This window comes from Sediminibacterium sp. FW305-C-49, from assembly GCF_058231085.1.
The window spans coordinates 1,219,277-1,334,619 of the sequence record NZ_JBIQXS010000001.1 but is presented as its reverse complement, the minus strand read 5'-3'; the positions used below and the strand labels follow the sequence as shown (position 1 = coordinate 1,334,619).

Sequence of the window (115,343 nt, the reverse complement as noted above, 5' to 3'; positions counted from 1 at the left end):
TTATTGCCAACAAAAAATACAATACCATGGTATCGTCCATACTTACAAACCGGACAGGTACGGGATCCTTTATCGGGACCATACGCATGATAAGGTATAAATGAAGGCTGGTCATAACCAACAGGCAAGCCGGATGATACCGTTTCTTTCTTTTTTTTCGGATAATCAGGAATATTCAATCCGAGTATGATATCATGTTCGGCTACTTGCACATCTCCTTTTACGAGTATTCTTACAACTCCACTACCCCCCCTGTTTTCAAGGGGATATTTCTTTTTAAAAGGAATGAGTAACTGATCATCATCAAAAACCAGGTCATCAATATAATATTCATTCAACAGATCGGGTTCTTTCACGAGGAAGTGAATATGCGCAGGAAAAATATCATTCGGGTATGGGGCAGGCCGGATGCTGTAAATAGCATATTGCCCGTTTTCATTTGTTTTCACCCAACCTCGAATGCTCCCATGTCTTTTGGCTCTTTTATCGAGTCCGGCCGTACCAGCATAATAACCCCTGGTATTGGTTTGCCAATAGTAAAGAATGACATTGGCGGCGGGGGTTTTTCCATCCTGTTGAAAAACCGTTCCTGTTATAAGTAATTTTTGTCCGCCCGTATACCAGCCGGCACTTGTATCTATGTGATTCATTACAACCGGCATGGCTGCATACATGATATCGCAATCTTCACAATTTCCGCCCACCCTTTTTGAACTGTTGTTACGCTCCGGGTTATTATTTGCCTGCTGACCCGTACAGGAATTGACGAGGAAGAAAATAAAACAAACGACCAATAAACGATGTTTTGACAGATACATAACAATAAATTTTTGACAAAATTCCTGTTATGCAACTCCTGTAAAAAACCAGATACGCTATCCTGATGAAAAAATAGGTTAACCCGATGACCTGCCGGTCATGGTTTGTCTAAAAGCCTGCACATAATTCCTGCTTAACCTGGTTTCCTGTTCATTCTGTAACAGGATATCATAATCGCCGTTCAGCCTCGACCGGTAAGAAGCTATATAACGGGTATTGATGATGGTAGATTTATGTACCCGCACAAATACTTTCCCGTCGAGTTGTTCCGCAATAGCTCGAAGCGTTGTGACATAGAGGTATTTTTTCTTTTCGGTGTAGATCGCTACATACGGGCTGGCTGAACAGATCATCACAATATCCTCAGTAGCCACTACAACATGATTTTTCCCCTGCTCAATTACCAGTTCTGAAATATGCTTTTTGGTCTGTACCGGTACTGGAGCCGGGGCATTTTTATAAAAAAGATCACGCCTGTAACTCAAAAAAGATACAGTCCCGTAAATGAGCAGGTATTTATACAAGTCGTTGGCAATAGTATAGGTAACTACTTTCTGTAAGCCATACGTATGATCGAACAGGAGATAAGAACCTGCCGTTACTGTTGAGGCATATAATAAAGCATGAACAGTAAATGCGGATACAACAATGAGCGTTGATTGAAGAAAGATTCTACCACGGGTTGAGTCCGGCTTATATTCTCCTTTTTTCCATACATAATAGATAACAGGAATAAACCAGAGCCAAAAAGTATTAAACAAAAAGGATTCCGTCCAGTAATAGCTGTTGTTATTTCTTAAAGAGAGCAATAAATCCTGCAGCATGGCCAGGGCCACCAATGATATGACAGTCAGTAGAAAAATGATCTTCAACTTTCTACTGGCAAAAACATCATTTCCAAAAGCAATGGATGTATACATACAATCAGTTTTATATTAACAACAGCTAATAATAAGCATTATTCAACATATTACTTATCGAATCTTTTCAGGTCGATCTCTATAAAAAAAATATCCTCATACATTCTCCCTTCAGCCCTCTTTTGTCTGGAAAAATACAGACGCTTTTCTTTTTCATGGTAAAAGGGGCAGAATTCTGCGAGTGAAGAATTTATGGTGGGCCCCAGATTTTTTGGTTGCATCCATCTACCATTCTTTTTAAAACTGATATACAAATCCACTTCACCCAAACCTGTTGAGTCTGATGAGAAATAGAGGATATAATCTTCATCAGGAGACACAAATGGATTTGATTCCCTGAATCGTTCCGTGTTTACAGGCAGTCCGATATTTTCCGGTGTCTGATATGATCCATTAATTTTCCTTGAAACATAAATATCAGCATTACCCGCTTTCGCAGGGTTTTCTTTCATAAAATAAATATGTCCCTCTTTGGTAGCTGATGCGTATGATTCTGAAGCGTCGGTGTTGATTATATTACCTAAATGATAAGCAGCCGTCCAGCCATTGCTGGTTTTATCAACCGCCCAGATATCAAAACCAGTTCTGTTGGGACGATCTGGTACGGGACGTGTAGATTGAAACAAAACAGTTTTACCATCCGGACCGAATATCGGATCTATATCTTTCCATTGGGCATCCGCTGTTGAAAAAGAGGCAACCGTGGGTTTTGTCCAACCGCCATTTATTTTATCGGACTGGAGTATCACCAGTGTATCTCTTTTGCCATTCGATTTTACCCATAATGCCGTTTTACCATCGGGTGAAATGGTCAGACCAAATACACCGCCGTCTGATATCACACCCGGCTCAAACATTTGGGCTTCCTGAGCGGAACAATTAAGACAAAGAAAAAATGCTACTACCGATGTACTTATTTTCAGCATACTGCGTTTCATTTTAATAACTGAAAGTATCATCAACAGGTTTGAACAATTTCATAAATCTGGTTAACTGGTTAAATAGCTATTTAATCGTTTTCGTACATTCTTCTCAGTTCCTGATTTAAATCCGGAGCTGAGGGATGGTCATAATTTATCGAAGTTGAAATAAGTTTTCCATCTATTGTATTTAGACTCACCGCTCAACTGCTTTTCATAAATACTATGGTTCCCTGAAATAAGATAAGCCATTATACAGGCGATGGCTGCATATACAGCAATATCAAACCCAAACAATTCAACCGCCATAATGGTACAGGCTATAGGTGTGTTGGTAGCACCCGCAAATACGGCTACAAAGCCTATACCAGCAAGAAGTGACAAGGGTACAGGGATAAGAAGCGACAAAGCATTGCCGAGTAAGGCTCCGATAAAAAACAAGGGCGTTACTTCACCGCCTTTAAACCCTGCAGACAGTGTTACAATCGTGAACAATATTTTGAGTGCAAAATCATAAGCAGGTTGCGGACTTTCAAATGATTCAACAATAGCGGGAATACCTAACCCGATATATTTTGTGGTGCCCATCAACCATATGGCAGCAGCAATAATGATTCCTCCGATCACTGGTCGTAATGGAGGATATGGAATAGTGCTGTTAAAAAGATCGCTGCTCCATTTCATTCCTTTACAAAAAACCATAGCACAAAGTCCAAATGCAATACCTCCAAGTGCTGTGTACAACAAGCTGGTGCCTGTGATACCAGGTATAGATGAAATATGATAATCCACATGCGGTGTTTGCCACAAGCGGGTAACCTGATCGGCCAGTAATGAAGCAGCAGCGGCCGGAATAAATGCCTTGTATTTCAGTTTACCGATACGCAATAATTCAAGACTAAAAACAATACCTGCAAACGGCGTTCCGAATACCGATCCAAAACCGGCTGCAATAGCAGCGATGATCAGTATTTTTCTTTCTTCATCCGATAACCGAAAAGGTTTACTCAACTGATCAGCCATGGCACCCGACATCTGCAATGCCGTTCCTTCTCTTCCTGCCGAGCCTCCGAGTACATGTGTTAGCATGGTACCGATATACACAAAGGGCGCCATGCGGAATGGGATGATTTGTTTAGGCGCATGAATGGTATCAATCAGCAGATTATTTCCTGCTACAACCTCTTTACCATAATAATGATACAATAAGCCGATCAGCAACCCACCTATGGGTAAAAAAACAATGATCCATATATGCGTTTCGCGGAAATGGGTAACCCAATCGAGGGTTTGCAGAAAAAAAGCCGAAGCAGTGCCGGCTGATAGTCCAACAACAAAGCATATGAGCAGCCATCTGAAAAATACTGGCAAAATGGACGTTAGCTGATCCGACTTCATATTCAGTTTAAAAGTAAAGCTTTCTTCTTTCCCTCCTTGCCCCGGATTTAAATCCGGGGCAAGGAGGGAAAGAAGAAATTATTTCAATCTCTCTAACACCCCTTTTCGTTTTACAATATTTTTATAATCCCATTGTATATCACGTGACTTTTTGAGCCACCGTTTTAAATCTTTTTTATTGATCTGGTCCATGGATGTATAACGAATCCCTGCCGACTTAAAACCACCCTCTTTTGGAAGTCCGGGCTCTTCAAAACTTTCACCGCTCCAGAACAATAAGCGTACGCAGTTTTTCAGTTTATCATAACCAACGATTGGATTGCCTTCGAGAAACCATACAGGGTGTGCATGCCATATTTTATGTTCGGCATCGGGCAAATTTTCCATGATCACTTCATATAATAAATCGCAAATGGCTTTGTCCTCCGGCAAGAGTGCTTTGTGGTATTGTTGGGTGTCTTTATGCATGTATCAGGGTTGAGTGTTGGGTTTTACCTTTCTTTTTAATACCAGTGAACTGATGAATGCAACTGCCAGTCCAATGGGTAGTACCTCAAAATAAGTAATCAGCACCACAAAAAAGGGGCTCTTGTACATTTCTTTGAACTGTTTCATCTCTTCCGTTTTTTCAGCAACCACTGTGGCTGAATCGCCGTTTCTCGTACAGGTATTAATGACATGCGAAGCGTATACATCTATAAAATCGGGTACAAACAGGTAATAATAAAACAGCCATACCCCAACATACATGGTTGACCCCAGCAATGCAATCAATGCCCCGGTCTTGAATGCCTTTCCCAATGAAATAACCCCGCCCAGTTCTTTGTTGCGGTAATTTCTGATGCCGAAGAAAGTAAGCGAAAACACCACAATCATGGCTGCATACCCTACAATATCATTGGTCTGCAGATCGGGTTTGGTGTAGAGCAGGTTTACCATATAGATCATATGACCTACGAGAATGGTACCCAGGATAAGACCAAAAATGAGAACGTTCTTTTTCATCGTGTATAATTTTACGCAAATCTATCCGTACACACAAGAGCCGGTCTCATACTAAAGTACCAAAATGGATTCATTCGGTATATTTCATACCAAAGTATGATGCTCCCGCTTTCCCTTCCCTGCCCCGGATTTAAATCCGGGGCAGGGAAGGGAAAGCGGGAGGCATGTATAAAAAATTAAGGGGTAAGTTTTAATCGTTTGGCTTTTTCAATGGCCTGGGTACGGTTTTTCACATCCATTTTAAAGAAGAGGTTCGATACATGTGTTTTTACCGTACTCAGTGAGAGAAATAACTGCTCTGCTATTTCTGCATTACTCAATCCCTTCGATAATTGTTGCAATACTTCGTATTCCCGTGTAGTGAGGTTGAGTTTTTTGAGCTCGACTTCATTCAACACAAATTCTTCGGGTGGGGTTATATACACCTGCTTTTCTACCACAACGGTTTCAACCCTGGGTTTGCTGAGTTGTGATGCCACCCAGATGCCCAATAAAGTAAAAAATACAGCGATCAATCCTACATAAATATCGATTGAATGGTCGGTGACCAGGTATTTCCATTGCATCCACTTTAAAGCAAAAACGAGCAGGGCCATCAATGCGGCATACAAAAAAATGGATTTAGTGGGTTTCCATAAACGCTTGAGAAGTGGCATTGCTGTTATGATCTATCTTCAGTAAGTACCGAAGATAAATAATTCTCAAAAGCGGTCATCATTGTGCAGCTATATCCAGCAAAATATCGCAGAGTTCTTTTGGCCTGCTGAAAAAGGGTGAATGACTGCTGGGCATCCGGTACACTTTTTCACATTTCGTTTCGGTGTACATTTTCTGCTGGATAAAAGGAGTTACAGCCCTGTCTTCTGTGCATTCAATAAAAAAGCGGCGAACAGAACCATAGTTTTCTTCAGTCAACTGCAAAGGGGTAATACCTGTAGCAACGCTTTCATGACTCAGCAGTAGTTTCGCCAATTCTGTGATATCATCAGCACAATCATGATACAAGCCTTCTTTATAAATTGCTGTTTGCAAAGTATGTGAGCCTGTTTCCGGATAACGCGTTACATATGGCTTTAGTACACCTTCAACATCCAGTGCTGAATATTCCGCCTGTGTTTTTCCATTGGGGATAAGATACGCTGCCAGGTAAATCAGTTTTTCAATTTTATGCGGCCGGTATTCTGCGGCCTGTGAAATAACGATACCGTTTTTGCTATGTCCTAACAATATCACTTTATCAGCTGCTTCATCTATCAGTTTGCATAATTTGTCTACAGACATTTGCAGCGTTACTTCATTGATCGGGGTTTTATCTCTGCCCATACCCGGCAGATCAATGGCCATTGCTTTATGACCTTGTTTTTCAAGGATAGGAATGACTTTATGCCAGTTCCAGGCGCTGTGCCAGGAACCATGTACGAGAATAAATGTTTTCATTGTTTGCATCTTATTGTACTGCGAAGATGAAGATGCTTACAATTGTATACAACCCGAAACTTGCTATGTTGCAGACTGTTCTGCTCTTGCACTTTCCCAGCCAATAATAGCAGTCTTGCGTGTGGGGCCCCACATATATCCACCAATCTGTCCGGTTGACTGTATCACACGGTGACAGGGAATCAAATAAGCAACAGGATTACTGCCAATAGCGGTACCAACAGCTCTTGAGGCATTGGTATTGCCTATCTGTTCAGCAATATCTCCGTAAGTGGAAAGTTTTCCCATCGGTATTTTTAATAATGACTCCCAAACCTTGAGTTGAAATTCAGTACCTTTTAAATGTAGTTTTATGTTGGATAATTTTGACCAGTCATGCTGAAAAATGAACAAAGCATTTTGTTGTATGATGTCTAATTTTTGCTGGTAAGTGGCATTGGGAAATTTTTCTTTCAGGTTATTCAATGCATCTGTTTCATCTTCTTCAAATGCCATATAGCATATACCTTTGGATGTGGATGCTATGATAAGGTTACCAAACGGACTCTCCGCATAACTGAAATGAATATGAAGTGCGGCGCCACCGTTTTTGTATTCTGCAGGTGTCATGCCTTCGATATTGATAAAGAGATCATGGAGTCTGCCCGTACCCGACAATCCTATTTCCATGGCGGTATCAACAAGCGTGGCCCGCTGTTCTTTCAGTAATTTTTTGGCATGTTCAGTACTGATGTATTGCAGGAATTTTTTAGGCGTAGTGCCGGCCCATTCACTGAACAGCCTTTGGAAATGAAAAGGGCTTATATGAACCTGCGCTGCCAGTTCTTCGAGGCTGGGTTGCTGCCTGAAATGGGTATTGATGTATTCAATGGCGGCTGCAATGCGGTTATAGTTCAGTTGTTGTTGTTCGTTCATGTAAAGTAATATAGAATGCTAATTTCAGGATTTGTTACCCCTCATACAACCCGAAACTTGCGGAATCTAGAAGCTGGATCATAAAATTCTCTGTGTATTTCTGTGTTCTCAGTGGCATTTAATTGCCACAGAAGGCACAGATGTACACAGAATTTTCTGCTTTTTTCGAATACACTTATTCTCCTTTTCTAACCGCTCTTCTATACTCAGCTCCGGCGAGATCGCTGCGCTTTAGTTCCAGTGTAAATTCTTTCGCCAGGCTGGTCTCCAGGATAATTCTGTAGGGGAATCTTGAAAAATAAGTGGTTGCATTGATTTTTGTCCAGCGGTAATATTTATCTGATAGAATATTTTCCAGGAATTGCTGGTAACAACTATCACAGGTCAGTATCTTTTTTTCTTTGTAACACCTGTTTTTGTTATCGAAAAAAAGAAGGAGATCGAAGTTTTGAACAGAAGAATCGCGCACCAGGTAACTGAGTGTGGTATCTGACTCCTGCAGGAGGATATTTATATTTGAGTTATGCGCTTTTGTTTTCTCGAGTTTCTTTCTGGCTTTTTCTTTAGTCAGATCAATATAGCCCTGTGTGAATGACAGTTGTGCGATGCAAATACCAAAAAACAGCAGGAGAAATTTCATCTTACCTAATTATGTATTATGTAGTTATATCAGGATATTATACTTGGTGATAGTTAGATGTTTGTAAAAGCTATCAATGATACAATTTTGATCTTAGTTTCTGACCCGTTTATATTTAAGCACTTTCAAACCTATTATATCACCTACATAAATACTTCCTTCGCTATCTACGGCAATATCATGAAACCAACAGGTGCTGCGGTCAGCAGCTCCTGTTGAACCGGTATGTGCAGTAATTTTATAAGTTGAGTCAAACGAAATAAAAGTGGACCCTTGTACAGAACTGTCTGGTTTTTTCCTGGGATCATAGTCAATAGCATACAATTTGTTTTGCAGATCTGTTGTCACAGAAGGTAACTGCTCTACTTTTTCATTATTGTTAATGACTTTGATAAACTTTCCCGATGTATCAAATACCTGAATACGGTTGTTTTGTCTGTCGGCAACAAAAATGCTGTTGTTTTGGTCTATGGTAATTCCATGTGGTATAATAAACTCACCTTCTTTTTTACCATAGGTTCCCCATTCTCGAATAAATTTACCCTCAGCAGAAAATTGCACAACCCTGCTGTTTAGATAGCCGTCACTAATGTAAACATCACCCTTATGGCTTACTGCAATATCAGTAGGCCTATTAAAATGTGAAGAATCATTTCCTGGCTTTTTGGCCTCCCCTAATGTCATCAGCAGTTTACCATCATGACTGAACTTAAATATCTGGTGAAGAGCCACATCAGTTACCCATATATTATCGTCTTTGTCTACTAACAATCCATGTGGCATAATGAAATAGCCAGCACCCCATGTATTCAGCGCTTTACCCGTTATGGGGTCAAGTTCTGCAATAGTTGGCAGGGAAATTAAAGAATCAGGAAAAGGGTCTGTCCACCTGCGGCCGGTTCGCTGAAATATAAAAATGTGGTTGTTTTTGTCGACACCAATACCTGTAGGCTGGCTAACTATATACTGATTGGCTTGCCGGTTCCAGCTGCTGTCCAGAACATAATTATCGGATAATGATTGCTGTATTTCATCTTCTTTTGATTCTTTGCAGGAAAATAAACAAAGAGCAATACAGAACAGGCTAATGGTTCGCATTCAGGTTTAGTTAAAGCGGGTTATTTATGATATTAATTTTGCTGCGTTTTACTAAAAACATCAAATCAACAGCAGTTTATCCATCTAAAACAAGCAGCTGTTTAAAGATACAAAGTGGATTTTGAATTAACTATATTAGGCACGAAATCGCAGAGTTGAGTAATTGCCCTCATTTTATCCATACGCATATAAGCTTATTGCAGCTTCCGCTGCTGTAAAAGCTGCTCCAGTTCTTTTATTTTTTTCTTTTTTGGATCATTTACTATCCTGTAAATAAGGTATAATGGAATGAGCGTCAGCATTCCCCAACTGCTTTTAATAATACTATAGCATATAATACCAATTAAGAATCCGACAAAGAAAGCATTGGTAATAAAAGATGATTTCATTTTTTTGGCTTCGGCTAGTAGTTCCTGGTCGGTTAAGGTTGAAAAGTCTCTGTTTTCCATTTTTTGATTGTATGTTTATTACGCTGGTATCTTTTTTATAAGGTATGCGCTTTCACAAGTTATCGCACAATATATTATGGATGCGTAAGTACATTACCATTAACCGTGTACGGAGCAGCATTAGCAGGGTAAACATCGAGCGTTTGCTTAAATTCTACGGGCAAATTTTTAACCGTCTTTAGTCCATTGATCCTGGTTTCTCTTCTATTAATATTCATCTTATATTCAACAGTAGTACCATGACCATTGCTAAGTTCATTATTTGCCCTGTTTTCAATGGTCTTATGTTTTCCATTCATGGAAGAAGTAATTGGAACAATATTGGAAAAACCTCCTGAACCTCCTAATTGATCATTCACCATGTGCCCACCAACCCAGCTTCCGCCAAGAAAGCCTGCCACTTTTTGTGCCTCCTTTTGGGGCCCGGCATCTACCCCCCTAGGCAGGGATACCTGGTTGATCATACCAGAAGTATACACATCCGTTTTATTTCTCACCGTCATGGTTTGCTTTTTAGCTGGCAATACCTTTTTCATTTTTTTAGTTTTCAGCTTATTCTTTTTAGGAGTAGTTTTCTTTTTACCGGTAGCTGTTTTACCTGCAGCTTTCTTTTTAGGCGTGTGCTTGGCTTTTTGTACGACCGAATTGGTAGTATGGATTGTTTCGGAAGAACCCTCGTTCGTCTTTGTATAGGCAGAAAAACCCGCTGCCGGCATTTCTTTTCTTTCGGCTAAACGATCATTCAGTTCATCATCGATTTGTTTTTGCTGAACCGGATTTTGCTGTCTGGAGGAATAGGCATCAGCCATTTTTTGATACGCATTCAGTTGCTTTACCCGGGGACTATTTTCAATGAATTCCTGTAGATTTCTATGCGTAGTACCAACAGATCTGTCTTCAGCAACAGACCGGCTCATGTTTTTATTACTATGTTCCTGGTAAGCATTCAAAGGATATGGTTTAGGTAGAAAGCTGGTAGTTAAATATACAGAACCCTTCCCATAATATATGTAAAAAATATTTTATTGATACTCAGTAGATTATTGCAGTCAAATATTCATCAATGCTTTAGTAAAGTTCACAACAGATGTTGCACGCTGGTTGTGCAAACGCTGCTATCATGTAAAGAAGGCTTACCAACCTTCCTGCCCCGGGCAAGGTTCGGGCATAGACCTTTCTTACTGTGAAAGCATTACAAATGAAGTAATGACAAGCAGGTTTCCTTCCTGTTATGCAAATGATTCTCTTCACTCAAAGCCCTATTAAAGCCCTATCATATCCCTATCAAAGAGCTATTAACGTCCATCCTTTAGAAAATGGTGTTTAATAGGTTTTTATTCAGCATTTAATAGGCTAATGATTTGTTTTACAACATATTATAACAGCAAGCAAACAGCAATCTAAACTGTATAAAACTGCAATATGGGGTTGCAGGCTTGCGGGAAGCTGTTTTTGGTTGGTGCTCGGTGTTGGCTGCTAGCGGGTGTAGAAAAATAGCTATGGGGTTCTATGGGTGCAGCATGGCTCTGTGCAGTGGTTTAACCGGCCGAAAGCAAGCCATCATCAGTAGTAATGGTTAATTTTTTATCTGATGCCTGTATGTTTATTTTCTGACCTTTTTTAAAACCCAGTTTTTCTAACCACTTGCCCTTTATTCTAATATAGGGTATGGTTTCAGTTTTATACTGTGTTTCCTGGTGTGTATAGGATATCGTCATTTTTCTAATGGCCTTTTTCATTGTCATACTTTAACATGACAAATATAATCAGTTAAATCAGATTGTCAATTAAAATATGACATTATTTTTGATTTTTTTCTGGACTTTGTACAAGTGAAAAAAGAACAGCTTCAGAAAAAGATTGGGCAACGTATCATCGCATTACGCGAAGAGAAGGGCTGGACACAGGCCGACCTGGCCAGGGCTTGTAATAAAGACAGGCAAGCCATTGAGATTATTGAGAATGGAAAAGTGAACCCTACTATTTTTTCGCTTTATGAAATTGCGAAGGCATTGGAGGTGGGATTGGAGGAATTGGTTGTTATTTAAAATCTACATTTATAGTTTAAACTTCTTTGACTTTCATTTCCAGAGATTACCAACTAGTAAAAAGTAATTATCCAGAAAATTCGAATTGCATCACCTTTAAATAATAATTTCGCCCAAGTTCCTTTCGAATTGAGTCTACTTCAATAGCCATATTAACTTGATCCTTATTTAAGTTTGAAAAATCAACTTTTACTGGGTCATTATTAGGATAAGTCTTGCTGATGTAATTTAGACTACCTATGATTTCATTATTAAATTCGGCTCTGATCATTGCCCATATATATTTAATATAATGGCCTAAAACAGTTATTTCTAACCAACTACTCGGGACGCTATATTTCTGACTATCAGGTACAACAAATTTTCCCGAATCGCGCCAAGGATGAGCTATAATATTATTTCTATACTTATTAAGATCCTTCCATTTATTTATTCTGTTCACAATTGGTTTTGTTATTTTCTGAATGTCACCGACTCTTTGCTTAAAGTCATTTTCCGAGTACTGGTATAAATTTTCTTTAAATTCAACTAGAAAAGAGACTGATTCCATTTGCAAATACTGAGCAAGGAGCATTGCTTCTTCTTCATTAGTGTTCTTTTGGTGTATTTTATCTACTATTAATTTTAATAAATTACTAATGTTTAAATTGCACTTATATAAAATAAACAGCGATTCATATAATCTTACTGGCTCTGTCATTTTTAGCGTAATTGAAATTTAACTAAAGGCATTTACCGAAACTTAATTACTGCTCCTCAACATTTAGTTTCAAGAAAGTTTTCAGCACTGTCTCACTTTATCAACGATGGCAAAAAATGGTAATCATACGTCCATGCCGGCATTGGAAAATTAATTATTTATTACCGTTCTTAATTCCTCAATAAAGAATTATTAGACTACGAAGTAAATACTACATTCTGGCTAGGTAAAACGACAGCCTTTTTCGCACCGCGAGAGACATTGAATACAAGTGCTTTATGAAAACTTTGCAAAGAATAAAAAAAATCTACTTCATAGATATTTCATTATTGGGATATTTTTTGTAGAATATCGTTAATGTAAAAAACTACCTAGAAAAGAAAGCATTAACAAATATCATTATTTACCAGTTTGAATAATTTGATCAAAAATATCGTCAAGTCCATACAACTTTCCTGAAACTATTTGATAAAGTTCGCTAAAACTTTCTGAAGCTTCTCGAGTTTTTATGTCTTCTGTTTTATATGTAATCATTTGATTAAATTGACTCCAATCACTAAAGTTAGCCAACTCCTCAATTGACATTATACTTGTCGGATAAAAAAATAATATATACTCCTCGTCCTTCTTACTTATTGACCATTTATGCTTTTTATCGTAAAGAAAGAAATACTCATTATTATTGAATAATACATTCTCTATCTTTTCAGGATTAGATATCATCGCATTTATAACTTGAACTATTTTCATCTTTAGTTTTTATTTAAAATTGCATAATTAGTTACATCCATATTTCGAATGCTTTCACGGAGTTCGCTTACTATACTTCTTTTTTTAGGCTCAGAAATACTCTTAGGATTTTTCGTGAAAGTTTCAAGTTTTTGTAGTTGCGAACTCAACTTTTCTTTAAGCAAGGCGCTACCGAGTATTTGTCCTTCAATTTCATGTAAAATATTTAAAACTTCTGATTTTTGTTCGGCATCATTGGCATTAAAATCATTCAGCCTTTCGATTTTAAGCTTCAAATCAGTTAAAGTTAATTGTGTTGAGTAGTTTAGAATAAAATCAATTGCGTTGCTAATTTTTTCTCCATTAAATAGAAATATATAAATAGCAATACCGGACGCTAGAATAGTAAGTAAGTTTGCCGAAAAATTTATCCAAAAATCTAATTCTTTCATTTTTAAAATTTAAATACTTAGCTACCATAAAGCTAATTTATAAATATACGCAACTCCGTATAATCATATAACAAAATTATATTATTGAAATTCAATGAATTATTAAAATACTGAGTTACTTGAAATTCAAAAGCACGCTATTCGATAGCGTGCTTTTGAATTTCAAGTAAAGTATATCGTCAATACCCCCTCACATTCTTCCCTTCAATAAAATTCAGGAATGCCTTATTCACCACTTTATTACCACCCGGCGTGGGATAGTTTCCGGTAAAATACCAGTCGCCGGTATTGGTGGGGCAACTGTCGTGCAGGTCTTCAATGGTCTGGTAAATCACTTCTACCGGTGTATCTATTTCAGACGGGGTAATGAGCTGCGCAATTTTTTGTGAGATTTCTTCTGTGGTAAATGGTTTATAGATCTGCCTTACCACATTCTCCGTATGCAACTGCCCGGTTAGGGTGAGTTCTTTTATTTTTTCATGTACTTCGGTGAGTACATGTTCCATATTTCTTTCTTTCAGTAATGCTATAGCGGCACGGAAGGCAATAAAATCGCCCAGCTTGCTCATATCAATACCATAACAATCGGGGTAACGTATCTGCGGGGCAGACGATACCACGATGATTTTTTTAGGTTTCAGCCTCGCCAGCATACGCACAATACTTTCTTTCAGCGTAGTGCCGCGTACAATACTATCGTCAATCACCACCAATGTATCTTCTCCTGCACGTACGGTACCATAAGTAATATCGTACACGTGTTGCACCATTTCATTGCGGTTGGCATCTTCGGTAATGAATGTGCGGAGTTTTACGTCTTTGATGGCAATTTTTTCCTGGCGGATTTTACGGGTCACCATTTCTTCTAATTTCTCCGGCGTAAAATCGTTGCCCCAACTGAGTATGCGTTCTACCTTTATTTTATTAAGGTATTGCTCCATACCTTTTACCAGTCCGTAAAAAGCTACTTCGGCAGTATTGGGTATATAAGAGAATATGGTATTCTTTAAATCGTTATTGATGCGCTCGAGTACGGTCTGGCTCAGGTGATGACCCAGTGCAATTCTTTCCCTGTAAATTTTTTCATCGCTACCGCGTGAAAAATAAATGCGTTCAAAACTACAGGCCCTTCTTTCTTTGGGTTCGAGAATTTGTTCAATCGAATAATTGCCTTTCTCATCTACAATGATGGCATTACCCGGCATCAGTTCCATCACTTCATTCTCACCTACATTAAATGTGGTTCTGATGGCTGCACGTTCACTGGCGGCTACAATGACTTCATCATTGATATAATAATAAGCAGGACGTATGCCATGTGCATCTCTCATTACAAAACTCGATCCGTTACCCAGTAAACCGCCAATGGTATAACCACCATCAAATAAAGGTGTGGCTTTCTCCAGTACTTTTTTTACTTCGGCTGCATTGGGACTGAGCTCATCTTCTTTCGTGAGGAAATGATGAATCACTTCCATCATAGCCGCGAGATCGCTCTGTTTCTGGAAATCGCCGGGACTCATATTGATCAGATCAAAGAGTTCATCGGTATTTACCAGGTTAAAGTTACCTGCCAGTGCCAGGTTTTTGCCCGGCATGAGATCGCGTTTGATAAAGGGGTGACAGAATTCTACATTGTTCTTACCCTGTGTACCATAACGCAGGTGTCCCAGCAATAACTCACCCATAAATGGCAGGTGGCCCTTCATGAGTCCGGGATGTTGTTTAATATCGGGCTGGTATTTCTCCAGTTCCTGTATTTCCTGTCCTATTTTGAAGAAAATATCGGCGATGGGTTGTGGGGCACTGCTTCTTAAGCGATAGAGAAAGGGGTTTCCAGGCTCTGTATTCAATTTCACGGCGGCTATTCCGGCGCCATCCTGCCCGCGGTTGTGCTGTTTTTCCATCAGCAGGTACAGCTTGTTGAGGCCGTAGGTTACCGTTCCGTGTTTTTGCTGATAATAAGAGAATGGTTTCCGGAGTCGAATATAGGCGAGCCCACATTCGTGTTTGATCTCGTCGCTCATGATATATTTTAAAAAGAAGTGGCGAAGTTAACAACTCCGCCACGTTTTATAAAGTTAATTGTATGCCGTACTCAATTCCGGTCTCAGGGTTTCGGCCAGCCAAAGGAACTCATTGGTAAACAGGTCGATAGACTTGCTAAAAGAACCATCTATCAATTCGCCCTCTTCATTGAATTTTTTGTCAACAAAGGGTGTTACCAGCATGTAAGGTGATGCAATACCAAAGAGAGCAGGTATCAGCAGCAATAATTGCTGGCTGGCCCTCATGCCCCCCATAGCCCCGGTTGACGCCGTTACCAGACCGAAAGGTTTATGTGCCTGTTTCGGGAAATGATCCATCAGGTTCTGCAATGCCGGCGAATAACTGCCGTTGTATTCGGGTGTTACCAGTATAAAGGCATCAGCCGCAAACATTCTTTCTGCCAGTGGTTTAAACTGGTCGGGTGTAGCTTCTACCGATGAAAATACCTTTTCGAGTAAGGGCAGTTTCCAGTCGCGCACGTCGATAATATTTACCTGGTGTTGTGTGGTGGCCGTCAGGTGTTTTTGTAAGAACAAGGCCAGCCTGTGGGTTACACTATTTGTTCTGGGACTTCCAGCGATTATTTCTATGTTCATTTTTTGCAAGTTTGGGGAGGATCAGTCCATGGTCCATTGTTTATGGTCCATAGTCTAAGCACTAATAACAATATTCTTTCTCTTCAGTTCAGTTTGCAAGCTACTATTCTATATTTAGCCAAGGCGCAATACAGTGCTGCCTCGGGAGATTCTTCCCTTTATCGAAAACGCCTCATAGCAGAAAGGTTAGGCAGTTACTGCTGTATTGATGTCGATGCTACCCGCCAGGGTTTTGGAAACGGGGCAGAGTTTGGCGATTTGTAAAAGCCTTTCTTTTTGTTCCGCATCAAGGTTACCCTTAAGTGTGATGTTTCTGGTGAAGACTGTTTTGCCTTCTACTCTTTCGAGGTTTACCGCTACATCTATCTCTTCCAGGTTCCACTGTTTTCTGTCGGCATACATCCGCAGTGTGATGGCAGTACAACTGGCCAGCGATGCTTCCAACAATTCATCGGGTGCCGGAGCTGTATCCTGTCCGCCCTGTTCCACCGGTTCATCCGCACCAAATAAATGCCTTCCGTTATCCAGTTGTACCCGGTATTTTGTTGTTGCAATGCTGGCCTTTGTCATACTGATTGATTTAGGTGAATGGTCAATGGTGAATCGTGAATGAATGGTTTATTTTTTGACTTACTATTTTTCAATGTATTACTGTAAACTTTTGTTGGCGAGTGACCAACAAAAGTTCTCCTATTCACCATTGACCATTCACCATTCAGGAATTATGCCTGCTTAATCATCTGAACGCCTAAATGAAGCTTCACTTCATCACTTACCACAACACCACCTGCTTCTGTTACCGCTCCCCAGCCCAGACCAAATTCTTTACGGTTGATTTTTCCGTTGATTTCGAAACCGGCTTTTGCCTGACCCCAGGGGTCTACCATATTACCACCGAATTCAACTGCCAGGTCTACTGTTTTCGTTACATCACGAATGGTTAAATCGCCGGTGAGGGTGTATTCGTCATCCGATTTTTTGGTAAAGCTTTTTGATACGAATGTAAGTTTAGGGAATTTTTCTGCAGCAAAGAAATCATCACTTTTCAAGTGACCATCACGCTGTTCGTTATTGGTGCTTACACTGTTTACGTCTGCTTCAAAAGAAATTTTTGCATCGCTGAAATCAGCGGCTTCACTTTCCATGGTTGCGTCGAACTGTGTAAAACTTCCGGTTACGTTGGTGATCATTAAGTGTTTTACCTTGAAGGTAATTTCACTGTGTGCTGCGTCGATTTTGTAAGTTGCCATTGTGTTTGAGTTTTTATTTTTTAGTTGATGGTCCATAGTCGATAGACCATGGTGTTTGTTTTAATTTGTTGTTTGCTTTTTTAGTGAGTAGTCAGTAGTGCATAGTGAGTATAGTTTTTACTCACTGCTGACTACTCACTACTCACTCTCCTCACTACTCCTCTATCAACACCCCCATCTTTCCCAACTGATAATCGCGGAAAGCTTCCATGAGTTCAGTCTGGTTGTTCATGACAAAGGGGCCATGCGATGCTACGGGTTCGTTGAGTGGTTCTCCGGTTCCGATGAATACAATGCTGTCTTCCAGCGCTTCTAGTTCAAATCCTGTTCCGTCGTTGTTAAATACAGCTACATATTTCCCATCGACTTCTCCGTCACCGGTTACATTCAGTTTTCCTTGCAGCACATATATAAATGCATTGTGTGTAGCGGGAATATTGAAAAAGAATTTTCCTCCTTTTGTAAATGTTGCCGTAAATGTGTTTACTGCTGATAAGGTATTGATGGGACCTTTCACGGTATTCAATTCACCGGCTATGATGTTTACCTGTACCAGACCATCTTCGCTTTTTACAACAGGTGTGTCTTCAGCAGTAAGTGGTTGATAAACCGGTGCATCCATTTTATGTTTGGCCGGTGTATTCACCCAAAGCTGAATGAGTTCCTGGCGACCACCTATTTCATGGATATCTTTCGGTGGTCTTTCGCTGTGAATTACACCCATACCCGCATTCATCCATTGTGTTCCACCAGCATATACCACGTTATCATTCCCCCTGCTGTCGCGGTGATGTACACCTCCTTTGAAAATAAAACTCACGGGAGAAAAACCACGGTGTGGATGCGGACCTACGCCTGCATGTTTTACATCGATATGTGTGGGTACTTTAATATCGGCATGGTGCAACAAGAGAAAGGGGTCTATGCTTTCTGCTTTTTGAGAGGGGAAGGGCTGCCTGATGGGCATGCCGCCCATATCCATTGGCGTTGCGTATAATATACTTTTGATTGTTCTGTTTGTTTTCATCTTATGCCTCCTGTATTTTCATCGGTACATCTATCAATAATATTTCTGCTGCGCTATCGGCTTTAATATCCAGTTTGTCTGTTTCACTGATTCCCAAACCATCTCTGGTATCCAGTTCCTGTCCGTTGATGGTTACTTTTCCATTGATGACAAAAACATAGACGCCGTTTTCTTTTCTTTTTACTTCGTATGTTTTTTCAACACCTGCTTCCAGGTTGGCCAGAGAAAACCAGGCATCCTGGTTAATCCATACTGCATTGTCATCATCGGGTGCTACTACTGTAAGTACCTGGTTCAAACGGTTTTCAGGTTTGAATGATTTTTGCTGATAGCGTGGTTCAATATTCTGTTCTTTGGGGAATACCCATATCTGTAAAAATTTTACTTCCTTATCGCTGTTGGCGTTGGTTTCGCTGTGCGCGATACCACTGCCGGCACTCATGATCTGTACGTCGTGCTGACGAATGATTTCATCTCTGCCGGTGGTGTCCTGGTGGTGTAAGTCGCCAGACAATGGAATAGATACGATCTCCATATTATCGTGCGGGTGTTTGGAGAAACCCATGCCACCTTTTACAGTATCGTCATTCAATACCCTTAATGCCCCAAAATGAACACGATCGGGATGGTAATAATGACCAAAACTGAATGTGTGGTAACTGTTGAGCCAGCCATGGTTGGCATGTCCTCTGGTGGCTGCTTTATGTAATATTGTTTTCATATGCTTTTTTCATTTTGAATACATGTACATACATGTATTGGTATAAAAAAAATCAACTTTCCTTTTCTCTTACTTTTTCGAGCAGTTCATTGATGCTGGAAGCATCTTCTTCGCTGATTGTCATGATTTCATCGTAAATGGCATTGAGTGCATTTGTACTGGCCTGCAGTACTGCAATACCACTCTGGGTAAGTGAAATCACTGTTTCTCTTTTATCTGCCTCCGATGTAGCACGCTTTACAAGTTTTTTGATCTCCAGTCTGTCAATGATCCTCGGCACATTAGAGCTTTTTTCAATCATCCGGCAGGCTATGTCTTTTACACACATCAGTTCGGGGTGTTTGCCCTTTAATATGCGTAGCACATTGTACTGCTCATGTGTTAATCCAAACTCTTTCAGTTCCCTGCTCATTACTGTCTTCAGCCACCAGGCTGTGTACAGTATATTCAATCCTGCCTTCTGCACTTCGCTTTTGAATTTTGTACTTTGTATGGCTTGTTCCAGTTTCACCATGCAAATATACATGTATGTACATGTAATTTCCAAATTTTATTTTCCTTTTCCTGAAATAACTAATAATCAATTAGTTATAAAGATTAAAATAGGCGAGGAAATACATGTACCTATAAAAAAAGCATGCAGATCAATGATGATATGCATGCTTTTACTATTAACCACTATGTTTTTTCTGCTTTCTTTTTCTCGCCGGACTAAAGTCCGGCGCTGGGATTTGAGACTGAGTGTACTATCTGGAAATCCGATATCTATATTCGATATTTCTTTGTTCTGATCAGTTTTTCCTCGCTTTATCTGCTTTGTCTGCAGCAGCTTTCCAGTCTTTGATGCTTTCGCAGCCTGTGAAGTCTTTATCGATTGATACGAAGTAGGTAGGGATATGTTCTTTGAACCATTTCTCTAATGCTTCATTCTTTTTGCTTTCCATGGCACGCTGAGCAATACGGTTATAATCATCCATCAGGTTTTCGCGATGTGGTTCAGTTCTGCGTTTCAGGTAAATTAAACGAACGGCTTTACGGTTACGCTCATCGGTGTATACCTGTGGTGCTGAGAATTCACCTGGCTTCAAATCTTTCAGGGCCACTACCATATCCTTGTCCAGCATATCAATACTCAGGAAGATATTACCATCCTGTCCGGAAGTAATGGCACCTGCATTGAACTTACTGTTTTCATCTTCGCTGAACTTGCTCACTGCTTCACCAAAACTGATGGTTCCGGCTTTCAATTGTTTACGTACTGAATCGAGTTTGGTAACAGCTTCTTTGATCTCATCTTCTGTTACCGGTGGTATACGTAAAATATGACGTACCACAGCTTCATCACCTGAGCGCGACATCAACTGTATAATATGTAAACCAAATTTTGACTTGATGACCTGCGATACCTGGTTTTCTTTCAAACGGAATGATGCGGAGAGAAAAGCGGGATCCCAGTTACGGTCGTTCCTGTTGAGGTTGTATTGTCCACCCGCATCTTTACTTCCCGGATCTTCTGAATACAATTTCACCAGCGCTTCAAATTTCTGTGCACCACTTTCAATCTGGCGTTTGTAGTCATACATCTGTTTTGAAACGTATTCTTCTACATCACGGTTGGCTTTGGGTATGATGACGATCTGACTCAGCTCCACTTCACTCTCGTAAAAGGGTAAACTGTCTTTGGGTATTTTATTATAGAACGCTTTTACTTCTGTTGGTGTAATCTTTACCGTTTCAATGATTTTGCTTTGCATTTGTTCGGCCATCTTCTGTTCGCGGAAAGTGACCCTGAAATCTTCCTTGAGCTGATAAATGGTTTTGCCTGCAATTTCTTCCAGTACATCTTTGGATCCATATTGCTGAATGGCTGCACGGATACGGTTGTCGATGGTTGCATCAATTTCCTCTTCGGTTACACTCAGCGAATCTTTTTCTGCCTGCAATACCAGCGCTTTTTGAATCAGTTGTCCTTCCAGCACCTGACACTCAGTTGGGATGATTACATTTTCCTGTCCCTGGTACTGGCGTTTCATATCGGAGATCGCATTCAGGATATCGGAACGGAGAATGATTCTGTCTCCAACCTGACCTACAATTTTATCGGCCACTACTTTTTTGGTCTGCGCCATCACCGATACCATTGCGGTACACAGCATAACAACTATCAGCAATACCTTTTTCATATTCTTTCTATGAACGTCAAATTTAATCAATCGGGGCTTCTTTACCCGATCGGGGATTGGTTTTAACAAAACAAAAAGCCTCTAGCTTTTAGCTACTAGCTGCTAGTTATTTATGATAAAAGGGAGTGAATAACCATTATGGGTGTAATAGCATCCATTCCCTTTTTGCATCAGCTAGAAGCTAGTAGCTAAACGCTAGAAGCCTTCCTTATAAAGTTCTCTTCACTTCCTCTTCCTCAAATGCTTCCACGATATCGCCTACTTTGAGGTCGTTGAAGTTTTTGATGGTCAGACCACATTCCATATTCGATGCAACATCTTTTACATCGTCTTTGAAACGTTTCAGGCTGCCCAGTTCTGCTGCCTGTCCTTCCCCTTTCGGATACTCAACGATACCATCGCGGATAATACGTATTTTACTGTTACGGCTGATTTTACCTTCCAGTACAAAACATCCTGCAACAGTGGCTTTATCGAATTTGTACACTTCGCGTACTTCCACGTTGGCCGTAATTTTCTCTTGTATTTTCGGCTCCAGCATCCCTTCCATCGCGCTCTTGATTTCATCGATGGCGGTATAGATGATAGAGTACAGTTTGATTTCCACGCCCTCTGTTTCAGACAACCTGTTGGCCTGCATGGATGGTCGTACGTTAAAGCCGATGATGATGGCATCTGATGCAGTTGCCAGCAATACATCGCTTTCAGATATCTGACCTACACCCTTGTGCACCACTCTTACCGCAATCTCTTCAGTAGATAATTTCTGTAATGAATCGCTCAGGGCTTCTACCGAACCATCCACATCACCTTTGATGATGATATTGAGTTCTTTAAAGTTACCCAGTGCCAGTCGGCGACCAATTTCATCGAGTGTAATATGTTTTCTCGCACGCAGACCCTGCTCACGCAATATCTGTGCACGTTTGGTAGCTGTTTCTTTTGCTTCGGCTTCGTCTTCAAACACTTTGAATTTCTCACCGGCCTGTGGCGCACCATTCAGACCCAGTATCACGACTGGTGTAGATGGCGGTGCTTCTTCGATCCTTTGATTACGTTCATTGAACATGGCTTTTACACGTCCGTAGTGCTGACCGGATACGATCAGGTCGCCCTGGCGTAAGGTTCCGTTCTGTACAAGGATGGTGGCCACATAACCACGGCCTTTATCAAGCGATGCTTCGATAATAGTACCTGCCGCTTCCCTTTCAGGGTTGGCTTTCAGGTCGAGCAATTCGGCTTCCAGCAATACTTTCTCCAGCAGCAGGTCTACATTCAGACCCTGTTTTGCCGAGAGTTCCTGGTTCTGGAACTTTCCGCCCCATGCTTCTACCAGGATATTCATCTGCGATAACTGCTCGTATATTTTCTGCGGATTGGCTCCGTCTTTATCGATCTTGTTTACAGCAAAGATCATCGGTACATTGGCCGCCTGTGAGTGGCTGATGGCCTCTCTTGTTTGTGGCATCACTGCATCGTCTGCAGCTACTACAATGATGGAGATATCCGTCACTTTCGCACCACGTGCACGCATGGCCGTAAAGGCTTCGTGACCCGGTGTATCGAGGAAGGTGATGGCTTTTCCATTAGGCAGTGTTACTTCATATGCACCAATGTGCTGTGTAATACCTCCTGCTTCACCCGCTACCACATTGGCATTACGGATATAATCGAGCAAGGATGTTTTACCATGGTCTACGTGACCCATGATGGTTACAATCGGTGGTCTTGGAACCAGGTCTTCTTCACTGTCTTCATCCTGTTCATCATCAAACTCATCTGTTTCATCTACACCGATAAACTCCACTTCAAATCCGTACTCACTGGCTACCAGTTCAATCACTTCAGCATCGAGACGCTGGTTGATGGATACCATGATACCAAGGTTCATACATTTACCGATTACATCGGCAAAGCTTACATCCATGAGGTTGGCCAATTCACTCACGGTAACAAATTCTGTTACCTGCAGTTTATTGTCGTCGCTCATTTCATTACCCATGGCTTCAGCCGCTTCATCACGCTTGGCCCTTCTGTATTTGGCTTTCAGGCTTTTTCCGCGACCACCTGTTCCGGCCAGTTTGGCCTGTGTTTCACGGATTTTTTCCTGGATTGCTTTCTGGTCTATTTCTTTTTCTTCAGCAGCTCCGCCACCTCTTCTGTTTCTATCACGGTTACCACCGCCGCCGGTTCTGTTTCCTCCTCCCTGGTTACGGTTGAACCCACCGCCGCCGCCACCTTGCTGGCTATTCCTGTTATTGGCAGGAACGATCGGACGATTGGGACCAGTTAACGGACGGCCATCCGGACCCACTTGCGGGGGTGGTGGTGCTCCGCCTTCTTTTCTGTCAACAGGAATACGTTTGCGCTTGCGCTTTTCGTCTCTTGCCGCAGGTTTAGGTCGGGTATCGCTATTTACGGGTAATTCAATTTTACCAAGGATCTTAGGTCCTTCCAGTTTTTCTGCCCTGATATTTTCAATAACAGGTGGTGCTTCTGCTTCTTCCGGAGTAGCGGGCATAACTGGTGCTGCTGGTTCAGGAGCCACTACAGGGGCAGGTTCTGCTTTCTTTGCTTTTGGAGCAGGAGCAGGTGCTGGTTCTGCAGGTGTTTCTTCTTTTTTCTTTGACGCTTTTTTAGGACGCGTAGATGAATCAATAGCAGACAGGTCGATCTTGTTGATGACTTTTGGTGCTTCAATTTCCGGTGCTTCTGCTTTCACCACTTCTGGTACTTCGGCTTTTGCTTCTACTACCGGCGCCACTTCTACAGGTTTGGCCTCTACTACGGGCTCTGCTTTTGCCTCAGGCTTGGGCTCTTCTTTGGGGGCAGCTTTTTTCTCTTCTTTCTTTACAAAGGAAATTTCTTCCTCGTCTTTTTTCTTTTTCGCCTCTGCCTGTGCTGCTTTGGGTATTTCTACCTGGTCGGCCTTATTCTTTGCTACCTTATCGCCCTGGAACTCTGCCTGGAGGGCATAGTACTGGTCTTCCGTAAGCTTGGCGGTAGGCTTCAGGTCATCTTTCGTAAATCCTTTCTTCACCAAAAAGTCAATCAGGGTATCCTGACCAATATTAAACTCTTTGGCGGCTGCTAACAGTCTTGGTAATTTCAGTTCTGACATTCAAAGTTTTTTTGTCCATGGTCCATAGTCGATGGCCCATGGACTATGGACGATTGTCCATGGACTAATTTATACGGCTACAATCTGACCGGGCAATGTTCTAGTTACCCGACAAATATAGCTTGTTAATAGCTGCTTATTCCTCTCTGTCGAATTCTTCCTGTAAGATTCTTCTTACTTCTTCGATGGTTTCTTTCTCCAGATCGGTTCTTCTTTCCAGTTCTTCAGCGGTCAGGTTCAGGATGCTGCGGGCGGTATCGCAACCGATGCGTTTGAATTCATCAATTACCCATGGCTCAATCTCGTCACTGAATTCATCCAGATCGATATCAAATTCATCCACCACTTCTTCATCTTCCCTGAACACATCAATTTCATAACCGGTGAGTTCACATGCCAGTTTGATGTTTACCCCACGACGTCCGATGGCCAGTGAAACCTGGTCGGCTTTGAGGTATACTTCCGCATGTTTTTTATCATTATCCAGTTCCATATAGCTGATTTTTGCAGGCGTTAATGAACGCTGGATCAGCAACTGGATATTGGTCGTGAAATTGATGACATCAATATTTTCATTTTTCAGTTCGCGAACGATACCATGAATGCGGCTTCCTTTCATACCCACACAGGCACCTACCGGATCAATACGGTCATCGTAAGATTCAACCGCCACTTTAGCACGTTCTCCCGGATCGCGTACAATTTTCTTGATGGCAATAAGACCATCAAAAATTTCTGGTACTTCAATCTCCAGTAATTTGGCCAGGAAGGTTCCACTGGTTCTTGAAAGAATGATGACCGGTGTATTGTTTTTCAGGTCTACACGCTCCACTACTGCACGGATATTTTCTCCTTTTTTGAAATAATCCTGTGGTATCTGTTCAGATTTGGGGAGGATGAGTTCATTGCCCTCCTCATCTAATAACAACACTTCTTTTTTCCATACCTGGTATACCTCTGCGCTGATGATTTCACCAATACGGTCACCATATTTTTTAATCAGTACATTCTTTTTCAGGTCGCTGATACGGCTTGCCAGTGTTTGTTTGGCAGCCAGGATGGCACGACGGCCAAAGTCAATCATATCAACCTCTTCATAGAGTTCTTCCCCTACTTCAAAGTCGGGTTCAATCTTAACTGCATCTGTATAACCTACTTCTGCCAGTGGATCAATTACTTCACCATCTTCTACGATCATCCTGCGGCGAATGATTTCCAGGTCACCTTTCTCTGCGTTTACGATTACGTCGAAATTTTCGTCGCTGCCATATTTTTTACGGAGCAGGGTTTTGAATACGTCTTCCACCACTTTCATCATCGTGGGACGATCGATATTTTCTGCGTCTTTAAACTCCTGGAACGCTTCAATGAGGTTGATACTAGCCATGTCTTAAGTTTTAGAGATCCGGAAGACAAGCTTCAAGCCACAAGCTTTCAGCTACAAGTCTTACAGAATTAGAATTTGATTTGAACTGTTGTTGATTTAATATGATTGAATGGTATAACCAATTGTTGTGTTACTGCTTTTTTGCCTTTGCCTTCTGTATGTTCTATGATAATATCGGCTTCCGCTACTTCGAGCAGTTTTCCTTCTTTTTTTGTGCCATCCAGAAACAGTACTTCAATAAAACGGCCGATATTCTTTTTATACTGCCGGTGTAATTTCAATGGCTCATCCAGACCTGGTGATGAAACTTCCAGTGAAAATTCACCTTCAGGATACATGCCTGTTTCTTCAATGAGCTTGTACAGTTTACGGTTGAAGGATACACATTTCTCAATAGACAACCCTTCATCTCCATCTAAAAACACTTTGATGTTATTGGTGGGTTTGATGCGTATAGATACCAGAAAATAGGCGGTTTCTTCTGCCAGCATTTCTGTAATCAGCCCTTCGATCCTTGTAATTTGTGTTTCTGTTGACATATCTAAATAGAAGAAGGGAACGCTTCCGTTCCCTTCTGTTGTTCTTTTCCGAATGCAAATGTAAGGTAAAAAGGGCTTATACTCCAAATTTACCCCCAATCCCTGCCCCGGACTGAAGTCCGGGGCAGGGATTGGGGTAGAAATATATCTGATATAAAAATTAGGTGGTCATTATAGCCTTTCATGTCCGCACAAGACAAATCAAAAATCCTAGCGCCAGACTTCAATCCTGCGGGGCAGGGAAAGGAGAATGTTTTATTTTTGTGTGATGAAGATTATTCTATGGGGTTTACTGATCTATTTTCTGTACAACCTTATTTTCAAGATCGTTGTTCCCGCCAGTAAAGTAGCTTCTCAGATGAAAGATAAAGTGCGTGAAATGCAGCAGCAGCAAGAAGAAGCAAAAAAGCAATTTGAACAACAGCAACAATACCAACAACAGGCCCAAAAAGCCACAGAAATCAAGAAGGACGCGGATTATATTGATTTTGAGGAGATAAAGTAGTGGGGATGAATGGTGAATGGTCAATCGTGAATACAGCATACGGTTATTCACGATTGACCATTCACCATTCATCCCCACCGCTATAACCCCAGTTGCAACAAACTCATCCCCGGCTGCAACCAGCGGGTTTGCAGACCAGCTTCCTGTGCTCCTTTTATATTTTTCTGGGTATCATCGATAAAGAGCGTTTCTGACGGGCGTAATTTTTCCAGTTCCATGATTTTGCTGTAAGATGCCGGATAGGGTTTTCTCAGACCCAGTTCATGCGAATAATAGGCGGTACGGAAATACTCATTGAATGTTTTTCCTTTGAATTTCTCTTCAAACATCTTCATAAAACATTGATAATGAATCAAATTAGTGTTTGAGTAGAGATAAACCGGGTATTTTTTGCCCATTTCTTCCAGCCATTCCAGTCTTTCTGCCGGGAAATCGAGCAACAGAGCGTTCCAGGCTGTTTCAATGGCTGCATCGGTTAGTGCCGTTCCTGTTTCTTCCCTGAAACGGTGATAAAAAAGTTCAGGGGTGATTTTTCCCGTTTCCAGGTCTTCAAAAAGTGTATTCGAGAATTGCTGGTTAAATCGCTGCTCAAAATCGGTGATGCCCAAATCAATAAATGCTTTTTCTGTCAACTGGTAATTGATATCAAGAAAAACACCACCGAGATCGAAGAGAATATTTTTGATGCTGCTCATGTTACAAAGCTACCACAGGTTTTTTAAGTGTCAGTTTTCTTCAAGTCAATTAACCAAGTTCATACATATTTTAACCAAGAAGCTTGTTTCAGAAAACCCAAAAGTCTTAAACAGTAAATTCATTGCTACTGTTCACTTTCAAAAAAGCCAACCATGTTAAGCAAGCAATTACTGAAAACATTTTATCTCTTATTATTACCCGCCTGTGTATGGGCCCAGGGTGGAAACAACGCAGCTCCTCCTGAACCTTTTGCACGCATCAAAAAACCGGGTGAGAAAGAATTGTATATACCCGGTAAAGTATTTCGTATTCCGGATGGCAACAATTACAACAGCGATACCAGTGAGTTCAGTTATTCGAGAATGGTGGAATCAAAAAATATTGTGGTTTTCTGGTCGAAAGAATTTGGTCAGGACCCGATGACCAATCCTGTTGAAACAAAACGTTTCAATGTGCAGGATGCCGTAAAAGAGCTGGAACGTTTTTATGATTTCTATGTCAATAAATTAAAGCTGGTGGTAAAAGGGAAATCATTTACCGATCAGTATAAAATGATTCTCTATGTCATTGGTGGCAGCGGTGCCACCGCATTTGGTGGTGGTACTGAAAATAAAATCGGTTTATTATGGACACCGGCAGCGCGTATGAGCAAAGCACCTTATGGCGCACTGGCACATGAGCTCGGACATTCTTTTCAATACATGATTCGTGCAGATAATGGACGCGGGCCCGGTGGACCTATTTCTGAAATGTCGGCTCAGTACATGTTATGGCAGGTATATCCTGAGTGGATGACTTTCGAAAATTATCACCTCAAAGATTTCATGAAGAAAACGCATTTTGCTTTTTTGCATCCTACCAACATGTATCATTCACCTTATGTTTTTGAATACTGGTCGAACAACCGTGGCATTGAATTTTTTGGTGAATTTTCACGCGCCACTTTAAATGGTGAAGATCCTGTAACAACGTATAAACGTATTACCAATCTTTCACAGGAACAGTTTAATGATGAAATGTTTGATGCATCACGCCGCTTCATTACCTGGGATATGAAACGTATTGAGCAGGTGGCCAAGCCTTATGCCAATCAGCATTTCACAGTAATGAGAACAGCAGCAGATGGCTGGTTCAGGATCGATAGTAGTGTTTGTCCGCAGAATTACGGATACAATGGCATTCAATTAAAAGTTCCGCAAGCAGGCACCACTGTTACGCTCGATTTTAAAGGATTGGCAGGTAGTACAGGATACAGTGCTGTTAAGACAGATAAGGCAGGATGGCGTTACGGGTTTGTTGCTTATCAGAAAAACGGCAAACGTGTATATGGTGAAGTTGGAAAAGAAGCGAATGGCACATTGAAGTTTACAATACCCAAAGACACAGAGTTTCTTTGGTTAACAGTAATGGGTGCTCCAACAGAACATTGGCCCATACCCGGCAGACCAAGAAACCCTGCGCCAAATACAGCTCCCGTTCCGGAAGAACAATGGCCTTATCAGATTAAGTTAACAGGAACCAGTTTGATTGATTCTATTATTAAATAACAGCACCTGTTGCTATTAGTTTTACAACTGCCGCTTCTGTATCATTGAATGGTCCTGAAGCGGCAATTTTTATGGTAGCCATGGCTGCGCCGAAAGTACCTGCATCGTGTATATCTGCTCCTTTGATACGTTGATAGAGATAACCTGCCATATAAGTATCGCCACAGCCTGTGGCATCTTTGATGACAGTTGGTTGATAGGCAGGAATGATATGGAACTCTTTCCCATCGTAAACCAATGATCCTTTACTACCCGATGTAATGACTACTTCTTTTACACCCCAGTCGAATAATTGTCTGGCTGCCGTTTCCATGTTTGTATAACCGGTTAATGTTCTTGCTTCGGTTTCGCTGGCTTTCAAAACAGCAATATGGGGTAAGGCTTTTTGTTTGTCTTCCCAGTCAATCGCTACGACTTTTTGATTGATGACTGTCCTGAGGTAGCCCTGTACATCGAGCGATACTTTAGCTCTTGTGGACAGATCGATGATCAGTTCAACAGGTATATCATGCGCTAGTAGTGGACCCAAGTGAAAATAAGTTGACTGAACAGTTAACAGATTTGCTACTGAAAAAGGATCTGCTTCTTTCAATACATTTTGTTCCCGGTCATCACTGTCATCAGAATAAATATTTTCAAAATAAACGGTATATCTGCTGGGCAATATGGTTGTATCAATGGCTGATGCTTTCAGTTCATCTGTAAATACAGCATCTTCCGGAGCCAGTGCCGTTACGAGGTGATAATGTAATGGCAGGTTTTTAACTGCATGTGAAAAATAAAAAGAAGTACCACCCGCCATATGCACGGTATGACCGGGGGTTACAATTTTATCGTGGGTAATATGGCCTATGCAACAGAGATCGTACATAAACATAAAACTATTTCAGGGAACAGGATACCAGGTGGAAGATTACCGATTATTAACGCGCCATCTCAAACACATATGCCCTTATGCGTAATAGTATAGCATGTATTTTTTTAACCATCGCCTCATCTGTTGCCGTAAACTTGATGTTGGCAACCCGATCATTCTCCGCTGTATTAAAAGTAATCCATTTGTTGGTTGTTATACTTCCAATCGCTTCCGGTATAAACTCAATGCCTGCATCATTGTCTTTGACCGCTCCTCTTTTCAACTTAAAAAGATTAAACCTGAAACCCGATTGGTCTGAATCCAGTAATGAAGCATTCCCGTTGAGCGAAACAGATAATTTCAATTGCATGTTTCGATCCGGGCCGGTCTTCAGTAACTGATTTACACTATCTACCATTTGTTGTAAGTATTTTTCTGGCGGGTCTTGAGCATTTACAGACTGCGGTATGGCCGTTATAAAAAACAATATGGCCAAACAACCAATAATAACACCTGTGCTTTTCATAAACTGTGCAGATTTGTTATGAATGTACATATATTAGTTTGTTCGCGAGGTAAACCACCCTCAGGAAAACCCAAAGTGTATGTTAAAACAGTACAGACAGGAACTGCTTTTTGTTTGCACTCGTATCACTCATCAATGAGCCGGTGGTTACTAAAAAGTTACTCAAATTTTATCCAATCTATTTCAAGTGCAGAACCCTCTTTTAATACCAACACTAAATCCTGTATACCTGTTGTCTTTTTTTGAACATCGGCTCCAATAACCATCCAGGCATTGTCTTTTAACACAGTAGCTGTTCCAATCAAAGTGCCATTTATTCCGCCAGTCCTTATTTCTACTTTGCTATTCTCTCCTGCTTTTGTTTTTAAAATAATTTTCTTTCCTGTCTGTTTACCAAAATCAACAGCATTGTATTGCACCCAGGCGCCAGGATTTTTAAAAGTTGTTTTCCATCCCAGGAATGTATTTGTAGTATCCAAAAAACTGATCTCTGTATTTGCTGCATTGAGTTTACTATATCTGTCTATTTGTATTTCACTCTTAGCATTCGTTAATCCCGCCCCTCTTAAAGTAGGTATCACTTTTTGAATGGTACCATCTTCATTAAAAGACAAACTATCGAGCCTGATTGATCTTGCTTTATCAAATTTGGGTGAGTAATCGTTGTGATGATAAAAAAGATACCACTGCTTTTTATATTGGATAATGGAATGATGGTTTGTCCAACAACCACTGGGAGATTCATCCATGATAACGCCCGTCATCTTAAAAGGCCCCATCGGATTATCGCCAATCGCATATTCCAGTCGCTCTGTTTTATTTTCTACATGTGGGAAAGTCAGGTAGTAAAGTCCATTTCTTTCAAAAACAAAAGGACCCTCTTTCAAACCCTTTGTTGGTAAATTAGGAATGGTAACCACTTCAGATGCCAGTTCAACCATGTTCTCTTTGAGCTTTGCTACATAAATATTTCCCTGCGACCAGTAGAGATATGCCTGTCCATCCTTATCAATAAATACATTTGGATCAATACCTCTCACACCTTTAATCGGTGTTGGCTCAGGCACAAAAGGACCTGTTGGTTTATCTGATACAGCCACTCCTATTCCAAAACTTCTACCATATACAGCAGTGTCTTTGGGCAATGTGGGGAAGTAGAAATAATATTTTCCATTGCGTTTCACACAATCAGGCGCCCACATACTATACCCCGTTGGATTGGCCCATGGCACGGTAGTCTGACTTACAATCATACCATGATCGGTCCAGTCGGTAAGATTCGTGGAAGAGAATACATGATAGTCTTCCATACAAAACCAACCAACCCTTCCTTTGCCGGGCTGAGCAAAAATATCATGTGATGGATATACATAAACCCTATCGCCAAAAACCCGTGCAGTTGGGTCAGCAGAGAACTGGTTTCTAACGATAGGGTTTTGTGACCTGGCTGACTGACAGATACAGGCTACAAATAAAATCACTGCAAAAGATTTTATGCAGTAAATAGTAGTTTTATAAGAAAATTTTTTCATGGTATGGAATTATTTTTTTTCTGAAATGCTGTCAGTAATGCGGAAGAAATCAAAATCAGCAGCACCTCCTGTTGTTTTGGTAGCATAGTTGAATAGCGTGAATCGATAGCCGATAAACTGCGGGATGGTATAGGCCATTTTAAGTTGCGTACCGATCGCATTCCATGTTTTACCATCCAAACTATAATAGAAGTGTGCAGTGTCTTTTCTATTGGTGAAATCACATTCGGCTTTAAGATAAACCGTCGATTGCGTTAAGGGCAGTTTTGCCACTTCTTCCGGTTTTCCGGAACTGGCATTGATCATGACTAATTCTTTTTCTGTACCGGTGATTCTTACGCCTAATTGACCAAAGTTTTTTTGCAACAAACCCAGCCCTGCAAAATCACCATCTTTCATATTGCTTACATCCAGTAACGTTGTGCCTGTACAAACCGGCCCGATGGTTCTTTGTGTAAGTGAATTTCTTGCCAATAAAAAACTGGTATCAATTCTACCCGTTTTCAAACGCAGGTATCCTTTTCTTTCTGTGACTGACCATAAACTATTGTCTGGATTATGGTTCCATTGCCACGCTAACGGTAAAGCCGGTTCTCCTTTCTTACGTGTGAATTCATCGGAAGAAATAATACCTGGAATAAATCCTTTACTTGCAGGAAGATCAAGGGTTTGAGGTACTTTTCCGTCAACACCTAATACAGGCCATCCATCTTTCCATTCAACGGGTACTAAATAGGGAATACGTCCAACTGCACCATAATCGCGGAATAAATAAGAAAACCATCTTCCATCAGGCATATCAATCAATCCACCCTGTGCCACGCCTAAATCCTGCAAAGCCAGTTTTCCTTCCCATGGACCAGTTAATTTATCTGCTCTATGAATGACCACAGTACGCATTCCTCCGCGTGGCCAGGTAATATTGAAAAGATAATATTTACCATTTACTTTAAAGAGTTGAGAACCTTCTCCCAAGCCACTATTCCCTTTTGATTGACTCGGTGCTGTTACATCTTCAATGACTACCTGATTAATCCCTCCTTCTTTTATCCCGGTAAGATCATCTTTCAATTCAACGAGTATTAGTTTACGGTTGCTGTAAAGCATATATACCTTACCGTCATCATCAAAGAACAGTGAATGATCGTGCAGACTGGGTTTAAATGACCATGATTTCCAGGGCCCCTTTTCAATATTTTTGGTGGAATAGATATGCGTTTTACCTGTGGTCTGCGCAAAAGTGGTGACATAAAAAACACCTTTGTGATAACGTATGCTGCTGGCCCATGAGCCCCGGCCATAAGTGCTTTTACCATTGCTGAGGTTTAATTCATCCATACTGGCCAATGTATCATAAGCATATCCTATCGTTTTCCAGTTTACCAGATCGGTTGATTTCATGATGGGTACCCCGGGACTCATATGCATGGTAGTACTACTCATGTAATATGCATTCCCTACACGAATCATGGCAGCATCGGGCACATCAGCGTGAATGATGGGGTTGGTTGCTTTATTGGATTGTGCGGATAATTGGTTTATACAGCACAATACCATTAGTATCAGAAGTAGTAATGTGTTACGTGTTTTAGAGAATTGTATTTGCATGATCTACGCTTTATTTTGTAACAGGTTTAACGCCCTCTTTCGTCTGAATAATTTTTTGAATGGTACCGTCTTCATTGTAATACATATAGTCTACACAAACAGATCGTCTATAACTTCCTCCCGTTGGCAGGGTTCCATTGTGATAGAAGAAATAAGATTTGCCTTTGTAATCGATTATACCCGGGTGCGTAGTAAAACTATTGGGCACATTTTCCTGAATAATACCCTGATAATTCCAGGGGCCTGTCGGACTTGTTGCCGTTGCATATTCAATCATTTCAGGTTTGGTTCCCCTGCCTGCATATACCAGGTAATACAATCCTTTGCGTTTATATAACCATGGACCCTCAATAAAATTTTTCACCTCCACCACTGAAATAGGACCTTCCGTTTCAATCATGTTTTCTTTCAGTTTTACCCATTTACAACTACCATTACCCCAATACAGGTATGCCTGTTTATCGTCATCAATAAATACCGTTGGGTCTATATCATCCCAGGCATGTGGCTTGTCTTTGGTCATTTCATTAGTGATTAATGCTTTACCAATGGCATCTTTGAAAGGACCTGTTGGTCTATCAGAAACCGCAACCCCAATAGCAGCCCCTCCATTACTATTACTGTCTTTTTTATGAAAAGTAGACACGAACCAGTAGAACTTGCCATTTCTTTCAATACACTGAGCTGCATATGCATCGCCTGTAGCCCATGAAAATGTGGCTGGTGAAAGTAAAGAACCATGGTCTTTCCAATTCACCATATCGGTTGTTGAAAACACATGCCAATCCGGCATTTTATAATTCGTAGCTGTAACCGACGCTGTATCATGACCTGTATAAAGAAAGAGTGTGTCTTTGAAAACAATCGGCGATGGATCAGCCGTAAAAATGTGTTTAATGATGGGGTTTTGTGAAAACGATACAACCCCGATCAGTAAGGTGATAAAAGTTAAGCTACTCTTTTTCATGCGGTAATGTTTTAATGACCAATCTGGTTTTGATTTTATATTACCTGGCTACAAACTTGTATATGCCATCTTTTTGAGTGGCAACATCGTATAGCCATGTCTGTTTTAATTCAAATTTTTGAATATGTGTTGTAGGTGAAACAATAGGGTTTGTTATTGCGTCTACATGGAAAAAAGGGTTTTTATTTTCCCCTTTTGCTTTTTGTAGTTCCCTCTTATTTTTCATCTTTATTTCATTGGGTATTCTTAACCGAAGGTTTCCACCTACTGTTGACCGAATGGTAAGGTTGATTAATTTCCCATCCTTCCATTCCATCGACATAATTTCAAAGCCACCGATTGTTCTTAATCCACCGACACTTCCTTCTTTCTGCCATACATCGGGCAATGCCGGAAGCAGATGAACAGCACCATCAGCACTTTGCATGAGCATTTCTGTAATGCCTGAGGTACAACCAAAATTGCCATCGATCTGAAATGGTGGATGCGCATCAAATAAATTATTATAGGTACCGCCTCCACCTTCATTGGTACCTACTGGTGTTAACTGTGCCTGAATGAGTTTATATGCATGATTGCCGTCGAGCATTCTGGCCCACCAGTTTACTTTCCATCCCATACTCCAACCGGTGGATACATCTCCTCTTTGTATCAATGTATTCTTTGCTGCACTATATAATGCAGGCGTGCGGTAGGGTGATATCTGGTTCGATGGAAACAAACCATATAAGTGTGAGATATGCCTGTGTTTATCATTTGGATCGTCCAGGTCATCTAACCATTCCTGTAACTGACCATGTTTTCCTATTTGCATAGGAGGCAACTGTTTCCTTAATGCAGTAAGGGTATCTGCAAAATTTTGGTCTCTTTGTAAAATGCTTGCAGCCCGAATGGTGGTATTGAAAATATCAAATACGATCTGGTTGGTCATGGTAGTACCGGCATCAATGGAAGCTCCCTGGTGTCCGGCAGGAGAATTTTCGGGCGACATGTCCGGATTAATCACCAACCATTGCTTTTTCGGATGCTTTACCAAAAAATCTACATAAAATGTTGCTGCCGATTTTAAAACAGGGTAAGCAGTTGCAAGAAACTTCTTGTCGCCACTATAGAGATAATGCTCCCATAAATGCTGGCTCATCCAGCCACCTGCTGCATTCCATACGCCCCACAATGCACCATCAACCGCACCATTGGTGCGCCATATATCAGTGTTATGGTGTGCCACCCAGCCTCTTGCACCATACATTACCCTGGCTGTTTGTTTACCTGTTTCAGACAATTCTTCTACCATCTTTAAAAAAGGTTCATGCAGCTCAGACAGATTGGTTTTCTCTGCGGGCCAATAGTTCATTTCTGCATTGATATTGATGGTGTATTTACTGTCCCAAGGTGGTTTGATTTTATTATTCCAGATACCCTGCAGATTAGCGGGTTGTCCACCAGGTTGCGATGAACTGATCAGCAGGTAGCGCCCGTACTGATAATATAGAGTTACCAGTTGCGGATCATTTACCCGATTGAAATTCTTTAATCGCTCGTCTGTAGGAAGCTTTGCTGCTTCAGTATTGCCAAGGTTTAGTTTTACCCTGTTAAAGTATTGCCGATAAAATTTTATATGTGAAGCAAGCATGGTATTATATGGTTTCGCATATGCTTTTGCCATATAGTCTGCTGCCCGCTTATGTTCATTACCGCTTATATCCTTATAGTCATTAAACCCGGTTGCTACAGAAATATAAATGGTAGCAGCATCGGCTTTGTTTATGTGAAGGGATGTGTCGTTTCGGGTAATGATTCCTCCCTCTGTTTTAATACGCACAATGCCCTTAAACTTCAATAAACCCTTGACCATTTCATGATCCATTGTAGTACCTGTAATTACCAGCTCCTGGTTACCGGTTGTAGATATATTTGTTTGGGGTTGTGGCGTTTTGAAAAAAGCAGTAAACGAAATGTTTGCTTTTTTACTGGCTGTTAAACGCATAACAATTACGCGATCTGTAAACGAAGCCATTGCTTCCCGCTGGTAACTGGTTCCGTTTACTTTATAGGTTGTTCTTGTAACAGCCTTTTCAATATCCAGTTCACGGTAATAATCTGTGTATTGTTCGTGGCCTCCGAAAACAAGCTGCAGATCGCCAATTGGCTGAAACATCTGCCCATGCGATTTTTTAGTGATGATTGTTTTATTAGCCAGCCGTTCAGCTTCTTTATAGTTGTCATCGAAAATCAATTGTCGCAGCAATCCCAAAGAATCAAGTGCCATCGGGTTATCATTTCTGTTGGGGCTGCCACTCCATAATGTATGTTCATTTACCTGAATGGTTTCACGCGTTACATTTCCATATATCATGCCCCCCAGTCTTCCATTGCCAATAGGCAATGCATTTTCCCAGGTTTCACCAGATGGCCGGGTGTACCAAAGTTTTAAGCCAGGGTGCTGCGCAGACGCATTAAGATTGATAATCGCAGACAAAATGATACACATATAACGAAAGCCTCTCCTGGCCACATTATTATTGAAAGATTCTATCCGGAAACACCTCTTAAGTGTCTGCATGACGTTTATTGTGTAAGTCAAAAAAATATGCTACCTAAATAGCAGTTGTGCAAAATTGTACAGATTGTTTCGCCACACAGGCCATGTATGACCACCGGGATATTCACTATAGGTATACTTAATACCCATTTCATCAAATTTGCCCAACATAATTTTACAATTATTGTAAGCAATATCTTCTTTCCCTCCCATGGCTATCCAGAATGATTTTAGATTCTTATTGATGGTTGCTGCATTTTCTTTCATGAAATCGTATTGGGGATTAGATAAAGCTGGTTGATTGCTCCACCATCCTGAACTAAATACACCCAGATGCGAAAACATGGCTGAGTTTCTAACGCCTGCATACAAGGTTTGTAATCCTCCCATTGATAAGCCGGCGAGCGCCCTGCTATCACTTGTGTTGAGTGTACGGTATTTTTTTTCTACGAATGGAATCACAGACTGCCTGAGCTCGTTTTCAAAATTTTTCAAAGCCTGTTCACCAAAACCACCAATACCTCCGCTGCTCAAATTACCATCCATCATTACAACCAGCATGGGTTTTGCTTTTTTGGCTGCGATGAGATTGTCTATAATCAAATCTGTTTTACCCTGGTTAGCCCATCCTGTCTGATCCTCACCGCCTCCATGCAAAATGTATAAAACAGGATATTGATCCTGCAGGCTTGAATCATATCCGGGAGGAGTATATACATACATCTGTCTCCATGAATTTGTCACCCTTGAAAAATACCTGTTGATGCGTATATCGCCATGAGGTACATTTTTTAAAGAATAATAATCGCCTCCGGTGAAAGGTATTTCAATACCGCTGGCCATGCGGCTCATTCCATAAAATGTCTGGCTTCCCGGATCAGCTACAGCTAAGCCATCAATGATCAAAGAGTAATAGTGAAAACCTTCTCCAATAGAATCAGTTGTTGCCTTCCAGTTGCCTTCTTCGTCTTTTACCATATCGTATTTCTTTCCCAGGTCAACCTGTACTTTTTTGGCATCGGGTGCTTTCACACTGAATATCACCCGGTTGTCGGGTAATATCTGTGGATAGGCCGCATTTCTTACATTGCTGGCTGCCGGTGCACCTGCTACCGGATATTTAGAAAATGTACTGGTATCCACAGGTTTAAATAATAATTGAGAAAACATATAGAGGCCGTTTTTCCATACTTTAAAATCATGTACACCCGGCTCAATAAAATAGATATGTGGTAGTGCATTTTTCTTTGCATATTCATGCAGGCGAGTACTAAACCTGATTAATCCATCGCTGGCACCACAAGACATATACAGTAGTTTGATTTTTTGTTTTGCGGCAGCCATATCTGGTAGCAACTCTTCCGGTGCTTTGGTGTTAGGGGCTGAAGAAAATCCACCGATCCATGCAAACTTGTCGAGGTTTCCCAAACCAAAATTCAGTGATTGTCCACCACCCATAGACAACCCTGCAATCGCACGGTGCTCTCTGTCTGTTAGTGCTGAATAGTTGGTTTCGATAAAAGGGATCAAATCGTTCAGCAGGTCTTTTTCAAAAGTGGCAAATGCCTGCACCTTATCTGGTGCCATAATATTTCCGGTTGCTCTGTCATCCTTCATAGCCCTTCCGTTAGGAAGCACTACTATCATGGGTTCAATCTTACCTTCTGCATAAAGGTTATCCAGTATAATATGTGGTTTGCCACCTGTAAACCATTCTTTCTCATCTCCGCCGATACCATGTAATAAATACAGCACAGGATACTTTTTATTCTTTGTATAGCCCGGAGGGGTGTACACCAGTAGTTTTCTGTCTGTACCTACAGTTTTAGAGGGATAGGTTATAGAGTCAATTTTCCCATGGGCAATATTTTCTTTTGCCAGGTCAAAACCTGCCGTTGCAGGTTTAATGATGCCTTGTGACAGCCCATTCAAGCTAATCACTAATAAAGCAATAAAAAAAATCGGTTTCATGATGGTTGCTTTTGTTTGGGTATATGTTATTTTTTGATCCAGTTATTATTTCTCATCCATTGAAACAATGGTTCTACCCATTCTTTCTGTCTGAAAATAAATCCATGCCCTCCTTTCTGGTAAAGATGCATTTCAACTGGTACTCCTTTTTGCAGTATAGCTTCGTAATACCGTATACTATTCTGTACAACTACCAGTTTATCATCTGATGCATGAGTTATATAAGCAGGTGGCGTTTCCTTTGTTACCTGTAATTCATTAGAGAATGTATTTTTTAATTCTGCTGAACTATTTGTTCCCAACAAATTTTTACGCGAATCAGAATGTGTTAATCCATCCTGCATGCTTATTACCGGATAAACAAGTACCTGAAAATCTGGACGCAAGCTGGTATTGGATGTATTACCAGGTAGTGGTCTATCGAAATGGGTGGCAACAGTAGATGCCAGATGTCCTCCAGCTGAAAAGCCAATGATGCCAATTTTAGCTGGATCTATACCCCATTTAACTGCATTGTCTCTTACTGTTTTTATTGCCTGTTGTGCATCCTGAAGTGGCCCGCTTGATTTATCGACCATTAATGAATCATCGGGTAAACGATACTTCAATACAAACGCAGCGACACCTTTCTGCTGTAATGCTTTTGCCATTGAAATACCTTCTCCATCATACACAAGCACACTATAACTTCCACCGGGACAAATAATCACTGCTGTGCCAGTGGCTTCTTCTTTTACAGGTAAATACATTTCAAGTGCAGGCTTTGTTACATTGCGATACATACCTGCATTTTTGGTTTCTGTTTTATGAACAGATGTAGCACCAGGTATTAATCCGGGATATATTTCAATGACTTCCTGCGCATTTACAGAAAAAAATGAGGTGTACAATAAACCAATTATAAGGATCAATTTTTTCATGTATCAACACTAGTTATTGGGTTTTATCTGATCTATTGCCTTTGGCACTTCTTCTTCGGGTCGCTTACAGACTTTGTTGGTACAAACGTAAATCAGTGTTTTACCGGGAACTTGTTTTTGCTGCAATAAAGGCAAGGTTTCATCGCTAACACTTCCAATAGTAATAGTGGTGGGTAAATAATATTTCTGTAATAACTGATTCTGAATCTGTGCGTTGTTGCCAACAATAGCCACTTCATAACTATTGGCCGCAAAAAAACCATTCAAGATAGCCCATTGTAAATGGTATTTCGGCATTTGCTTTACCCTTTGAAAAACAGCAGCAGACATCCGGGAACTTTGTTCAACATATGTCGGTATATCGTATACTGTGCCAATGGTGTACAACACTTTGGCCATTACTGCATTTGCTGACGGAAGATCATCATCTGTAATCGGTGTTTTCTGCATCACCAGATTGGTTTTACCGGTAGCAGCGTAATGAAAGAAATCGTTTTGAGGATTACGTAAATGGGTTACACCGTATTCCGTGATTCTTTTTGCAGTCTCTAACCATTTATGTTCCAGGCTCACCTCATACAGCCGTATAAATGCCGCAGCTGTCCAGGCGTAATCATCCAGAAACCCTTCGATGGATACTTTGCCCTCTTTATAGATACGTTTGAGGGAACCATTCTGACCGAGCATGTTTTTTTCAATAAAAACCGCACAGGTGACGGCTTTCTTAAGGTATTCTTGTTCGCCGGTTGAAGCATATGCATCTGCATATCCCTTTATTAAAATGGCATTCCACGCTGTGATGATTTTAGTATCTACCACTGGCTTTTTTCTGTTGGCTCTTGCGTTGAGGAGTTTTCTTTTGGCATTGGAGAGATACCTGTTAAAATCCTCTATCATCATATTTTTCCGAAGTGCAAATGCAGATGGCGATAAACTTGTATAAAGAATATTTTTTTGATCCTGCCAGTTACCTTTTTCACTAATATTATAATATTCGAATAATAACTGGTAGTCTGCTCCCAATATCGATTTCAATTCATCGGTAGTCCATACGTAATAAGCCCCTTCTTCTTTTTCTGAGTCGGCATTGATGGAACTGTAATAAGCGCCTCCAGCAGCCAGAAAGGTTTTTTCAATAAAAGCAATTGTTTCTGCTATTATCTCTTTATAAAGTGGATCATTAATAAGTTGGGATGCATGTGCATAGAGACTGATTAACTGGCCATTGTCGTATAACATTTTCTCAAAGTGAGGAATACGCCATAAACTATCAGTTGTATATCGGGCAAAGCCTCCTCCAATCTGATCATATATACCTCCCATGGCCATTTTATTCAACATGGTTCTTGCTGCATCCAGCGCTTTCTGTTCACCGGTAATATAAAAATGCTGTAATAAAAATTCTGCCAAAACCGGTATAGGGAATTTTTGTGTACCGCTCAATCCGCCATTGCGTAAATCAAGTGAGGCATAAATACTATCGAAAACCTGAACATATTCGCTCTTCTTCATTCTGGTTGCGGTAATGGAAGAAGTATCTATTAACCGAAACTCATCTGTCTTCATGCCATTTAACAAGGCATTTGCCTGCGTAACCACCAACTGTTGTTTTGTGTTATAAGTATTGCTGATGCTTTGCAGCAAGCTCTTCCAGCTTTTATTGGTATAATAAGTGCCTGCAAAAAAAGGCTTCCCATCTGGCAAAGCGAATGCATTCAAGGGCCAGCCTGCATTACCCGAAATTAATTGTAAAGCATTCATGTAGATATTATCTATATCAGGTCTTTCTTCGCGATCAACTTTTATACATACAAACTTCTCATTCATGATCCTCGCTACTGCGGTATCCATAAATGATTCGCGCTCCATTACATGACACCAGTGACAGGAGGAATATCCAATACTGATGAGCAGGGGTTTATTTTCTTTTTTGGCTTTATTGAGTGCTTCATCACCCCATTCATACCAATCAACTGGGTTATCGGCATGTTGCTGCAGGTATGGGCTTGAAGCATATTGAAGTCTGTTTTTGTTTCCGGTAAGACCCGAACAAGCCGACAAAATAAACAGGGCAAGTACGCTGCTACTGAGTACTGTTTTCCATTTCTCAACCCTTTTATTCATGCATTTATCTCCTTTTTGAAAAAACTCTTAGACGATCATTATTGGCAGTTACCAGTATACCCATGCCATTGGCCAGTTTAACCGGTTGAATATCTTTTACATTATATGGAGCAAAAAAGCCACTCTCCAATGGTTTTTGTGCCTTGAAGTTCATATCACCCAATCCTTTCAGGAACAGACCTGGTGATGCGTCTGCGGGTGTGGTTTCAACTTCCACATCAAACTTATTTCCGGCCAGTAGTATATCTTTCTTTCCATCTCCATCAAAGTCTTTTACAATCATACCGTTCACTGTTGAAAGCTGTGCCTCCATCGGTAATCGCTTTGCCGTAAATTTTCCTTTTTCATTTACAAAGATGACCGTTGAAAATAGGTGTGTTTTATGATGCAGGGCCGTTTTCATTTCTTCTTCTCCCAATATGCCCATAAGATCGCTTTCGGCAAATGACAAATAGGTTGGGAATTTTTGTGCAATCATTGGACATTGTTGTGAGGTACATTCACGGCCACGTATGGGTACAATGGTATTGTCGCTGAGGTGGCGTGCCAGGAAAATATCATTGGTACCATTGGCATCAAAATCTTTGGCCCACACTTCAAATGGCTTTTGTGTAGAGGCTTTGAATTTATAATTCTCTCCGAGATTGCCGGCCAGCAAATCCATATCACCATCTCCATCAATATCATCAGCTACCAGCTTATTCCACCAGCCTTCTGTTTCACCAAAACCATAACTTACGGAGAGGTCTTTCAATTTGCCATTTTTATACGCAAATACTTTGATGGGCATCCATTCGCCTGTTACTACCAGTTCTTGTTTTTTATCGCCGTCAAGGTCTGACCAAAGTGCAGATTTTACCATTCCGATTCTGCTTAATTCAGGAGCAATATCACTGGTCCGGTCTACAAATGTGCCTTTTTCATTTACCAGTATATAACTCTGTGGCGCATATGGATATTTATGTGGCATTACTTCACCGCCCCTGAAAATATCAAGGTCACCATCCCCATCTATATCAAATACTGTTATACATGATCCGCTACTGGCTGTTACCGGAACAGACTGGTTGGCTTTCGAAAAATTTCCTTTTCCATCGTTCAGGTATAACCTATCCTGATACATGGGCGATCCTTCGTTAAACTCGCTGCCGCCACTCACTACATATAAATCTTTATCTCCGTCTTTATCTGTATCAAAAAATACAGCACCCATGTCTTCATATTTTTTATCTGCTTCAAATACGGGAATAGATCTGGGTACAAATTTTCCCTTCTCCTGTATATACAAAGCTCCCGGCTGGTCTTTTGCGCCACCCACATAGAAATCATCCAGACCATCGCCATTGATATCGCCTGTAGTTATAAAAGGGCCACTTCTGCTAAATTCATGTGGAAGCAATACCTGATCAACATATTCATCGTATTTATTTTCTTTATGCAGAAACGGAACAGCCAGTAATTGATCGGTTGTTTCTGCAAACAGTGGATCGTAAACGGCATTGTGATTGATACCTGTTACCGCTTCTTTATAATTTACTTTCAGCACCTGGTTGGCCGTTACGTTTTTAATGGTATTTGATTTGCCATCGGGCCATATTACCACAATACTATCTGCTTTGGTTGTTTTACCCAATCCAAAATGCACAGCTGGTTCGTTGGTTGAAAGATAGCCCCTCACCAGTTTCTGCTGAAAGAATTGCTGCATTTTTCCATCATAATAAAGTGCCAGTTTTGCACCGATTCCGTCTATGTTTTTTTGCGGGCCTTCCAGTTTAATTCTGATATAATTGTTTTTATTATTGACTACGTTTTCGTAGAGATCCGATTCGCCATCGAGGTTATTGATGACCAAATCAAGATCACCATCATTATCAAAGTCGGCTACAGCTGCTCCATTGGAGAATGTACTGTCTTTGAAACCCCAGGCTTCTGCAACATTTTCAAACTGCAGATCCCCTTTATTTTTAAACAGATAATTTCTTGCTTTTATCGGACTATAGATGTCCATGTATTCCTTGAATCCTTTTTCAAACATTTCCTCTGATGATGAATACTTATGTGCATTAGCCTGTATATACATATCTTGTTTCTGCTGTAAATCGCCATCAAAAAGATCTCTTCTGTAACCGTTGGCCACGAAAATGTCGCGGTTGCCATCGTTATCAAAATCGGCGGCAAGGGTAGACCAGCTCCATTCTGTTTTCGAAATACCCGCCATCTGCGATACATCGCTAAAAAATCCATTTCCATGATTCAGGTGCAGGGCATTGTGCATATACTGTTTATGGAAACCACTGTCTACAATGGCCCAGAAACCTTCCACATCCATACGCGGCATAGATACTTTTGAACGCTTATAGTTTTCGGGTAACATTTCCATTACCAGAATGTCTTCCAGCCCATCATTATTGATATCGGCAATGTCTGCGCCCATGGAGAATAATGACAGGTGATTGGTCATGGTTTTTACTTCATCTTTAAATGTGCCGTTTTTCTGGTTGATGTAGATATAATCATTGTCGGCATAATCGTTGGATACAAAAATATCTGTGTAGCCGTCGTTGTTCAGATCAGATGTAACCACCGACAAAGCATATCCGAAGTTGTGATTGATGCCCGCCTGTTTGCCAATCTCTGTAAATTTTCCATTGTCGTTGCGAAACAGTTTGTCACGCATATTATCGGGTGGATTCCTCTTTCCTGCCACCATTTGCGAAAGCCCTAGATAAAAATCCTGTGGGCGGTTCGTCAGGTACATATCCAGGTCGTTGTCGTTATCCATATCGAAGAATGCGGCATGAATGGAATACCCCTTATCATTTAAGCCGTATTGTTTTGCTTCTTCTTTAAATGTGAGATTTCCCTGATTGATGTATAAAAGATTGCTTCTTTCAGCTTCTGTTTCTTTTGTACTCCCTCCTTTACATATGTATATATCAAGCCAGCCATCATTATTAATATCTACCAGTGTAACACCATTATCCCAACCTGTGGTTCCTCCCACACCTGCAGACTGACTGATATCGGAAAACTTCATCCCTCCTTTATTGAGGTAGAGTTTATTGGCTACTTCATTCCCTGTGAAATAGATATCCATCAGGCCATCATTATTAAAATCTCCGGTAGCAACGCCTGCGCCATTATACACATAGGCGAATGTGTCGAAATAATTTTTCTGGTAATTTTCATCTACCCTATTGGAGAAGCTGATACCCGTTTCTGATGATGCCCGTTTTTTAAATACCGGGTCTTCTGTTTTAGTGGCACTACTTTTACAGCCTGGTATGGCAATGAATAACAACAGGCTGATAGCTGTGAATGAAAGTGCTAATGCAATTCTTTTTGACATAGATTTATTTTTACTACTCAGATTTTCCACTGGTATGATACAGGTATTTTTTCCAGACAGCTCCTGCTACATTTCTTCCCAATTTCAGTCCTTCAATATTCTCGCATTGTATATGATAGCCTCCCAATACCCTTGATATACCCGCCATTTCTGCTGTTGCAGTAAAAGTGGGGAAACGAAGTGTTACTTCAGGGCCAACATGACCAGGTTCTGTCATTTCACCTGGTATTCGTTTTACTTCTATACCGAATGTATCGCTACCGGTAAACAAACGCAATATTTCGGCACAGGCAGCACTGATGGTACTATGGCCCGATACATAACTGGGAAAGGGCGGACATAAAAAGGTTTCCGGAGAATAAGGTCTCCATTCCTGTCCCAGCATGTCAATCATTCCTTTTCCGGGACCGCCCCATCCTTTTATTTTTTTGTCTTTATAATAGTAGTGAACCAATGTATAAGGTCTGGCAAAGTCAAAAACCATTTTGGTATCCCAACAGGCAATAAAACCATCCATAGCAGCGGCTTCGATAGCAAAATACATTTTTACATCCTGATCAAGGGTATGTTGATCTCTTACCGACACATTCTGCGCAAACATGAGCCAATGTCCTGCCTGTTGAACAGATTTTGGTCCGTCGCGCATAAATTCCACCAATGCTTTTTGGCTGTCTGTTAAAGTGGCCTGTAGTTCCACCACTTCTTTGATTTCTTTTTCGAGTTGTGCAGAGCCTATAGCCGGTGGTGCAGGGCTTCTAAACTGACTACCTGAATCGAGTAGTAATGGTTTTACTTTACCCCAGTGCGGTGTTAAACAGGCTGGTGCAAATTTTCCTCCTTTACCATCTGCAAAATATTTGGGTTGCCAGCGTTTGATATCGCGCAAATTATCGGCGCTGTTTACTGGCTGGTACCCTGTATAATCAGCATATGTTTTACCATTTAAACCCGACATTGTTCCCGACTGATTAGAGCCGTCTTGTAGTCTGGCTTCTACAATTGTTTTGGCAGCAAGGTTGCCAATACCTTCCGGAGTAGTTGGATCTAAGGATTTGTTTTCCGGATCGAAACCCAGTTCTTTCATTTTGTTAGTCAGCATCAGTGAGTCGGAGAAAAAATAGGTAAGCATTGTTCGGTATGCCGCATAACTAATGGCTTTTTCTTTATTCTGCAGTGTTCTTTCTTTTTCCGGAACACGTTCAACTTTTTGCAGGTAAACAGGAATGGCAGTATTGTCGTATCGCGACCATGCATCAAAAATGGCTGTCTGAACCAACGCCAGCATCCTTGCTGTTACGGTTGGGCGTGGTCTGAATTTTTCGGTATCGTTGGCTGTTGCTTCCAGCGCAATACGACCCCATTTATATGCCAGGTTATTTTCACCCAAAGGCTCATCCAGTTCCTGCTTATTTGTATTGCAGCCTATTAAAAAAAAGAATAAGAATAAAATTTTGAAAGCGTTCTTCATATCATGTTCCTGTATAATAATCAGTCAGTATCCTGATTTCAATTTGTACTGCTGTTATGCTTGATAAAAGGTACTAATTCATTCATCAATAAACAATAATCCTTTGATGAAATCATTCGTTCATATTGTACGGCTTTTTATAAAAAGAAAACCGGGGATTTGCATCACACCGGTTTTCATTTTTGCTTACATATGAAAATTCTAATATCCTGTGTTCTGCGGATACTTAGGCCCTTCCGTCACCAGGTCAATTTGCGACTGTGGTATAGGTCTTAGCATATTAAATGGTTGTACACCCGCCGCCGCTTCGGCATTATGTAATTGTACTCTTTCCACGAGTTTCTTGGTTCGTGAAAGATCCCACCAGCGACAGTCTTCTGCATACAGTTCACGGGTTCTCTCATCCAGCAGGAAGTCGAGCGTAACCTGTGCTGCGGTAATTTGTTGTGCTACAACAGCTGCTGCATATTCTGCAGGTGTTTGCCCGATTTTCAGTGCGGCTCTTGTTCTGAGCACATTAATCATGTTAGCTGCATCCTGTAATGTGGCGCCGCCTCTTAAGGCTGCTTCTGCTGCAATGAGGTATACTTCAGCAAAACGGAAAAGTATATAAGGTCTGTCTGAGTAGTCATTCATATGACCCCTGGTAGAGTCATCGAATTTGCGAACACTGGGGAAATAGGCTGCTGTGTATTTCACCGTTGCAGCAGGCAGATGATCCGGTTCGAAAATAATACCCTTGAACCTTGCTCTTTCTGTTGATGTAACAACTCTGTCAGCCATCCAGATAGCTGTATCCACACCATTAATCAGTGTTCCTCTTGGTGTAGTAGCACCTGTTGTACCTGCTGCAGATTCTGCAACACTGTTTGATAACCATACGGTCTGGAAAGTTCCATCGTAACGTGAATCGGTTGCCCTGTTCGCAAATGCTACATCCATTACATATTTCGTATTGGGTCTGAGACGAACGAAAGGACGTCCATTTCTGGTATCACGCACGGTTACGTTGGCACCCGAGTTGGTTGGCCAGTTCGCCGGAATAGTTGGATAGTTAGGTTTCCAGAAGAAATTTGATTTGTTCTCACTACCATTGGTTGCCCCTGCTCCAACGGCAGAGTTCTGACCAAATTTCAGGTCTTTGGTATGATCAATCACCATTAATACTTCTGGTCCATATTCATTTCCTTCTCTGAATACATTACCAAAATAAGGCAGGAGGTCTAATCCATATGTTGCTTTATTGTCAATAATGCTTTTAGAAATGGTATATGCCTGCTGGTAATCGTTTGTCTGTGCAGCAGTTGACCAACCTCTCCAGAGATAGGTTTTTGCCAGGAGGAATAAAGCAGTTGATTTAGTGGCAGGTTTACCTGTTCCTGCTGCCGGTGTATTAGGTAAGTCGGCTGCTGCTTCTGTAAAATCTTTGATGATTTGTGCATACAAATCAGCCAAAGGTGCCGGTGCATCGGCAGCAGATGCTGTTGAACTAAACGTTGTGTGCAATGGCACTTGTCCGAATGTAGTTACCAGGTAGAAATAACAGAAACCACGCAGGAATTTTGCCTGTGCCAGTAACTGTGTTTTTGTTGCGGCCGGAATATTTGCATCAACACCATATTGCAGTACTCCATTGGCTGTATTGATATCAATAAACAAAGTGTTCCAGAAACCTTCGTAGTTATTGGTATTACTTCTGATAACCGGGTTATTGTACACAAACCAGTGTACAGCTCCGTTATCTACCGAACCTCCACGGAGGCTTTCATCTGTACCACTGTTGAATAACTGGGTCCATATCTGCGTGGCCCATTGCCCTCTGAAGCTGGAATAAATACCAGATATCGCACCCTGAATACCATCATTTGTGGTAAAAAATGAAGGCGTAAAACCTGTTCTGGGCTGCTCCTCCAGTAACTTTTTACAACCACTGGCTGTAAAAAGTATGATGCCAAGGAAAAGGCTGTATTTTAAAATTTTATGTCTCATTGAAATAGGTTTTAATAATTAAAATCTCACATTAATTCCAAAAATGATCTGACGTGTTGGAGGAACACCCATACCCACTGTAACTGCACGTTGTGGTACAGAAGCGGCACCGCCACCCTGCGTTCCAACTACAGGAGTATTGGATTGGTTTCCTTCAGGGTCAATACCCAATCCATCTCTTACCAATGGTGACCATAAGATGAATGGATTCTGTGCTGATACATAAGCTCTCAGCGAATTGATACCAGTTTTACCCAGGAACTTGGCTGAGAATGTATAACCCAGATCAATCGTTCTGATCTTAATAAAAGAACCATCTCTGTAAGTAAGTGTTGAAGTAAATGGAAGACCATCTACACCTGCATCAGGCTCAGGGAATTCATTCGTTGGATTGGTTGGCGTCCAGTAGTTTACTTTCTGTTGGTTTACACGACTGTTCATAAAGAATGGATAGCCATTTCCACCACCATCTGCTGCGAGGTAACCAGCTACTACTGTCTGACCAAAGCGACCAAACATTACGATATTCAGATCGAAGTTTTTATACTCGAAACGGTTGCTTAAACCAGCCACCAGTGTTGGCTGGAAATTACCTATGATTTGTCTGTCTGATGCTGTAATTGAATTGTTCTTATCGAGGTCTTCCACTTTAATATCACCTGGTTTGGCACCATATACTGCAGCCTGAGTAGCTTCACTGGTTTGCCAGATACCTAGTTTTTTGTAATCGTAGATGGTTGTTACAGGCTGACCTACAAACCAGCCATTACCTAAATCCTGTGAAAGATTATTCTGTAAAGCATCAATACGCTCTCTGTTAAAGAACAGGTTCAGGTCTGAAGTCCAGGTAAAACCTCTTTTGTTTCTCACATTCACACTGCTCAGTGTAAACTCCATACCATAAGATGATGTTGCACCTACGTTGGTAAGGATTGAGTTGGTACCATTACTACGTGGTAATTGACGTTGTAACAGGATATCTGTTGTTTTAGTGCTGTAATATTCAATGGTACCGGAAAGTCGGTTTTTGAATAAAGAAAAGTCAACACCAATATTCAGACCTGCTGTTTTTTCCCAGGTAAGGTTCGGGTTGGGGCTTGTATTAATGGTATAACCATTTACCCAATTGGTACCCACCGTTGTTCCCTGACCATAATTATAGAAGCTGGTTCCTAAACTACCCAGTGTAGTGTAAGGATTGATACCTGCATTTGAACTGATACCATAACCAGCTCTTAATTTCAGACTTGAAACAAATTTTACATTCTCCATGAATTTCTCACGATCCATGTTCCAGCCTGCAGAAACCGCCGGATAAGTAACCCACTGGTTACCGGGCGACAGTACAGAAGCACCATCTGTTCTTACGGTTGCAGTGATACTATATTTATTATCGAAAGTATAAATGGCACGGCCCATATAACCTACTACAGCAGACTCGCTAAAGTTTCCACCCTGTGGTGTAACTGTATTTACCTGCTGCCAGTTATAATCCTGCATAAAATCGGCCGGTACACCTACGCCATTAAACTGCTGTGCACGGAAATGGTTTTTCTGCACTTCCTGAAGGGCCAGCACCTGTAATTTATGTTTGGTACCGATGTTTTTATTATACTCTAATGAGTTATTCAATGTGTACTGCCATCCTTCTGAATTGGCAGTACTCAAACCTGAATTAGCTACATTGGTATTGATATTAAATACGGTGTTGGGTCCCGTATAATTACTGTTAAATGTTTGAGACCATCCAAAACCAAAAGTTGATTTGAATTTCAGGTCTTTGATAATACCCACTTCAGCATAGAAATTATGCTGAACCTGGTACCTGCGCTGGAATGCTTTGATCAGATCATTGTTACCGATAGAAGTAAGCGGACTAATCTGTGCATCATCAACACCCTGTGTACTGGCTGGTTTAAAGTTAATGCTACCATCGTCGTTATAGGGCTTGAACAGAGGACCCAAACGGGTAGCTGCACCATAGGCATTTGTTCCCAGCCTGTTTGATCTTGATAAGGTACTGAAGCTGGTAAAACCAACTTTGATACGATCAGATACTTTATGATCAATATTTACATTAAACGAATAACGTTCTAACTTCTGATCATGAATGATACCTGTTTCATTATAGTAACCCAGGCCAAAAAAGTACTGTGTTCTTTCGTTACCGCCACGAACACCTAAGTCATGACTGGTTCTTAATCCGGTAGTAAGCAACAATTTCTGCCAGTCTGTACTTACACCAGCAGCCAGGTTTGCTTGTTCGATGGGGCGAAGTGCATATAAACTGGCATTCGGAGCGGTTGAATTACCAACAGCAGCATCTGCTTTAAACTTTGCATATTCTGCACCATTAAAAAGCCTGTAGGTACCTAAAGCACTTACAATACCTACAAAACCACTATAGGTAGTAACGGGTTTTTGTGTTGAAGTACCACGTTTTGTGGTAACAATGATTACACCATTTGCACCACGTGAACCATAGATAGCTGTTGCCGAGGCATCTTTTAAGATATCAACCGTAGTAATATTTTCAGGGTTCAGATCGTTTACACTACCACCATATACCATTCCATCAACCACAATCAATGGGTTGTTATTACCGGTAATAGAACGATTACCACGGATTCGTATTTCTCCTCCGGCACCTATCTGTGAGCTGTTGCTTACAATATCAACACCTGCAGCACGACCTTGTAACTGGTTGAAAATGTTCGGTGCCTTAATTTCATTCAGCGTTTCGCTTTTGATGGTGATGGTTGATCCGGTTACATCTCTTTTCTTTTGTGTACCATAACCAATTACCACCACTTCATTCAGTTCATCTGTTGAAGCAGCCAGGCTAACATTTACCGTAGTGTTATTACCAACACTGATTTCAGATGTAGCATAGTTAACACTTGATACTACCAATACTGCACCACGTGCAGCCGAAATGGTAAAATTACCTGCGTTGTCGGTGGTGGTACCCGTTTGTGTACCCTTAACCTGTACCGATGCACCAACGACAGGCTCTCCTGTGCTATTGGTTACACGGCCGCGCACAGTAGTCGTCTGTGCTAAAGCATTGTCTGTTATTGTAAGCAGTCCCAACAAAATCACTCCCGTCAGCACCCATGCTTTCAAGCGAAACAAGCTCTGTAAGATTTGATTTGTTTTGTTTAGAGGCTTTTTCATATTTATTTATCGCTTTGAGAAGTATACATAATTAGATATTCACTGTAGTGTTATAGATAGCAGTTGACTAACCGTCGCGTATGTTGAACTTAAAAGGATGTCTGTCTCTGATGGAGAATAAACAGGTGATCAGCACCAATAAAGCGCTGGTAGTGTGTAATAGAAAAGGTTGAGGAAACAGAACTGCCGGACCACCGTGCATACGAGAGCGCACGATGTATGGAAGAGAAAGTGGCAAGTTCATTCTATTCTTCATATAGCAGCAATTGGTCGTAGAACTTTGTTTGACAAAGTTTTTATGCAATCCGTTGCAAAAACAAAAAACAAACTGTTCGTCTTGATGGGCCTTTTTCGTCTCTCCGGTTGCTGATTGGTTTCAAATGAACTAAATCCCTTTCGTTTAAAGCTCGAAACACAATCTCAACCAAGGCAATACAAGTTATTTTATGCTTTTTCCAGGTCTTGCTTTTGATTTTCGTTCGACTAATGTAAACAAATTTTTGAAAAAAATGCAATCGCTTGCATAAAATTCAAAAAAAACCCCCGTTCTGGTAGTATTTATTTGATTTTCAATGGGAAAAAACATCCTGGCCAGCCTTTCAACGCCTGTTTATGGGGTTCGGCAACCTGCACCATACGCTGACAGGCCAAACCATTGCCCCTAACCTTTAATTATTCTACAAGGTCAACTTAACCTGGGCTGCTGAACAAAACTTAACCCAACTTCCACATATAATAACCAAATGCAGTGTTTTCACACTCCATTCTCTTCATTTTTACTTTTATCGTATCTCTTCGCAACTGAAATTGGTGTCTGGTAAAAGCAATAACCTGCCCGTTTCACTCATCCCAACCGGCTTTACAGTAACAGGTCTTCATTTATTTACCTGAAAACTTTGTACCTTGTATATGATATCAATTTCCATCGCAACCGATTGCAAATGAAGCCCAAAAAAGAGACCACGATTTATGATATTGCCGCTCATTTAAACCTCTCCTCAGCAACCATAAGTCGCGGATTACAGGATCATCCGGCCATCAATAAGAATACCAAGAAGAAAATACAGGCCGCCGCCAAAGAACTGGGCTACCGACATAATAATTTTGCCAGCAACCTTCGTAAACAGAAAACCAATACCATTGGTATCATGATGCATGAACTCAACAGTAACTTCATGTCATCGGTTCTGGCGGGTATTGAAAAAATAACCACCGAAGCCGGTTACGATATCATCATCGCCCACTCCTCCGAAAGTTTTGAAAAAGAAGCTGCCAACGCACTCAACCTTTTCCATAAACGGGTCGACGGACTGATTGCCTCTCTTTCTTTCAATACCAAAAACCTTGAGCATTTTGAGCCTTTTAATGAAAAAGGCATACCTGTTGTATTCTTCGACCGTGTGGAAGAGAAAAGTGAAAACACCAAAGTCATTATCGATAACCACAAATGTGGTTACGAAGCCACCCAGCACCTGATTGAACAGGGTTGTAAAAGAATTGTGCTTGTTACAGCAAGTCTCCAGCGAAATGTTTATGCGCAAAGACACAAGGGGTATACGGATGCATTACGCGATAACAATATACCATTCGACAAACACCTTGTACTCATCAAAGACCTGAGTGAACAGGGCGGACGTGAAGCTGCGATGGAAATATTAAAAATGAAACCCTTACCCGATGGGGCTTTTATTACCAATGATTTTTCTGCAGCCGTGTGTATGAAAACCCTGAAAGAAAATGGTATCCGTATTCCGGAAGATATTGCGATCGTTGGTTTTAACAATGATGCCATCAGTAAGATCGTTGAACCACAACTTTCTACTGTACACTATCCAGGCATTGATGTGGGAGAAATCGCTGCCCGTAACCTCATTAATCATTTAAAAGGTATTTCCAATCTCAAGCATACACAAACCATTGTGGTAAGATCGGAGTTGTTGATCAGGAAATCGTCTTTGAAAAAAGGTCACAAAAAATAATTCCTGTTAAAAAAACTGCTGACAAATTTCGGTATCTCGGTAATACCAAGACTTTTTGCTTTTTTTTCAAGTCGCTGTTTGATTTCTTCCCTTGATAATTTTTTCCCTTTGATGGTGGGTGGAGTAATAACAGATTCATCCACCGCAGCCAATTCAACTTTGGTAGCCATCCAAACTGTATTATACCGGGGTATGGCTAATTGCAAAATCATACCCGGCAATCCATGAAACCCTTCGGGTCCGCCCTTCACTACAAACTCTTCTGCATAGAAAGCAACTACATATACTGAATCATAAATACGGCCTACAGCCTTTCGGCAGGAATACCCTGCTATGGTTCGTATTTCCTGACCAATCTTCCAATCTATAGGGGGTAAACTATCTTCCATTATATACTCCTCATCCATTAACATTACTTTTCTTACTTTTTGCTGATTACTGTAATTACTGAAAAGCACATTCTTGTTTTTTCCAAAGCTGATAAATGATTGTCCGCTGCCACTGATTTTAGGCAATTCTCTTCCGGCTGAATAAATAGCCCTGTCGCCTGAAAAAACAAGGTCATAATAACTAATATGGTCTTCTATCAGCTCATCCCCGAGATCATCAGGCAAATTCATTTTGGCCATGATGCGCTGCATATTCTCCTTTTTCTGAAATTCAATCTTTGCCCTTGTTACAAAGTCCTGTGCAAAAGTTTTTGCACTGAAAAAAAATAACAGGCTAATAAAAAAAAGATATCGTAAACACTTCATGTCTTTACAGTTTGGTGCTAAAATTCCATACAAAAGAAAGAATACCATAACGGGGTATAAAATTACTGGCACTTTCATAAAATGAATTCCCGCTGATTCCTCTGTCAAAACCCGTATTCTGATTGAGTATATCGTTTACCGACAACCTTAACTGTGCCTGATCATTTTTCATGAGTTTTTTTACTACGGATGCATTCCATTTAATAATGTTCCTGCTCGTATTAAATGATGAATTAGAAGGCTGAAAATGCATATCTGCATCAGATAAAAGTTCAAGCTTCCATGGCAGGAATACTACAACATGCGCATTGTGATGATGAGAGAAGAGTACATTTGAGCCAATGTTTCCAATACTTGCATTGCTTATATTATAACTCAAATGCGCTGAGTAATTTATATTAAAAACCTTGTTCCTGTAAAAAGCGATGTTGGGGCCGGCTGAAAACCCTGTTTGCCGGGTTATAACTTCATTATTATTCAAAATACGCTGATAGGCATTCCTGTTAATATTGAGATTGAATCCAATGGTTCCGTTTCCCTTTATACTTGGTTTTCCGAGCTGACGGAACATGTTTATGAAAAGTCCAAGAAAAGGAAAGGCATTCCGGTTTATAAATTGGGTGGTGGTTTTATTGAACTGATCAATACGCTCTGTACTGATGATACTGTTCAGTGTCTGGCTCCAGTTGAGATTTATGTTTATACTGCTGCCAGAGAAATTGAAAGATGAATAACTTATATTAAAGCGATGCGAAAAAGAAGGCCGCAGATTGGGGTTGCCAATACGTACATACAGTGGGTTGCTATTATCGCGCAGGGGTTGTAATTGCTCAATAGAAGGCTGACTGGTTCTGCCATGATAATCAACACTTATTCTACGTTGTTTGGGAAGCTCATATTCAATACGTGCCTGCGGAAAAAGATTGATAAAACTACGTGTACCGGTGGTTCTGAGATCCCTGTCGGTTTGGGAAAGTGTTGTATAATTGATTTTTCCTCCGGTTGAAAACCTGAATTTGTTTTCATTGAACTGCAGGAGCATGCCGGGCATATGCGACTGAATATTGAACGTATAATGATTGCTGAGTGAATCAACGGGTGTGTCATATTTGCCGTTTACTCCCTTGCCTAAAACATCCCGATCCCTGTTGCTGGAAGTACGCCTCCAGCTATATTCAGTACTGAGAAATATTTTTTTCGATATAGGTTCAGTATAAGTAATACGTGCCGCTATTGAATTAACATCGTTCTTATTAAACTGCATCTGGTTCAGGCTGTCGCCCGGTGGATTGGTATTGTTACCGGTATAATAAAAACTCAGGGTTTCTGCCAGGCGGGTAGATGATACATTGTTGTGGTTCTGGATAAATGTAAAAGAAGCCATACGACCCAGCTTTCTGAATCGTTTTTGTAACTGAACCGTACTGTTAAAGCCTGACTTGTTACCCTCGGTTGAGTTAAGTTGTTCACTCTGATTTAAAAATTCACCTTTATCATTACGCGAAGCACTATAACTGTTGTTAAGACTGAGGCTATGTTGTTTTTGTGCATCAATCATAACTTTTATTGTAGAAAAAGAATCAATCCTGGTTTCGTAATACCCCCCTCCGGAATGTTTTTGCTGATAGGATGAAGAATTACTGTTGCTGCTGCTTGATCTTATACTATTGTCCGGCAATAACTGTGTTTCATTATTTCTCTGCCAGCCAATGGTTCGGGTCTGATTAAAGCGGTAATTAAGATTGGTACTTATTTTATTTTCCTTCCACTTATTGGCATACTGTGCTCCTGCTGTGATAGTAGAAGGAAGACCTCCTTCATAATAATTGTCTGATATATCAAAATCATTACCGATCAGTGTGCCTGTCTCATCTTCAATACCTGCATTGATTTCTGTAAAAAACTTTGATCGGTCCTGATAAGAAATACCAGTGTTAACGGTATTAGAGCCTATGCCAAATGCTGCTATTTTTTCTTTCCCCCTGAATACATTCAACATACCCTCATGACTATACAGGCCGTTTGCATTGGTGCCGAGTGACGCTTTACCAAACATCCCATTCTTGCTATTCTCCTTTAATTTGATGTTCATGGTTTTATTACGAACCCCATCATCAATACCGGTAAGTTGCGTCTGTGCACTTTTGCTGTCATATATCTGTACTTTATCTACCGATGCTGATTTCAGGTACTGGGTCACCAGGGTTGGATCATCATTAAAAAATTCATCCCCGTCTACTAAAACACTGGTTACTTCTTTTCCCTGTGCTTTTATTTTTCCGTCTGGTCCAATTTGAATACCCGGTAGTCTGCGTAATAATTCTTCTACATTGGCTCCTGCAGGTAAATAAAAACTATCTGCCCTGAATTCAAGTGTATCACCCTTCATGCGAATCGCTTTTCCCGATCGAACAATCACTTCCTGCAAAAGATGGTAACGGGAATTCATGATAATCTTTCCTATATCAATTATACCCGTGTCGGCCAGACTCACGTCAATTAAGAAGTCGGCCATATCGGGATAGGTAATGAGCACCGTATAATTACCAGGACTAATTTTATCCAACTGAAATTTACCTTCGGCTTTACTCCGGGAAGAAGTAGTGAGTGTTGAATCTGTTTTATTGATCAGTGCAATAACTGCGTAGTTAAGATATCCTTTACCAGTACTATCAGTAACCACGCCTTTTATACCTGCTTTTTGTGCATGAAGTGAAGAACTGGTAATACACACCAATACTATAATAGTAATAATAATGCCTGGGTGAACTGTTCGCAAAAGCAGTTTTTGATACCATAAATATAACAATTAAAATATATTAATAAACTGTTATAGTTGTTTTTTACGAATGCAAAACCGCCCGAAGCTTTCACATGACCGTCCTAATAGGTAATAGCAATGCCAGCACCGAAACCCATATCGCTGTCGTAATGAGAAGAGACAGACATGTATTTGTTTAAGATATACCTGAACCCGGTCATGTATTCTTTATCTGTATTCCACATAAAATTTAACCGCAGCCTGCTGCTTATGGGCATGTCTTCCCTTCCCAACTGTACCCTTATTTTCCCATCAGTATCAATACGTGCATCTGCCCTGATCAACATTGGCATTGTATATTGAAATCCAAAACACACAACCCCACGCTGGTTTTTGGTGTTTACCTGCCCAAAAAGATTTTTTTCAACTTCACTATGGTTTCGGTAACGCCAGTCGAATCCGATATAGGGCATAAACCACTGGTTTCTTCCAATCAGCCTGCCAATATGAAATTCATTTTCATACCCCTGTTCACGGTTGGTTCCCAAACGCCATTCATTCTGTATCATCCAACGGGTATTGGAATACATGATTTCACCATCGGAACCATTTGTTTCCAGACCGATTTGTGCACCCAGGTAAAACCGCCGGTCGTCGCGATATACTTTACGCAGCGCTTTTTTAGGATCAGGAATTTGTGGATTGGGCGGTGTGTTTTCATAAGAAAAGATTCTTCCCATTCCGCTCATCATATGGTACAGGATATGACAATGAAAGTACCAGTCACCATATTTTTCTGATGCATGAAACTCAATTGTATCGGTTTCCATGGGCATAATATCGAGCACCGTTTTCAAAGGGGCATATTCCCCCTGCCCATTTAATGTCCTGAAAAAATGACCATGCAAATGCATGGGATGACGCATCATTGAATTATTGGTTAATACAATCCTGATATTCTCTCCCTGTTTGATCAGAATTTTATCGGATTCAGAAATGGTTTTATTGTTGAGTGTCCATACATACCTGTTCATATTACCTGTTAATTCAAATTTCAACTCGCGGTAAGGACCCTGCGGCAAACTGGTTTTTTTCGGTGCTTTCAGCATTGCATAATTCAGTGTTTTGATTTGTTGATTGCTATCAACAATCTCAGGATACATCACCATATTCATGTCCATTTGCTGCAGGCTCATTTTCATACCCATATCATTCATGCTGCCATCCATATTCATCATGCCATTCATCATTTTCATTCCTTCAAAATATTTGAGCCTGGGTAAAACGGGTGCGTGAAGCTTTCTCCCTTCTCCCAGCCATAATGAAGTGGCCCTTGTTCTGTCTTCTGCTGTGGCCCGCAATTCATAACTGCCCGTATCTGGCAGGGTAACTATTACATCGTAGGTTTCAGATACACCAACAATCATCCGGTCTATCTCTACCGGTTCTACTTCTGCACCATCATTGGCTACCACAGACATTTTACCTCCGCCAAAACCAACCCAGAAATAAGTGGATGAGCTTCCGTTAATAATTCGTAGCCTTATCTTGTCACCTGGCTTGTAATTCTTTTGTATGTCTTCTATCTTTCCATTGGTAAATAAGGCATCATAATAAACATCACTTACATCCATGGCCATCATACGTTTCCACTCGTTGCCTAGTTTCACTCCCAGTTTTTTTTCTTTGATGGCCTGCAGGTAATCCTGTGTGGCCCCTTTCTTAATCGCATACCAGTCTGTGGCATAATGCAATGACCGCTCAACCTGATCAGGGTTTTCATTGGTCCAGTCGCTCAACAATACCACTTCTTCCTTGATATCCGTTTGCTGTTTGGGGTGTATAACGATTGCGCCATACATACCGCTCTGCTCCTGCAACATAGTATGTGAATGATACCAGTAGGTTCCCTGTTGAACAATCGGAAACCTGAATATATGTGTGCTGTGAGCCTTGATGGGTGCGGTTGTTAAATAAGGAACCCCATCCTGTTCATTAGGAAGTATTAACCCATGCCAATGAATAGATGTTTCCATATGCATAAGGTTATGCACATGAATTTCCGCACTGTCTCCTTCTTTAAAATACAGTGTAGGCGCCGGAATACTGCCATTTATAGCAACCCCGTTTGCTTTTTTACCTGTATAGTTTACTGTAGTATCTGTTACATATAAATGATACGTTATTTTGCTGCCGCTTCTTGTCAGAAAAGGCATCCTGGTATTATGTATGTCAGCAGACATATGCTGCGCTTGTATAGCTGTAACAATGATTATCAACATTAAAAGAAGACAGATCCGTCGCATGCCTTAGTGTTTAATGGTTTCTTTTATATTTCCGCAGGATAACATCATACTTCCATAATAAGGGTTTCTGATGTCCTTTTCAGTACTCAGCCAGAATACTTTTTTCATAGGGCAGTAATCCACGTACAATTCTGTTGCACTGAGTGAAGTGGCTTTTGCCAATTGTATCATTTGATCAGATAGTGCCGAGAAAACCTCTCTTTGCTTACTGATATCTTTTGCAGCAATAAAAACAGCCAGGTTATCCACCAGTTTTGCTTTTGCGAGGCTGAAAGCCTTCCATTCATCTGCCGAAATGCTTTTGCTGGTGATGGCATCCACTGTTTGTTTCATGGTAACAGCCGCATTTTTACTGTTGGCTGTATTGCCCGCAACCAGTTCATTTTTAATGTCCAGGTAATTTTTCAATACTGAATTCATGGTGTTTGTTTGTGCTATGACAATTTGTGTGGTACACAATAAGACAAAAAAGAGTAGTTGTTTCATATCGGTGAAGGTTGGTTACGAAATAAAAGAACCTGTTATTGAACAGGTTCTGCTTTATATCCGGCTTCCTGAACTGCTTTAATAATATCAGTAGCCTGGATACCTTGTTCTGCGTCAACCTGAAGAATTTTTTCAGGGTGCTGAATATCTACCTGCCAGTTATTTTCACCGGCAACTTTGTTAAGAGCGGGTGTAACATTACTTACACAGCCCATACACTTAATCGTTGTTTTAAATTTTAAAACTTCCATTTTTCTACATTTAATAATCCCAGCGGAATATCCCGTCTGATTAATGATGTAAAATTAGAATGAAGAGATACTTAATTTGTTATATAATCCGGTAAGGGATGTATATAATTTCGAGATGGCTAGTATCAGTCGGTGATTTTATCCAGGGGTTTTCTTTTGTTTTCTTTAAGCAACTTGAACTGAGAAGGGGTAAGACCTGTGGTTTTTTTAAACTGTTGCGATAAATGCTGCACACTGCTATAACCCATTTCGTAAGCAATTTCGCTGAGGCTTTTTTCGTCGTACATCAGCCATTCTTTTACTTTTTCAATGCGTTGTAAAATGGCATAGCGTTCTATGGTAATTCCTTCTACAGAGGAAAACAATGTGCTGAGATAATGATAGTCTACCTCAAGCTTCTCCTCGAGTAAAGCCGAGAGTTTAAGATTGAACTCTTCAGCAGCGTTGCCATGTATGAGAGATACGATAACGGTTTTAATACGGTCGACCAGTTTCGATTTTTTATCATCCAGTAACTCAAATCCAAGTTCTTCTAATTTAGCCCTAAGCGTTTCAATCTGATGCTGATCTGGCTCCTCATTCAGCGCCACCTGGCCAAGTTGGATACCGGTAATAGCAATTCCTGCATTTAGAAACACATCTTTTACCACCATTATGCAACGGTCGCAAACCATATTTTTAATATGAAGGAGTTTCGACATGGTTGATCAAAGATACCCATATTCTGATATGCTGCACACTGCTATGGTTTTCCCTATTAAACAAATTATTATACTTTTTTACTAAAGAAATGCCGGAAAGAAACAGAACACATTACTTAAAAATGCTCAGTTTCTTTTAGCTAAAGGCTTTAGCTATCTTCTACTAATCACATTTCATCTTCGGCAAATTATATACAACTATTGCTGAATTATATAATAGCCGTGTTTGATGGTCAAAATAGTTTTGCTAAAAATTGATCATCATGAAAACAGATCGGCCAACTAAAGCTAATCCGATTATTACAAGAAAAACATTTCCTATTCTTGAAATGACCTGTGCTGCCTGTGCAGTTAGCGTAGAGTCAACTTTAAAATCCATAGAGGGGGTGCAGGATGCCGCTGTGAATTTTGCCAATCAGGATGCATGGGTCATATATGATACTGCTATTACTGGACCTGAAGAATTTCAAACTGCTATTCGTTCCATTAGTTATGATATTGTTATTACAGAAGCTAATCAACAACAGGTCAAAGAAGAAGCTCAGTTAAAGCATTATAAAATGATCAGGCAGCGAACCATCTGGTCATCTATCTTATCGGTGCCCATAGTTATCATAGGCATGTTTTTTATGGATATGCCATATGCTAATTATATAATGCTGGTTTTATCGACACCTGTTGTATTTTATTTTGGTAAGCAGTTTTTTATAACTGCGTGGAAACAGGCCAGACACCGGAAAGCCAATATGGATACGCTGGTTGCTTTGAGTACCGGTATTGCCTGGCTTTTCAGTTGTTTCAATACATTTTTTGCTTCTTTCTGGCATGAGCGCGGACTTCATGCGCACGTGTATTTTGAAGCTGCGGCTGTAATTGTAGCTTTTATCTCACTAGGTAAACTACTGGAAGAAAGAGCAAAATCAAATACATCCTCTGCCATAAAAAAGTTAATCGGGCTTCAGCCGAAAACGGTTACGCTGGTACTGGACAATGATGAAACCGTTGAAGCGCCGGTTGCTTCCGTCCAGAAAAATGCAGTTATCCTCGTAAAACCTGGTGAAAAAATTCCGGTTGACGGCTCTGTCATCACTGGTAGTTCTTTTATAGATGAAAGTATGATTACCGGAGAACCGCTACCGGTAGAGAAAAAAGCCGGTGATAAAGTGTTTACCGGAACCATTAACCAAAAAGGTAGTTTTAGGTTCAGGGCTGAAAAAATTGGGTCTGAAACCTTTTTGGCTCAAATCATCAGAATGGTAGAACAGGCGCAGGGTAGTAAAGCGCCTGTACAAAAACTGGTAGATAAAATTGCAGGAATATTTGTTCCGATTGTTATCGTTATATCGATACTCACTTTTGTCATTTGGGCTTTATCGGGTGTTGAAAATGCTTTCACACAAGCACTCCTGAATGCGGTTACTGTATTAGTTATAGCCTGTCCTTGTGCTCTTGGGTTGGCAACACCTACTGCTATTATGGTTGGTATTGGTAAAGGCGCAGAAAACAATATGCTCATAAAAGATGCTGAAAGTCTCGAGCTGGCGCATAAAGTCAATGCCATTGTATTAGATAAAACAGGTACCATCACCGAGGGAAAACCAGAAGTAAGTGATATGCTGTTTTCAGAATGGACAAACACACAAAAATTACAAAGTATACTACTTGCCATCGAACTTCAGTCTGAGCACCCTTTGGCTGAAGCTGTGGTACGTTATCTTGACAAAGAAAATATCGACAAGGTTACTGTTGATCAGGTTGAAAGTATTACCGGAAAAGGTATCGTAGCAGTTTATGAAGATCATGTATATACTGTGGGTAGTCCATCGATGATGAAAGAAAACAAGGTAGAAATCAATGATTTTTTACAGGGTAAGTTACATATGTTACAACAGCAGGCTAAGACTGTTATTCTTTTTTCGGAAGATAAAACGGCCAAAGCCATCATTGCCATTACCGATAAAATAAAACCAAGCTCCAAACAGGCCATTGATGAACTGAATATGCTTGGCATTGATGTGTATATGCTTACGGGCGATAATCAGCAAACGGCCAAAGCCATTGCGGAAGAAGTTGGTATAAAAACATTTAAAGCAGAGGTTTTACCATCGGAGAAAGCTGCATTTATTGAAAGTTTACAAAAAGCCGGCAAAACGGTTGCCATGGTGGGTGATGGTATTAATGACAGCCACGCCCTTGCGCTGGCCGATGTTAGTATTGCTATGGGTAAAGGAAGCGATATTGCTATGGATGTAGCAAAAATGACCCTTATTACATCTGATCTCACAAGTATTCCAAAAGCTATTCGACTGTCGAAAGCAACAGTAGCTACTATTAAACAAAATTTGTTCTGGGCCTTTATCTATAACCTGATTGGCATTCCTGTTGCTGCTGGTCTTCTTTATCCTGTGAATGGATTTTTATTGAATCCTATGATTGCTGGTGCTGCCATGGCATTAAGTAGTGTAAGTGTGGTAAGTAATAGTTTAAGACTAAAATTTTCTTCCCTTAAGTAATCATAGAAGGATGACAGTTTGGTTGACAGCCCGGTAAGACACCGGGCTGTTTAGTTACATAATACCGGTTTTCATTTGTTTATTTTAACCAATAAATAAACAAGGAACCATTATTTCAAACTAACTTTCCGCTTGCTAAATACGTAGGAATATGCTTAAGAAAATTGTAGCGGCCGCCTTGATTGGCTTAACGCAACCGGTAGTGGCGCAAAACACACCAACCAACATGAACCAGTTTGTGGATCAACTGATGAAAAAAATGACCATCGATGAAAAAATTGGTCAGTTGAACCTGCTTACACCAGGAGGTGGTGTGGCAACAGGTGCAGTGGTAAGTAAAGATGTAGAACAGAAAATAAAAGAAGGTAAAGTAGGTGGTTTATTTGGTGTGGTAGGACAGGATAAAGTACGTAAGGCACAGGAGTTGGCTTTAAAAAGTTCAAGACTGGGTATTCCTTTGTTGATGGGTTCTGATGTGATCCATGGTCATAAAACAACTTTCCCTATTCCGCTTGCATTGTCTTGCAGTTGGGATACCAGCCTCATCAGAAATCTCGCACGCACTGCTGCACGAGAAGCTTCTGCCGATGGACTAAACTGGGTATTTTCTCCTATGGTTGATATTGCCCGCGATCCACGCTGGGGACGTGTTTCAGAAGGTTCTGGTGAAGATCCATTTCTCGGTTCATTGATTGCTGCCGCCATGGTGAAAGGTTACCAGGGTAATGACCTCAGCAAAGAAGATGCAGTGCTTTCCTGTGTAAAACATTTTGCACTCTATGGCGCTTCTGAAGCCGGGCGCGATTACAATACCGTTGATATGAGCCGCCTTAGAATGTACCAGGAATACCTGCCTCCTTACCGTGCAGCCATTAATGCCGGTGCCGCCAGTGTAATGAGTTCATTCAATGAAATTGATGGCGTACCAGCAACTGGAAATAAATGGTTGCTTACAGACCTGCTGCGCAAAGAATGGGGCTTCAAAGGTTTTGTGGTATCTGATTATACTTCGGTGAATGAAATGATTAATCATGGTATGGGCGATCTCCAGGCGGTTTCTGCATTATCGCTCCGCGCCGGTCTTGATATGGATATGGTGGGTGAAGGTTTTCTCACCACACTCAAAAAATCATTAACAGAAGGCAAGATCACGATCCAGCAAATTGATGCAGCCTGCAGAAGAATACTGGAAGCAAAATATAAACTGGGGCTTTTTACATCACCGTATCGTAATACAAGTGAAGCGCGTACCAGTGCAGAAATCATGACTGCCACTACCAGAAAACAGGCGCGAGAAGCAGCCACCCGTTCTTTTGTATTGTTGAAAAACAATGCACAGACACTGCCATTGAAAAAGAACAGTTCGATTGCATTGGTAGGTCCGTTGGCAGATAACAAAAGAAATATGCTGGGTACCTGGTCGGTTTCAGGCGACTGGAAAGAATCTGTTTCTATACTGGAAGGCATAAAAGCTGCTATGGGTAACAATGGTGCTGTTGCGTATGCCAAAGGTGCCGATATCAGCAGCGATTCTTTTGAAGTGGCCCGTTCCAATGCATTGGGTGTTGAAATAGAAAAAGACAAACGCAAACCGGAAGACATGATCAGTGAAGCAGTGAGTGTAGCAGCTAAATCAGATATTATTGTTGCGGTTGTGGGCGAAGCAGCCGATATGAGTGGTGAAGCATCAAGCCGTTCCAATATTGGTATTCCGGAGAGCCAGAAAGCTTTGTTGCGTGCATTGAAAAAAACCGGCAAGCCTCTGATAATCGTATTACTGAACGGTCGTCCGTTAACACTTGAATGGGAGGCGGCCAATGCAGATGCCTTACTCGATATCTGGTTTGGCGGAACAGAAACAGGAAATGCCGTGGCCGATGTATTGTTTGGTAATTATAATCCATCCGGTAAACTCAGCATGACTTTCCCGAAAAATGTGGGACAGGTTCCTTTGTATTACGCGCATAAAAACACAGGCCGACCTTTTAACCACGAGCCTTTTGCCAAATTCAAATCGAATTACTTAGATGTAGAAAATGAGCCGCTGTTTCCTTTTGGTTTTGGATTGAGTTATACCACTTTCAGCTACAGCGATCTTTCACTCAGCAGTAACAGTATGCGCGCTGGTGAAAAAATTACAGCCACCATCACCGTAACCAATAGTGGTAATTATGATGGGGAGGAAACGGTGCAGTTGTATATCAGGGATATGGTGGGCAGTGTTACAAGACCAGTGAAGGAATTGAAATCGTTCCGGAAAATATTTTTAAAGAAAGGAGAGAGCAAAACCGTTTCATTTACCATCAGCAATGAAGATCTGAAATTTTATAACGCAGATTTGAAATGGGTGAGTGAGCCTGGTGAGTTTGAAGTGATGATAGGAACTGATTCACAGAAGGTAAAAAGCCAAAAATTTGAGTTGAAATAACTGTTTGTAGCTGGTAGATTCACAACATAAGAGAAGGGGGTTGTATACTAAAACTATACAACCCCCTTCTCTTATTTTAAAGTAAGTTCTAACTTTTTTTGTCCCGGCTGAATAGTAATGAACTCCTCGAGCCTGTCTGCCTTACTTACAGCATAATACTCACGTGAGTAGTGATCGGCCGATGCGCCAAAACTTCCGTATGAGCTTCCTCTGTACACATCTCTGCTTCTACCTTCGCTCCAGCTTACAATACATTGTATAAAATACCTGCCGGGTTTCATTTTTTCAAATTTAAACCTTCCATAACCATCTGTTTTTTCAGCTATCCGGTATTTGAAGGCTTCCTCACTCATATATACCTTTGTGAGCTTGTCTTCTTTCTCTTCTCTCAACTTATACCAGGCTTCGAAATAAGCTGTTACCGGAAAAAGCAGGATCGTGGTATTAACAGCATAAATGCGTTTCGATAATGGCGCTTTGAATCCATACATGTTTTTAGGCTTTGTAAATGCAACCCCTTCAATAGTAATATCGCCATAAGCCAATGCAGCTTTGGCTAAACTACTATCAAACGAAACCTGTGGGTATAAGTTTTTAACCTCTTGTTTCGATGCTTTTCTGTTTACCTGTTTTACAGGGTTACAGGCAGCTGTGGCGATGAGTAGCGCGATAAAAAGACTGCCGGTTGTGGATTGGATTTTGTTGTTCATACCGCTCTATTTAATACATTAAAAAGTTTACTGGTTACAAAAGTGATATACCATTGCAGCCATTAAGCAGTCAGTATTGTATTGAGATACTTGTATAGCGAACAATAAGCTTATTCGCTTTTGAACAGGTATGAAACAAATTTAGTTGAAGATCATGTGCGGCGTGTGTGAATAGAGAAGAAGAGATAGCAGTATGATAACATTTGCAGGTTTATGTCTATGAACTACATATTTCACCTGATTAAACTATTATTTTGGTCTGCATAAAAATTCGCTATCACTGATACTATTGAATAGCCAATTTTAGTGATGATTATAAAACAGTGTTGAGGTACTTTATCAATTCTAAAGTCAACGCTTCTACAGAGAGACCGTCCATCCACATAATCAGTCCGTTATTGTCTTTAGCTACATCAATCAGTCCTATAAAGCCTTTTTTTCTGCACCAGGTTTTTAAATGGGAGCCTATCTGTTCCTGCAGCGGCGACATAACTGCCTGATATCGTTTTTTTAATTGCCCGTCATAATCCTCCGACTTACGTCTGATCGTACTTTCTAAAGCTATTGCTTCATCAACTAATTTTTGTCTTGCCGCATTATCGTTTGTATTTTGTTCAATGCGCTTTTTTAGTTCATTGTACTTTTTACTCATTGATTCTACTTCTTCCTGTCTCGGTTTAAATTCTACATTCAGGTTGTTTTGCAGGTCCAGCAATTTTTTTATGCCCAGTTGTGCATTCTGGAATATATAACTGTCTATCAAGGCAACTGAATTTGTATTCCCTGAAGTTTGAGCAGACGTTTGTATTGCTATTGCAGCCAAAAGAAAAATGAACAGGTGACGCAATCTTAACAGGTTTTTCATAACAGGTGATTTATAATGTTTACTCGGTTTATATGCGCCGCTGGTTAAACTGGCTTATACAAACATAAAGTAGTATACTGGTAATCGATTCAAAAAGAAATGATTACCGAGTTTTAGGTATGATAATGTCTATTATCTATGTTATTCTTCCATAAGTTGTGCAGAAGTGTCTAATCGAACGCTAAACAGAAATGATATTACTATAATCAAGTATTGATCACTGTTACTGGCTGACCACTCTGCTGTTTTGGTTCAGCTTATATGGTATCAGTTTTTGAAAATAGCTGTCAAGGCTTTTATCGTGCTGAATTTTTCTCTTCCCAAATCTTTATATGCACCTGTAATGCGGGCTTTCATCAATTCATAATTACGAAAGTAAAACCGAGAAATCCGTAATACTTCTTTTTCATTACTGAATAGTATAATACACTCATTTGGTAAAGGCCATGCCGGCTCTAACATTAATTTGTATCCGGTTATCCCATTATTATTAAAGCTTAGCTTTCTTCCCAGCCCTAAAAAAGAAACAGTTTCTATCGCATTTTTCATGAACACAATACGAATGGCCTTTAAGCGTAATTCCCCCCAAACAAATACAATCCATATAACAGCGAGTAAAACAAAAAATATTATTCCACCGGCCATGTCATAGATATCTGTTGATGTTAAAATATACCATAGTGTGGCGGGTATCAGCAATGTGGCCATTAAACTGTAAAAGACAGGGAAAACAATTCGTCCGGAAAACGATGAAAACTGAACTATATTTTCTTCTTTCCTCATTTTAAATGATATCAATCTGTCGGCTATGCGGCAGAAATTTACTTTCTGTTTCGCATCAGGTCACTTAAGTGAATCAGCAAACGATAGACCATTGTTTGTGTGTCTGTATCTGCAGAAGTGAATTGCAGCAGTCCCATTTGTTGTTGACCATTCTGAAAAACAATACGCGCTCCTGCACCAAACCCATCTTTTACATATGGTATGAAAGCGATGCCTTTTACCTGAAAAACAGCATCCCGGTCTGCATTCTGTAGTTTAGCAACATGAATATCGTATCGGATAGATGGCATTTGAGTAGTCTTGAATACACTGTCATTTAGCAAAGTGATTGCTGCTCTGTCGTTATCAGCAATACGCAGCAAGGCATTAATGGAGTCAATTGTTTGACTGATTGTTAACTTAAACCCTGGTTTATAGTTCTGGTGATCTGTTTCTATGATCCGGCGAATCTGTTCGTAAGTATCTTTTGCCTTTGCTGCCGAATGAAAGCGGATGGCTTGTGAGCCCGATTCATTTATTTTGAATTCAACTGTTTTGCTGCCTGTTTTATAATATATGCCCAGGGGAGCCCGTATATCTTTGTGTAACTCGAAAAGATTGAATGAAAAAGGGATATGGCCGTTATTATAAACAATGGTTATGGCCCCGCCGCTGAAAATGGTGGCCGCCGTTGCTTTAAAAGAATGGTTTCCTGTAAATACTGCCGAACAGCATTGTATATTTTTTTTGATGGCGGCGACAGCTGCTTTAAAATCATCATCGCGCTGCTGAGCATACACAGTCTGTGAGATAAAAAACGAAATAACAGCGAAACAAAAACTTCGATACCTTGCTTTTACTGTCATGCTATTGTGCTGTTTTACTTTCATTCCAGTATTTCATCATCAATGTATGTACTTCTTCAGCTTGTTCTCCGAAACTGCTCAACCGGAAAAATATGTCGCCATCATACATCTTTTTATTTAATCCCATCAAGCCTCTCAGGAGTGGATTGAACTGATTCCGGTACAAAGAAGGATCTTTCAGTTTAATCGTGAGTGCACGTTCCCAGACGGGACCATTTAACTGGCCCTGGGTAGTGCGAACATCCACAAATTTTATTTCGGCTACATTGGTCCAGTGCATAAATCCGGAAGACACGCCACCCGGGTTGTACTCAAACCCTTTTTCGTCCATCCTTAAAACATCAGGATTTATAATGATCATTTTCAGGGCCATGAAAATACAAACGGAGCCAATGGAGCCTATAATCGTTAAAATGGTGATGGCTGTAGCATCCAGTGCTATAGATTCTTCTTTGAAAAAAAAGGCCCAGGCTGCTATCGACATCAGTAACAATACAGCCAGGATTACGATAAAATGACCCGCCCTGTTATTTTTGATCCGAAACTTTTGCATGCGAAAGATTTATAGTATGATTTAGGAAATTAGAAAATACATCAATCAGAATAATAATTCATCAGAGACCTCGTCCGGTTTTATTCATGATCATGTCGAAACATTCTCTTTTATCAACCCTGTTTTTTAAACTTATTTTTTCAGGTTTACCCATGTAATTATTTGCTGTAAATATTTAACAAACACAACCGTGGTATGCATGATAAAATGCAGCCTGAAATATATAGCAATATGAAGATAAACAGCATTTTTCATATCGATAACCTGAAACAAAATTTCAGGTTTATTGTTTTATGTAGTGCATATATACTACCGGGATTAAAACAATACTCATAATTAGGTATTGCTGAAAAAAAATTATGCCAGTACATTGAAAATAATAATCGGTTATGAGGAAATTAATACAGACAGCTACCGTTCTCTTTATTGTATGCTTCGCTACAGAAGGAAAATCACAAGCTACTTTAACAAAAGGCGAAACGGTTTCGTATCTCGATAAAAAGATAAAGGAAGTACTCGGCTATCAGCGACTTGTTCCTTATCAAAACAGTACCACTAATTATTATTACTATAATGCCAGCGTTAATTTAGATGGCAATAAACTTACCCTCTTCACCGAAAGAGGCACTTCTGTAAATAAGACCATCGGGTATCGGGCATATGTACCCAATGTGGGATACCGTTACATTTATCCCTGTACCTATATAGAACAAACACATACCATTTCTTTTAACCCGATGCAAATAAAGTCGATTGACCTGGAAACAACTTCCATTTCCGGGCAGACGGTGGGTATGATTAAGATTACACTGAAGGCAGCATCTGCACAATACAATTTTGTTGCCACTACCGTTAACGACAAATTCAACGCCAATGCCGGTCAGTTTAACGGGCAATGCACTTCGTTCCGGGAAGTTGGAAGCGAGCGTAAAACAACCAATGAAGTGTTATTTACCTATTTCAAGGCAGACGATACCAATTTCAATAAAATAAAAAAAGCTTTACTTCATCTGCAGGCTTTATTAAATGCTGAAGACGATCCGTTTGGTAACTGATTGCCCAATGCTATTGAATCTATCCATCATAAATGTTTACCTTGCAACGTATAATGCAATCAATTATGAGGAAGCTATTCTTTACTTTTTTACTCCTGGTCTTCACCGCATTTTCTTTTGCGCAGGACATTACCTTAACAAAAGGTGAAACCATCAACTATATCAATAAATTATTGCAGAAGACAGTGGGGCTTGAATACAACCGGGGTAGCACTGTTGACCGTATTGCTTTAACTGAAACGTCTACTGGTCTTCGTTTTTCGTACACAGCATCCGGTACCAGCAAATTTGCTTTCAATGCTTACAACGAACATTCCTGGGGAGGGTATGATAAATGTCCGGAGCGTTCTTATGATTTCGATCCCATTTATGTAAAAGACATTGTGCTGAAATCTTATGGACACAACAATATCCGTTACCTCGTGCTTTCATTTGTGAAAAAGGACCTGGTGAAGGAAAAAATCAGCGGATGTCCGGAAGCGTTTTATGGCCGCAACCAGACGGTGAATGATGTGCTTTTCTTTTTCCTGATGGCACAGCAAAGTGATTTTGATAAATTCAAAAAAGCTTTTCAGCACTTGATTGCTTTGTATAAGGCGGAAGATGATCCGTTTGGATAAACAGAATCAGTTAAGACTGTTATCGTTTTATCCATTCTTTGCATTACTGATTAAATAGGTATTAATCAGTATATAGACCAATAAAAAAATAATCGCCGCTATAAAATCGAACCGGTTTGCCTGTTTTAACTTATTGGCTTTGGCCAGTTTAAGTGAGTACACAGATGTGGTTACCACCAGAAAAATAAAGAGTAATGTTATACCATGCAGCGCATCCACGAGCGTAAAAGAAGTGGCTTCGGGCATAGAAGATTCTACTACATATTTATTACCGATCACGGCAAATAAAGCACCCACACTTAAACCAAAACGGGAGTCGATATTATCGGCATGAATAAAAAAGCAGATAAAGGAAATAAGGAATGCAGCGTACATACCGAGAAACATTTTCCAGAAAAGCTCGGTGGCATCTCTGTGCAGACTCACTTTTACCCGGAAAGAACTGTAATCCATATGAGGGGTTTCGAGTTCAGGGTCGCCAAAACCGGTTTCATATCCTTTAACCGCTGTTGACAATGTAAAGCTATCGATCTGCCAGCCCCTCAATACGAAACGCGGATCGAAATTTTTACCCACTGTGTCGGCTACAAATATTAATGAGCTGGCATCGTATTGCGAATTTTCGATGGAGAACCATAGGCGCTGTTTATCGAAGGGGAAATTTTTGATGGTCCAGGAATCTTTCATCACGCATTGCAACTTCATGAGCATATAGATGCCATCTTCTGTACTGTCGACTGTGCTGTATAATTTAGTGAAGTTTTTGGCCTGCGGCAGTTCCAGGTATTTCTCGAAATTGAACTCTTTATTTTTATAGCGTAGCCATAACCAGAGATTGATGGCGTATTCTTTTTGTTTGAAATCTATATCGTGTATGCTGGTGATATAAATGCCCGTTTTTACGGTATCGGGTTTACTATCGGATTGTGCATGGGCGTTGTTGATATACAACAAAACTAAAACAATAATGACCCATGCTTTTTTCATATGATTAGTTGGTTTAGTTGGGGTAAGTTAACGAAAATTGAATGAATACCCGGTTCAGGGAAGCCCGGCGGTGCAGGTTGGAATATTTTCTATTAGCTGGCATATGGTGTGAACCATTTACTACAGTTCCGTTGGCAGACTGCAAGTGCTTACATGCTGCGCACTGTTTTCTATACTTAAAAATGACGCATGCTGTTATTGGATCGTATTCGGTCATCAGCACCGTTTATTAGAGCATAAACTTACAGCACAATAACAGAGCCTTGGGGTGGCGGGGGTGGTGCCACCCCTGCTAACCGTTTGTAAATGAGTTCATATGAACCAAAAAATAATTTCCCCCCAACCTAAATACCAGTCAAAAGGGTGGCAGTCTTCGGGAATGCTTCGGGAAATGGCTGTTTTTCTTCGGATTCTGCCGTATTTCCTTCGTACTTCCTTCGGATTTGCTTCGGGTGTTCTTCGGGATTTCCCGAAGCAATACCGAAGCGGCTTCGGAAAAACCCGAAGCTGGTACGATGATGATACGGCGTTGATGTATGGAAGGATTGGGGAATGATTGGGTATTGGGATAGTTGGGGGTTTCGAAAATTGCTTAATGATATGTGGTTAAAAAGAAATAATCTTACTGATATGCAGGTTTCGGAGATTTTGAACTTTGGGTACACTCTAAAAAAAAATCAATCGTTTACGATCAGTTTTGAGAATCGAAACAAACCTTAATACATGAGCGTTTAAAGTTGGGGCAATTTCATATATCGAAAATTAAGTATTATTACATTATATGAAGAAAATAGAAGTTGTAGCTGCGATATTAATACATGAAAATGAAATTCTTTGTGCGCAAAGGGCTGAAAGTAAATTCGAGTATATCTCAAAAAAATTTGAGTTCCCTGGAGGAAAAATTGAACCGGGCGAGACTAAACAAGATGCATTAAAAAGAGAATTAAACGAAGAGTTGAATATTAACCCTAAAATAAACCAGCTATACCTCACCGTTATTCATCAGTATCCTGACTTTGAATTAACTATGCATAGTTTCTTATGCAATACAGATACAAAACAAATTGTATTAACTGAACATATTTCATCAAAATGGTTAAAACGATCGGAGCTAATAAATCTTGATTGGGCTGCTGCCGATATACCTATTGTAAAAAAGCTGCTACAAGATGGATGGTCTATTTAATGAAAATTTTCATAAAAGCCTACAAACAGGATTTGTTAATAAAACAATTGAATCCGAATTAGCATATCGGCCTCAACTTTTAACCAATAAAACAATCCCCAAAGAAAAAGTTTTGTCTACTCTTCTGCAAGAGTTTGACACTTGTGACGAATTTCTAATTTCAGTTGCGTTCGTTACAACTAGTGGTATCGCAGTGTTATTAAATAGTTTGCTTGTTTTAGAGAAAAGAAATATTAAAGGAAAGATATTAGTTTCTCAATATTTAAATTTCACACAACCTGAAGCGCTAAAAAGGTTAAAGATTTTTAAGAATATACAGCTCAAAATATCTACAACAAACAATTCTCATTGTAAGGGCTATATCTTTAAGAAAAAAGAACACTATAATATAATAGTTGGAAGTAGCAACTTAACTTCACAGGCTTTAACTGTAAATAAGGAATGGAATTTAAAGGTTTCAGGATTAGGCTCTAGTGGTATTGTTAATGACTTTTTATCAGAATTTAATAACGATTTTGAGAAGGCAACTTTAGTCACCGACGAGTTCATTACTGCTTATCAAATCGAATATGATAAGGGCAGATTGTTCAATCAACAACTGAAATTTGAAAAGCCTAATTTTCTTGAAAAAGAAATCGAGCCAAATTCCATGCAACTAGCTGCATTGGAAAACTTAAAGAAATTACGGCTAGCAAATAAAACTAAAGCTCTTATTATTTCTGCCACAGGGACAGGTAAAACATACTTATCGGCATTTGATGTTAAGAGCTTTAGCCCTAAAAAATTACTATTTGTTGTCCACCGTTTAAATATTGCACAACATGCACTTGAAACGTTTAAATTACTATTTAAAAATGAGAGGACATTCGGCATTTACTCTGGGGACAAAAAAGAACTAGAGAAAGACTTTATTTTTTCGACCGTTCAAACTATCTCGAAGGAAGAAAATCTAAATTTATTTGAAAAAGAAGCATTCGATTACATTATAATTGATGAATCACATCGCGCAGGTGCAGACTCATACCGAAGACTGGTAGAATATTTTCGACCTAAATTCTTATTGGGGATGACGGCTACACCGGAACGAACAGATGGCAATGATATCTTCAGTCTCTTTGACCATAATATTGGGTATGAGATCAGGTTGAACAAAGCAATGGAAGAAGGAATGTTGAGTGAATTTCATTACTACGGTGTTGTTGACTTAATCGTAAATAATGAGGTAGTTGATGATACTCGTTATTTTACTCGTTTGACTAGTGATGAAAGAGTTGAGAAAATCATACAAAATGCCAAACTTTATAGCAGTGACAATGGTATTACTAGAGGACTAGCCTTTTGTTCTACAAATACAGAATCATCTTTTCTATCGCAAAAGTTCAATGATTTTGGATTTAAAACAGTTGCGTTGTCAGGCGAAAGCTCTGAGGCACAAAGGAGCGATGCTATTGCAAGATTAGAATCTAGCAATAATCACGAAAGACTCGACTATATATTTACAGTTGATATTTTCAATGAAGGGATAGATATTCCGAAAGTGAACCAAATTCTAATGATTAGACCTACTGATTCTGCCATCGTTTTTGTGCAGCAATTAGGAAGAGGGTTGCGGAAAGCCGAAGGAAAAGATTATCTAACAGTTGTTGACTTTATTGGAAATCACAAGAACAATTATTTAATTCCAATAGCGCTATACGGGGACACTTCCTACAATAAGGACACTTTACGAAGACTGATTTCGGAAGGTAGTAAAATGTTGCCGGGTTCATCTACAATTAACTTTGACGAGATTACCAAGGAGAGAATATACGAATCAATAGATTCCGCAAACATGACTATTTTTTTAGATCTAAAAAAAGATTATCAACTCTTGAAATCTAGATTAGGACGTATTCCTATGATGATGGATTTTTTAAATCATGAATTAAGAGACCCATTTTTATTTGTTGAGTATGCTAAATCCTATTATAATTTTATAAAAAAAGCAGATGCTACTTTTGAAATCAATCTGGCTAAAAAACAATCTGACTTATTGGAGTTATTTTCTAAAGAGATAAACAATGCCAAAAGAATCGAGGAGAGTTTTATTCTAAAGGTTCTAATGACAAACACTAAGATTAGCATTAAAAACTTCAGAGATCAGGTCTTTGAAGAATATGGCTACAAGCCGAGTCTAGAAACAGTTGATTCTTTAATTTCAAATCTAAACTTTAAGTTCGTTCGAAAAAATGAAAATATCATTTATCGTGAAGAAGACATTTTTAAGCTTCATACTCATTTTCTTGAAATACTAAACGACACGATCTTTAAGGAGTTCCTCATCGACTCTATAAACTATTCGATTGCCACGTTTAAAAAGGGGTTTGTTAAAGAAAACTATAAAGAAGGCCTTGTGCTTTATAATAAATATAGTCGAAAAGATGTTTGCAGATTACTAAATTGGGATAGTGATATTAGTAGTACTGTTTATGGCTACAAAACAAGAAATAAAACAACGCCTTGTTTTGTAACTTATCATAAATCAATTGAAATCGTCGATTCTATCAACTATAACGACCATTTTATTTCCCCATCAGTATTTGCATGGGAGTCAAGGTCTGGCAGGAAGGTCGAAAATCAGGAAATACAAAATGTAATTAGGTCAAAGCGTATTTTACTTTTCGTTAAAAAGGAGGATGCCGAAGGAACTGATTTTTACTATATGGGAGATGTTTCAATTATTAAAGATTCTGTAGAACAGGCGTTAATGCCGCAATCCGATAAACCTGTCGTTCACTTTAAATTTAAATTACAGCAGCCTGTACCAGATAATTTATATAAATACATAACGGAAGTTTACTCGAAAAAGAAGGACAACTCAGATAGTAGTCAAGAAGAAACGATATCAGAAGCAACTAAGGTTCAGCCAAAATTTACAATTCCTTTTTATGATTTGTATGCTGCTGCTGGAAGTTTTAGTGAGTTACAATATAAAAATACTTTTTCTCAAATTGAAGTTGATGAACAGTACGCCAAAAGTGATGACTACTTTGCAATTAAAGTAGTTGGAGAGTCTATGAATAGAAGGATACCCAATGGAGCAATTTGTATATTCAAAAAATATAGCGGAGGTTCTCGAGATGGGAAAATAGTATTGGTTGAAAATAGAGTTATACAAGATCCTGATTTTGAAGCACAGTTTACAGTTAAAGTTTTTTCGAGTCAAAAATCAATAAATGAAGAAACTTGGGGGCACGATGAAATTGTATTAAAACCGAATTCATTCGACAAGACATATACCGATATCGTTCTTAACAGAGAACAAGCCGACGGAATGAACGTAATTGGTGAATTTATTACTGTTCTGAAAATGTAAATTTCAACAATGTAGTAAATGTTTCTTTTTCCGCAGAGTATACATTTTAAAGTTAGTCGAAGGATCTCTGAGGCACGAGTAACCCTTCTCCAAGCAAATAACTCAAACCGCAAAAACAATCCACCCATAACCCAATACAAGCAAACAGAGCAGGAGCAATGATTTAAACCACCATTTTTTCTCACCAATATATTGCTGCAGAATATGGTATGTGGCTCGCACAAACAGGTAAATACCCCAGAGGTACAACAGCAGCCCGATGAATAATAGTATTTCTGAGGTTAACAGTGGCATTTCGTCTGTATTATTAGCCGCTGTTGGAATAAAAATGGCACAGAGCATCATCAGCAGGGTAGGCACCGTTGTATAACTCTTTGCATAGATCATCGAGAAAAAAGACCGTCGGAAAACATCGCCGGGAAATGGCTGTTTTCGCATTCGCCCCAATACCAGGGCCAGCAATATGGCATCGAAATTGGCTACCAGAAAAATGAGCAGCGATTGCTCCACCAAATTAAGTTTGCTCAGCGATTCGGTTATAGATTCTACCAGGTAACTGGCCCGCTCCGCTTCGTTTTCAATAACCTGTTCCGTATCTGAAACAGCACTTGTATCTGTCTGGGTTGTATCAACGGTTGCCATGGCCGGGTTGGTTGCTGTTGCCACCGAATCTTCAACAGCCGTAATGGTTGCCTCACCCAGTGTTTCATCGATGCTGGTCATCTGCTGCAATGCATACAATGATACAATGGCAATAATGATGGCCAGTTTTACCGGAGAAGTGATGTTCAGGTACCGGGCGTCTTCCTGGGGAATATTTTCTTCCTGTTCTACAATGCTGTAACAGTTTTTCGTATTCCTGAATAACCGTTTTATGGTGATGGGTAAGAGAATTATTTCAATAATAATACGGTACAATAATTTTTCTATTCCGCCGATAATTCGTTCGAAATCCATAGGGCTCAGGTTTTATCAGGAAGTTAACGATTTCTCTACTTTTTTGATGCGGCTAAAGAGGGTTGTTACCCACAAAAAAGCGAAGACTTTCATCTTCGCTTTGTAGAACTATACAGATTATAATCGGGACATGATCTTATGAACCCCGGCTTATATTTATTCTTGTGTGGTGAGCATATCACTTCATCTTCTAAGCGCCAGCATGTATCGTCTCATGTCTAAGAATAAATGATACAATCGCCGGGCTTCAGCCTCCGTTGCTTTTTCAAGTTTCAGACGGTTGGTTTGACCGGGCTGATGAAAATAGATCCAGTTGGCAGGAACATGTGTTTGATAATTGATGGGCACAAACCCGATGCCTCCTCGATTAAAAGAATCGTTTTTTGATGCATTCAGTTTCAGCACATTCACTTTTATTAAGTTACTGTTTCCATTCTTTACTGCAAAAACAGAATCAGACAACAACTGAACGTTGCGCCCCATTTCATCGTATTTTTTCAGGCTGTCGTTGAGGCGCTGTATGACAGCATTGAGGTTATTACGAATTCGTGTTCGCTGCGAATACGATTCCATACAGGTTACGAATAAGAGGACCAGCAAAAAAAATGTTTTGAATTTCATGTTCCTGTTTTACTGGTAATAAAGATAGGCAGTTATGCATTTTAGATTGTATCGGGTTGATTGTTAAGCGGGCATCCCGATTAAATCGGGACATGATCCAGGGACCCTCCCGACTTTAGTCGGGATGCACTAACCCCTCCTTAGGCGGGCGTGCAACTGAGCGCTTTGAAATAAAAAAGCGAAGATGTTCATCTTCGCTTTGTGGGCCCACCAGGGCATGATCCTGGGACCCCCTGATTATGAGTCAGGTGCTCTAACCAACTGAGCTATAGGCCCGAAAACAACAATCGTTGTTCCCTAAAAGTTTCCTACAGCAAACACCCAAACAGGTGCTCTTACTCCGCCTCAGGCGGAAGCTATAGGCCCGAAAACAACTAATGCTGTTTTCAAAAAAGTTTTACCTAACAAAAAACACCCTAAAGGTGCTCTTACTCCGCCTCGGGCGGAAGCTATAGGCCCGGAGTAACCTTTTCAGATTGCTCTTGGGCGGCAAAAATAATGAATTACGGTTAATTTTTGAAAGCAAATTGGAGTTTATGGGCTATGAGCCTTGAGCTGTGAGCTATGAGCGTTTTGGTACCTCCTCGAGAAATAACCTTTGGAGCAATCTCTCCGACTCGAAGCTCACGGCTCATAGCTCACAGCTAACTTTGCTTCCTCACGTATTTAGTCAATATCACAATCATCTGGTTCTCTATTTTTCCCTCAATCTGTTCGGTATTGTCTCTTACCAGACGGATGTTTTTTACAATAGTGCCCTGTCTGGCGGTAAAACTGGTGCCTTTTACATCGAGGTTTTTTACCAGTATCACGGTATCACCTTCCTGTAAAAAATTGCCATTGGCATCGGTATGTAGCTGGGCTTCGCCATCAAACTCATGATCGCCGGTGGCTTTGGCCCAGGCCAGGTTTTCATCGGTAAGGTATAACATGTCTAGCTGGTCTACTGCCCAGCTTTCTTTACGCAAACGGTTCAGCATACGCCAGGCCATAACCTGTACACCCGGCACTTCGCTCCACATGGTTTCGGTGAGTGCTTTCCAATGTGCATCATCCAGTGGTTCTTTTTTCTCTATCTGTGTTTCACATTTACTACAGATCATAATACTGTTCTCGGGATAGGCATGATCCTGCGGCGGTACTTTATACAATTGCAATTTGTCATTCGATCTACATAGTTCGCAGGCATTCCCGGCACGGTTCTGTAAAATTTCTTCGAGCTTCATACTGTTTCAATTAAGTGGGCAAGGTAGGTTAACTGCGTTGTATGTAGTATGATAAAACTCATGTTCTGTTTTTTAATAACTCTTATTGCTTTGGTGTTTTCATATCAAAACAGCTTTATTAAAGGCTTTCTCTCCGTTTACTTTTTTTCCTTGATGAAAAAAAGTAACAAAAAAAATCAAGGCTGTCGAAAAAAAGCTAAAATTTACTTCGTTCAGCTACAATGGATGAAGTCTAAAGCCTGGCATTTAGTTCTTTGATTGAATGTGTCTGTGCTTCAGCATCAGCTCAAAACCCAGCATCATCCATTGCTTAACGCTTCACTACGTAAATTTCTTAACGCTTTTTTTCGAAGGCCAATAAACATCCTCCTACTTTGAACATTCCTTATTTCTTATTCCTTATTCCTCTGTTCCAAAAAAAGACCCGCTTTACAAGAAAGCGGGTCTGGGTTGTATTCAGCAGGGGGGTCAAAGTGCGATTCGGTAGTAATCCCCCCGGACTATGTACTTATTGCACTTTGATCAACTGAATGGTTTTTCTGCGGTTACCCTGTACCAGTTCGGCAAAGTAGTTACCTGCATGATAATGATGTCCAATCTGAATGGTGCTGTTCGATCCAATTTTTGCACGGCTGTCTACCACCCTGCCTGCTGCATCTACCACACGTAATGTTACCGGCGCATCGTATTTGCTTTCCAGTTTCAGCGTGAAGTAAGTTCTGCTTGGGTTCGGCATCACCGTTACTTTCAACTCTTCTTCAGTCTTACTTGCCGCCTGCAGCTTGCCGCTTGCAGCCACTTCCTCCGTAACACTTGCTTTGTTGTTATTAGAAGTAAGCGCTGTTACCGGTGCCGATGGTGCCGCACAGTTGTAACTGTTCCAGATGATATTCTTGCCTTCACTTTCTACTTCTTCGGCAATAAACAGACCCGTCATGAATACATCGTCTCTGCAATCTCTGTCGCCATGACCTCTGTGGTCGCAGTCGTGGTGACCATGTCCTCTGTGACGGCAACTGCTGGAACTATGTGGTCTGTGATCACATCTGTCATCTCCATAATTACCACCGGTTACTTTCAGTTTACCATCCGGTAAGATGATGTTGGCGGTGATCCTGGTATCATCTCCTTTCACATGGAACTTCTCTTCATCTCTTCTGTTATCGGCCATGTAGAAGGTTACCTGGTAAGCTTCTGGGTTCACGATTACATCGCTGCCGATGGTTACTTTCTTGCTCACCCTGATGCTCGTGTTAGGCGCAAATCTGATGTAGCTGTAACCTCCGCTCTTCGGTCCTTTTTCAATCTGTATTTCTTCTACATCGATGGTAGTTGATGTAAAGCGTACGCTTGCTCCTTCTTCCAGTTTAATCTTACCAAAGACTGTTCCGGTTAAGGTTACATTCGATCCTTTCTTCAGTGTTACTTCATCGTAATTACCGCTTACCGTTGTGGTAACATTTGCATTGATGGTTTTATCCTGCAGGTATCTTGTGTTGCTGGTGTTGTACTGCATGGTTGGCAGTGTTACGCTGGCAACACCATAGATTTTACTGTTGATGGTTACACCTTTATCAGTATCAATTCTTGGTGCTTTTACAAAACTTCCTGCACCTGTTACTGCACTGTATTTATCGAACTCAGCTTCACCTCTGCTGCTCATAACACCAACGCTTCCGGTTTCTACTTTGTTATACTGACCCAGTTTTACTTCTTTCATACCCAGTATCGTATAACTGCTTACCAGGTTTTGTTTCTGGTAGTTGTAACTAGCAGCCAGCTCGCTTCTGCAACCATTTACATCTGTGCTGTACACACTGTAAACACCATCTGCATCTGTTAAGCCAAGACTTAACTGCTGTGTGGTTGCTCTTGTATTGTTGTTATACAACCACTGGTAAGTAAATGGACCACTTAACGTGCTGTTAGCTGTTAATGTAAACTGGTTACACAATGCATCTGGTGATGCTGCACTGATACTGGCCACCGGTAATGGATTAATGGTTACCGTGAAGCTGCAGGTGCTTACATTACCATGTATATCAGTTACGGTGAATGTTACGGTTGATGTGCCGATGGCAAAACTTCCGCTGGCATTGGTACCGGTACCGGTTCTGTTGGTGGCACCTGTAATGCTGTACGTTGTGCTTGCAATACCACAGTTATCAGACTGGTTCAGTACTGGAATACTGTATTGTGTGTTTCCACCTGTATTGGCACAGAACACCTGGTTGGCTGCACAAGCAATAACTGGTTTTTCGTTATCGGTTACCACTATTGTTTGTGTGGCTGTTTTGATATTACCGTTCACATCGCGTACCGTCCATGTGATAGTGGTGGTTCCAACAGGATAATCTTCTGTGAGCAGTTTGTTATCGCTGCGTACACCCATAACGCTTGCTACTCCGCAATTATCTGCTGTTTCAGGCAGGCTGATCTGAATAGCAGCTCCACATTTACCCGCATCGTTGTTGACACTGATATTGGTTACACTGATGGTTGGGTTCTCATTATCTATCACCACCACTTCCTGTGTAGCTGTATCGGTTACGTTACCATGAATGTCGGTAACAATCCATCTTACAATAGTTGTACCTACAGGGAATAAGGCAGGTGCATTATTGGTTACAGTAGCTACGCCACAATTATCGCTGGTTACCGGTGTACCCAGGTTTACACTGGCCATACATGAGCCCGGTATATTTACCACACTTACCATGGCAGGTGCGGTAATGGTTGGTTTTTCATTGTCTGTTACTACAATTGTTTGAACGGCTGTTTTGATATTACCATGAATATCTCTCACCGTCCAGGTAATGGTAGTGGTGCCAACAGGATACTCTTCTGTTAACAGTTTAGCATCGCTGCGTTCACCCATTACGGTGGCTACTCCGCAATTATCTGCTGTTTCAGGCAGACTGATGGCAACAGTTGCCGCACATTTACCTGCATCGTTGTTGACACTGATATTGGTTACACTGATGCTTGGGTTTTCGTTATCGATGACCACTACTTCCTGTGTAGCCGTATCTGTTACATTACCATGGATATCTGTAACCGTCCAGCGAACAATGGTAGTACCTACAGGGAATAATGCTGGTGCATTATTGGTTATAGTAGCCACTCCACAATTATCGCTCGTTTGCGGTGTACCCAGGTTTACGCTGGCCATACAGGAGCCCGGTGTATTCACCACGCTTACCATGGCCGGAGCAGTGATAGATGGTGCAATATTATCGATCACCGTTACTACCGCAGGTGCTGTTGATACATTTCCATTTACATCTGTAACAGTAAGTATCACATTATTTACACCCACATTGCTGCAATCAAAACCTGTTTTGCTTACACTGATTGATGCAATACCACAGTTATCACTTGATCCGTTGTTGATCTGCGCTGCTGTTATACTTGCTACACCACTTGCATCCAGGTAAACAGTCAGGTTTTGTGCAATGGCTATTGGTGGCGTAACATCTGTTACAATTACATCAAACTCAGCAAGTACAGTATTACATGGGTTCACCGCTGTTACCACTACATGTGTTGTTCCTTTATTGAATGTTTGTCCGCTACCTGTTCCGCTTCCGCTACCAGTAGTAGCACCACTGAATGTATAGCTGAGACCCGGTGCAGGAATACCTGTTACGGCGAGCGGATAATTTACCACCGCATTACATGTTGTTGCTGTGGTGTTGGCCAGTACCTGTGCATTAAAGTTTACAAACACAGGGTTGGTACAGGTTACTTCTGCTTTCACAGTAAAGCTGTAAGCAGCTTCATTGCAATCGTTGTTGTTAACGGTTACCACTGCAGTCTGCACACCAAGCGCTGTTGAAGCAAAGCTCACTGTAAAGCTGGCTGTTTGACCCGGCTGTATGGTTGCCGGTAAACTGATACCGCTTCTTATAAACGCTGCATTACTGATATTAATAGATGAAACAGTAAGTGCCGATGTACCATTATTCGCAATAACAAATGTCTTGCTGATACTGTTACCCGGTATGGTTCCTCCAAGATCTGTATGATCTGTTGTTGATGGTGTATTATCACCACTTACTATGGTTGTTCCGTTTCCACTGATACTGATCTCAGGTGCATTCACCGTTACATTAAAGCTGCAAGTGGTTTTATTACCTGCCAGATCGGTTACTTCAAATGTATTGGTGGTGGTTCCAATCGGGAAGATTGAACCAGATGGTAATCCTGCTGTTTGTGCAATCGTTACTGATGGACCTGAGCCAATACCAAATGTTCCACAGGTTGAACTTGCACTGCCGATTGTCCAGCCATTGTAATTACCTGTTTCAAAACTTCCGTTTACAAGGCTGCTGCCTGGTATCGTGATGTTATCGAGCTCTACATCGAGGTAGTAGTTGTTGATCGTTGCATCAATCATCTGCAAACGCACTTGCTGACCTGCATAGGCAGACAGATCGAAATTATAATGCGTCATCGGTGTTGATTGCGGTGCCCCAGGATTTGTTTTGAACAAGGTGGCTATCAACGCATTGGTTGTTGGGTTTCTTAACTCTACTGCAATAAACTGGTTGGCACTGAACCCTGCTGCATAATGGTTGGTGTACTTCATATCCATACCTAAGGTGATCGGACCACTTGCAGGTAATGTAATATTCTGGTACATATAATGCGTAGCGCCACAGCTCACCAGGAATACGGCCAGCTTCTGACCATCGGTTGGGAAGAAACTCATGGGCAGTCCCGGACTAAATTGAGCTTCATTTACATTATTTGCATGATCGAAGAACTGCGCTCCTCTGGTAAGTGTATGCACGCCGGTTGTTCCTGATGAACAATTATCGGTTACCATTGGCTGTGGGAATGTAACTGTTGCACCACACTGGTTAGCCGGAGCAGTTGTAGTAATAGGTGGAGGACAGCTTACTACAGGTGGTGTTATATCTTTTACAATTACTGTTTGTGTTTGTGTGCTGCTGTTACCTGCTGCATCGGTGTACTTCCAGGTAATGGTATAAGTACCCTGGTTATTGTACGACAACGGACTTGTAGTGGTTGCATTAATCATACCAGAACAGTTGTCTGTTGCTTTTGGAATAGTTGTTACGGTAACATTACACTCTGCGGTAATCGTTGGCAAACTGCCGATTACAGGTACAGGTGCTGTAACATCTTTCACGGTTACTATTTGCGAAGCCGTTGCCAGATTGCCCGAAGCATCTGTTACCGTCCAGGTAACAGTTGTATTACCTATCGGGAATACCGCCGGTGCATTATTGGTTACAGATTGTACCGCGCAATTGTCTGCAGTTACCGGTGTACCTAATACTACGCCCGTTGCTGTACAGTTTACAGTTGTATTTACTGTAATACCAGCAGGGGCTGTTATGGTTGGTAAAATATTGTCAACCACAGTTACTGTTGCTGTTGCCGTTGCGCTGTTACCACTTGCATCTGTTACTGTAAGTGTTACTGTATTGGCGCCGGTATTGCTGCAGTCGAAGTTTGTTTTATCGATATTAATTGAAACAACAGCACAATTATCTGTTGATCCGTTATTGATTTGTGAAGCGGTGATGGTTGCTGTTCCACCTGCATTCAGGTTCACCGTAATATTTTGAGCGATGGCAATTGGGTTTACATTATCTGTTACAATTACATCAAACTCATTGATTACCGTACTGCATGCATTTGTTGCCGTAACAATTACATGTGTAGTTCCTTTGTTGAATGTTTGTCCGCTGCCGGTTCCACTACCGCTACCAGTAGTAGCACCACTGAATGTGTAGCTGAGACCCGGTGCAGGTATGCCATTCACGGCCAATGGATAGTTCACCACTGCGTTACAAGTAGTTTCAGTTGTATTGGCCTGTACCTGTGGATTTTGATTGATGAACACAGGATGTGTACAGGTTACTTCTCCGCTAACTGCAAACTGGTAAACTGTTTCGTTACAGTCGCCATTATGAATGGTTACGGTTGCTTCTTTAATACCCGGTGTATTGCTGTTGAATACTACATTGAAATTCGCTGAAGCATTGGGCGCCACAGTGGCAGGCAATGTAATACCGTTAATACTGAATGCAGCAGCATCTATGCCAGACAGGCTGATAGCGCTGATATTTAAAGCAGCAGTTCCGGTATTCTGTATCACAAAAGTTTTGCTGACAGGTGTATTCGGTAATGTTCCACCAAGGTTTGTATTGTTAGCGGCACTTGTGGTAGTTGTTCCGCTTGTGATATTATTTGAGTTGCCTGTTACATTAATTTCAGGTGCATTTACAATAACAGAGAATGAGCAGGTAGTTGTATTACCCGAAGCATCTGTTGCTGTTACCTCAACCGGTGTTGTTCCGATCGGGAAGCTTGAACCGCTTGGAATAGAATAAGTAACTACAGTACCCGGACAATTATCGATTGCCTGTACATTGTAGGTAGCCACTGCATTACACTGACCATCTGCTGCTGTAACAACTACATTGTTTACAGCCGGTGCTGTACTAAAGAGTTTAATACTTCTTGTTTCGATCCAGGTACCACTACCATAACGGCCATCGTTACGTACATAGAATCTTACATAACGTGCAGAGGTAGCACCAAAGGTTATTTCGGTTGGCAGGGTAACATTGCTTCCGCTGATGGCTCCCGGACCTACCAGTGTTTCAGGGAACATTTCTACCCAGCCCGCATCTGTTATAGATGGAGCTGTAGCTGATGCAGATGGATGATAGAATCCTCTTACATGCGTCGTTTTTCCATCAGAGAACATCTGGTAAACCTGTGCCAGATTAAATGTTTGTGTAGCACCAAGGTCAACTACAAATACACCCGTACTGTTTACGCCTCCGGTATTGAATGTAATACCAGAGTTTGGATTCGACTTGGTACTGGTGGTCATGCTGTTGGTATTCGGCGTTTCGTCGCACAGCGTACCAAAAGGCCTCCATGATTCACTACAGCTCGATCCCAGAGATGGACTTGCATATTGAGAAGCGCCATTTATTCCTGTCCATGAAACAATAGCAGCAGTTCCACCCACACTTGTTCCTCTCATGAAGTTAACCGGTGTAGAAGATGTTTGATTGCTGCATGCCAATACCGGCGGTGTTATATCCTGCACCGTTACCACAAACGTGCAGCTTGCTGTATTGCCACAGGCGTCTGTTACTGTTGCAGTTACCGTTGTATTACCCACAGGGAAGAATGAACCTGAAGGATGAGAATAAGTGATGGTTGGGTTGGCAGGACCTGATGTTACTACCGCATTTGGATAAGTAACATTAGCGCCACACTGGTTAGCTGCACTTACAACACTGATATTTGATGGGCAACTGATGGTTGGCAGGGCATAAGTGGTAACACTAACAGGTGCTGATGTGGCTGTACATCCGCCTGCACCGGTTACGGTTACGGAATAATTTCCAGCCTGTGATACAGTGATGGAAGCACTTGTTGCGCCATTGCTCCACAAATAAGATACACCGACTGAAGCCGTGAGTGTAACAGATCCGTTATTGCAGATGGCAGTTGGTCCACTTGCTGTAATGACAGCCTGCGGTATTGGATTCACTGTATAAGTGAATTGTCTTGATGTACCACAACCCATGGTTGCTCCCTGATAGTATGACAATACCATATAGGTAGCCGTAACAGGTGCATTTGTGTTATTTACAGCAGTAAACGAAGGAATGATCGCTCCGTTTCCATTGGGTAAACCAATGTTTACTGATGCTGTAGTATTCAGCCAGTTGAATGTAGTACCTGCAACAGCACTGTTTAAGTTGATGGCTGTTGAAGAAGATCCTATACACAATGATTGGTTTGCAATAGCGTTGAAAACAGGAATCGGGTTTACACGAATCACAAAACTGATAGGTGTTCCCGTACAGGTATTTTCACCTTCTGTAAACGAAGGCGTAACCGTAATATTTGCGTAAACTGGTACAGTACCTGGATTTAAAGCAGTAAATGAAGCAATATTTCCTGTGCCATTGGCCGCCAAACCAATCGATGGGTTATCGTTTGTCCAGCTATACATAGTTCCTTCTACTGCACCTGTAAAATTGATGGCAGGCACTGCACCGCTGTTATGACATACTTCGATATTGGTAACCGGATTTACGGTAGGTAAAGGTTTTACTGTGATGGTTGGTGTTTCGGTCATCTGCTGACTACACACAGCACCACATAAGACATTGCCTGTAGTCCAAGACGCAGTACCTACTACTGTTCCGTTATTAGCCGATTTCGAATCGAGTACTGTTGTACCGCTACCATCATCCATTTTATACAATGCCACGAGTCCTGCTTCTGATCCGGCCAGGCAATTATTCATGCTGGCAGCAATTGCTGAAGCCGAACGAACAGTATTCCAGATACGAACATCATCCAGTTTACCATTGAAATAGTTACAGCCACAACCCGTACCCTGGCGACCGATGATGAGGCTTTCTGTATTATCATTGATCTGTGCAATCGGAGATGTTTTGTTACCTACATTCACGCCATTCAGGTAAAGATTAACTGATAAAGATGATCCGTTATCCTGAACAGTAACAGCTACATGACTCCATGTATTAGTAGGTACAGTTACATTAGACCATGTATCGTAAGCATTTCCAGCACCCTGATCCCAGAAATATAACCGGTTCGATGCATCAATGGCCATACCATAACCATAAGCACCCTTCATCAGGATATTTCTCCATTGATTCGATACTGCAGGGTTTACCCATGCTTCCATGGTTAATTGTCCACCCGCACTCACATTCAAACTATTATTGTGCGGCATGGTTACATAAGTTGTACCATTGAAGTTGAGTGCACCGGTTGGTCCCGATTCTGCCAATACATTATAAGTTGTGTTAGATGAAATGGTTCCTGTATTGAAACTGATAGCTGCTCCTGTTCCTGCAACCGGACCTGCCACAATTGCATTATTGGCATTGTTGCGTAAAGTATATTTAATACCCACCTGCGATGAGGCGAGTGTTATGGTTGAGGAGCCTGTTCCGCAAAGATTGGTTGCTGATGCTGCTACAGCCTGGTTATTGATGGTTGTAACAGTTACCGTTTTTGCTGCAGAACTTGCCTTACAGCCTCCTGCTGAAACAACCGTTACACTATAGTTACCTGCCTGACTTACTGTTATTGATGGTGTGGTTGCTCCATTGCTCCACAGGTAACTACTACCGGCCGAAGCTGTTAATGTTACAGAAGACCCCGAACATAAATCGGTTGGGCCACTGGCTGTTATTGTTGGAATGGTGGCTGCATAAGCTGCACAAGTACCCGTATTGGTAGAACCTGAAGTTGTCCAGTTAGAACTTGTGCCACTTAACGTAAAATTATTAAGGGTACCACTCCTGTTCTTACCACTAAAATCAGTCAGTGTAGTCACTCCGGTATTATTGGCATCTGCATTTCCCTGGTTGAAAGTATAATATTCCTCAAGCCCATTTTGTGTAGCCGGGTTCAGGAGCTGGCAGTTTTTATTGTTGTTAATTTCATCGCCACAAAGTTCGCGGCTCCATATACGCACTTCATCAATGGTCATCGTTGCATACCTGTTCGTGGGATCATTATTTGGAAGATTACGGGTTGCATACCGTACATCTTTCCCGATATGAATAACAGAAGCTGCATCATTTATAATATTACCTGAAACACCCGGACCAGTATGTACAAGAACACCATCAACATAAAATTTTGTACTTGTTGCACTTGACGTTGCCGCATAATGATGCCATGAACCTGCTATAATATTACAATTGGTTGCCCGCAAAGTGCCGCCATCATTCACATAGAAAGTCATGGTTCCATTCGTATTCGGATGCATTAACCATGAATAATTCTGGTCAAGATTTGTAGGTCCCTGGCCCATTACCGACCCAAAAGGTAAATTGGCATTGGGTACATACATCCAGAATTCTACTGTTATTTCTTTTTGAAAAGCCCTGAAAGGATTGGCTATATTAACATAGTTCAATCTGCTATTATCACCTGCTGGCAAACTTGGATCAAACTTCAAAGCACCTGCAGGAATTGTAAGTGTTGTAACAGTAACATAACCTGCAGCAGCATTGGTTGCATAGGTAAGCTGGTTGGTTCCGTTATTAATAGATCCACCTCCGCCACCATAACCTGCGTCTGGCAGAGAAGTATAAATCGTCGGTTGCACAATTGAATAAGACGCGCCTTGTCCTCCTGAATAACCGCCGCCGCCGCCGCCTCTTACCAATATATTTGAGACACCTCCACCACCGCCACCAAATCCGCCGTTACCACCAAAATAAGTTCCTGTTCTTCCGGAACCACCGGTTGCTCCATTAACAAATGCAGCACCGCCTGTTGCAAATGTTGTACCTGTAGAGTTTTCTCCATTGGTGAGGTAACCGCCGCCGCCTGCTGCAGGGTCATTTGTTACACCATTTTTCCCACCATTTCCATTGGTTCCACCACCACCCTGGTAGGTGCTATTACCAGAAGTACCTGTGTTGGCAGGATTTCCAGCCACATTGATATAAGGAGAACCATAGTCTCCATTACCGCCACCACCACCACCGGCAATCAGTAGAATCGTATTGGTTGTTTTGTTCACCACAAAAGAACCGCCACCGCCACCGCCGCTGTTAACACTTCCGAGCTGACCAAAACCACCGGTACCGCGCTGGCCTACTGCAATTTGTATTACCTGACCCTGGGTCAACATAAACTCTCCCGATAATACAGCCCCATTACCACCACCGGCTCCGCCACCTTTGGCGCCCGCTACTTTTAAGGAGTACAGACCGGTAGCAGGTACCGTCCATTCCTGTATGCCATTATTACTAACAACACCTGTAATGCTGGAAGAAGCATAAGCAAGGTTTACCTGTGTTTGTGTTGGACCGGTTGCACCGGTTGCACCACAGGTGGTAAATGAATAGGTTTGTGCCTCTAACTGGAAAATAGCAGTAACTGCTATCACGACCAGCATGATGCATTTTTTAAAGGCCGCTGAAAAAGATATAGTAGTGTTTCTCATGATCGCAGGTTAATTAGTTCTGTGTAATGGTGAGTTGCTGAAAGAAATAGGCTTCCATGTTTACAACAGGTGCCAGCAGCGGTTTTACCACCAGCTCGACAATCGCCGGATTGGTACAGCTTGTTCCCGATACCTCTCCATTCTGAACGGTAAGGGTTGAATTATCTTCTTTGATGCTTCTTGGTACAGCTTCTCCCGTAAACTGTATTTCACCTTTCCAGCTTACCTGCACTGCACCTGCATTGCTGTTCACAAAACGCAGGTATATAACCTGGTCCTCACCACAGGTGGTGATACGGTAATAGGCTTTCACCCCGTTTTTCTCAGTAGCGAGGGTCCATTCTTCTGCCGAAACAGTCAACTCATTTGTTTGGAATAGAGGAGCGGTAATAAGTTTGGGGCTCCATGACAATAGCATAAGGCACAATAACGCGCCTGCCAGACGTGTACAGTTAGTTTGCATCTTGGTTAGTTTTGGCGGATTTCTTATAGCTATATAGGGAAATACAGCTATAATGGACATTGGGGATATTGAATCAACAGGGCATTAGCCTCCGGAAGAGGATATTGCCCTGTAATTGAAACAGAAAATTAACAAGGGGTTTCGGGCTATGCCACAAAATGGTACCAAATGCAAAACAATGGGTATGAAATTGCAAATGAGTGGCTATGCCTTTGATCTGTTTTGCGGAATCTTAAAAACAAACGTGGTTCCCGGGTTCACCTCACAGGTAACAGTTCCTTTCAATTGACGTGTGAGCTCACGGATAATTCTGAATCCGAGTGAACCGGAAACATGGTCTTCAAAAGCCACAGGTAACCCTATACCATTGTCGGCAACGATGATGGTAAGCAATTTGTCGGCATCCGATGTACAGGAGATGGTAATGGTACCCTGCTCACGACCCTGGAAAGCATATTTCAAGGCATTGGTGATCACTTCATTTAATATCAAACCCAAGGGTACTGATCGTTCAATATCAAATTCCAGTTGCTCAGTAGCCGCTGTGCAAATGAGTTCAATATTCCCTTTATTGTATAACTGACGCAGGTCGTTGTACAATTCCTGGATATAAGAAGTAAATGAAATGGTACTCAGGTCCTCAAATGCATACAGGTTCTGGTGTATCAGTGAAATGGCTTTTACTCTTTTCTGACTGGCCATTAATGCATCAATAGCTTTTACATCTGTTATACTCGCTGCCTGCAAATTCAACAGGCTTGAAACGACCTGCAGGTTATTTTTTACACGGTGATGTATTTCTCTCAATAGAATATCTTTTTCGGCAGATTGTTTTTCGATCAACTGCTTCTGCGATTCAAGCACCTGACTTTTTTGTTTTATTTTTCTGTTGGCCAATATAATAATCAAAGCCGCCAATAATAATATACAGGCCACAGCTGCTGCCAGCAGACTGTTATTGCGCAACCTGGTATTGGACGATTTTAGCTGTTCATTTTCTTTTGCCTGCAAGGTCTGCTTCATTCTACTCTCCGCATTGGCAATGGTTCTCTCTTTGTTTTCATTGAAGATGCTGTCATTCCAGTGCTTATACGCTTTATAGTACAGCAAAGCACTATCCATCTGCCCTTTTTTCTCTGCGGTTTCTGATAACACTTTATATGCGTTACGCATAAATACTTTTGATTTATACAAACCTGCCAGGTATAAAAGCACTCTCCCCCTTTCAACCGCTTTGTTGTACTGACCACTTTCAACATAAAGATTAGACAATGCAGACAGCACGATCAGCTTATTGTCTTTTGTTTTAAGACTGTCGAGTATATGATAAGCCTCGAGCAGGTATTGTTCAGCTTCTTTATACGCTTTGAGTGTAGTAAGCATTTCTCCAATATCTGTGGCACATGTTGCATACACATAGCCCTTCATCTTTACCCTATTCAGGTAACCAACAGAAGCCTCTGTTTCAATCATAGCTGAATCTGTTTGTCCAGCCATCATGTATTCCTTGGCCATATTGGAATGAATCATACCAGCATACTGCCAGTTTTTTCTTGGTAATACTTCCTGTAATGCTTTCTCATAATATGGTCTCGTAAAACTGATGGGTCTTCCTGCATCGGAATAGGCTTCTGCAATACAATTGGCACTAAAAGCAATCATTTCAGAACTTTTACTTTCTTCCGCTGCTTTTACTGCTTCCAGAAAAAACTGAATCGATTTATCAAAATCACCTTTATCCTGGTACATCCCACCGATGAGGTTGAGAAAAGAGGATTCATAATATTTACTTTTCGCTTTTTTAGCATAGTGAATACCCTGCTCATACATTTTAAGACAACCGTCAATATCCTGGTTCACCACTTTTACAAAACCTTTGATACGGTATGCTTCAGCCAGTCGGATATACTCTTTTGCAGGAGACGATATCAGTAACATACTATCTGCCAGTTCAACCGCTTTCTGTTGATGGGAGAAACGCATTTCCCAGGCCAGTATTCCATACAACCGGCTTCTGGTACTGTCGCTTTTGGCTGCATTGATTTGCCGGCGTACCAGATCGGTATCCACATAATTGTATTGTGCCGTTGATTCCAGAAAGAATACAAAACAGCAAAGCAGCGGCCATAAAAAAGCCCCGCTCCGTTTCAGTATCGTGTTACCACGCAACATGTAGTCTTGTAAATATGCTGCAAATAAGATGAGTTGACAAAAAATAGGTACCAAAACACATCAATAGGGTACCACGGTAAACAGGAAGGCTATAATACCCTTTTCATACAGGCAAAAAAATCATCCTTGTACATTCGGCTCAATGGAATTTCCTTTCCATTGATTGTAATATCAGTATGAGAAAAAGCATCTACTTTATTGAGGTTAACCATGTACGACTTATGCACCTGTATAAATCTGGCTGCCGGAACATGTTGCTGAAAATCCCTGAAATTGGAGCGGATAATATGTTTTCCCTTTTGTGAAATGATATAGAGATAATTGTGTTCCGATTCTATCCACTGAATATCATCAATATCAACGCGCACAAAGTTTTTATCGTTTTTAATGAATAGTGCATCCTTACACATCAACGCACCCTCTTCCTGTCCATTGGCAGGTTGACCTGAAAAATTACTCAAAGCCACTTCAATGGCGGTGTAAAGGTCATTGGTATCAAAAGGCTTTAACAGGTAACCATTGGGTTTGGTAACCAGGGCCTGGTCGATGGTTTTTTTATCGGAATGAGAGGTTACATAAATGAATGGAACCTTATACTGTTGTTGCAATAAATGAGAGAGATCAATACCTGTTTTGGTATCATTCAATGTAATATCCAGTAAAACAAGATCTGGTTTTGTTTTGTCGAGTGTTTCAACGGCTGCTGCATAACTGTTTACATTGGGTATTAACTCATAGCCAAGATCAGTGAGCATTCGTTCCATATCCATCGCCACGAGCGATTCATCCTCAATTATGAGTATGCGGCAGGGTTGCATGTACGGGGTTAGTTTGGTAAAGCATATACAAAATAGGAATTTAGGACATAATACAATGATTCTCTGTTAGATATAATCGATTTTTAAGGTAGGCTGAACGAATAGGGAAAAAGAAAACCGCAGATGTACAGATAAAAAATCTGCAAATCTGCGGCTATCGGAATACACTTGATCCTTTAATCGGCTGCTTTAAAAATGGCTTTGGCACCCTCTTTCTGTTGCTCTGTTATTCCGATAAAACCATATTTTCTTTCCAGATCGGTATACATGGCAACTGTTTTACGGATACGGTTGAAATCTGTTTCGGGGATTTTGGCGATCTCAATGGCTTCTTTCTGTTTCCACACTTCGGCTTCTATCAGCATATCGGCCTGTTTACCGTTTACTTCCAGTTTATCCATCAATGTTTTACGAAACTTTGTTCTGAATAATAACTGCAATTGTGGCTTGGCGATGGTATCGTATGTTTTGTTAACCGTTAATGTAATGAGCGCACATGGCTCACTCAGACTTTGTTTTCTTCTGTCAGTCAGCGTTTTTAACTGATCGCCCGACAAACCCAACGCCTTGTATTTTTTGATCACAGCTTCTTCTACCTCACCATCGGTAGCAAATGTATCGCTGGCATTGGCCTGTATTTTTATTTTGGTGAGTCTTGCCCAGTTATTGATCTGCCCTATTTTATCAACATTGGCTTCCGATATTTTCAGTTGCTTGATGAGGAATGGCTTTTCGCAGTAGCCGAATAATTCTGCCTGCTGTTCGGGGGTCCATGCGGTTTCGTTGGTTTGTGCCGACAGTGTTTGTACGGTCATCAATAAAACAGATGCGATAGTAAACTTAAAAAAGGTTGACTTAAACATACTTTATGCTTTATAAGACAAAGGTATTTATTCGGGATGCTAATAACGGGCTCCTAATGTTAAAGATTGTCTGTGCGTAAATGGTATAACCCTGTTGTTGTGACGGGCAGGAATCCATTTTTTCGATTTTCGAAAAATACTCAACACATCGGCATCAAGGCTCTGGTTGTATGTATTATCAAGCATTATTTCTAACGGGTCTCCTGTTGTTGTTACAGTAAAATGAGCAATATAAGATGCAGGCTTCGCAAGATTACCATGTTTTTGCATTACCCCACTCATAATATTTGTTAAATAGTTCGTCCATGCAGTTATTCCTTTTGGATATTCAGGCATGCTATTCTCTATTTTACAAGCCGGCTGTTGTATGCCATTTGTGTCGTAACAGATGGCGCTTGTATACTTAATGGTTGAATCATAATAAGCAAATTCAAAGGTATCTTGTTTTATGTTTGCTGTAAGCCCATTCCATGAATCTTCTATTAATGGGTATTGCAAAACAGCAGCGCGCTGTCCATTGGAGTGATAATAAAACCAGTTACCGGTTTTCCTTAATCCCGGTGCGAGCTTCCCCTTAAACGAAACTACTCCGTCGGGAAAAAAACCAATAACAAGTCCTGAACCAGTACCCATAGTATCTAACTGCATTTCTGTTCTCGGGCTACCATCCGGATACCAGCTCACACAAATACCATAAGGTATATCTTTTTTAAAACAGAATGAGTCGCTTAAAAATCCATTGGGGTACACAAGAAAATCAAGACCGGTTTTTTCATTGGCTTCATAGTATTTTCTACCGCTTACGGAGCCGTTTCCAAAAAAAGATTCAAACACGCCCTGTCTGGTGGTGCATAACGAGTCTTTATAAAAACCATGTTTCAGTAATTTTTCCGATACAACTGAATAGTCTACCCGATACCATCCTTTCTCTGTTTTTTCCAGATCACTAAAATAAATGGCTTTAGCTGGTTCACAAGGTTCCCATCTTCCATTGTAATAGATACTGGTTTTTTGTGCGAATGATACATTTACACAAATACAAAACAGCACGAGAATGCTCAGCTTGAATTTCATATACCCATATATTATATACCTAATATACGTGTTCTGTTTTTAATTTTACAGTATGAACGCCATTCTTGCCAATCCTGTATGGGCTGCACTATCTACACATCAGTCGTACCTGAACCGGGGAGATGATGCATTAAAATATTACCCCGCTGATATTTGTCCTTTTGTGGGATTACAAAACTGGGATGAAAAAGATTTCGCTTTACTTAGATCTGATTTGCCGAATAACAGAACTTTCTCTGTACCTTTTTTTAAAGAGATTCATTTCCCCGATCCTTTTGAAGTATTGTTTGCCATTCCGTTGTACCAGATGATCTGTAATGATTTTAAATCTGTTGAAAACGCAGCAGCGCCAATTGTTCCTCTTACCGAAGCACATGTACCACAAATGTTATCGCTCACCGAACGAACCAAACCCGGTCCTTTTTACCAGCGCACCATGGAGTTTGGAAATTACCATGGCATTTTCGATGGAGACAAACTGGTTTCCATGGCCGGACAAAGAATGCAGACCCATACGCATACCGAAGTGAGTGCCATTTGTACCGATCCAGCTTATTTGGGTAGGTCTTATGCCAAAATACTTAGCTCACATATTTGCTCACTGATTATTGATGCTGGTAAAATTCCTTTCCTGCATGTAAGACAGGACAATGAAGCCGCTATTGGTTTATACAAAAAGCTGGGATTTGAAATAAGTACAGAGATATTCTTCGCTGTTTTCAAAAAGAAATAACCCCATCCCTGCCCCGGACTTAAGTCCGGGGCAGGGATAAGAAATGCAGAAGTCTTATATTTATTCCTCAATTGTAAGCCATGCATTCATCCAGAAGATCCTTTTTAAAGAACAGTAGTCTTGCCATAGCCGCTACGGCTTTATTACCCAGTGATTTATTTGCGCAAAGCAATGCCAAAATGCTGACGGGAGTGCAATTGTATTCCGTTCGCGCCGCCATGAGCAAGGACCCATTGGGTACATTGAAAGCATTGGCCGAAATGGGTTATAAATATGTAGAACATGCCAATTATGTAAACAGGAAGTTCTATGGTTATACCGCCAAAGAATTTAAGAAAATACTCAATGACCTCGGCATGCAAATGCCCAGCGGACATACCGTAATGGGTAAAGCTCATTGGGATGCTACTAAAAAACAATTCACCGATCTCTGGAAATATACCGTTGAAGATGCAGCAGAAATGGGACAGGAACTGGTAATCAGCCCATGGCTGGATGCCGATCTGCGCAAGACCTACGACGAAATGTTAGCGTACATGGAAGTGTTTAACAAAAGCGGCGAACTGTGTAAAGCTGCAGGCATGCGTTTCGGTTACCATAACCACGACTTTGAATTTACAGCCACGCTTAATGGACAGAAAGTATACGATATCATCTTAAAAAATACCGATCCCAATTTAGTCGTACAACAGCTCGATATGGGTAATCTTTATCATACCGGTGTAAATGCACTGGAGATCGTAAATAATTATCCCGGCCGCTTTGTTTCTGTACATGTAAAAGATGAAACCAAAACGGCTGATGGCAAATCCTTCGAAAGTACCATCCTCGGAAAAGGAGTAGCCAATACCAAAGCCATAACTGATCTCTGTAAAACAAAAGGTGGCACATTACACTTTATCATTGAACAGGAAGCCTACCAGGGTATTGACCCCATTGAATGTGTGAAACAGGATCTGGCAGTGATGAAACAGTGGGGGTATTAGGGAGGCAGGCTTCAAGTTGCAAGCTGCAAGTTTTTGCTATATCATTATGCTCATTCCCAGCACTGGACTTAAGTCCCGTGCTCGGTTGCGAAAGCTTTTCTATATTTGGTATTCCTCAAAACCAATACCATGCGATTACTGCTTTACTGTTTGTTGTTTTCTTCCGCTTCTATTGCACAATCATTTACACCAACCGACATAAAACGCTGGGAAGCGCAGGCTAAAACGGTTACCATCATTAAAGACAAATGGGGTATTCCACATATTTATGGTAAAACAGATGCTGATGCGGTTTTTGGTTTACTCTATGCACAATGCGAAGAAAATTTTAGTCGTGTTGAAAGAAACTACCTCGAAGTATTGGGACGCCAGGCCGAAGCCGATGGCGAACGTATGTTATATGCCGATCTGCAAATGCGTTTAATTGTAGACAGCGCCGCCGCCATCAAAGACTATAACAACAGTCCGGCATGGTTTAAAAAATTACTCAATGCCTTTGCAGATGGCATCAATTATTATCTCTATACACATCCGGCAACAAAACCCAAAGTGCTTACCCGTTTTGAACCCTGGTTTCACCTGATGTTTACCGATGGCAGTGTATCTGCCACCAGAACAGGTGGTATTGCGTTAGATGAGGTAAGGAGTTTTTACAGTGGCAATAAAAATGCAACAGCTTATCAGCCTGTTATCAATAAAGATGTGGAGCTAAGTGGTTCCAATGGTTTTGCCATTGCGCCCAAACTCACCAGTAATGGAAATGCCATTCTGTATATCAATCCGCACGTACCCTTTTATTTCAGACCAGAAATGCATATGGTGAGTGAAGAAGGGTTGAATGCCTATGGTGCCGTTACCTGGGGTCAGATGTTTGTGTACCAGGGTTTCAATGAGCATTGCGGATGGATGCACACAACAGGTTATGCTGATGTAGCTGACCTCTATGAAGAAAAAGTGACCAAACTAAATGACAACTGGTTGTATGAATATGAGAAGGAAATGAAACGCATCAATACAAAACCCATCACCGTAAGTTACCTGAAAGATGGTAAACAGGTAGCAGTACCCTTCACCGGTTACTATACACATCACGGACCGGTAATGGGTAACCGAAATGGCAAATGGCTGGCATTAAAAGAATTCAATCGTTCATTGAGTGCATTGATACAATCATGGGTAAGTACCAAAGCCAATAACCTCGATGAATTTAAGGAAGCCATGCGTTTGTTATCCAATACCACCAACAATACCGTGTATGCCGATGACAAAGGCAATATTGCTTACTGGCATGGCGATTTTGTTCCGAAACGCAATCCCGCTTACGATTATACCCGCCCTGTTGATGGCAGTATCAAAGCCACTGAATGGCAGGGAGCGCATCAACTGGAAGAAATTGTACAGGTGCATAACCCATCTGTAGGCTGGATTCAGAACTGTAATTCAACACCATTTACTGCATCGGGTAAAGACAGTCCGGATAAAAATAAATACCCAGCTTATATGGCGCCCGACGGACAAAACGCCCGCGGTATTAATGCAGCACGTTTATTGGAAAAAGCCAATAACCTGACTTTAGATAAAATGATAGAGATTGGTTATAACCGTTATCTCGCTGCTTTTGATTTCCTGATACCGGCACTGGTGAAAGATTACAACGCATACAATGGACCATTAAAAGCCGAACTGAAAGAAGCGGTTGATGTATTAGGTGCCTGGGATAAAACGGCTGCGCTTAACTCTGTGGCCACTACTATTGCCATCGACTGGGCCAACCAGCTCAGCCAGTTTGCGCCAAGAGCAGAAACCATGGAAGAAGGCACCAATTCGGTAAAACGTTTTGAAGACATGGCTAACAGCACGCCACAACAAAAAATGGAGTCGCTCAAAAAAGTATTGGATGATCTTACCAAAACCTATGGTAACTGGCGACAGCCCTGGGGTGATATCAACCGCTACCAGCGTGTGGCAGATGGACAGCGTTTTGATGACAGTAAACCCAGTATTGCTGTTCCGCTGAGTTCATCGCGCTGGGGTTCATTACCTGCTTTTGAAAGCAGATCAGGTAATGGCTTTACTAAACGTTATGGTACTTCGGGTAACAGTTTTATTGCGGCTGTTGAATTCGGTAAAAAACTGAAAGCCAAAACCATTCTCACCGGCGGACAAAGCACCGACCCGAATTCACCCAACTTCACCGACCAGGCTGATGGGTTTGTGAATGGAAAATTCAAGGACATTTTCTTTTATAAAGAAGATGTGTTGAAGAATAAAGTGAAGACATATCATCCGGGAGAAGAGAAATAAACAGAGAAATAATGAATATCGAATGAGAAAGTGTTTTTTCTTACTGTACTCAAACTGTCTTCTCTCATAAAAAGTAACGGCTCACAAAACTCTGGTATTGTTCCTCTGGTGGGTAGAAAAAAAGAGTACCAGAAAACGTCTTTCCCTTTTTTCAAGTGGAGGGTTACCATTATATTTTATTGTCGCTTGTAAAAGTTGTTCTTTTAACTGTTCCGCAAGCGTCGTGTTATTAAACTCTTTCAACACTCTTATCTCTTCTAATTCCAACTCCCTATCAAATTTCAGTTCAAAGGCACTGAAATTATAGGCAGGCTCTTCAAACCCTTTTAACAAATTTGCAGTGTCGCGAACAAGTCGCACATAACCACTGGTTTCTTCATCAAGCGTGAGGTTTACGTCTTTTAAGAAATCAAGTACTTTAAATGTTCTGGTCAAAAATTGTTGACGCCGGATTTTGTCTTTGTCATTATCGATAACAACCTCTGGCTGATCAAGTCGAATAGGATTCGAACAATAGCCAAAAGCGAGGCTACCATCCCCGGTTTTACCCGCATATATCAGCCATACAGAATTTAGCGTGGCATTCACTCCACAACCACTCTTTAAAAGGCTTTCCATTTTCAACTTTGTTACCGCATTTCCTTTATATAAAGTAATGATATCGATTTCAATATCACTATAATGAGTGTTTGATTCACCAGCATCTATTCTAATGATTTTTGCGACAGCTATAAAGTCTGATCTTTGATACTGCTGAGCAAAGGGTTCTGTTACACAAGAACAGGCAAAGGTTTTTGCTATTAAAAAGGTGAAAATTAGTGTTAGCAATCGTTTCATTAACGCTTTGGGGGGTGCTGTTTGCTCTTCTTTTCAAAATTCAGTTTGGCTTCGCTCAATAACTTTCTGAGTATCGGCATTGATTTAGGACCCATACCATGAAAAGATAAAATTTCTTTCTCTGTATGATTTGATAATTTCTTCAGCGTGTCTATTCCATGAAACAATAAAGCCCTTCTCGCTGGTGAAGCCAGTGCCGATAAAAAACCATCGGCAGGTTTTTTCAATTGCTCACATTGCGGACAGGTTGGACAATCGCTGGTTTTGTAATACTGATGCCCCTGTTTACAGGTTCTGAATGTCTTTGTCATTTGCGACCGATTTAACCATAAGATTTTCCCAAATACCCTTACTGTATTAAGTAACAAACTACTCATCACACCTCAGTGTTACTCCGTGCCCTACCTACTCCGTGTAACGCTGTGGTTAAAAAAATATGCTATGAACCACAGAGTTACACAGAGTAGAACACGGAGTAACACTGAGGTTTTTCAATTAATAGTTAGATTAAAGCATATTATTCAACTCCTTCTCCAGCTTATCAAAATTCTCTTCGTTTTTATCCACTACATAAGGTCTTAATTTTTTACACTCTTCAGCCGTATGAAACAGCATTTTAAAAACAAGTTTTGTTTTATCTGCTGCCAGTTCCTCAAAAACTGCCACTACCTGGAACAGCGGTTGCGAATGGCGTTTCCATGCAATCATGGAGGGTTTATCTATTTTAATAAACTCACACTCATTCTGGTAATTTCCTTTCTCTGGTCCATGCATGGTAAAGCGCCATCTGCCACCTACCCGAAAATCGAATTCATGAAAAGTATTGGTAAAGCCCTCCGGTCCCCACCAGTTTTTCAAATGCGCCGGTTCGGCCCATGCACGAAAAAGTAATTCACGCGAGACATTAAAAATTCTGGTGCTGGTGATTTCAGTGTCGGGAGTGGTGGTAATGATATCGATGGTCATTGTGCGGGGTTCGAAAAAAATGAAAGTATTTACAAGTTCTTCAAAAGCTTTAATACAAAAAAGAAATCACGTCATTATTTTTGATCATAGTGTTTGCTTATTTATGTAGGTCGGCAATCAAATGCACCTAAACACATATCATAAAGCCTCCCACTTCGGTTTTTTGGTCTTTATCAATGCATCCTTTTTACTTCGCTTCCACCCTTTTATTTCCTTTTCTCTTTTAATTGCATCTTCAATGCAGGTATAGACCTCATAATAAATCAGCACATGAATATTAAATTTGGCAGTAAAACTGTTGGAGTAGATTTTATGTTTATGCTGCCATATTCGCTGTGGCAGGTTTGAAGTAACACCTACATATAACATGGTTTTAGAGGCATTGGTTAGTATGTAAACTAATCCGGGCTTGTACATAAAATAAGTTTACTACAAAACTATTATCACGTACTACGAACATGGCGTAGTTATAAGCTGAAGTGTATCCTTCGTCGCAATTTCTGATCTGCGATCAGAATGCTTCTCAGGATGACACTCGAGGAGGGGAGTGAAATAGCGGTTATGATTGGCAAAGCCAATCATAACCGCTATTTTCTTAAGTGTAAGTAGTCATCCTGAGGAGCATTAATAACCGCAGATTATTATCTGCGACGAAGGATAAACTATTATAGGTAGATTGATTTTTTCTCCACCTCTTTGGTCGCTGACCAACAGTGACTGCTCCCAAATAAAAAGAGAGACCCCCCAACAGGAGGTCTCCCTTTCTTATTCCTTATTTCTTATTCCTCTGTTCCTTATTTATTAATCTCCTTCAGGAGTTCATTCACCGCCGCTTCCAACTGCTGGTCACGGCCTTTGATCACGATATCGTATTCATTCATGAGTTTAATATCAGGATCGGTCTGGTAGTTCTCCAGGTACTGATTTTTCAGTCCTTTTACACCCAATGGCGGAACACCCCAGCGAATGCTGTTATCCTGTAAAGATTCCCAGCCTGCAAAAGTACAGGTACCAGGCACAGGCATACCTACCAGCTTACCAATACCCAGTTCTTTATAGGCATAAGCGTAACAATGGCCATCACTGTAGTTGGCTTCATTGGCAATGGAGATACTTGGTTTGGTCCAGCGGAAATTGGGTTCAAAACCACTGCTTCTGGTATCGGTGGTATAGTCCATGAATTTTTTACCACTCAGGAACATGGCCAGATCTGCTACCAGATCGCCACCACCATTGAAACGGGTATCTACCACAATACCTTTTCTGTTTACATATTTACCCATGATCTCTTCATAGGTAGTTCTGTATGAACCATCATTCATGCCGGGTATATGTACATAACCCAACTGACCATTACTCAAACGATCTACTTCATCCTGGTTCTTTTTAATCCATCTTCTGTACAGCAATCCATTTTCTTCACCGGTTGAAACAGGCTTTACAATGATTTCACGTTTGGTAGCACCATCGGCAATGAGTAATAAAGTGTTCTTACCAGCTTTTCTGTTCAGGTATTTTGGCAAATCAGTATCTGCATCAATGGTTTCTCCATCAATCGCTTCAATAATCATTCCTGCTTTGATGTTGAGACCGGCTTTATCAAGCGGGCCATCTTTGATGACTTCTTCAATTTTATAACCAACACCTTTATAGTTCTGGTTGTAGAATGCGCCAAGTGCAGCGGTTGCATCGCCACCGGCAACAAAAGAATTATAAGAAGCTCCGCTATGGCTCACACTTAACTCACCCAGCATTTCACTGAGTAATTCTGCGAATTCATAGTTATTACCAATATGAGCAAGGTGACGTTCGTAATCTGGTTTATAACTATCCCAGTTTACACCATGCATCGTTTTGGTATAGAAAGTTTCTTTGGTTCTGCGCCATACATGTTCAAACATAAACTGGCGCTCTGCTGCAACATCCAGGGTCATTTCACCACCAATGCTTACCATTTCTCTTCTGCCGCTGTTGGGATCAATTTTTGAAATGCTACCACCTGCAGAGAGGAATATGTTTTTCTGGTCTTTATCCCATACCATACTACCACCGGCTGCATTTAAAGGAAGCAGCATTTTGGTTTCACGGGTACGCAGGTTGGTGGTCCAGAGATTGGTACCTCTTTCAAAACGGGTGAGGTAATACAGGTTCTCTCCATCCTTACTCACCAATGCATCACTCATTTGCGATGAGTGAATAGTGAGTTTTGATTTACGTGTGGTCAATCCATCCCAGTCAAACACCACGCTGTCTTTTTTAGCAGTTGGTTTTTTACTGCTGTCTGATTTTGCTTTATTGTCTTCTATTTCTTTTGCCAGTGCCGCATCTTCTTTACTCAGTTTGAATTTATCAAATGCTTCCTGTGTAAAGAACATGGCATATACATCGGATTGTGCGCCGCCACTTTGTGCTACAGATTTCAGACCATCGCGGTTGGTGAACCACATCATGGCTTTGCCACCCATGATCCATTTTGCACGACTGTCGTTGAACCCGCTTTCAGTAAGATTGATGACTTTGCCTTTTCCATCTGCAGAAACCAGTCCTACTTCACCGGGAGAAATGCCGGGTACGGCATAATCGAAGAGGAACCATTTTCCATCAGGACTCCATTCAAAATACTGGTCATTATCTCCCATCGAGAATATTTCCTTATCGGTAAGAATGGTACGAGACTGTTTGCTGGCCACATTGTACACTTTCAATGTCATCCTGTTTTCTACATACGCAATTTCTTTTCCGTCGGGAGAATAAGAGGGCTGGTAGTTTTCGTTGCTGTTGCTGATGACGGCTGTTTCATTCAACACGGTAGATGCATAGAAATAAGGTTCTTCTGAACGCTGTTTTTTTGTTTCGAATATTTTCCAGCTATTACCTCTTTCTGAGGTATAGAGTAATGTTTTTCCATCGGGCGAAAAACTAACCAGTCTTTCCTGTTCAGGTGTGTTGGTAATACGTTTGGTTACACCACCATCTACACTGCTTACAAATACTTCACCACGGAAAATATACGCCACTTCTTTTCCATTGGGAGATACGGCCATATCTCTTACACCACCACTCACCGGAACAATTCTGGTATTGTTGGTACGTGCATCGGCTACAATACTCACATTCACTTTTTGTGGACGGCCATTGCCTTTCATGGTATAGAGCTCACCATCATAACCAAAACAAAGTGTGCCATCATTGGCCAGACTTAAAAAACGTACAGGGTGTTTTTTAAAGCTGGTAAGCTGTTGCGATTTACCACCATCAACCGCCATTTTATGTACGTTGAAGGACCCGCTTTCTTCACTTAAATAATAAAAAGCCTTATCGCTATCAGTGAAAACCGGGTTACGGTCTTCTCCATTAAAACTGGTAATTTTTTTATGTGTTTTGGCGTTGTTATCATAGATCCAGATATCTCTTGCAATAGAAGAGGTATGGTGCTTGCGCCACTGGTTTTCTCCGCCTTTTTTATCCTGGTACAGCATGTACTGTCCATTATTGCTGAGGTTCACCCATTCGGCCGGAGTAGACAATACCTGCTCTGCACGTCCGCCATTCAGACCCACTTTATACAATTCAGGTTGTGAGCCGGTGGGGAATGTGCGGTTGCTGGCCATATCCATACGGGTGGAGCCAAATATCACCGACTTATTATCTGCCGTAAAACTATAGGGGTATTCGGGGGCCGAATGCCAGGTAATTCTTTTGGCTTCGCCTCCTTCTGCAGGTATCACAAGTACATCAAAATCACCAAAACGATCGCTGGCAAAAGCTATCTGTTTACCGTCTTTGCTCCAGATGGGCATTAAATCGTTGGCCTCATGAAACGTAAGAGGGGTGGCTGCTCCGCCGGAGCTGGGTACTTTATAAATATCACCCTTGTAGGTGAAAGCAATGGTTTTACCATCGGGAGAGATGGCCGAATAACGCATCCAGTTCGGATCGCTTTGCGCATTGAGCTGCACATAGGCAACCAATGATAGCAGTGCAAGTGATAGTTTTCTCATAACAGTATTTAATGAACCGGTAATTTAGGAAAGAACAGGCAAGATTTTCACAGAGTTTGATGAATGAATAGGAAAATCGGTTAATGAGGGATTTGTTTATCTTGTTTTGGCAAGGGGAAAAAAGGCTTACTCTTTTGTGACCAGCCTAATCATTAAGAACCCTCCGTGTAACTCTGTGCCGTACTCTGTGTAACTCCGTGGTTAAACCACAGTGGACACAAAGTACGGCACAGAGTTACACGGAGTTATAAACCAAGTACATGATCAGTTTTGTAAATGGAGCATTTGTTGAACAGCAGCATGCAGTTGTACCTGTGAGCGATTTAGGTTTACAGCGGGGCTATGGCGTATTTGATTTTTTAAGGGTAAAGAAAACCCAACCCTTTTTTCTGGATGCACATATAGACCGGCTATTCCGTTCGCTTGAATTGATGCGTTTACCACTCAGCTATTCAAAAGAGGCGCTTATTGCTATCATCAAAGAATTAATCAGCAAGAATCCATCTGATCATTCCGGAATCCGTATTACTGTTACCGGTGGTGCATCTCCCGATGGATACACACCTGTTGAGCCACACATCATCATTGTACAACAACCCATTGCTGCACCAGCCACCGAATTACCAACAGGCGAATACAAATTAGTAACACATACTTACCGCCGCCAGATGCCGGAAGTTAAAACCACTGATTACCTGATGGCCATCTGGTTACAACCCTGGATCAAAGAACAGGGGGCACAGGATGTATTGTATTGTTGGGAAGGGAGTGTAACAGAATGTCCACGCGCTAATTTTTTTATCGTTACACAAAACAATACACTGGTTACGCCTGCTACCGGAATGCTCAAAGGAATAACCAGGAGCAATATTTTATCAGTTGCCAATAAACTGCTTACAGTAGAAGAACGAACTGTTACACTGGAAGATATCCGTAATGCCAGAGAAGCCTTTATATCCAGTTCCACCAAACGCATCATCCCGGTTACGGCTGTAGATAATGTGGTATTCGGCGCTTATACAAAAGATAGTGTGGCTTTCAGGTTGTTTGATGGGTTGCAGAAGCTGGAGGAGTGAGGGAGACCGAAAGTCAGGGAGACAATAGTTTTAGTAGTAAAACCTCCGTGTAACTCTGTGCCGTACACTGTGTAACTCCGTGGTAAAAAACCACAGAGGTAAAGGAGTACGGCACAGAGTTACACGGAGGTTACTTCATCACATGAATCATCTTTCGGACTTCCGGACTCTCCTCTCCCCTCACATGAATATGCTGTTTTTTATGCCCCTCTCTATCAGTAGATTTGTACCGTGCGGCTTCGTTTATACAGCTTTTTTATTCTTTTTGTATTCTGTGCGACCCTCTCTTCCGCACAGGAGACTTATACATTTACCCATCTCAATACCGATGATGGATTGGCCAGCAATGATGTTCGTTCCCTTTACCAGGACGCCAAGGGTTTTATCTGGATAGGCAGCGCCAATGGTTTACAACGTTTTGACGGTACCAAGTTCATCGTGTTTTCGATGGCCAATAAAAAAGGAAGTGATCCCTTACCCATTTCTTTACTTGAATATATTGTTCCGGGAAAAAATGGAACGCTCTGGTTGTATTTTCCCGAATTAAGGGAAGTAGGCATTTTCGATCCGGCTAAGTTTAGCTACAAAAAAGTAGCCATCAAACCTCCTACACCTTTTCCCGGTCGCATCAATGCGAGATTATGGAACGACAGTAAAGGCAATATCTACCTTACTATTCAACCCATCGGCATTTTAAAATTCGATGAAAAGGAAATTGCGTTTACCGCTTCCACTCCTTTCCGGATTCCTAAAAACTGGGGCTTTGGTATTGCTTCTGCCGAAGACAAAAAAAATGGTTTACTCTGGCTCTCCTGTTCCGATAACGGTCTGGCTGCTTATGACGAAAAAACAGGAGAAACCTATACACGCTTATACAATCCCAAAAAAATACCCTTACTAAATAACTGGCGCGTTCAGGAAGGGCTGAGTAATATTTATATTGACAGGCAGCAACGTTACTGGTTATACAACTGGCCGGTGTGGGGCGGTGGCGGACAGGTGTTACATTGTCTCGACTCAACAGGTTCTCGTTATGTGAATGATACAACCGGTCTCACGTTGAGCAATGGTAAGTACCGCGAGTATCGTAACATGATCGACCTGCCACAAAGCGGTATCTGGGTTTTTGGATTGAATACCTTGTTTAGTTACAACAGGAAAACCAACCGCTTTAATTATTATAAAAACGATCCGCTCAGCAGTATTGCCATTCATTATGAAATTGCCCACCAGGTAATTGAGGACCGCGAAGGTGGTGTTTGGGTTGCCACCAGTGAAGGTATTTATTTTACCTCTCCGGGTAAAGATGGCAATGGTGTACAGAACATGATCTTTTCTGAAACCAAAAAAAGTAAAGAGTTTACAGATATCATAGAACTCAGTAATGGCGACTACTGGCTTACCAACTGGGGAGAGGGTGTACTTACCATGGACAAATATTTCCGGCCTAAGAAGTACCATATTTTCAAAAATTTTCCCGCCAACTGGAATATTGCTCAAAGACTGGGTGCAGAGCTTACCTGGTGCATGCACGAAGAAAAAGCCACGCGCGATGTATGGATTGGTTCCAACGGCGGTTTGATTACGCGTTTCAATCCAGCAACGAATAAAACACGGTTTTACAATCCGCCCGAGTTTCAGAATGCAACGGTGCGATATATCACAGAAGATAAAAAAGGGCGTATCTGGTTCTGTACACAGAGAGGAAGGGTTATTCGTTTTGAAAACAATGTGTTTACCGTGATCAAAGATTTTGGTGCCGCTGTTATTCCAAAAATTTTCTTTGACAAAGACGGATGGATCTGGGTTGGCGTGCAGGGTACCGGTTTGTTTGCACTGGAAGCAGAAAGCGGTCGCATCATCCAGCAATATGTAAAAGGCAATGCAGACAACAGCCTGTTTAATGCCATGGGCAGCGATATTGATCAATTGAACGACAGTATCATCGCTTATGGTGCAGGAGCACTCAACCTCGTAAATAAAAAAACAGGTAAGGTTCGCATCATTGATTATGCACAGGGACTTCCTTCCAACTCTGTTCAGCGTTTGCGTATTGACAGGGTAGGCTATTTATGGATCGTTACCAATAATGGTCTTTGCAGGTATAACCCTTTTAACGACAATATCACACCTTATAACAAAAGAGACGGTGTTGTATTAGGCGAAAAAACAGTAGCGGCCGATTATTTATGCAGTGAAGGTTTTGTGATGTTTGCAGGAAGCAATACCCTCATGTTTTTTCAACCCGAAGTATTTGCCAGCAACCAGCAGCCGCCCGATGTAAGCATCACAGATTTCAAACTCAATAACGAATTCCTTCCGATTGATTCACTCACGGCACAATCGGAACTGTCGGTGAATTATGACCAGAATTCTTTCAGTATTTATTTCTCTTCATTGAGTTATGTGAATCGTGATAAACTGATTTACTATTATAAAATGGATGGCATTGATGACCAGTGGATACGTGCCGATCGTCAGAAACTCGTTAACTTCTCTCTACTCCCGCCGGGGCATTATACCTTCCAGGTGTATTGTGAAAATATTGATGGGGTTCGTTCAAAAAACATCACCAGCTTTTCCATTTATATCAGGCCACCTTTCTGGAGAAGATGGTGGTTCCTCAGCTTAGTGGTATTGGCTTTTGGCGGACTGCTTTATTTCATCCACCGCTTACGCATCAACCGGATATTGGCTGTGGAAAATTTAAGAAACAGGGTGGCGCGCGATCTGCACGATGACATGGGTTCCACACTCAGCACCATCAATATATTGAGTACGATGGCCAAAAGCAAGCTCAATACCGATAATGTAAGAGCCAGCGAATACCTCGGTAAAATCAGCGACAACAGTCAGCGCATGATGGAAGCCATGGATGATATTGTATGGAGCATCAAACCCATGAACGATTCCATGCAGAAGATCACAGCCCGTATGCGCGAAATTGCTACCAGTGTACTTGAAGCAAAAGATATTGACTTACAGTTCCGCACCGATGATTCCATAGAAGAAGTAAAAATGAACATGGAAGCCCGTCGCGATTTCTTTCTCTTATTCAAAGAAGCCATTAATAATATTGCCAAATATTCGAAAGCATCACACGCCTCTGTTCATCTTACCGTTCACCATAAACGCTTATTGATGATTATCAAGGATAATGGTATTGGGTTTGATATTGATAAGGCCGATGGTAATGGGTTAGGCAATATGTATAAACGTGCTGCATCATTAAAAGGAAGAATACAAATACAATCAAAGCCTGGTGAAGGCACGCAGATTACACTGAATATCCCCGTTCAATAAAATACCCTATTCCCATCTTAGCCCGGGATTTAAATCCCGGGCTAAGATGGGAATAGAGATGATGCTTTGATGAAACAGCCTATGTTTGTACCAGTTCAAATTATTTATGTTGAAAGGCGCATTTATCAGCTATTCTTTTGAAGGTATCAAATACCAACTCTATACACCGGAAGCAAAAGATTTACAGGCTGTTTGGAACAGTGGTGGTTTACAACATTTCCCCTATTGGGGTAAATGCTGGCCCGCAGCTATTGCATTATCTGCATTTATTGCAAAGAACCCCGCATTTGTTCATGATAAAAAAGTATTAGAACTGGCAGCCGGATTAGGCTTACCTTCTCTTGTAGCAGCTACTTATGCAAAAGAAGTGGTCTGCAGCGATTACCTCAACGAACCCTTGTTGTTTATAAAAAAATCAGCAACAGAAAACAACCTAAGCAATATTGAAACCAGGATCATAGACTGGCATCATCTTCCGGCAGACCTCTTAACAGATGTACTGCTCTTAAGCGATATCAATTATGATCCGTCATCATTTGAAGCACTTGATCAACTCATTTCTTTTTTTCTTGAACAAAACGCACTGATCATCTTAAGCACTCCACAGCGCATCATGGCAAAATCTTTTATTGAAAAATGGATCCCTTTTCAAATCATGCAGGAAGAATTTGTGTTGGAAGATGATGTAAGAGTAAGTGTATTAGTCTTGAAAAAGCGTGAGTGCTGAGAGCTAAACTCCGTGCAACTCTGTGTTCCGCTCTGTGAAACGCTGTGGTAAAAAAGTTTTTAAATTTTACCACAGCGTTTCACGGAGTAAGACACGGAGTTCCACGGAGGGTGGTTTAGGAAATTAATCTTCTTCCGGACTTCCGGACTTCCGGTCTCCTTAAAAGAAACAAGGAATACTATTGCGTTTATCTTTCTGGTTAAAGAAATAGATAAAAGACAATTCGCTGCTGCCGGTAAAACCATTGGCTTTTTTCAGATCGGAGTGGTTGATGTCGTAACTGATACCTATCTGGTAATTACTGGTTCTTAGTCCGATATACGGATAGGTTGCATCTTTCATCCTTAACCAGGCACCTGCATAAAAATGAGCATCCGTATCTCCCACCCCAAATCCATAAGCCATGCCTACCACCGTCTGGTTATTTCTTGCCTGCTGCATAAAATTGGTGCTGAAGAAAAGATGATCTCTTTCGTTCACCTGTAAAAGTCCGCTGGCATGAATGGCATAACGCCTGGCCAGTCTGCTGTTTTGTGCACTGAAAAAACTCAGGGAGGGAGTCAGTAAATGATATACCGAAGCACCGGCATTAAAATTATTACCATCATCATCTCCATAATTATACAATACGCCAATATTCAGATCGGTATATCCCACCGAACGGTTATTGATGGTTTCTCCGCTGGGTACCGATAAATCAAAACCACTACTGGTAAACTGATTGGCAAAACTTACTTTGCTGAAATCGACCACATGTCTTGCATACGCTGCCTGCACGCCAATGCCGATCGACTGGTTACCATCTGCATCCAGTCCTTTGTTGAAACCTGTTGACAGGGCTATATAACTGTTCTTGTAAACACCGGCACCCGCCTGGTCATATAATGCCTGTATACCCAAACCCCATTTATCGTTGGCCGCAATTTTATTTTGCATGATACGGGTATCAAAAGAAACAGCACCGGTTTGATAGGGTGAACTGATATTGGCCCACTGGTTTCTATAATTAACAGCAAGCCGATGTGCTCCATTAAAATAACCCGTTAATGCCGGATTAAATGTGAGTGGTGAACTATAGTATTGAGAAAAATACGGATCCTGTGCAGACAGTATGCTGCAGCAGAGGAGTAGTAAAATACAAATGGTATATTTTCTCATAACTTCTTATGATTGATCGTGAATGGTGAATCGTGAATGGTGAATAGATAGTGCTCCGAATTTTATTAATTATTGACCATTCACGATTGACCATTCACCATTCACCTTTCTTATTGCAACAACAACACGGTTCCTGTTTTCCGCACCAGATTACCCTGCAGATCCACTGCTTCTGCTATCCAGGTATAGGATCCCATTGGTTGCATCACACCCAGGTAGAGACCATTCCAGCCTGCCTGTGCGCTGCTTTCTTTTGTGCTGAAAATCATATTACCCCATCGGTTGAACACCCTGAAATAATTCAGTTGCCGCATACCCACCAGTATGGGGTATAGGCGATCGTTCTGTCCGTCGTTATTCGGTGTGAAACCCTGTGGTACATAAATATCTACACCCGGAATCACTTTCACCAAAACAGTATCGGTCGTGGTACAGCCGATATCATTGGTAATTGCTACCGTATATTCTGTTGTGGTACTAACTCGTATACTGGGTGATGCTATATTAATATTACTTACCCCGGCTGCCGGCTGCCACAGGAATCGTGTACCAATGGCGCGGGCAGTGATGGTAGCAGGAATATCTTTTAATACATCCACGTCTTTATAACGCACCGCAGGTAATGCCGACTGTACGCGATAAGTTACCAGCGATGTTTCATTAAAGCCTGTACAAACCGGACTGGTAGCCGTTAAACGAACGGCATAGGTACCGGAACTGTTGTAAATATGTGTGGGTGAAAACTGGTTGGAGCTGCTGCCGTCACCAAAATCCCATAACCAGTTGATGCCACCACTGGCACTGGTTACAGATGTGTTGTTGAAACTGGTTGACACACCCGCACAGGCATTGGTGAGTGTAAACTGAACAACAGGTTTATTCAGTAACTGAAGATTGATGGTATTGGCCGATACTGTTTCGCAACCCTGTGCCGAAATAAAACGAACAGCATAATCACCCGCAGCAGTGGCATTATAGGAAGATGTATTCGCTCCGCTGATGGGCTGCTGGTTGAATAACCATTGATAACTGTTGCCTCCCGAAGCATTGAGTGTTAATGAACCGTTTTCACAGATAATATTAGTGGCGGGTGTTTGTAATACACCCTGTGGTGCCGCATTCACCTGGATCGTTACAGCACCCGATCTGGCACAACCCGTTGTAGCATCAGTAGCCCTGATATAAAAGATACCCGAGTTGTTGATGGCCTGTGCATTGCTCACAGGTGTGGTTAATGCTGCATTGGAGAAATACGCATAACTCAATCCTGCACTACTACCGGCTGTGATGGCAGGAGTGGTAAGGTTGATGGTTTGTGGCGAACAAACTGCCGACGGATTATTGATCACCAGTGTGGGTAATGGGTTAATGGTAACCGTTACCGGCACCACCGCGCTGCAACCCGAAGCCGGTGTACCTTTTATATAGTATACACCAGATGCATTTACTGCATTGGCATTGGTAAGTGTATTGGTGGCAGCAGCATTGGTAAAATAAGTGTAGCTGAGTCCTGCCGCGCTGCCATTGGTAATGGCCGATGCGGTGAGATCGATTGTTTGTGGCGAACAAACAGCAGCAGGTGTATTGATCTGCATGACTGCCTGCGGATTAATACTTACCAGCACCGGTTGTATGGCAGAACAGTTGGTTGTTGTATTCGTACCCCGTATATAATAAGTGCCTGCAGTACCGATGGCAAACGGCGTACTGAGTGATGTGGTACCCGTAGCATTGGACCAGTAAGTATAATTTAATCCGGCCGTACTGCCTGTTGTAACAGCTGCTGCAGTAAGATCAACCGTACCGGGTGAACATACAGCAGCGGGGTTGGTAATGGCTACTGTTGGATTGGCGTTCACCGTAATGGTTACCGGTGCTGATGTTGCAGAACAGTTATTGGCATCTCTGACTGTTACCGTATAGGTACCCGATGTGGTGATATTGGTGATGGATGTATTGGTTGATGCGTTACTCCATACATAACCTGTTCCACCACTTGCTGTGAGGTTTACGGAATTACCTGCACAGAAGGTGAGAGGACCGGATGGGGTGATGGTTGCCGTTGGTAATGCATTCACCGTTACTGTTCTTGATGTAGTAGCACTGCAACCCGCTGCATTTGTAACTGTAACACTGTAGGTGCCGGATGTGGTAATATTTGTTATTGCTGTATTTATTCCATTAGTCCATGCGTATGCATTACCACCACTTGCTGTTAAATTAACTGAGCCGCCTGCACAAAAAGTTAAAGGGCCGCTTGTATTGATTACTGGGACAGGTAGTGCGTTTACTGTGATATTTGTTGCAGATGACGTTGCGGTACAGCCCGCTGTATTGGTTACCGTTACCGTATATCCACCTGCCGTTGTAACTACTCGATTAAAACTCGTTCCTCCTCCTGTCCACAGATAACTTGAGCCCGCTACATTCGGTACACTCAACGTAGCTGATCCTCCCGCACAAAAAGTATTTGATCCGGTTAACGTTACTGTTACATCGGGTAAGGAATTAACGGTAATATTTGTTACGCCTGATGTTGCGCTACAGCCCGCTGTATTGGTTACAGTTACTGTATATCCACCTGCCGTTGTTACCACTCGATCAAAACTCGTTCCTCCTCCTGTCCACAGATAACTTGAGCCCGCTACATTCGGTACACTCAACGTAGCTGATCCTCCCGCACAAAAAGTATTTGATCCGGTTAACGTTACTGTTACATCGGGTAAGGAATTAA

Annotated in this window: 86 protein-coding genes and 1 tRNA gene (2 of these 87 running past the window's edge); 16 read left to right on the top strand and 71 right to left on the bottom strand. The window is 41.1% G+C overall.

The annotated features are described in order from the left end of the window. The 14 genes from ACH3Z1_RS05535 to ACH3Z1_RS05470 all read right to left on the bottom strand — a co-directional run. Positions 1 to 818 carry the 5' portion of a dioxygenase family protein gene (locus ACH3Z1_RS05535; RefSeq protein ID WP_490820869.1) on the bottom strand. Its footprint begins 394 nt before the window's first position, so the window shows 818 of its 1,212 coding nt (coding positions 1-818); its start codon is at positions 816 to 818; its stop codon lies beyond the left edge, outside the window. Between the two features lie 78 nt (positions 819 to 896). Then, on the bottom strand, positions 897 to 1,739 hold the full coding sequence (locus ACH3Z1_RS05530) for a LytR/AlgR family response regulator transcription factor (protein ID WP_490820868.1): 843 nt from the start codon (positions 1,737 to 1,739) through the stop codon (positions 897 to 899). A gap of 50 nt (positions 1,740 to 1,789) precedes the next feature. Next, positions 1,790 to 2,698 carry a hypothetical protein gene (locus ACH3Z1_RS05525; RefSeq protein WP_490820867.1) on the bottom strand — a complete coding sequence of 303 codons (909 nt, stop codon included), beginning with the start codon at positions 2,696 to 2,698 and terminating at the stop codon, positions 1,790 to 1,792. A gap of 108 nt (positions 2,699 to 2,806) precedes the next feature. After that, on the bottom strand, positions 2,807 to 4,030 hold the full coding sequence (locus ACH3Z1_RS05520; RefSeq protein WP_490820866.1) for a voltage-gated chloride channel family protein: 1,224 nt from the start codon (positions 4,028 to 4,030) through the stop codon (positions 2,807 to 2,809). 105 nt (positions 4,031 to 4,135) lie between these two features. Next, the gene (locus ACH3Z1_RS05515) at positions 4,136 to 4,525 is read right to left on the bottom strand and encodes a DUF1801 domain-containing protein (RefSeq protein WP_490820865.1); all 390 of its coding nucleotides are present in this window, start codon (positions 4,523 to 4,525) and stop codon (positions 4,136 to 4,138) included. A gap of 3 nt (positions 4,526 to 4,528) precedes the next feature. Next, on the bottom strand, positions 4,529 to 5,062 hold the full coding sequence (locus tag ACH3Z1_RS05510) for a DUF4199 domain-containing protein (protein WP_490820864.1): 534 nt from the start codon (positions 5,060 to 5,062) through the stop codon (positions 4,529 to 4,531). Positions 5,063 to 5,238: 176 nt separating this feature from the next. Next, entirely contained in the window at positions 5,239 to 5,718 is a 480-nt protein-coding gene (locus ACH3Z1_RS05505; RefSeq protein WP_490820863.1) for a response regulator transcription factor, read from the bottom strand. A 58-nt stretch (positions 5,719 to 5,776) separates the two neighbouring features. Beyond that, the gene (locus tag ACH3Z1_RS05500) at positions 5,777 to 6,499 is read right to left on the bottom strand and encodes an alpha/beta fold hydrolase (protein WP_490820862.1); all 723 of its coding nucleotides are present in this window, start codon (positions 6,497 to 6,499) and stop codon (positions 5,777 to 5,779) included. A 63-nt stretch (positions 6,500 to 6,562) separates the two neighbouring features. Continuing rightward, complete coding sequence (locus tag ACH3Z1_RS05495) at positions 6,563 to 7,414, bottom strand: methylated-DNA--[protein]-cysteine S-methyltransferase (RefSeq protein WP_490820861.1); 852 nt, start codon at positions 7,412 to 7,414, stop codon at positions 6,563 to 6,565. A gap of 175 nt (positions 7,415 to 7,589) precedes the next feature. Beyond that, the gene (locus ACH3Z1_RS05490; protein WP_490820860.1) at positions 7,590 to 8,054 is read right to left on the bottom strand and encodes a hypothetical protein; all 465 of its coding nucleotides are present in this window, start codon (positions 8,052 to 8,054) and stop codon (positions 7,590 to 7,592) included. 93 nt (positions 8,055 to 8,147) lie between these two features. Continuing rightward, positions 8,148 to 9,152 carry a peptidyl-alpha-hydroxyglycine alpha-amidating lyase family protein gene (locus ACH3Z1_RS05485; RefSeq protein WP_490820859.1) on the bottom strand — a complete coding sequence of 335 codons (1,005 nt, stop codon included), beginning with the start codon at positions 9,150 to 9,152 and terminating at the stop codon, positions 8,148 to 8,150. Between the two features lie 194 nt (positions 9,153 to 9,346). Continuing rightward, entirely contained in the window at positions 9,347 to 9,601 is a 255-nt protein-coding gene (locus tag ACH3Z1_RS05480) for a hypothetical protein (RefSeq protein ID WP_490820858.1), read from the bottom strand. Positions 9,602 to 9,675: 74 nt separating this feature from the next. Continuing rightward, positions 9,676 to 10,551 (bottom strand): DNA/RNA non-specific endonuclease, encoded by an 876-nt coding sequence (locus tag ACH3Z1_RS05475; RefSeq protein WP_490820857.1) that lies wholly within the window; start codon positions 10,549 to 10,551, stop codon positions 9,676 to 9,678. Between the two features lie 588 nt (positions 10,552 to 11,139). Next, complete coding sequence (locus ACH3Z1_RS05470; RefSeq protein ID WP_490820856.1) at positions 11,140 to 11,340, bottom strand: SymE family type I addiction module toxin; 201 nt, start codon at positions 11,338 to 11,340, stop codon at positions 11,140 to 11,142. A 93-nt stretch (positions 11,341 to 11,433) separates the two neighbouring features. Between ACH3Z1_RS05470 and ACH3Z1_RS05465 the strand changes: the two genes are divergently transcribed. Then, positions 11,434 to 11,649: a helix-turn-helix domain-containing protein gene (locus ACH3Z1_RS05465; RefSeq protein ID WP_490820855.1), complete on the top strand. Its 216-nt coding sequence runs from the start codon at positions 11,434 to 11,436 to the stop codon at positions 11,647 to 11,649. Between the two features lie 67 nt (positions 11,650 to 11,716). On the opposite strand, the gene ACH3Z1_RS05460 is transcribed toward ACH3Z1_RS05465, so the two are convergent. The 14 genes from ACH3Z1_RS05460 to ACH3Z1_RS05395 all read right to left on the bottom strand — a co-directional run bounded on the left by ACH3Z1_RS05460 (position 11,717) and on the right by ACH3Z1_RS05395 (position 26,403). Next, complete coding sequence (locus ACH3Z1_RS05460) at positions 11,717 to 12,349, bottom strand: hypothetical protein (RefSeq protein WP_490820854.1); 633 nt, start codon at positions 12,347 to 12,349, stop codon at positions 11,717 to 11,719. A gap of 399 nt (positions 12,350 to 12,748) precedes the next feature. Then, the gene (locus ACH3Z1_RS05455) at positions 12,749 to 13,099 is read right to left on the bottom strand and encodes a hypothetical protein (protein ID WP_490820853.1); all 351 of its coding nucleotides are present in this window, start codon (positions 13,097 to 13,099) and stop codon (positions 12,749 to 12,751) included. A gap of 2 nt (positions 13,100 to 13,101) precedes the next feature. Beyond that, positions 13,102 to 13,530, bottom strand: coding sequence for a hypothetical protein (locus tag ACH3Z1_RS05450; protein WP_490820852.1), 429 nt, complete (start codon positions 13,528 to 13,530; stop codon positions 13,102 to 13,104). Positions 13,531 to 13,709: 179 nt separating this feature from the next. Continuing rightward, positions 13,710 to 15,557, bottom strand: coding sequence for an amidophosphoribosyltransferase (locus tag ACH3Z1_RS05445; RefSeq protein WP_490820851.1), 1,848 nt, complete (start codon positions 15,555 to 15,557; stop codon positions 13,710 to 13,712). A gap of 54 nt (positions 15,558 to 15,611) precedes the next feature. Next, positions 15,612 to 16,175, bottom strand: a complete 564-nt coding sequence (locus ACH3Z1_RS05440) for an NADPH-dependent FMN reductase (RefSeq protein WP_490820850.1) — start codon at positions 16,173 to 16,175, stop codon at positions 15,612 to 15,614. Between the two features lie 186 nt (positions 16,176 to 16,361). Next, positions 16,362 to 16,745, bottom strand: a complete 384-nt coding sequence (locus ACH3Z1_RS05435) for an OsmC family protein (RefSeq protein ID WP_490820849.1) — start codon at positions 16,743 to 16,745, stop codon at positions 16,362 to 16,364. A gap of 152 nt (positions 16,746 to 16,897) precedes the next feature. Further along, a complete protein-coding gene (locus tag ACH3Z1_RS05430; protein WP_490820848.1) occupies positions 16,898 to 17,425 on the bottom strand; it encodes a YceI family protein in 528 nt (175 codons plus the stop codon). Between the two features lie 154 nt (positions 17,426 to 17,579). Beyond that, positions 17,580 to 18,452, bottom strand: coding sequence for a pirin family protein (locus ACH3Z1_RS05425; RefSeq protein WP_490820847.1), 873 nt, complete (start codon positions 18,450 to 18,452; stop codon positions 17,580 to 17,582). Between the two features lies 1 nt (position 18,453). Next, on the bottom strand, positions 18,454 to 19,173 hold the full coding sequence (locus ACH3Z1_RS05420) for a pirin family protein (protein ID WP_490820846.1): 720 nt from the start codon (positions 19,171 to 19,173) through the stop codon (positions 18,454 to 18,456). Positions 19,174 to 19,225: 52 nt separating this feature from the next. After that, positions 19,226 to 19,699 carry a MarR family winged helix-turn-helix transcriptional regulator gene (locus tag ACH3Z1_RS05415; protein WP_490820845.1) on the bottom strand — a complete coding sequence of 158 codons (474 nt, stop codon included), beginning with the start codon at positions 19,697 to 19,699 and terminating at the stop codon, positions 19,226 to 19,228. 265 nt (positions 19,700 to 19,964) lie between these two features. Further along, positions 19,965 to 21,356 (bottom strand): peptidylprolyl isomerase, encoded by a 1,392-nt coding sequence (locus ACH3Z1_RS05410; RefSeq protein WP_490820844.1) that lies wholly within the window; start codon positions 21,354 to 21,356, stop codon positions 19,965 to 19,967. A gap of 208 nt (positions 21,357 to 21,564) precedes the next feature. Then, on the bottom strand, positions 21,565 to 24,477 hold the full coding sequence (infB, locus tag ACH3Z1_RS05405; RefSeq protein WP_490820843.1) for a translation initiation factor IF-2: 2,913 nt from the start codon (positions 24,475 to 24,477) through the stop codon (positions 21,565 to 21,567). A 136-nt stretch (positions 24,478 to 24,613) separates the two neighbouring features. Beyond that, on the bottom strand, positions 24,614 to 25,864 hold the full coding sequence (gene nusA, locus ACH3Z1_RS05400) for a transcription termination factor NusA (RefSeq protein ID WP_490820842.1): 1,251 nt from the start codon (positions 25,862 to 25,864) through the stop codon (positions 24,614 to 24,616). Positions 25,865 to 25,932: 68 nt separating this feature from the next. Then, the gene (locus ACH3Z1_RS05395; RefSeq protein WP_490820841.1) at positions 25,933 to 26,403 is read right to left on the bottom strand and encodes an LSm family protein; all 471 of its coding nucleotides are present in this window, start codon (positions 26,401 to 26,403) and stop codon (positions 25,933 to 25,935) included. Positions 26,404 to 26,671: 268 nt separating this feature from the next. On the opposite strand from ACH3Z1_RS05395, the gene ACH3Z1_RS05390 reads away from it, so the two are divergent. Continuing rightward, positions 26,672 to 26,908 (top strand): hypothetical protein, encoded by a 237-nt coding sequence (locus ACH3Z1_RS05390; RefSeq protein WP_490820840.1) that lies wholly within the window; start codon positions 26,672 to 26,674, stop codon positions 26,906 to 26,908. An 80-nt stretch (positions 26,909 to 26,988) separates the two neighbouring features. On the opposite strand, the gene ACH3Z1_RS05385 is transcribed toward ACH3Z1_RS05390, so the two are convergent. Beyond that, positions 26,989 to 27,603: an HAD family hydrolase gene (locus ACH3Z1_RS05385; RefSeq protein WP_490820839.1), complete on the bottom strand. Its 615-nt coding sequence runs from the start codon at positions 27,601 to 27,603 to the stop codon at positions 26,989 to 26,991. A gap of 153 nt (positions 27,604 to 27,756) precedes the next feature. Between ACH3Z1_RS05385 and ACH3Z1_RS05380 the strand changes: the two genes are divergently transcribed. Beyond that, positions 27,757 to 29,151, top strand: a complete 1,395-nt coding sequence (locus tag ACH3Z1_RS05380) for a DUF6055 domain-containing protein (RefSeq protein ID WP_490820838.1) — start codon at positions 27,757 to 27,759, stop codon at positions 29,149 to 29,151. Here ACH3Z1_RS05380 and ACH3Z1_RS05375 read toward each other — a convergent pair. From ACH3Z1_RS05375 to ACH3Z1_RS05315, 13 genes are all read right to left on the bottom strand, one after another. Further along, positions 29,144 to 30,028 carry a PfkB family carbohydrate kinase gene (locus tag ACH3Z1_RS05375; protein WP_490820837.1) on the bottom strand — a complete coding sequence of 295 codons (885 nt, stop codon included), beginning with the start codon at positions 30,026 to 30,028 and terminating at the stop codon, positions 29,144 to 29,146. The two genes, ACH3Z1_RS05380 and ACH3Z1_RS05375, sit on opposite strands and share 8 nt — an antisense overlap. A 46-nt stretch (positions 30,029 to 30,074) precedes the next feature. Then, positions 30,075 to 30,533 carry a hypothetical protein gene (locus ACH3Z1_RS05370; protein ID WP_490820836.1) on the bottom strand — a complete coding sequence of 153 codons (459 nt, stop codon included), beginning with the start codon at positions 30,531 to 30,533 and terminating at the stop codon, positions 30,075 to 30,077. 158 nt (positions 30,534 to 30,691) lie between these two features. After that, positions 30,692 to 32,065: a family 43 glycosylhydrolase gene (locus ACH3Z1_RS05365; protein ID WP_490820835.1), complete on the bottom strand. Its 1,374-nt coding sequence runs from the start codon at positions 32,063 to 32,065 to the stop codon at positions 30,692 to 30,694. A gap of 9 nt (positions 32,066 to 32,074) precedes the next feature. Then, positions 32,075 to 33,673: a glycoside hydrolase family 43 protein gene (locus ACH3Z1_RS05360; RefSeq protein ID WP_490820833.1), complete on the bottom strand. Its 1,599-nt coding sequence runs from the start codon at positions 33,671 to 33,673 to the stop codon at positions 32,075 to 32,077. 10 nt (positions 33,674 to 33,683) lie between these two features. Then, positions 33,684 to 34,640, bottom strand: a complete 957-nt coding sequence (locus tag ACH3Z1_RS05355; protein ID WP_490820831.1) for a glycoside hydrolase family 43 protein — start codon at positions 34,638 to 34,640, stop codon at positions 33,684 to 33,686. 40 nt (positions 34,641 to 34,680) lie between these two features. Further along, on the bottom strand, positions 34,681 to 37,203 hold the full coding sequence (locus ACH3Z1_RS05350) for a glycoside hydrolase family 95 protein (RefSeq protein ID WP_490820830.1): 2,523 nt from the start codon (positions 37,201 to 37,203) through the stop codon (positions 34,681 to 34,683). 30 nt (positions 37,204 to 37,233) lie between these two features. Further along, a complete protein-coding gene (locus tag ACH3Z1_RS05345) occupies positions 37,234 to 39,153 on the bottom strand; it encodes an alpha/beta hydrolase-fold protein (RefSeq protein ID WP_490820829.1) in 1,920 nt (639 codons plus the stop codon). Between the two features lie 26 nt (positions 39,154 to 39,179). Then, on the bottom strand, positions 39,180 to 40,073 hold the full coding sequence (locus ACH3Z1_RS05340; RefSeq protein WP_490820828.1) for an alpha/beta hydrolase: 894 nt from the start codon (positions 40,071 to 40,073) through the stop codon (positions 39,180 to 39,182). Positions 40,074 to 40,082: 9 nt separating this feature from the next. After that, a complete protein-coding gene (locus ACH3Z1_RS05335) occupies positions 40,083 to 42,197 on the bottom strand; it encodes a thioredoxin domain-containing protein (RefSeq protein WP_490820827.1) in 2,115 nt (704 codons plus the stop codon). 4 nt (positions 42,198 to 42,201) lie between these two features. Then, a complete protein-coding gene (locus tag ACH3Z1_RS05330) occupies positions 42,202 to 45,546 on the bottom strand; it encodes a VCBS repeat-containing protein (RefSeq protein ID WP_490820826.1) in 3,345 nt (1,114 codons plus the stop codon). Between the two features lie 13 nt (positions 45,547 to 45,559). Next, positions 45,560 to 47,014 (bottom strand): vanadium-dependent haloperoxidase, encoded by a 1,455-nt coding sequence (locus ACH3Z1_RS05325; RefSeq protein WP_490820825.1) that lies wholly within the window; start codon positions 47,012 to 47,014, stop codon positions 45,560 to 45,562. Positions 47,015 to 47,215: 201 nt separating this feature from the next. Then, on the bottom strand, positions 47,216 to 49,003 hold the full coding sequence (locus ACH3Z1_RS05320; protein WP_490820824.1) for a RagB/SusD family nutrient uptake outer membrane protein: 1,788 nt from the start codon (positions 49,001 to 49,003) through the stop codon (positions 47,216 to 47,218). Positions 49,004 to 49,021: 18 nt separating this feature from the next. After that, positions 49,022 to 52,138, bottom strand: a complete 3,117-nt coding sequence (locus ACH3Z1_RS05315) for a SusC/RagA family TonB-linked outer membrane protein (RefSeq protein ID WP_490820823.1) — start codon at positions 52,136 to 52,138, stop codon at positions 49,022 to 49,024. 983 nt (positions 52,139 to 53,121) lie between these two features. Here ACH3Z1_RS05315 and ACH3Z1_RS05310 point away from each other — a divergent pair. Further along, positions 53,122 to 54,159 carry a LacI family DNA-binding transcriptional regulator gene (locus ACH3Z1_RS05310; RefSeq protein WP_490820822.1) on the top strand — a complete coding sequence of 346 codons (1,038 nt, stop codon included), beginning with the start codon at positions 53,122 to 53,124 and terminating at the stop codon, positions 54,157 to 54,159. Here ACH3Z1_RS05310 and ACH3Z1_RS05305 read toward each other — a convergent pair. From ACH3Z1_RS05305 to ACH3Z1_RS05280, 6 genes are all read right to left on the bottom strand, one after another. Beyond that, entirely contained in the window at positions 54,147 to 54,914 is a 768-nt protein-coding gene (locus ACH3Z1_RS05305) for a GLPGLI family protein (RefSeq protein ID WP_490820821.1), read from the bottom strand. The two genes, ACH3Z1_RS05310 and ACH3Z1_RS05305, sit on opposite strands and share 13 nt — an antisense overlap. A gap of 4 nt (positions 54,915 to 54,918) precedes the next feature. Continuing rightward, positions 54,919 to 57,693, bottom strand: a complete 2,775-nt coding sequence (locus tag ACH3Z1_RS05300; RefSeq protein ID WP_490820820.1) for a TonB-dependent receptor — start codon at positions 57,691 to 57,693, stop codon at positions 54,919 to 54,921. A gap of 104 nt (positions 57,694 to 57,797) precedes the next feature. Further along, the gene (locus tag ACH3Z1_RS05295) at positions 57,798 to 59,918 is read right to left on the bottom strand and encodes a multicopper oxidase domain-containing protein (protein WP_490820819.1); all 2,121 of its coding nucleotides are present in this window, start codon (positions 59,916 to 59,918) and stop codon (positions 57,798 to 57,800) included. A gap of 66 nt (positions 59,919 to 59,984) precedes the next feature. After that, positions 59,985 to 60,467: a DUF3347 domain-containing protein gene (locus ACH3Z1_RS05290; RefSeq protein ID WP_490820818.1), complete on the bottom strand. Its 483-nt coding sequence runs from the start codon at positions 60,465 to 60,467 to the stop codon at positions 59,985 to 59,987. A 35-nt stretch (positions 60,468 to 60,502) separates the two neighbouring features. Beyond that, complete coding sequence (locus ACH3Z1_RS05285; protein WP_490820817.1) at positions 60,503 to 60,718, bottom strand: heavy-metal-associated domain-containing protein; 216 nt, start codon at positions 60,716 to 60,718, stop codon at positions 60,503 to 60,505. 125 nt (positions 60,719 to 60,843) lie between these two features. Beyond that, positions 60,844 to 61,419: a helix-turn-helix domain-containing protein gene (locus tag ACH3Z1_RS05280; protein ID WP_490820816.1), complete on the bottom strand. Its 576-nt coding sequence runs from the start codon at positions 61,417 to 61,419 to the stop codon at positions 60,844 to 60,846. Positions 61,420 to 61,682: 263 nt separating this feature from the next. On the opposite strand from ACH3Z1_RS05280, the gene ACH3Z1_RS05275 reads away from it, so the two are divergent. Both ACH3Z1_RS05275 and bglX read left to right on the top strand, forming a co-directional pair. Then, positions 61,683 to 63,932, top strand: coding sequence for a heavy metal translocating P-type ATPase (locus tag ACH3Z1_RS05275; RefSeq protein ID WP_490820815.1), 2,250 nt, complete (start codon positions 61,683 to 61,685; stop codon positions 63,930 to 63,932). 151 nt (positions 63,933 to 64,083) lie between these two features. Then, positions 64,084 to 66,360, top strand: a complete 2,277-nt coding sequence (gene bglX / locus ACH3Z1_RS05270) for a beta-glucosidase BglX (protein ID WP_490820814.1) — start codon at positions 64,084 to 64,086, stop codon at positions 66,358 to 66,360. Positions 66,361 to 66,431: 71 nt separating this feature from the next. On the opposite strand, the gene ACH3Z1_RS05265 is transcribed toward bglX, so the two are convergent. The 5 genes from ACH3Z1_RS05265 to ACH3Z1_RS05245 all read right to left on the bottom strand — a co-directional run bounded on the left by ACH3Z1_RS05265 (position 66,432) and on the right by ACH3Z1_RS05245 (position 70,116). After that, positions 66,432 to 67,070: a hypothetical protein gene (locus ACH3Z1_RS05265; RefSeq protein ID WP_490820813.1), complete on the bottom strand. Its 639-nt coding sequence runs from the start codon at positions 67,068 to 67,070 to the stop codon at positions 66,432 to 66,434. A 313-nt stretch (positions 67,071 to 67,383) separates the two neighbouring features. Next, entirely contained in the window at positions 67,384 to 67,935 is a 552-nt protein-coding gene (locus tag ACH3Z1_RS05260; protein WP_490820812.1) for an OmpH/Skp family outer membrane protein, read from the bottom strand. Between the two features lie 267 nt (positions 67,936 to 68,202). Beyond that, positions 68,203 to 68,718, bottom strand: a complete 516-nt coding sequence (locus tag ACH3Z1_RS05255) for a hypothetical protein (protein WP_490820811.1) — start codon at positions 68,716 to 68,718, stop codon at positions 68,203 to 68,205. A gap of 38 nt (positions 68,719 to 68,756) precedes the next feature. Further along, positions 68,757 to 69,563 (bottom strand): hypothetical protein, encoded by an 807-nt coding sequence (locus ACH3Z1_RS05250; protein WP_490820810.1) that lies wholly within the window; start codon positions 69,561 to 69,563, stop codon positions 68,757 to 68,759. Between the two features lies 1 nt (position 69,564). Next, positions 69,565 to 70,116, bottom strand: a complete 552-nt coding sequence (locus tag ACH3Z1_RS05245) for an STM3941 family protein (protein ID WP_490820809.1) — start codon at positions 70,114 to 70,116, stop codon at positions 69,565 to 69,567. A 389-nt stretch (positions 70,117 to 70,505) separates the two neighbouring features. Here ACH3Z1_RS05245 and ACH3Z1_RS05240 point away from each other — a divergent pair, with 389 nt between their 5' ends. Continuing rightward, positions 70,506 to 71,171 (top strand): hypothetical protein, encoded by a 666-nt coding sequence (locus ACH3Z1_RS05240; protein ID WP_490820808.1) that lies wholly within the window; start codon positions 70,506 to 70,508, stop codon positions 71,169 to 71,171. Positions 71,172 to 71,236: 65 nt separating this feature from the next. Next, on the top strand, positions 71,237 to 71,791 hold the full coding sequence (locus ACH3Z1_RS05235) for a hypothetical protein (RefSeq protein ID WP_490820807.1): 555 nt from the start codon (positions 71,237 to 71,239) through the stop codon (positions 71,789 to 71,791). 27 nt (positions 71,792 to 71,818) lie between these two features. Here the strand turns inward: ACH3Z1_RS05235 and ACH3Z1_RS05230 are convergent, their stop codons facing one another. Beyond that, entirely contained in the window at positions 71,819 to 72,778 is a 960-nt protein-coding gene (locus tag ACH3Z1_RS05230; RefSeq protein WP_490820806.1) for a ligand-gated ion channel, read from the bottom strand. A gap of 781 nt (positions 72,779 to 73,559) precedes the next feature. Here ACH3Z1_RS05230 and ACH3Z1_RS05225 point away from each other — a divergent pair. Both ACH3Z1_RS05225 and ACH3Z1_RS05220 read left to right on the top strand, forming a co-directional pair. Continuing rightward, positions 73,560 to 73,964, top strand: a complete 405-nt coding sequence (locus tag ACH3Z1_RS05225; protein WP_490820805.1) for a (deoxy)nucleoside triphosphate pyrophosphohydrolase — start codon at positions 73,560 to 73,562, stop codon at positions 73,962 to 73,964. After that, positions 73,948 to 77,319 carry a DUF3427 domain-containing protein gene (locus tag ACH3Z1_RS05220; protein ID WP_490820804.1) on the top strand — a complete coding sequence of 1,124 codons (3,372 nt, stop codon included), beginning with the start codon at positions 73,948 to 73,950 and terminating at the stop codon, positions 77,317 to 77,319. The genes ACH3Z1_RS05225 and ACH3Z1_RS05220 overlap by 17 nt, the downstream gene beginning before the upstream one ends. Positions 77,320 to 77,421: 102 nt before the next feature. Here ACH3Z1_RS05220 and ACH3Z1_RS05215 read toward each other — a convergent pair whose 3' ends face one another. The 10 genes from ACH3Z1_RS05215 to ACH3Z1_RS05170 all read right to left on the bottom strand — a co-directional run bounded on the left by ACH3Z1_RS05215 (position 77,422) and on the right by ACH3Z1_RS05170 (position 96,518). Next, positions 77,422 to 78,276, bottom strand: a complete 855-nt coding sequence (locus ACH3Z1_RS05215; protein WP_490820803.1) for a hypothetical protein — start codon at positions 78,274 to 78,276, stop codon at positions 77,422 to 77,424. 183 nt (positions 78,277 to 78,459) lie between these two features. After that, a complete protein-coding gene (locus ACH3Z1_RS05210) occupies positions 78,460 to 78,897 on the bottom strand; it encodes a hypothetical protein (protein ID WP_490820802.1) in 438 nt (145 codons plus the stop codon). A gap of 202 nt (positions 78,898 to 79,099) precedes the next feature. Further along, a tRNA-Ile gene (locus tag ACH3Z1_RS05205) sits at positions 79,100 to 79,173 on the bottom strand. 368 nt (positions 79,174 to 79,541) lie between these two features. Further along, positions 79,542 to 80,123, bottom strand: a complete 582-nt coding sequence (locus ACH3Z1_RS05200) for a PhnA domain-containing protein (RefSeq protein WP_490820801.1) — start codon at positions 80,121 to 80,123, stop codon at positions 79,542 to 79,544. Positions 80,124 to 80,631: 508 nt separating this feature from the next. Beyond that, entirely contained in the window at positions 80,632 to 91,080 is a 10,449-nt protein-coding gene (locus ACH3Z1_RS05195; protein WP_490820800.1) for an HYR domain-containing protein, read from the bottom strand. A gap of 61 nt (positions 91,081 to 91,141) precedes the next feature. Further along, positions 91,142 to 91,591: a hypothetical protein gene (locus tag ACH3Z1_RS05190; protein WP_490820799.1), complete on the bottom strand. Its 450-nt coding sequence runs from the start codon at positions 91,589 to 91,591 to the stop codon at positions 91,142 to 91,144. Positions 91,592 to 91,795: 204 nt separating this feature from the next. Next, the gene (locus tag ACH3Z1_RS05185) at positions 91,796 to 93,763 is read right to left on the bottom strand and encodes a tetratricopeptide repeat-containing sensor histidine kinase (protein WP_490820798.1); all 1,968 of its coding nucleotides are present in this window, start codon (positions 93,761 to 93,763) and stop codon (positions 91,796 to 91,798) included. Positions 93,764 to 93,852: 89 nt separating this feature from the next. Next, positions 93,853 to 94,581 carry a LytR/AlgR family response regulator transcription factor gene (locus tag ACH3Z1_RS05180; protein WP_490820797.1) on the bottom strand — a complete coding sequence of 243 codons (729 nt, stop codon included), beginning with the start codon at positions 94,579 to 94,581 and terminating at the stop codon, positions 93,853 to 93,855. A 176-nt stretch (positions 94,582 to 94,757) separates the two neighbouring features. Then, positions 94,758 to 95,444 carry a hypothetical protein gene (locus ACH3Z1_RS05175; protein WP_490820796.1) on the bottom strand — a complete coding sequence of 229 codons (687 nt, stop codon included), beginning with the start codon at positions 95,442 to 95,444 and terminating at the stop codon, positions 94,758 to 94,760. A gap of 39 nt (positions 95,445 to 95,483) precedes the next feature. Continuing rightward, positions 95,484 to 96,518 (bottom strand): toxin-antitoxin system YwqK family antitoxin, encoded by a 1,035-nt coding sequence (locus tag ACH3Z1_RS05170; RefSeq protein WP_490820795.1) that lies wholly within the window; start codon positions 96,516 to 96,518, stop codon positions 95,484 to 95,486. 52 nt (positions 96,519 to 96,570) lie between these two features. Here ACH3Z1_RS05170 and ACH3Z1_RS05165 point away from each other — a divergent pair, with 52 nt between their 5' ends. From ACH3Z1_RS05165 to ACH3Z1_RS05155, 3 genes are all read left to right on the top strand, one after another. Continuing rightward, the gene (locus ACH3Z1_RS05165) at positions 96,571 to 97,251 is read left to right on the top strand and encodes a GNAT family N-acetyltransferase (protein WP_490820794.1); all 681 of its coding nucleotides are present in this window, start codon (positions 96,571 to 96,573) and stop codon (positions 97,249 to 97,251) included. Positions 97,252 to 97,331: 80 nt separating this feature from the next. Continuing rightward, a complete protein-coding gene (locus tag ACH3Z1_RS05160; RefSeq protein ID WP_490820793.1) occupies positions 97,332 to 98,237 on the top strand; it encodes a sugar phosphate isomerase/epimerase family protein in 906 nt (301 codons plus the stop codon). Between the two features lie 129 nt (positions 98,238 to 98,366). Beyond that, positions 98,367 to 100,541 carry a penicillin acylase family protein gene (locus tag ACH3Z1_RS05155; protein ID WP_490820792.1) on the top strand — a complete coding sequence of 725 codons (2,175 nt, stop codon included), beginning with the start codon at positions 98,367 to 98,369 and terminating at the stop codon, positions 100,539 to 100,541. Between the two features lie 81 nt (positions 100,542 to 100,622). Here the strand turns inward: ACH3Z1_RS05155 and ACH3Z1_RS05150 are convergent, their stop codons facing one another. The 5 genes from ACH3Z1_RS05150 to ACH3Z1_RS05130 form a co-directional block, all read right to left on the bottom strand. Further along, the gene (locus ACH3Z1_RS05150; protein WP_490820791.1) at positions 100,623 to 101,378 is read right to left on the bottom strand and encodes a hypothetical protein; all 756 of its coding nucleotides are present in this window, start codon (positions 101,376 to 101,378) and stop codon (positions 100,623 to 100,625) included. Further along, positions 101,378 to 101,689, bottom strand: coding sequence for an RNA polymerase alpha subunit C-terminal domain-containing protein (locus tag ACH3Z1_RS05145; protein ID WP_490820790.1), 312 nt, complete (start codon positions 101,687 to 101,689; stop codon positions 101,378 to 101,380). Before ACH3Z1_RS05145 ends, ACH3Z1_RS05150 begins: the two co-directional genes overlap by 1 nt. A gap of 196 nt (positions 101,690 to 101,885) precedes the next feature. Then, positions 101,886 to 102,344, bottom strand: coding sequence for an SRPBCC family protein (locus ACH3Z1_RS05140; RefSeq protein WP_490820789.1), 459 nt, complete (start codon positions 102,342 to 102,344; stop codon positions 101,886 to 101,888). A 138-nt stretch (positions 102,345 to 102,482) separates the two neighbouring features. Continuing rightward, positions 102,483 to 102,761: a GIY-YIG nuclease family protein gene (locus tag ACH3Z1_RS05135; RefSeq protein ID WP_490820788.1), complete on the bottom strand. Its 279-nt coding sequence runs from the start codon at positions 102,759 to 102,761 to the stop codon at positions 102,483 to 102,485. Between the two features lie 377 nt (positions 102,762 to 103,138). Beyond that, positions 103,139 to 106,345 carry a S41 family peptidase gene (locus ACH3Z1_RS05130; RefSeq protein WP_490820787.1) on the bottom strand — a complete coding sequence of 1,069 codons (3,207 nt, stop codon included), beginning with the start codon at positions 106,343 to 106,345 and terminating at the stop codon, positions 103,139 to 103,141. Between the two features lie 260 nt (positions 106,346 to 106,605). Here ACH3Z1_RS05130 and ACH3Z1_RS05125 point away from each other — a divergent pair, with 260 nt between their 5' ends. From ACH3Z1_RS05125 to ACH3Z1_RS05115, 3 genes are all read left to right on the top strand, one after another. Further along, entirely contained in the window at positions 106,606 to 107,421 is an 816-nt protein-coding gene (locus tag ACH3Z1_RS05125) for an aminotransferase class IV (protein WP_490820786.1), read from the top strand. Between the two features lie 231 nt (positions 107,422 to 107,652). Beyond that, a complete protein-coding gene (locus ACH3Z1_RS05120) occupies positions 107,653 to 110,724 on the top strand; it encodes a two-component regulator propeller domain-containing protein (protein ID WP_490820785.1) in 3,072 nt (1,023 codons plus the stop codon). Positions 110,725 to 110,809: 85 nt separating this feature from the next. Continuing rightward, a complete protein-coding gene (locus ACH3Z1_RS05115) occupies positions 110,810 to 111,451 on the top strand; it encodes a class I SAM-dependent methyltransferase (RefSeq protein ID WP_490820784.1) in 642 nt (213 codons plus the stop codon). Positions 111,452 to 111,610: 159 nt separating this feature from the next. On the opposite strand, the gene ACH3Z1_RS05110 is transcribed toward ACH3Z1_RS05115, so the two are convergent. Then, positions 111,611 to 112,609: a PorP/SprF family type IX secretion system membrane protein gene (locus ACH3Z1_RS05110; RefSeq protein ID WP_490820783.1), complete on the bottom strand. Its 999-nt coding sequence runs from the start codon at positions 112,607 to 112,609 to the stop codon at positions 111,611 to 111,613. Positions 112,610 to 112,719: 110 nt separating this feature from the next. After that, on the bottom strand, positions 112,720 to 115,343 hold the 3' portion of the coding sequence (locus ACH3Z1_RS05105) for a PKD domain-containing protein (RefSeq protein WP_490820782.1). It continues 2,539 nt past the right edge of the window; only the last 2,624 of its 5,163 coding nucleotides appear in the window; the start codon falls outside the window, past its right edge — the gene reads right to left on this strand; it ends in the stop codon at positions 112,720 to 112,722.

Bases quoted from the DNA above. Each gene is read 5' to 3' on its own strand.
- ACH3Z1_RS05250 (WP_490820810.1), bottom strand. From the start codon at position 69,563: ATGACAGTAAAAGCAAGGTATCGAAGTTTTTGTTTCGCTGTTATTTCG.
- ACH3Z1_RS05390 (WP_490820840.1), top strand. From the start codon at position 26,672: ATGAAGATTATTCTATGGGGTTTACTGATCTATTTTCTGTACAACCTT.
- ACH3Z1_RS05280 (WP_490820816.1), bottom strand. From the start codon at position 61,419: ATGTCGAAACTCCTTCATATTAAAAATATGGTTTGCGACCGTTGCATA.
- ACH3Z1_RS05340 (WP_490820828.1), bottom strand. From the start codon at position 40,073: ATGAAAAAATTGATCCTTATAATTGGTTTATTGTACACCTCATTTTTT.
- ACH3Z1_RS05435 (WP_490820849.1), bottom strand. From the start codon at position 16,745: ATGACAAAGGCCAGCATTGCAACAACAAAATACCGGGTACAACTGGAT.
- ACH3Z1_RS05430 (WP_490820848.1), bottom strand. From the start codon at position 17,425: ATGGCAACTTACAAAATCGACGCAGCACACAGTGAAATTACCTTCAAG.
- ACH3Z1_RS05125 (WP_490820786.1), top strand. From the start codon at position 106,606: ATGATCAGTTTTGTAAATGGAGCATTTGTTGAACAGCAGCATGCAGTT.
- ACH3Z1_RS05510 (WP_490820864.1), bottom strand. From the start codon at position 5,062: ATGAAAAAGAACGTTCTCATTTTTGGTCTTATCCTGGGTACCATTCTC.
- ACH3Z1_RS05155 (WP_490820792.1), top strand. From the start codon at position 98,367: ATGCGATTACTGCTTTACTGTTTGTTGTTTTCTTCCGCTTCTATTGCA.
- ACH3Z1_RS05175 (WP_490820796.1), bottom strand. From the start codon at position 95,444: ATGTTTAAGTCAACCTTTTTTAAGTTTACTATCGCATCTGTTTTATTG.
- ACH3Z1_RS05195 (WP_490820800.1), bottom strand. From the start codon at position 91,080: ATGCTGGTCGTGATAGCAGTTACTGCTATTTTCCAGTTAGAGGCACAA.
- ACH3Z1_RS05255 (WP_490820811.1), bottom strand. From the start codon at position 68,718: ATGAGGAAAGAAGAAAATATAGTTCAGTTTTCATCGTTTTCCGGACGA.
- ACH3Z1_RS05355 (WP_490820831.1), bottom strand. From the start codon at position 34,640: ATGAAAAAGAGTAGCTTAACTTTTATCACCTTACTGATCGGGGTTGTA.
- ACH3Z1_RS05370 (WP_490820836.1), bottom strand. From the start codon at position 30,533: ATGAAAAGCACAGGTGTTATTATTGGTTGTTTGGCCATATTGTTTTTT.
- ACH3Z1_RS05305 (WP_490820821.1), bottom strand. From the start codon at position 54,914: ATGAAGTGTTTACGATATCTTTTTTTTATTAGCCTGTTATTTTTTTTC.
- ACH3Z1_RS05450 (WP_490820852.1), bottom strand. From the start codon at position 13,530: ATGAAAGAATTAGATTTTTGGATAAATTTTTCGGCAAACTTACTTACT.
- ACH3Z1_RS05505 (WP_490820863.1), bottom strand. From the start codon at position 5,718: ATGCCACTTCTCAAGCGTTTATGGAAACCCACTAAATCCATTTTTTTG.
- ACH3Z1_RS05135 (WP_490820788.1), bottom strand. From the start codon at position 102,761: ATGTACAAGCCCGGATTAGTTTACATACTAACCAATGCCTCTAAAACC.
- ACH3Z1_RS05395 (WP_490820841.1), bottom strand. From the start codon at position 26,403: ATGTCAACAGAAACACAAATTACAAGGATCGAAGGGCTGATTACAGAA.
- ACH3Z1_RS05470 (WP_490820856.1), bottom strand. From the start codon at position 11,340: ATGAAAAAGGCCATTAGAAAAATGACGATATCCTATACACACCAGGAA.
- ACH3Z1_RS05420 (WP_490820846.1), bottom strand. From the start codon at position 19,173: ATGAAAACAATATTACATAAAGCAGCCACCAGAGGACATGCCAACCAT.
- ACH3Z1_RS05210 (WP_490820802.1), bottom strand. From the start codon at position 78,897: ATGAAATTCAAAACATTTTTTTTGCTGGTCCTCTTATTCGTAACCTGT.
- ACH3Z1_RS05455 (WP_490820853.1), bottom strand. From the start codon at position 13,099: ATGAAAATAGTTCAAGTTATAAATGCGATGATATCTAATCCTGAAAAG.
- ACH3Z1_RS05160 (WP_490820793.1), top strand. From the start codon at position 97,332: ATGCATTCATCCAGAAGATCCTTTTTAAAGAACAGTAGTCTTGCCATA.
- ACH3Z1_RS05285 (WP_490820817.1), bottom strand. From the start codon at position 60,718: ATGGAAGTTTTAAAATTTAAAACAACGATTAAGTGTATGGGCTGTGTA.
- ACH3Z1_RS05215 (WP_490820803.1), bottom strand. From the start codon at position 78,276: ATGGATTTCGAACGAATTATCGGCGGAATAGAAAAATTATTGTACCGT.
- ACH3Z1_RS05130 (WP_490820787.1), bottom strand. From the start codon at position 106,345: ATGAGAAAACTATCACTTGCACTGCTATCATTGGTTGCCTATGTGCAG.
- ACH3Z1_RS05140 (WP_490820789.1), bottom strand. From the start codon at position 102,344: ATGACCATCGATATCATTACCACCACTCCCGACACTGAAATCACCAGC.
- ACH3Z1_RS05515 (WP_490820865.1), bottom strand. From the start codon at position 4,525: ATGCATAAAGACACCCAACAATACCACAAAGCACTCTTGCCGGAGGAC.
- bglX (WP_490820814.1), top strand. From the start codon at position 64,084: ATGCTTAAGAAAATTGTAGCGGCCGCCTTGATTGGCTTAACGCAACCG.
- ACH3Z1_RS05310 (WP_490820822.1), top strand. From the start codon at position 53,122: ATGAAGCCCAAAAAAGAGACCACGATTTATGATATTGCCGCTCATTTA.
- ACH3Z1_RS05345 (WP_490820829.1), bottom strand. From the start codon at position 39,153: ATGAAACCGATTTTTTTTATTGCTTTATTAGTGATTAGCTTGAATGGG.
- ACH3Z1_RS05525 (WP_490820867.1), bottom strand. From the start codon at position 2,698: ATGATACTTTCAGTTATTAAAATGAAACGCAGTATGCTGAAAATAAGT.
- ACH3Z1_RS05230 (WP_490820806.1), bottom strand. From the start codon at position 72,778: ATGAAAAAAGCATGGGTCATTATTGTTTTAGTTTTGTTGTATATCAAC.
- infB (WP_490820843.1), bottom strand. From the start codon at position 24,477: ATGTCAGAACTGAAATTACCAAGACTGTTAGCAGCCGCCAAAGAGTTT.
- ACH3Z1_RS05235 (WP_490820807.1), top strand. From the start codon at position 71,237: ATGAGGAAGCTATTCTTTACTTTTTTACTCCTGGTCTTCACCGCATTT.
- ACH3Z1_RS05350 (WP_490820830.1), bottom strand. From the start codon at position 37,203: ATGCAGACACTTAAGAGGTGTTTCCGGATAGAATCTTTCAATAATAAT.
- ACH3Z1_RS05380 (WP_490820838.1), top strand. From the start codon at position 27,757: ATGTTAAGCAAGCAATTACTGAAAACATTTTATCTCTTATTATTACCC.
- ACH3Z1_RS05375 (WP_490820837.1), bottom strand. From the start codon at position 30,028: ATGTTTATGTACGATCTCTGTTGCATAGGCCATATTACCCACGATAAA.
- ACH3Z1_RS05365 (WP_490820835.1), bottom strand. From the start codon at position 32,065: ATGAAAAAATTTTCTTATAAAACTACTATTTACTGCATAAAATCTTTT.
- ACH3Z1_RS05220 (WP_490820804.1), top strand. From the start codon at position 73,948: ATGGATGGTCTATTTAATGAAAATTTTCATAAAAGCCTACAAACAGGA.
- ACH3Z1_RS05170 (WP_490820795.1), bottom strand. From the start codon at position 96,518: ATGAAATTCAAGCTGAGCATTCTCGTGCTGTTTTGTATTTGTGTAAAT.
- ACH3Z1_RS05445 (WP_490820851.1), bottom strand. From the start codon at position 15,557: ATGAGCGACGAGATCAAACACGAATGTGGGCTCGCCTATATTCGACTC.
- ACH3Z1_RS05490 (WP_490820860.1), bottom strand. From the start codon at position 8,054: ATGAAATTTCTCCTGCTGTTTTTTGGTATTTGCATCGCACAACTGTCA.
- ACH3Z1_RS05460 (WP_490820854.1), bottom strand. From the start codon at position 12,349: ATGACAGAGCCAGTAAGATTATATGAATCGCTGTTTATTTTATATAAG.
- ACH3Z1_RS05485 (WP_490820859.1), bottom strand. From the start codon at position 9,152: ATGCGAACCATTAGCCTGTTCTGTATTGCTCTTTGTTTATTTTCCTGC.
- ACH3Z1_RS05360 (WP_490820833.1), bottom strand. From the start codon at position 33,673: ATGCAAATACAATTCTCTAAAACACGTAACACATTACTACTTCTGATA.
- ACH3Z1_RS05295 (WP_490820819.1), bottom strand. From the start codon at position 59,918: ATGTCTGCTGACATACATAATACCAGGATGCCTTTTCTGACAAGAAGC.
- ACH3Z1_RS05415 (WP_490820845.1), bottom strand. From the start codon at position 19,699: ATGTATATTTGCATGGTGAAACTGGAACAAGCCATACAAAGTACAAAA.
- ACH3Z1_RS05275 (WP_490820815.1), top strand. From the start codon at position 61,683: ATGAAAACAGATCGGCCAACTAAAGCTAATCCGATTATTACAAGAAAA.
- ACH3Z1_RS05335 (WP_490820827.1), bottom strand. From the start codon at position 42,197: ATGAATAAAAGGGTTGAGAAATGGAAAACAGTACTCAGTAGCAGCGTA.
- ACH3Z1_RS05240 (WP_490820808.1), top strand. From the start codon at position 70,506: ATGAGGAAATTAATACAGACAGCTACCGTTCTCTTTATTGTATGCTTC.
- ACH3Z1_RS05150 (WP_490820791.1), bottom strand. From the start codon at position 101,378: ATGAAACGATTGCTAACACTAATTTTCACCTTTTTAATAGCAAAAACC.
- ACH3Z1_RS05145 (WP_490820790.1), bottom strand. From the start codon at position 101,689: ATGACAAAGACATTCAGAACCTGTAAACAGGGGCATCAGTATTACAAA.
- ACH3Z1_RS05260 (WP_490820812.1), bottom strand. From the start codon at position 67,935: ATGAAAAACCTGTTAAGATTGCGTCACCTGTTCATTTTTCTTTTGGCT.
- ACH3Z1_RS05530 (WP_490820868.1), bottom strand. From the start codon at position 1,739: ATGTATACATCCATTGCTTTTGGAAATGATGTTTTTGCCAGTAGAAAG.
- ACH3Z1_RS05495 (WP_490820861.1), bottom strand. From the start codon at position 7,414: ATGAACGAACAACAACAACTGAACTATAACCGCATTGCAGCCGCCATT.
- ACH3Z1_RS05165 (WP_490820794.1), top strand. From the start codon at position 96,571: ATGAACGCCATTCTTGCCAATCCTGTATGGGCTGCACTATCTACACAT.
- ACH3Z1_RS05480 (WP_490820858.1), bottom strand. From the start codon at position 9,601: ATGGAAAACAGAGACTTTTCAACCTTAACCGACCAGGAACTACTAGCC.
- ACH3Z1_RS05385 (WP_490820839.1), bottom strand. From the start codon at position 27,603: ATGAGCAGCATCAAAAATATTCTCTTCGATCTCGGTGGTGTTTTTCTT.
- ACH3Z1_RS05410 (WP_490820844.1), bottom strand. From the start codon at position 21,356: ATGAAAAAGGTATTGCTGATAGTTGTTATGCTGTGTACCGCAATGGTA.
- ACH3Z1_RS05265 (WP_490820813.1), bottom strand. From the start codon at position 67,070: ATGAACAACAAAATCCAATCCACAACCGGCAGTCTTTTTATCGCGCTA.
- ACH3Z1_RS05425 (WP_490820847.1), bottom strand. From the start codon at position 18,452: ATGAAAACAAACAGAACAATCAAAAGTATATTATACGCAACGCCAATG.
- ACH3Z1_RS05325 (WP_490820825.1), bottom strand. From the start codon at position 47,014: ATGAAGAACGCTTTCAAAATTTTATTCTTATTCTTTTTTTTAATAGGC.
- ACH3Z1_RS05320 (WP_490820824.1), bottom strand. From the start codon at position 49,003: ATGAGACATAAAATTTTAAAATACAGCCTTTTCCTTGGCATCATACTT.
- ACH3Z1_RS05180 (WP_490820797.1), bottom strand. From the start codon at position 94,581: ATGCAACCCTGCCGCATACTCATAATTGAGGATGAATCGCTCGTGGCG.
- ACH3Z1_RS05225 (WP_490820805.1), top strand. From the start codon at position 73,560: ATGAAGAAAATAGAAGTTGTAGCTGCGATATTAATACATGAAAATGAA.
- ACH3Z1_RS05330 (WP_490820826.1), bottom strand. From the start codon at position 45,546: ATGTCAAAAAGAATTGCATTAGCACTTTCATTCACAGCTATCAGCCTG.
- ACH3Z1_RS05440 (WP_490820850.1), bottom strand. From the start codon at position 16,175: ATGAACATAGAAATAATCGCTGGAAGTCCCAGAACAAATAGTGTAACC.
- ACH3Z1_RS05185 (WP_490820798.1), bottom strand. From the start codon at position 93,763: ATGTTGCGTGGTAACACGATACTGAAACGGAGCGGGGCTTTTTTATGG.
- ACH3Z1_RS05500 (WP_490820862.1), bottom strand. From the start codon at position 6,499: ATGAAAACATTTATTCTCGTACATGGTTCCTGGCACAGCGCCTGGAAC.
- ACH3Z1_RS05290 (WP_490820818.1), bottom strand. From the start codon at position 60,467: ATGAAACAACTACTCTTTTTTGTCTTATTGTGTACCACACAAATTGTC.
- ACH3Z1_RS05245 (WP_490820809.1), bottom strand. From the start codon at position 70,116: ATGCAAAAGTTTCGGATCAAAAATAACAGGGCGGGTCATTTTATCGTA.
- ACH3Z1_RS05200 (WP_490820801.1), bottom strand. From the start codon at position 80,123: ATGAAGCTCGAAGAAATTTTACAGAACCGTGCCGGGAATGCCTGCGAA.
- ACH3Z1_RS05110 (WP_490820783.1), bottom strand. From the start codon at position 112,609: ATGAGAAAATATACCATTTGTATTTTACTACTCCTCTGCTGCAGCATA.
- nusA (WP_490820842.1), bottom strand. From the start codon at position 25,864: ATGGCTAGTATCAACCTCATTGAAGCGTTCCAGGAGTTTAAAGACGCA.
- ACH3Z1_RS05190 (WP_490820799.1), bottom strand. From the start codon at position 91,591: ATGCAAACTAACTGTACACGTCTGGCAGGCGCGTTATTGTGCCTTATG.